The organism is Gammaproteobacteria bacterium, assembly GCA_036383255.1.
In the GTDB taxonomy this organism is placed as follows: domain Bacteria; phylum Pseudomonadota; class Gammaproteobacteria; order Natronospirales; family REEB76; genus DASUBN01.
The window spans coordinates 337576-448554 of sequence record DASVOS010000004.1; the positions used below are offsets into that span (position 1 = coordinate 337576).

108 protein-coding genes and 1 tRNA gene (2 of these 109 cut by a window edge) are annotated in these 110979 nt (G+C 68.9%); 37 read left to right on the forward strand and 72 right to left on the reverse strand.

The genetic code is table 11. The features are described from left to right. From VF651_02590 to VF651_02625, 8 genes are all read right to left on the reverse strand, one after another. On the reverse strand, positions 1–2420 hold the 5' portion of the coding sequence (locus VF651_02590) for a two-component regulator propeller domain-containing protein (protein HEX7964583.1). The gene continues 1102 nt to the left of window position 1, outside the view; 2420 of the gene's 3522 nt are visible here — the first part of the coding sequence; the start codon lies at positions 2418–2420; its stop codon lies beyond the left edge, outside the window. A gap of 86 nt (positions 2421–2506) precedes the next feature. Continuing rightward, positions 2507–4147: a ubiquinone biosynthesis regulatory protein kinase UbiB gene (gene ubiB / locus VF651_02595; GenBank protein ID HEX7964584.1), complete on the reverse strand. Its 1641-nt coding sequence runs from the start codon at positions 4145–4147 to the stop codon at positions 2507–2509. Next, a complete protein-coding gene (locus VF651_02600; protein ID HEX7964585.1) occupies positions 4144–4767 on the reverse strand; it encodes an SCP2 sterol-binding domain-containing protein in 624 nt (207 codons plus the stop codon). The genes ubiB and VF651_02600 overlap by 4 nt, the downstream gene beginning before the upstream one ends. Beyond that, the gene (gene ubiE, locus VF651_02605) at positions 4764–5522 is read right to left on the reverse strand and encodes a bifunctional demethylmenaquinone methyltransferase/2-methoxy-6-polyprenyl-1,4-benzoquinol methylase UbiE (protein ID HEX7964586.1); all 759 of its coding nucleotides are present in this window, start codon (positions 5520–5522) and stop codon (positions 4764–4766) included. Before ubiE ends, VF651_02600 begins: the two co-directional genes overlap by 4 nt. Before the next feature lie 233 nt (positions 5523–5755). Continuing rightward, positions 5756–6982 carry a beta-ketoacyl-ACP synthase gene (locus tag VF651_02610; protein ID HEX7964587.1) on the reverse strand — a complete coding sequence of 409 codons (1227 nt, stop codon included), beginning with the start codon at positions 6980–6982 and terminating at the stop codon, positions 5756–5758. Between the two features lie 89 nt (positions 6983–7071). Then, positions 7072–7332 carry an acyl carrier protein gene (locus VF651_02615; protein ID HEX7964588.1) on the reverse strand — a complete coding sequence of 87 codons (261 nt, stop codon included), beginning with the start codon at positions 7330–7332 and terminating at the stop codon, positions 7072–7074. Between the two features lie 92 nt (positions 7333–7424). Then, positions 7425–8285 carry a polysaccharide deacetylase family protein gene (locus VF651_02620; GenBank protein ID HEX7964589.1) on the reverse strand — a complete coding sequence of 287 codons (861 nt, stop codon included), beginning with the start codon at positions 8283–8285 and terminating at the stop codon, positions 7425–7427. Positions 8286–8310: 25 nt separating this feature from the next. Next, complete coding sequence (locus VF651_02625; GenBank protein ID HEX7964590.1) at positions 8311–9033, reverse strand: 4'-phosphopantetheinyl transferase superfamily protein; 723 nt, start codon at positions 9031–9033, stop codon at positions 8311–8313. A 103-nt stretch (positions 9034–9136) separates the two neighbouring features. Between VF651_02625 and VF651_02630 the strand changes: the two genes are divergently transcribed. After that, positions 9137–10465, forward strand: a complete 1329-nt coding sequence (locus VF651_02630) for an NAD(P)/FAD-dependent oxidoreductase (GenBank protein ID HEX7964591.1) — start codon at positions 9137–9139, stop codon at positions 10463–10465. Positions 10466–10566: 101 nt separating this feature from the next. On the opposite strand, the gene fabG is transcribed toward VF651_02630, so the two are convergent. From fabG to VF651_02705, 15 genes are all read right to left on the reverse strand, one after another. Then, positions 10567–11286: a 3-oxoacyl-ACP reductase FabG gene (gene fabG / locus VF651_02635; protein ID HEX7964592.1), complete on the reverse strand. Its 720-nt coding sequence runs from the start codon at positions 11284–11286 to the stop codon at positions 10567–10569. Beyond that, on the reverse strand, positions 11283–11723 hold the full coding sequence (locus tag VF651_02640; GenBank protein ID HEX7964593.1) for a hypothetical protein: 441 nt from the start codon (positions 11721–11723) through the stop codon (positions 11283–11285). The genes fabG and VF651_02640 overlap by 4 nt, the downstream gene beginning before the upstream one ends. After that, entirely contained in the window at positions 11723–12889 is a 1167-nt protein-coding gene (locus tag VF651_02645) for a beta-ketoacyl-[acyl-carrier-protein] synthase family protein (protein HEX7964594.1), read from the reverse strand. Before VF651_02645 ends, VF651_02640 begins: the two co-directional genes overlap by 1 nt. Then, complete coding sequence (locus VF651_02650) at positions 12886–13455, reverse strand: DUF3261 domain-containing protein (protein ID HEX7964595.1); 570 nt, start codon at positions 13453–13455, stop codon at positions 12886–12888. Before VF651_02650 ends, VF651_02645 begins: the two co-directional genes overlap by 4 nt. Then, a complete protein-coding gene (locus tag VF651_02655) occupies positions 13452–15758 on the reverse strand; it encodes a hypothetical protein (GenBank protein ID HEX7964596.1) in 2307 nt (768 codons plus the stop codon). The genes VF651_02650 and VF651_02655 overlap by 4 nt, the downstream gene beginning before the upstream one ends. Beyond that, positions 15758–16297 (reverse strand): outer membrane lipoprotein carrier protein LolA, encoded by a 540-nt coding sequence (locus tag VF651_02660; GenBank protein HEX7964597.1) that lies wholly within the window; start codon positions 16295–16297, stop codon positions 15758–15760. The genes VF651_02655 and VF651_02660 overlap by 1 nt, the downstream gene beginning before the upstream one ends. A gap of 8 nt (positions 16298–16305) precedes the next feature. Further along, positions 16306–16725, reverse strand: a complete 420-nt coding sequence (locus VF651_02665; protein ID HEX7964598.1) for an acyl-CoA thioesterase — start codon at positions 16723–16725, stop codon at positions 16306–16308. Positions 16726–16729: 4 nt separating this feature from the next. Beyond that, on the reverse strand, positions 16730–18280 hold the full coding sequence (locus VF651_02670) for an aromatic amino acid ammonia-lyase (protein HEX7964599.1): 1551 nt from the start codon (positions 18278–18280) through the stop codon (positions 16730–16732). A gap of 15 nt (positions 18281–18295) precedes the next feature. After that, the gene (locus VF651_02675) at positions 18296–19996 is read right to left on the reverse strand and encodes a glycosyltransferase (protein ID HEX7964600.1); all 1701 of its coding nucleotides are present in this window, start codon (positions 19994–19996) and stop codon (positions 18296–18298) included. Beyond that, positions 19993–20343, reverse strand: coding sequence for a hypothetical protein (locus VF651_02680; GenBank protein ID HEX7964601.1), 351 nt, complete (start codon positions 20341–20343; stop codon positions 19993–19995). The genes VF651_02675 and VF651_02680 overlap by 4 nt, the downstream gene beginning before the upstream one ends. After that, on the reverse strand, positions 20340–21686 hold the full coding sequence (locus tag VF651_02685; GenBank protein HEX7964602.1) for an AMP-binding protein: 1347 nt from the start codon (positions 21684–21686) through the stop codon (positions 20340–20342). The genes VF651_02680 and VF651_02685 overlap by 4 nt, the downstream gene beginning before the upstream one ends. 24 nt (positions 21687–21710) lie before the next feature. Next, positions 21711–21968, reverse strand: coding sequence for a phosphopantetheine-binding protein (locus VF651_02690; protein HEX7964603.1), 258 nt, complete (start codon positions 21966–21968; stop codon positions 21711–21713). Beyond that, positions 21913–22737: a lysophospholipid acyltransferase family protein gene (locus VF651_02695; GenBank protein ID HEX7964604.1), complete on the reverse strand. Its 825-nt coding sequence runs from the start codon at positions 22735–22737 to the stop codon at positions 21913–21915. The genes VF651_02690 and VF651_02695 overlap by 56 nt, the downstream gene beginning before the upstream one ends. Beyond that, a complete protein-coding gene (locus VF651_02700; GenBank protein ID HEX7964605.1) occupies positions 22730–23404 on the reverse strand; it encodes a beta-ketoacyl synthase chain length factor in 675 nt (224 codons plus the stop codon). Before VF651_02700 ends, VF651_02695 begins: the two co-directional genes overlap by 8 nt. A gap of 114 nt (positions 23405–23518) precedes the next feature. Beyond that, a complete protein-coding gene (locus VF651_02705; GenBank protein HEX7964606.1) occupies positions 23519–24190 on the reverse strand; it encodes a phosphatase PAP2 family protein in 672 nt (223 codons plus the stop codon). Positions 24191–24285: 95 nt separating this feature from the next. Here VF651_02705 and fabV point away from each other — a divergent pair, with 95 nt between their 5' ends. Continuing rightward, the gene (gene fabV / locus VF651_02710; GenBank protein ID HEX7964607.1) at positions 24286–25485 is read left to right on the forward strand and encodes an enoyl-ACP reductase FabV; all 1200 of its coding nucleotides are present in this window, start codon (positions 24286–24288) and stop codon (positions 25483–25485) included. Continuing rightward, positions 25470–26318, forward strand: coding sequence for a MipA/OmpV family protein (locus VF651_02715; GenBank protein ID HEX7964608.1), 849 nt, complete (start codon positions 25470–25472; stop codon positions 26316–26318). The genes fabV and VF651_02715 overlap by 16 nt, the downstream gene beginning before the upstream one ends. A 1-nt stretch (position 26319) precedes the next feature. Here the strand turns inward: VF651_02715 and VF651_02720 are convergent, their stop codons facing one another. The 14 genes from VF651_02720 to speA all read right to left on the reverse strand — a co-directional run bounded on the left by VF651_02720 (position 26320) and on the right by speA (position 39724). Beyond that, a complete protein-coding gene (locus tag VF651_02720; GenBank protein ID HEX7964609.1) occupies positions 26320–26676 on the reverse strand; it encodes a DUF971 domain-containing protein in 357 nt (118 codons plus the stop codon). A gap of 6 nt (positions 26677–26682) precedes the next feature. Then, a complete protein-coding gene (xerC, locus tag VF651_02725; protein HEX7964610.1) occupies positions 26683–27591 on the reverse strand; it encodes a tyrosine recombinase XerC in 909 nt (302 codons plus the stop codon). Next, a complete protein-coding gene (locus VF651_02730; protein HEX7964611.1) occupies positions 27588–28292 on the reverse strand; it encodes a DUF484 family protein in 705 nt (234 codons plus the stop codon). The genes xerC and VF651_02730 overlap by 4 nt, the downstream gene beginning before the upstream one ends. After that, a complete protein-coding gene (dapF, locus tag VF651_02735) occupies positions 28289–29119 on the reverse strand; it encodes a diaminopimelate epimerase (GenBank protein HEX7964612.1) in 831 nt (276 codons plus the stop codon). The genes VF651_02730 and dapF overlap by 4 nt, the downstream gene beginning before the upstream one ends. Further along, complete coding sequence (locus VF651_02740) at positions 29116–29544, reverse strand: CoA-binding protein (GenBank protein ID HEX7964613.1); 429 nt, start codon at positions 29542–29544, stop codon at positions 29116–29118. The genes dapF and VF651_02740 overlap by 4 nt, the downstream gene beginning before the upstream one ends. Before the next feature lie 74 nt (positions 29545–29618). Beyond that, positions 29619–30848, reverse strand: a complete 1230-nt coding sequence (locus VF651_02745; protein ID HEX7964614.1) for a heme biosynthesis HemY N-terminal domain-containing protein — start codon at positions 30846–30848, stop codon at positions 29619–29621. Then, positions 30845–31858 carry a uroporphyrinogen-III C-methyltransferase gene (locus VF651_02750; protein ID HEX7964615.1) on the reverse strand — a complete coding sequence of 338 codons (1014 nt, stop codon included), beginning with the start codon at positions 31856–31858 and terminating at the stop codon, positions 30845–30847. The genes VF651_02745 and VF651_02750 overlap by 4 nt, the downstream gene beginning before the upstream one ends. Next, entirely contained in the window at positions 31842–32663 is an 822-nt protein-coding gene (locus VF651_02755) for a uroporphyrinogen-III synthase (protein HEX7964616.1), read from the reverse strand. The genes VF651_02750 and VF651_02755 overlap by 17 nt, the downstream gene beginning before the upstream one ends. Positions 32664–32665: 2 nt before the next feature. Further along, complete coding sequence (gene hemC, locus VF651_02760) at positions 32666–33598, reverse strand: hydroxymethylbilane synthase (protein ID HEX7964617.1); 933 nt, start codon at positions 33596–33598, stop codon at positions 32666–32668. Positions 33599–33672: 74 nt separating this feature from the next. Beyond that, a complete protein-coding gene (locus VF651_02765) occupies positions 33673–34407 on the reverse strand; it encodes a LytTR family DNA-binding domain-containing protein (GenBank protein HEX7964618.1) in 735 nt (244 codons plus the stop codon). After that, on the reverse strand, positions 34404–35489 hold the full coding sequence (locus VF651_02770; GenBank protein HEX7964619.1) for a histidine kinase: 1086 nt from the start codon (positions 35487–35489) through the stop codon (positions 34404–34406). Before VF651_02770 ends, VF651_02765 begins: the two co-directional genes overlap by 4 nt. Positions 35490–35536: 47 nt before the next feature. Then, positions 35537–36769: a VCBS repeat-containing protein gene (locus VF651_02775; GenBank protein HEX7964620.1), complete on the reverse strand. Its 1233-nt coding sequence runs from the start codon at positions 36767–36769 to the stop codon at positions 35537–35539. A gap of 197 nt (positions 36770–36966) precedes the next feature. After that, positions 36967–37833 (reverse strand): NAD(P)-dependent oxidoreductase, encoded by an 867-nt coding sequence (locus VF651_02780; GenBank protein HEX7964621.1) that lies wholly within the window; start codon positions 37831–37833, stop codon positions 36967–36969. Positions 37834–37837: 4 nt separating this feature from the next. After that, positions 37838–39724: a biosynthetic arginine decarboxylase gene (speA, locus tag VF651_02785; GenBank protein HEX7964622.1), complete on the reverse strand. Its 1887-nt coding sequence runs from the start codon at positions 39722–39724 to the stop codon at positions 37838–37840. A gap of 166 nt (positions 39725–39890) precedes the next feature. On the opposite strand from speA, the gene speE reads away from it, so the two are divergent. Then, positions 39891–40748, forward strand: a complete 858-nt coding sequence (speE, locus tag VF651_02790) for a polyamine aminopropyltransferase (protein HEX7964623.1) — start codon at positions 39891–39893, stop codon at positions 40746–40748. 9 nt (positions 40749–40757) lie between these two features. Here speE and VF651_02795 read toward each other — a convergent pair whose 3' ends face one another. Genes VF651_02795 through glnK form a run of 3 tightly spaced genes read right to left on the reverse strand, consistent with a single transcriptional unit; the run spans position 40758 to position 42018 of the window. After that, on the reverse strand, positions 40758–41222 hold the full coding sequence (locus tag VF651_02795) for a DUF4124 domain-containing protein (protein HEX7964624.1): 465 nt from the start codon (positions 41220–41222) through the stop codon (positions 40758–40760). After that, entirely contained in the window at positions 41219–41659 is a 441-nt protein-coding gene (locus VF651_02800; GenBank protein ID HEX7964625.1) for a DUF4124 domain-containing protein, read from the reverse strand. The genes VF651_02795 and VF651_02800 overlap by 4 nt, the downstream gene beginning before the upstream one ends. 20 nt (positions 41660–41679) lie before the next feature. After that, complete coding sequence (gene glnK / locus VF651_02805) at positions 41680–42018, reverse strand: P-II family nitrogen regulator (protein HEX7964626.1); 339 nt, start codon at positions 42016–42018, stop codon at positions 41680–41682. Between the two features lie 136 nt (positions 42019–42154). Between glnK and VF651_02810 the strand changes: the two genes are divergently transcribed. From VF651_02810 to VF651_02830, 5 genes are all read left to right on the forward strand, one after another. After that, entirely contained in the window at positions 42155–42424 is a 270-nt protein-coding gene (locus VF651_02810; protein HEX7964627.1) for an accessory factor UbiK family protein, read from the forward strand. An 11-nt stretch (positions 42425–42435) separates the two neighbouring features. Further along, the gene (locus VF651_02815) at positions 42436–43947 is read left to right on the forward strand and encodes a YifB family Mg chelatase-like AAA ATPase (GenBank protein ID HEX7964628.1); all 1512 of its coding nucleotides are present in this window, start codon (positions 42436–42438) and stop codon (positions 43945–43947) included. After that, entirely contained in the window at positions 43944–44534 is a 591-nt protein-coding gene (locus VF651_02820; GenBank protein HEX7964629.1) for a hypothetical protein, read from the forward strand. The genes VF651_02815 and VF651_02820 overlap by 4 nt, the downstream gene beginning before the upstream one ends. An 84-nt stretch (positions 44535–44618) precedes the next feature. Then, positions 44619–46151, forward strand: a complete 1533-nt coding sequence (locus VF651_02825; protein HEX7964630.1) for a peptidase S10 — start codon at positions 44619–44621, stop codon at positions 46149–46151. A gap of 68 nt (positions 46152–46219) precedes the next feature. Then, positions 46220–46477 carry a GIY-YIG nuclease family protein gene (locus VF651_02830; protein HEX7964631.1) on the forward strand — a complete coding sequence of 86 codons (258 nt, stop codon included), beginning with the start codon at positions 46220–46222 and terminating at the stop codon, positions 46475–46477. Here the strand turns inward: VF651_02830 and VF651_02835 are convergent. Then, positions 46474–46854 (reverse strand): hypothetical protein, encoded by a 381-nt coding sequence (locus VF651_02835; protein ID HEX7964632.1) that lies wholly within the window; start codon positions 46852–46854, stop codon positions 46474–46476. The genes VF651_02830 and VF651_02835 overlap by 4 nt on opposite strands. A gap of 84 nt (positions 46855–46938) precedes the next feature. Here VF651_02835 and rep point away from each other — a divergent pair, with 84 nt between their 5' ends. After that, the gene (gene rep / locus VF651_02840; protein HEX7964633.1) at positions 46939–48963 is read left to right on the forward strand and encodes a DNA helicase Rep; all 2025 of its coding nucleotides are present in this window, start codon (positions 46939–46941) and stop codon (positions 48961–48963) included. Between the two features lie 52 nt (positions 48964–49015). On the opposite strand, the gene VF651_02845 is transcribed toward rep, so the two are convergent. Beyond that, the gene (locus VF651_02845; GenBank protein HEX7964634.1) at positions 49016–49546 is read right to left on the reverse strand and encodes a c-type cytochrome; all 531 of its coding nucleotides are present in this window, start codon (positions 49544–49546) and stop codon (positions 49016–49018) included. Positions 49547–49693: 147 nt separating this feature from the next. On the opposite strand from VF651_02845, the gene VF651_02850 reads away from it, so the two are divergent. The 3 genes from VF651_02850 (at position 49694) to VF651_02860 (ending at position 51495) form a co-directional block, all read left to right on the forward strand. Further along, positions 49694–49770, forward strand: a tRNA-Arg gene (locus tag VF651_02850). Between the two features lie 390 nt (positions 49771–50160). Continuing rightward, the gene (locus VF651_02855) at positions 50161–50484 is read left to right on the forward strand and encodes a PadR family transcriptional regulator (protein ID HEX7964635.1); all 324 of its coding nucleotides are present in this window, start codon (positions 50161–50163) and stop codon (positions 50482–50484) included. Between the two features lie 9 nt (positions 50485–50493). After that, positions 50494–51495: a hypothetical protein gene (locus VF651_02860; GenBank protein ID HEX7964636.1), complete on the forward strand. Its 1002-nt coding sequence runs from the start codon at positions 50494–50496 to the stop codon at positions 51493–51495. A gap of 173 nt (positions 51496–51668) precedes the next feature. Here the strand turns inward: VF651_02860 and VF651_02865 are convergent, their stop codons facing one another. After that, entirely contained in the window at positions 51669–52142 is a 474-nt protein-coding gene (locus VF651_02865) for an arsenate reductase ArsC (GenBank protein ID HEX7964637.1), read from the reverse strand. 154 nt (positions 52143–52296) lie between these two features. On the opposite strand from VF651_02865, the gene VF651_02870 reads away from it, so the two are divergent. Together VF651_02870 and VF651_02875 are read left to right on the forward strand one after the other, a co-directional pair. Beyond that, on the forward strand, positions 52297–55413 hold the full coding sequence (locus VF651_02870; protein ID HEX7964638.1) for a hypothetical protein: 3117 nt from the start codon (positions 52297–52299) through the stop codon (positions 55411–55413). A gap of 46 nt (positions 55414–55459) precedes the next feature. Then, positions 55460–56320, forward strand: a complete 861-nt coding sequence (locus VF651_02875) for a LytTR family DNA-binding domain-containing protein (GenBank protein ID HEX7964639.1) — start codon at positions 55460–55462, stop codon at positions 56318–56320. Between the two features lie 214 nt (positions 56321–56534). Here the strand turns inward: VF651_02875 and VF651_02880 are convergent, their stop codons facing one another. Next, positions 56535–57791 (reverse strand): hypothetical protein, encoded by a 1257-nt coding sequence (locus VF651_02880; protein HEX7964640.1) that lies wholly within the window; start codon positions 57789–57791, stop codon positions 56535–56537. A gap of 162 nt (positions 57792–57953) precedes the next feature. Between VF651_02880 and VF651_02885 the strand changes: the two genes are divergently transcribed. Together VF651_02885 and VF651_02890 are read left to right on the forward strand one after the other, a co-directional pair. Continuing rightward, a complete protein-coding gene (locus tag VF651_02885; protein ID HEX7964641.1) occupies positions 57954–59885 on the forward strand; it encodes a pyrroloquinoline quinone-dependent dehydrogenase in 1932 nt (643 codons plus the stop codon). 2 nt (positions 59886–59887) lie between these two features. After that, positions 59888–61951 (forward strand): TonB-dependent receptor, encoded by a 2064-nt coding sequence (locus VF651_02890; GenBank protein HEX7964642.1) that lies wholly within the window; start codon positions 59888–59890, stop codon positions 61949–61951. A gap of 194 nt (positions 61952–62145) precedes the next feature. Here the strand turns inward: VF651_02890 and VF651_02895 are convergent, their stop codons facing one another. From VF651_02895 to VF651_02905, 3 genes are read right to left on the reverse strand one after another with little or no spacing between them, the layout of a single operon-like run. Beyond that, positions 62146–62793 (reverse strand): thiol:disulfide interchange protein DsbA/DsbL, encoded by a 648-nt coding sequence (locus tag VF651_02895; GenBank protein ID HEX7964643.1) that lies wholly within the window; start codon positions 62791–62793, stop codon positions 62146–62148. Between the two features lie 16 nt (positions 62794–62809). Further along, positions 62810–63460, reverse strand: a complete 651-nt coding sequence (locus VF651_02900) for a thiol:disulfide interchange protein DsbA/DsbL (protein HEX7964644.1) — start codon at positions 63458–63460, stop codon at positions 62810–62812. A 55-nt stretch (positions 63461–63515) separates the two neighbouring features. Further along, positions 63516–64142, reverse strand: coding sequence for a c-type cytochrome (locus tag VF651_02905; GenBank protein HEX7964645.1), 627 nt, complete (start codon positions 64140–64142; stop codon positions 63516–63518). A gap of 105 nt (positions 64143–64247) precedes the next feature. Here VF651_02905 and yihA point away from each other — a divergent pair, with 105 nt between their 5' ends. Next, the gene (gene yihA, locus VF651_02910; GenBank protein HEX7964646.1) at positions 64248–64850 is read left to right on the forward strand and encodes a ribosome biogenesis GTP-binding protein YihA/YsxC; all 603 of its coding nucleotides are present in this window, start codon (positions 64248–64250) and stop codon (positions 64848–64850) included. A gap of 328 nt (positions 64851–65178) precedes the next feature. Here yihA and polA read toward each other — a convergent pair whose 3' ends face one another. Then, positions 65179–67944, reverse strand: coding sequence for a DNA polymerase I (gene polA / locus VF651_02915; protein HEX7964647.1), 2766 nt, complete (start codon positions 67942–67944; stop codon positions 65179–65181). Further along, a complete protein-coding gene (locus tag VF651_02920; protein HEX7964648.1) occupies positions 67941–68357 on the reverse strand; it encodes a hypothetical protein in 417 nt (138 codons plus the stop codon). The genes polA and VF651_02920 overlap by 4 nt, the downstream gene beginning before the upstream one ends. A 69-nt stretch (positions 68358–68426) precedes the next feature. On the opposite strand from VF651_02920, the gene VF651_02925 reads away from it, so the two are divergent. Together VF651_02925 and VF651_02930 are read left to right on the forward strand one after the other, a co-directional pair. Further along, positions 68427–69089: a cation/multidrug efflux pump gene (locus tag VF651_02925; protein ID HEX7964649.1), complete on the forward strand. Its 663-nt coding sequence runs from the start codon at positions 68427–68429 to the stop codon at positions 69087–69089. Between the two features lie 82 nt (positions 69090–69171). Then, positions 69172–69663 (forward strand): hypothetical protein, encoded by a 492-nt coding sequence (locus VF651_02930; protein HEX7964650.1) that lies wholly within the window; start codon positions 69172–69174, stop codon positions 69661–69663. A gap of 15 nt (positions 69664–69678) precedes the next feature. On the opposite strand, the gene VF651_02935 is transcribed toward VF651_02930, so the two are convergent. Then, positions 69679–70113 carry a hotdog fold thioesterase gene (locus tag VF651_02935; GenBank protein ID HEX7964651.1) on the reverse strand — a complete coding sequence of 145 codons (435 nt, stop codon included), beginning with the start codon at positions 70111–70113 and terminating at the stop codon, positions 69679–69681. Between the two features lie 192 nt (positions 70114–70305). On the opposite strand from VF651_02935, the gene VF651_02940 reads away from it, so the two are divergent. Together VF651_02940 and VF651_02945 are read left to right on the forward strand one after the other, a co-directional pair. Next, positions 70306–72060: a DUF885 domain-containing protein gene (locus tag VF651_02940; protein HEX7964652.1), complete on the forward strand. Its 1755-nt coding sequence runs from the start codon at positions 70306–70308 to the stop codon at positions 72058–72060. A 208-nt stretch (positions 72061–72268) separates the two neighbouring features. Further along, positions 72269–72658: a hypothetical protein gene (locus VF651_02945; protein HEX7964653.1), complete on the forward strand. Its 390-nt coding sequence runs from the start codon at positions 72269–72271 to the stop codon at positions 72656–72658. A gap of 9 nt (positions 72659–72667) precedes the next feature. Here the strand turns inward: VF651_02945 and VF651_02950 are convergent, their stop codons facing one another. Then, positions 72668–73426, reverse strand: coding sequence for an SDR family oxidoreductase (locus tag VF651_02950; protein ID HEX7964654.1), 759 nt, complete (start codon positions 73424–73426; stop codon positions 72668–72670). A gap of 57 nt (positions 73427–73483) precedes the next feature. Between VF651_02950 and VF651_02955 the strand changes: the two genes are divergently transcribed. Next, positions 73484–74152 (forward strand): alpha/beta hydrolase-fold protein, encoded by a 669-nt coding sequence (locus VF651_02955; GenBank protein HEX7964655.1) that lies wholly within the window; start codon positions 73484–73486, stop codon positions 74150–74152. 126 nt (positions 74153–74278) lie between these two features. Here the strand turns inward: VF651_02955 and VF651_02960 are convergent, their stop codons facing one another. The 7 genes from VF651_02960 to VF651_02990 all read right to left on the reverse strand — a co-directional run bounded on the left by VF651_02960 (position 74279) and on the right by VF651_02990 (position 85011). After that, a complete protein-coding gene (locus VF651_02960; GenBank protein HEX7964656.1) occupies positions 74279–78160 on the reverse strand; it encodes a translocation/assembly module TamB domain-containing protein in 3882 nt (1293 codons plus the stop codon). 8 nt (positions 78161–78168) lie between these two features. Beyond that, positions 78169–79899, reverse strand: a complete 1731-nt coding sequence (locus tag VF651_02965; protein HEX7964657.1) for an autotransporter assembly complex family protein — start codon at positions 79897–79899, stop codon at positions 78169–78171. Beyond that, entirely contained in the window at positions 79899–81794 is a 1896-nt protein-coding gene (locus VF651_02970) for a S9 family peptidase (GenBank protein ID HEX7964658.1), read from the reverse strand. Before VF651_02970 ends, VF651_02965 begins: the two co-directional genes overlap by 1 nt. Next, positions 81791–82558 carry an NRDE family protein gene (locus tag VF651_02975; protein ID HEX7964659.1) on the reverse strand — a complete coding sequence of 256 codons (768 nt, stop codon included), beginning with the start codon at positions 82556–82558 and terminating at the stop codon, positions 81791–81793. Before VF651_02975 ends, VF651_02970 begins: the two co-directional genes overlap by 4 nt. 139 nt (positions 82559–82697) lie before the next feature. Beyond that, complete coding sequence (locus tag VF651_02980; protein ID HEX7964660.1) at positions 82698–83609, reverse strand: EamA family transporter; 912 nt, start codon at positions 83607–83609, stop codon at positions 82698–82700. Next, complete coding sequence (nudC, locus tag VF651_02985; GenBank protein ID HEX7964661.1) at positions 83606–84547, reverse strand: NAD(+) diphosphatase; 942 nt, start codon at positions 84545–84547, stop codon at positions 83606–83608. The genes VF651_02980 and nudC overlap by 4 nt, the downstream gene beginning before the upstream one ends. A 44-nt stretch (positions 84548–84591) precedes the next feature. Beyond that, the gene (locus VF651_02990; GenBank protein ID HEX7964662.1) at positions 84592–85011 is read right to left on the reverse strand and encodes an HIT domain-containing protein; all 420 of its coding nucleotides are present in this window, start codon (positions 85009–85011) and stop codon (positions 84592–84594) included. Between the two features lie 113 nt (positions 85012–85124). Between VF651_02990 and VF651_02995 the strand changes: the two genes are divergently transcribed. Further along, positions 85125–87638 (forward strand): EAL domain-containing protein, encoded by a 2514-nt coding sequence (locus tag VF651_02995; GenBank protein HEX7964663.1) that lies wholly within the window; start codon positions 85125–85127, stop codon positions 87636–87638. Positions 87639–87694: 56 nt separating this feature from the next. Here VF651_02995 and VF651_03000 read toward each other — a convergent pair whose 3' ends face one another. After that, positions 87695–88060, reverse strand: a complete 366-nt coding sequence (locus VF651_03000; protein HEX7964664.1) for a VOC family protein — start codon at positions 88058–88060, stop codon at positions 87695–87697. 145 nt (positions 88061–88205) lie between these two features. Between VF651_03000 and VF651_03005 the strand changes: the two genes are divergently transcribed. Next, positions 88206–89024, forward strand: coding sequence for a helix-turn-helix transcriptional regulator (locus tag VF651_03005; protein HEX7964665.1), 819 nt, complete (start codon positions 88206–88208; stop codon positions 89022–89024). Between the two features lie 4 nt (positions 89025–89028). On the opposite strand, the gene VF651_03010 is transcribed toward VF651_03005, so the two are convergent. Further along, positions 89029–91092 carry a GAF domain-containing protein gene (locus VF651_03010; protein ID HEX7964666.1) on the reverse strand — a complete coding sequence of 688 codons (2064 nt, stop codon included), beginning with the start codon at positions 91090–91092 and terminating at the stop codon, positions 89029–89031. 134 nt (positions 91093–91226) lie between these two features. On the opposite strand from VF651_03010, the gene VF651_03015 reads away from it, so the two are divergent. Next, positions 91227–91460 carry a GDCCVxC domain-containing (seleno)protein gene (locus tag VF651_03015; protein HEX7964667.1) on the forward strand — a complete coding sequence of 78 codons (234 nt, stop codon included), beginning with the start codon at positions 91227–91229 and terminating at the stop codon, positions 91458–91460. 4 nt (positions 91461–91464) lie between these two features. Here the strand turns inward: VF651_03015 and VF651_03020 are convergent, their stop codons facing one another. The 3 genes from VF651_03020 to VF651_03030 form a co-directional block, all read right to left on the reverse strand. Then, a complete protein-coding gene (locus VF651_03020) occupies positions 91465–92118 on the reverse strand; it encodes an outer membrane beta-barrel protein (protein ID HEX7964668.1) in 654 nt (217 codons plus the stop codon). Positions 92119–92253: 135 nt separating this feature from the next. After that, a complete protein-coding gene (locus tag VF651_03025) occupies positions 92254–92880 on the reverse strand; it encodes a hypothetical protein (protein HEX7964669.1) in 627 nt (208 codons plus the stop codon). A 58-nt stretch (positions 92881–92938) separates the two neighbouring features. After that, positions 92939–93436, reverse strand: a complete 498-nt coding sequence (locus VF651_03030; protein ID HEX7964670.1) for a TlpA disulfide reductase family protein — start codon at positions 93434–93436, stop codon at positions 92939–92941. Positions 93437–93503: 67 nt separating this feature from the next. Between VF651_03030 and VF651_03035 the strand changes: the two genes are divergently transcribed. Both VF651_03035 and VF651_03040 read left to right on the forward strand, forming a co-directional pair. Then, positions 93504–94010 (forward strand): hypothetical protein, encoded by a 507-nt coding sequence (locus VF651_03035; protein HEX7964671.1) that lies wholly within the window; start codon positions 93504–93506, stop codon positions 94008–94010. 71 nt (positions 94011–94081) lie between these two features. Then, on the forward strand, positions 94082–94606 hold the full coding sequence (locus tag VF651_03040; GenBank protein HEX7964672.1) for a hypothetical protein: 525 nt from the start codon (positions 94082–94084) through the stop codon (positions 94604–94606). A gap of 94 nt (positions 94607–94700) precedes the next feature. On the opposite strand, the gene VF651_03045 is transcribed toward VF651_03040, so the two are convergent. Together VF651_03045 and VF651_03050 are read right to left on the reverse strand one after the other, a co-directional pair. After that, a complete protein-coding gene (locus VF651_03045) occupies positions 94701–95564 on the reverse strand; it encodes an EamA family transporter (protein HEX7964673.1) in 864 nt (287 codons plus the stop codon). Positions 95565–95744: 180 nt separating this feature from the next. Next, the gene (locus tag VF651_03050) at positions 95745–96518 is read right to left on the reverse strand and encodes a TorF family putative porin (GenBank protein HEX7964674.1); all 774 of its coding nucleotides are present in this window, start codon (positions 96516–96518) and stop codon (positions 95745–95747) included. Between the two features lie 252 nt (positions 96519–96770). Here VF651_03050 and VF651_03055 point away from each other — a divergent pair, with 252 nt between their 5' ends. From VF651_03055 to VF651_03070, 4 genes are all read left to right on the forward strand, one after another. Further along, on the forward strand, positions 96771–97286 hold the full coding sequence (locus VF651_03055; GenBank protein HEX7964675.1) for a hypothetical protein: 516 nt from the start codon (positions 96771–96773) through the stop codon (positions 97284–97286). 294 nt (positions 97287–97580) lie between these two features. Continuing rightward, entirely contained in the window at positions 97581–99374 is a 1794-nt protein-coding gene (locus tag VF651_03060) for an Ig-like domain-containing protein (protein HEX7964676.1), read from the forward strand. A 3-nt stretch (positions 99375–99377) separates the two neighbouring features. Continuing rightward, positions 99378–99614 (forward strand): hypothetical protein, encoded by a 237-nt coding sequence (locus tag VF651_03065; GenBank protein ID HEX7964677.1) that lies wholly within the window; start codon positions 99378–99380, stop codon positions 99612–99614. A gap of 351 nt (positions 99615–99965) precedes the next feature. Beyond that, positions 99966–100739: a hypothetical protein gene (locus VF651_03070; protein HEX7964678.1), complete on the forward strand. Its 774-nt coding sequence runs from the start codon at positions 99966–99968 to the stop codon at positions 100737–100739. Here the strand turns inward: VF651_03070 and VF651_03075 are convergent. From VF651_03075 to VF651_03095, 5 genes are all read right to left on the reverse strand, one after another. Beyond that, positions 100736–101167, reverse strand: coding sequence for a pyrimidine dimer DNA glycosylase/endonuclease V (locus tag VF651_03075; protein HEX7964679.1), 432 nt, complete (start codon positions 101165–101167; stop codon positions 100736–100738). The genes VF651_03070 and VF651_03075 overlap by 4 nt on opposite strands. After that, positions 101164–101535, reverse strand: a complete 372-nt coding sequence (locus VF651_03080) for a nuclear transport factor 2 family protein (protein HEX7964680.1) — start codon at positions 101533–101535, stop codon at positions 101164–101166. Before VF651_03080 ends, VF651_03075 begins: the two co-directional genes overlap by 4 nt. Beyond that, positions 101522–102343 (reverse strand): hypothetical protein, encoded by an 822-nt coding sequence (locus VF651_03085; GenBank protein ID HEX7964681.1) that lies wholly within the window; start codon positions 102341–102343, stop codon positions 101522–101524. Before VF651_03085 ends, VF651_03080 begins: the two co-directional genes overlap by 14 nt. A gap of 35 nt (positions 102344–102378) precedes the next feature. Next, the gene (locus tag VF651_03090; GenBank protein ID HEX7964682.1) at positions 102379–103131 is read right to left on the reverse strand and encodes a haloacid dehalogenase type II; all 753 of its coding nucleotides are present in this window, start codon (positions 103129–103131) and stop codon (positions 102379–102381) included. A gap of 66 nt (positions 103132–103197) precedes the next feature. After that, a complete protein-coding gene (locus tag VF651_03095) occupies positions 103198–103842 on the reverse strand; it encodes a ParA family protein (protein ID HEX7964683.1) in 645 nt (214 codons plus the stop codon). A 113-nt stretch (positions 103843–103955) separates the two neighbouring features. Here VF651_03095 and VF651_03100 point away from each other — a divergent pair, with 113 nt between their 5' ends. The 3 genes from VF651_03100 to VF651_03110 all read left to right on the forward strand — a co-directional run bounded on the left by VF651_03100 (position 103956) and on the right by VF651_03110 (position 107759). Further along, entirely contained in the window at positions 103956–104732 is a 777-nt protein-coding gene (locus VF651_03100) for an SDR family oxidoreductase (protein ID HEX7964684.1), read from the forward strand. A 1-nt stretch (position 104733) separates the two neighbouring features. Next, complete coding sequence (locus VF651_03105) at positions 104734–106557, forward strand: glycoside hydrolase family 15 protein (protein HEX7964685.1); 1824 nt, start codon at positions 104734–104736, stop codon at positions 106555–106557. A 239-nt stretch (positions 106558–106796) separates the two neighbouring features. Then, positions 106797–107759 (forward strand): hypothetical protein, encoded by a 963-nt coding sequence (locus tag VF651_03110; protein HEX7964686.1) that lies wholly within the window; start codon positions 106797–106799, stop codon positions 107757–107759. A 30-nt stretch (positions 107760–107789) separates the two neighbouring features. Here the strand turns inward: VF651_03110 and VF651_03115 are convergent, their stop codons facing one another. Together VF651_03115 and VF651_03120 are read right to left on the reverse strand one after the other, a co-directional pair. After that, the gene (locus VF651_03115) at positions 107790–108848 is read right to left on the reverse strand and encodes a CDP-6-deoxy-delta-3,4-glucoseen reductase (protein HEX7964687.1); all 1059 of its coding nucleotides are present in this window, start codon (positions 108846–108848) and stop codon (positions 107790–107792) included. Positions 108849–108917: 69 nt separating this feature from the next. Next, complete coding sequence (locus VF651_03120) at positions 108918–109814, reverse strand: pilin (protein HEX7964688.1); 897 nt, start codon at positions 109812–109814, stop codon at positions 108918–108920. Between the two features lie 120 nt (positions 109815–109934). On the opposite strand from VF651_03120, the gene VF651_03125 reads away from it, so the two are divergent. Then, positions 109935–110822 (forward strand): SDR family oxidoreductase, encoded by an 888-nt coding sequence (locus tag VF651_03125; protein HEX7964689.1) that lies wholly within the window; start codon positions 109935–109937, stop codon positions 110820–110822. 25 nt (positions 110823–110847) lie between these two features. Then, on the forward strand, positions 110848–110979 hold the 5' end (the start) of the coding sequence (locus tag VF651_03130; protein HEX7964690.1) for a DUF969 domain-containing protein. 543 nt of this gene lie beyond the right edge of the window; 132 of the gene's 675 nt are visible here — the first part of the coding sequence; the start codon lies at positions 110848–110850; its stop codon lies off the right edge, out of view.

Genomic DNA, 110979 nt, shown 5'->3' on the forward strand with positions numbered 1-110979 from the left:
GGCGGCGGCAGCACATCGATGGCGAGCGTCGCCTCGCGCCCGGACCAGGTGATGCCGTCGTTGGAGCCCTTCACATGCAGCACGTAGTGCCCGGGGTCGAGGTTGGTGTAGGTCACGGCGCGCTCGCCGGCGATGCTGTGCCACTCCTCGTCGAAGCCTTCCAGCGTGTAGCGGAAGCGGTTGCGGACGGGCTGGGCGTAGTCGAAGGCGGCGAACTCGAAGCCCAGGATGTTGTCCCGGTAGCGCAGCGCCGGCGTCTCGCCCGGTGCTGTCGGCGCCTGCGGCTTGCCCAGCACCGTGAAGCGCGTGATGGCCACGTCCGGCGCGGGCGAGACACCGTCCAGCGCGGCAGGATGGAAACTGGTGAGGCCGTTGCCGCCGCCGAAGAACAGCTCGCCGTCGGCGGCGGCATAAGCGGCGCCTTCGTTGAAGCCACCCTTCTGCAGCCCGTCCGGCTCGGCGTAGTTGCGGCGCACCGCACCGTCCGGCGCGAAGCGCGTGACGCCTTTGCCGGTGGCGAGCCAGAGGTCGCCATCCTGTTCCAGCATCCCGTCGATGCCGAGGTCCGGCAGGCCCTGCGCGAGGCCGTAGTGGCGCACCGCACCGTCCTTGGGGTCGATGGCGTCGAGTCCGTTGTCGGTGCCGGCCCACACCCGTCCATCGCGGGTGGCGAGGCAGCTCAGCACCGAATCGCTGGCGATGCCGTGGCGCGCGTCGCCCGCCTCGCTGTACACCTCGAAGCTGTCATGCACGCCGTCGAAGCGCGCCAGGCCCGCCGGGGTCGCCACCCACAGCGCGCCGTCGCGGCTCTGGCACAGGCCCCCGGCCAAGCCATGCGGCAGCGCGTCGGCGCGCCTGGGGTCCGGCATGAAGCGGCGCAGCACCTTGCCGGCGGCGGGATCGAACTGCACCAGCCCGGACTCGGTGCCGACCCACAGGCGGCCCTGGGCATCCTCGAATATGGAGTTCACGCTGTTCTGGTAAGGGTCGCCACCCGCGCCCGCCAGCGGGTGGAACGCGAAGCTGTCGCTCGCCGGCAGGTAGCGCGCGATGCCGTAGTCGGTGCCGAACCACAGGCGCCCCTCCCGGTCGCCATGGATCGCGTTCACTGCCTTGTCGTCCGGCGTGGAGGCCGGCCGCCCCGGCAGGATGTACTGCCGGTAATGGCGGCGCGTGGGATCGAGGCGCGTGAGGCCCTTGAGGGTGCCCACCCACAGCGTGCCGTCCGCTTGCTTGTAGATGGAGGTGACGAAGTCGCCGGCGAGTCCGTCGGCGGAACCCGGGTGTGAATGGTAATAGCCGAACACCTGGGTGCGCGGGTTGTAGATGTCGATGCCGCTGTAGTAGCCGCCGATCCAGTACAGGCCGGTGCGGTCCTGGTAGAGCGTGTGCAGGTCGTCGTCCCTCAGGCTCGCGGGGTCCGTGGGATCGTGCCGGTAGCTCGTGAAGCAGCCGCTCTTGGGATCGAAGCGGGCGAGGCCGCCGTGCAGGAGCGTGATCCACAGGTCGCCTTCCGCGTCCTGCACCATGCCGCGCACGTGGTCGCTGTAGAGCGCGCACTCCAGGCCGGGCTGCATGACGTGGAACGCCGTGAGCACGTCGCCCGCATCCACCACGCCGATGCCGTGCTCGCTGCCGATCCACAGCCGGCCGGCGCGGTCAGCGTAGAGCCGGCTGATGGGCGCCACGTCCAGCACCGGTTGCGCCCGGGCGAGCAGCGCGGGCGCACCCTTGAGCGCGAGGCGCACCAGCGTGTCGCGCTGCTCGTCGTACCAGAACACGCCATGGTCCGAACCCACCCAGAGGCGGCCGCGCGCATCCTCCTGCAGCGAGAGGATGCGTTCACCGTTCGGCAGCGTGGAATGCGTGGCGTAGTGGCGGAAGTCGGCGCCGCCGCCGTCGAGCCGGTCCACGCCGTGGTCCGTGCCGACCCACAGCCGGCCCTTATGGTCGAACAAGAGCGCGAACACCCTGTCGTCAGCGAGGCTGCCGGTCCGGTCCGCGGCATGGGTGTGGTGCACGAAGCGCGCCTCGCCGGGCGCGAGGCTGTCGAGTCCCGCGCCCTCGGTGCCGGCCCAGAGCGTGCCGTCCGGCGCGAAGGCCAGCGTGGTGACGATGTTCTGTGCCAGGGAGTCCGGCTCATGCGGGTCATGCAGGTAGGTGACGAAGCGGTAGCCGTCGTAGCGCTGCAGACCGTTGTCGGTGGCGATCCACATGTAGCCCACCTTGTCCTGCAGCAGCGCCTGCACGTTGCCGCTGGCGAGGCCGTCCTCGGTGTCGAAGTGGCGGAAGTGGGGCGTGGAACCGGGCGGGTAGGGGACGGCGGGTGCGGGGTGAGCAGCTGGGACCGGCATGAGCCAGGCAGCCAGCATGAGGCCCGGCAGGGAGAGACGGCCGACGGAGCGCTTTGGGCTCGGCATGGAGGCTACCGGTTCTGTCCCTATGAGATCGGGTCGCGCCCGCTCTTATTTGACAGATTGTTCCCGGATTGGCGGCGCCCGTCCAGCTAGGCCGTGAGGAAGCCCCACAGCAGCAGCGCGGCGCCGGCCACGGCCAGCGCGCCCGCGGGCCAAGCGGGTCCGCCGCCCAGGCCCAGCAGCACCAGCCCGCCCAGGAGCAGTGCCCCGCCCCCGGCGGCCCGGTAGCGGTGCCGGCTCATGGCCTCCAGGGCCGCTTCCCGCTGCAGCTCCCGCGCGGCGTCAGCACGGATCGGGTCTTCTTCCGCGAGGCGCCGCAGGATCGTGTGGAGGCGGCCCGGCGCTTCCAGCAGGAGCTCGCGCACCACCGGCAGGCCGTCCAGCACGCGCTTCAGGGTGGCGCGGGGTCCCATGCGCTCGCGGGTCCAGTCCTCCAGGAAGGGCTTGGCGGTCTGCCACAGGTCGAGCTCCGGGTAGAGCTCGCGGCCCAGGCCCTCGATGTTGAACAGCGTCTTCTGCAGCAGCACCAGCTGCGGCTGCACTTCCATGTTGAAGCGGCGCGCGGTCTGGAACAGGCGCAGCAGCACCTGGGCGAAGGAGATGTCCTTGAGCGGCTTGTTGAAGATCGGCTCGCACACCGAGCGGATCGCCATCTCGAACTCGTCGGCGCGGGTGCCCGGCGGCACCCAGGATGATTCCACGTGCAGTTCCGCCACGCGCCGGTAGTCGCGCTGGAAGAACGCCAGGAAGTTCTCGGCCAGATAGTACTGGTCGCGGCGGCTTAGGGTGCCGATGATGCCGAAGTCCACGGCCATGTAGATGGGCCGCTGCGGGTCCTCGACGCCGACGAAGATGTTGCCGGGGTGCATGTCGGCGTGGAAGAAGTTGTGCTTGAACACCTGCGTGAAGAAGATGGTCACGCCGTTCTCGGCCAGGCGCTTCATGTCCGTGCCGCGGGCGCGCAGCGTGGCGAGGTCGCTCACCGGCACGCCGTGGATGCGCTCCATGACCATCACGTCGCGCCGGGTCAGGTCCCAGAACACCTCGGGCACGTACAAGAGGTCCGAGCCCTCGAAGTTGCGCTTGAGCTGGGTGGCGTTGGCCGCCTCGCGCACCAGGTCGAGCTCGTCCAGCACGGTCTTCTCGTACTCCGCCACCACCTCCAGCGGGCGCAGGCGGCGGCCGTCGCTGGAATAGGCCTCCGCCAGGCGCGCGATGAAGTAGAGGACGTCCAGGTCCGCACGCACCAGCCTCTCCACGCCGGGCCGCAGCACCTTCACCACCACCTCGCGGCCGTCCTTGAGCTTCGCCGCGTGCACCTGGGCGATGGAGGCGGAGGCCAACGGCGTCTCGTCGAATGCGGCAAAGAGCTCCGTCACCGGCTGGCCGAGGGAGCGCTCCACGATGATGCGTGCCTCGCGGCCCGGGAACGGCGGCACCTGGTCCTGCAGCTTCGCCAGCTCGTCGGCGATGTCCAGCGACAGGAGGTCGCGGCGCGTGGAGAGCACCTGGCCGAACTTGACGAAGACGGGGCCGAGTTCCTCCAGCGACAGGCGGATGCGCTCGCCGCGGGTGATGGCCTTGCTGCGGGTCCAGTAGAAGGGGTTGAAGTAGACGATGAAGCGCATGGGCCGGAAGAGGTGCGTGGCGAGCACGATCTCCCCGAGGCCGTGGCGCATCAGGACCCAGTTCACGCGCCACAGGCGCAAGGCCTGGCGGGCGGTGATCATGTGGGCCGCCTCAGGCGCGACTCGGCGCGCTTCACCCGCGCTGTGAGGCGCTCGGCGTCATCGCGCAGCCGGTCCACGCCGGCGAGGAAACCCTCCACCTCGTGGCGCGGCGGCAGCTCGCGGGACTCGTAGTGAAGGTAGTCGGCCACGTCCCGGCCGAGGCGGCTGCCCGCGTCGCGGCCCCAGCCGAGGAAACCGTGCACGGCGTTGCCCACCTGGCGCGCCGCCACGTCGCCGATGCGCCGTGCCAGGAGTTCCTCCCAGTCCAGGTCGGCGTTCTTCAGCAGGCGCGAGAACACCTGCGCCGTCTCCGCCTCGCCGCTGATGGTCATGCCCTTGGGGATCGCCTCGCCGTCGCGCTTCAGGGCCGCCGCGGCGAGGGAGGCGGCGGGCGCGCGCACCGTGATGTCCGCCGCGCCGTGGTAGTCCGCCGCCACGGTCATGCGGCCGCCCTGGGGCAGGAAGTGCAGCGTGAGCGGCAGGCCGATGAGTTCCAGGCGGATGACCTTGCCCTCGAGCTTCGCGAGGTCCGCGCGCGCCGCGCTGGAGCCCTGCAGCGAGGTCTCTAGCGCCTTCTCGACTCCCGCGGCAATCAGGTCGCCGAAGGGCAGCGCGCTCACAGCTTGTGGCCCCGGTGCAGGGCGACGATTCCGCCCGAGAGGTTGAAGTAGTCGCAGCGCTCGAAGCCCGCGGACTGCATCATGCCCTTGAGCGTCTCCTGGTCCGGGTGCATGCGGATGGATTCGGCCAGGTAGCGGTAGCTCGCTTCATCCTTGGCCACGTACTTGCCGAGCTTCGGCAGTATGTTGAAGGAATAGCTGTCGTAGATCGGCTTAAGGCCGGGCGCCGTGGGATGCGAGAACTCCAGCACCAGCAGCCGGCCGCCGGGCTTCAGTACCCGGTACATGCTGGCGAGCGCCTCCTGCTTGCGGGTGACGTTGCGCAAGCCGAAGCCGATGGTGACGCAGTGGAAAGAGTTCGTCGCTAACGGCAGCTTCTCGGCATCGGCGATCGCGTACTGCACGTTGGACGATTCGCCCGCGTCCACCAGCTTGGCGCGGCCGTGGGCCAGCATGGCGGGGTTGATGTCCGTGAGCAGCACCGAGCCGCTCTCGCCCACCTGCCGAGCCATGCCGCGGGCCAGGTCGCCGCTGCCGCCGGCCACGTCCAGCGCCTGCTGGCCGGGTTTCAATCCCGTCTGACCCAAGGCGAAGCGCTTCCAGAGGCGGTGCACGCCGAACGACATGAGGTCGTTCATGAGGTCGTAGTTGTCCGCCACCGACTCGAACACCCGGCGCACCCGCGCGGCTTTCTCGCCCACGGCGACGCGCTGGTAACCGAAATCGGTGGTGTTGTCGCCGGCGGGCTTGTTCATGTTCTGGAGGTAGGTTCGGGACGGCCCATTCTAGCAGCCGCGCCGGGGAGGCCGAAAACCCAGGGAAAGACCGGGTGTTAAACCCGTTTGAAGATGAGACTGGTGTTTATCCCGCCGGTTCGCCGCATGCGGCGAACGGGCAGGCAGGATGCCTGCCCCGTGCCGCGCACGTAGCAGGGCGAGAAACACTGTTTCGAGCAAGCGCGGAAGGCCGTCAGGCCCGGCTTCTTCTCTTACACGCGTTTGAAGATAAGGCTGGTATTAATTCCGCCAAACGCGAAGTTGTTGCTGATGATGCAGTCGGTCTCGAGCTTGCGCACGCCGCCCGTGATGTAGTCCAGCTCGGCGCAGGCCGGATCCAGCTCGTCCAGGTTCAGGGTGGGGGCGAACCAGCCCTCCAGCATCATGCGGATGCTGAGCCAGGCCTCGAGGGAGCCGCAGGCGCCCAGGGTGTGGCCGAAGTGCCCCTTGAGGGAGCTGAAAGGCATCTTGCTGCCGAACACCTGCTGCGTCGCCACCGACTCCGCGATGTCGCCGCGGTCGGTGGCGGTGCCGTGCGCGTTCACGTAGCCGACCGCGCCCGCCGGCAGGCCCGCGTCCTGCAGCGCCAGTTCCATGACCTTCGCCATGGTCTCGGCCTGGGGCTGGGTGATGTGCGCGCCGTCGCTGTTAGTGCCGAAGCCCACCACCTCGGCGTAGATCCTCGCGCCGCGCGCCTTGGCGCGGTCCAGGTCCTCGAGAACCACGCTCGCGGCGCCCTCGCCGATCACGAGGCCGTCGCGGTGCTTGTCGAAGGGGCGCGGCGCCGTGGCCGGCGCGTCGTTGCGGCGGCTCGCCGCGAACAGCGTGTCGAACACCGCGGTCGGGCCCATGCTGAGCTCCTCCGCGCCGCCGGCGATCATCACGTCCTGCTGGCCGTGCTTGATCGCCTCGTAGGCGAAGCCGATGCCCTGGCTGCCGGAGGTGCAGGCGCTGGTGGAGGGGATGACGCGGCCGGTGATGCCGAAGAACAGGCCGATGTTCACCGCGCCCGTGTGGCTCATCATCTGCACGTAGGTGTTGGAGGTGAGTCCCCTGAGGCTCCTGTGCTCGCCCATGCGGCCGAAGGCCATGGTGGCCTCGGCGCCGCCGGCACAGGCGCCATAGGCGATGCCGGTTCGGCCGGATTTCAGGATGGGGTCGCCGATGAGCCCCGCCTGCTCGAGCGCGAGCTCGCTGGCGCGGGTGGACATCACCGCCACCGGCGCCATGCTGCGCAGGATCTTGCGGTCGTAGTGCGGCGGCAGCTGGTAGGGGGCGACCGGGGCCGCCAGCTTGCTGCCGAGGTCGTCGAGCTTGTCCCACTCCGCCATGCGCACCACGCCGGAGCGGCCCTCGCGCAACGCGCCGGAGATGGTCTCCCAGTCGTGGCCGAGCGCGGTGACGCCGCCGAAGCCGGTGATTACGACGCGGCGCGGCACGGGGAGATTCCAGTGTGGGCGAGGGAGGGCATCGGGGTGATGATATATCCAAACGCCGGGACTTTAGGTCCCGGCCGGGCCGCGGGGCCTCAGGGGCTGGGTTGGGAAGGTACCAGCATCTGCTCGATGATGCGCTGCACGTCGGCCACGGTGCGCACGCCCTTGAAATCCTCGGGGCTGACCTTGCGGCCGGTCATCTCCTGCAGCTTGATGACCATGTCCACGGCGTCGATGCTGTCCAGGTCCAGGTCCTCGTAGAGGCGGGCCTCGGGGGTGATCTTCGCGGGGTCGAGGTCGAACTGCTCCACAAGGGTGTCCTTGAGGGTCTTGAAGACGTCCTGTGGGAGCATTACGCGGCTCTCTATATATCTGGATATATGGTTATCGAGCGCCGGAAGTCCGGCTCCCATGTCGGCCGCTCATCGGGTGGCGACCGTGGCCGCTATGTTAACGCTTCTGGACGCCCGGGCAAGGGCTCGGACTCCGCTTCAGGGCCGATGCCGAGGAGTTCCGGCAGCGTGACGCACTCCAGGCCCCGTTCCCGCAGGCCCTCCAGGATGATGCTCACGGCCTCGGCGCATCCCCCGCGGTGCCGGCCCGGCAGATGGTGGCCGTCGTGCAGCAGCACGATGTCGCCGCCGCGGATCCGCTTCAGCACCCGCTGCGCCATGCGTCCAGGGTCCGCGTCCAGGGTGTCCCGGCTGTGCACCGACCAGGCCACCAGGGTCAGTCCCTTCTTCCAGAGCGCATGCCCGAGCTCGCCGCTCTTGATGCCTACCGGCGGCCGGTACAGGGGCAGCGGCCGGCGCCCGGTCGCCGCCGCGATGGCCTCTTCGCAGCGGGTGAGCTCCTGCACGTGGCGGCCGGTCATGTAGAAGTTCTGCAGGAAGGAATGCTGCCAGGAGTGGTTCGCGAGCACGTGACCCTCCGCGGCCATGCGCCGGCCGAGCTCCGGCTGCGCGGCGAGTGCGCGGCCCACCACGAAGAAGGTGGCGCGGGCACCGTGGCGCTTGAGCACGTCCAGCACCTGGGGCGTCACCTCCGGGTCCGGGCCGTCGTCGAAGCTGAGCGCGACCTTGCGGCTCGTCCGGTCGCCGTGGCTTACCGCCGGATGGAAGAGGCTCGAGCCCGGGCGGAACATGCCGTCCGCCGACACCAGCACCAGCAGCGCCGTCAGCAACAGGAACCAGGCCGGCAGCGCGCCGGGGAACAGCGCCCCGCCGAGCGCCACCAGCGCGCACAGCACTGCGGCGCGGTGGATGTTCCAGCGCAGGAGGTCCGTGAGTCGGGGGCGGCGTGCCATCGCCGATATGATAATGCGCGGGGCCCTAGCCCTGCAGGAAACCCGCGTCTGCGAGCGGCAGTTCCGTCCAGCCGTCCTGCGGCGTGCGGCGCCGGCAGCGCCACTCCGGGCTGGCGCCGCGTAGCGCCGCTGCCAGCTGCCAGTGGGACGGGAACGCGACGTGCAGGAAGTGCCATTCTTCCGGCGGGAACGGGCCTTCCAGCCGCGCGCGGCCCGCGTCCATGTCGAAGCAGGCATGGCGCAGCCCGTCCCAGACCGAGAGCTGCGCGGCCTTGCAGGCGGCTTCCTTGAGAGTCCAGAGCCGGTAGAACGCCTGAAGCTGCGTGTCTCCGCTGAGCTCAGCTAGCCGCGCCGCTTCCCGGGCGCAGAACAGCCGCGCCGCCTGCCCGGCCACTGCGCGTGGGCGACAGCGCTCCAGGTCCACGCCCACCGGCAGCGGCGCCAGCGCTACCGCGAAGAACTCGCCGCTGTGACTGAGGTTGAGGTGCACATCCGCGGCCAGGTAGCGCACCCCGCCTTCGTCGGCGGTGACGAGCGCCGCCGGGTCCGCTTCCCCCAGCACCGCCTCCAGCGCATCCAGCAGCAGTGCGCGGCCGCCGAGCCAGCTCAGGCGGCGGGCCGTCGCGGTGAAAGCGTGGTAACGCGCCCGTTCTTCGGAGCGCAGGCGCGGCAAGAGCGTCTTCTCCCGCGCCCCATGGCCGGCGGTGTCCGCTTCCGCCAGCATGATGTCGACCCGGATGGCGGCCACGTTATGCCCGTGCTGACCCCGTGATTCCCCGCACCATAGCACGGCCGCCGCGCGATGGCGGAAGACATGCTAGATTGCTCGGACCTCTGGCTGGAGCGTGCCCATGGATAACCATACCGAACAATGCGACGTGCTGGTGATCGGCGGCGGTCCCGGTGGCAGCACCGCCGCGGGCCTGCTCGCACGCAAGGGCCACAAGGTCATCCAGCTCGAGAAGGACCACCATCCGCGTTTCCACATCGGCGAGTCGCTGCTGCCCATGAACATGCCGGTGTTCGAGCGCCTCGGCGTCATGGACAAGATCCGCGCCATGGGCGTCCACAAGCCCGGCGCCGACTTCGAGGCCAATAACGAGCGCGGCTACAACACCTACCTGTTCGCCCGCGCCCTCGGCGACAGCCCGCCGAATGCCTACCAGGTGTGGCGCCAGGACTTCGACAAGATGCTGTTCGACCACGCCCGCGAGTGCGGCGCCGACGGCCGCGAAGGCGCCGAGGTGGTGGCGGTGGAGCAGCGCGGCCCGCGCGATACCCTCGTGGACGTGAAGACAGATGACGGCCGGATCTACCGGATCCAGGCGCGCTACCTGCTTGATGCCAGCGGACGCGACGCCTTCATGGCCAGCAAGAAGAAGATCCGCAAGAAGAACCCGCAGCACCAGAGCGCGGCGATCTTCGGCCACTTCCGCGGCGCGGAGTTCCGTCCCGGCGCCGATGCCGGTAACATCAGCATCTACAACTTCCCGCACGGCTGGATGTGGATGATCCCGCTGCCCAACGGCGTGATGAGCGTGGGCGCGGTGTGCCGCCCCGACTACCTCAAGCAGCGCCGCGGCCGCACCCGCGAGTTCCTGTTCGACACGCTCAAGACGAGCGAGGGCCTCTGGAAGCGCATGGAGAAGGCCGAGCTCATCGGCGACGAGGTGCGTGTCACGGGCAACTATTCCTACGAGGCCACCCATATCGGCGGTCCGGGCTGGATGCTGGTGGGCGACGCGTTCGTGTTCCTGGACCCGGTGTTCTCCTCGGGCGTCTACCTCGCCACCAGCGGCGCCGAGCAGACCGTGGCCCTGGTGGAGGAGGCGCTGGCGCACCCGGAGCGCGAGGTGCGGCTGCAGCGCAAGCTGGAACGGCGCCTGCGCAAGGGCATGAGCCGCTTCGCGTTCTTCATCTACCGCTTCAACTCGCCGGTGATGCAGCACCTGTTCCAGAATCCGCGCAACGACTGGCAGATCGAGCAGGGTGTGATCTCGATGCTGGCAGGGGACCTGTTCGACTCCTGGAAGGTGCAGCTTAGGCTGTACCTGTTCAAGGTCATCTACGCGGCCTATGCCCTGCGCCATTGGCGCCTATGGTACGGCGAGCACCGCTACCGCATGGTCCAGGCCCGCGCCGAGTTCACCGGCGGGAATACGCCGGTGGATAAGGTCTAAATCTAGCTGAAAAATCCGGACTCGCCTCCGCCGCATCGAGCGCGGAGGCGCTTGATGCGCGTGCGGTGCATTCCGCACCGCATCTCTCCAGACAGGTACGCCTAGAACATCCCGCCGTTTATGGAGAGCACCTGCCGCGTGACATATGCGGCGGGCTCCGAGAACAGGTAGGCCACCAGCGCCGCCACTTCTTCCGGCTTGCCGGCGCGTCCCAGCGGGATCTGCTTGAGGATCTCCTCCACCGGCAGGTCCTGCACCATGTCGGTCTCGATGAAACCCGGCGCCACGCAGTTCACGGTAATGCGCCGGCTCGCGAGCTCCACCGCCAGCGCCTTGGAGGCGCCGATGAGCCCGGCCTTGGCCGCGCTGTAGTTGGTCTGGCCGCGGTTGCCCATGAGCCCGGACACCGAGGCGACGGTCACGATGCGCCCGCCATCCCGCAGCCGCACCAGCGGCATCACCAGGGGATGCAGCAGGTTGTAGAAGCCGTCGAGGTTGGTGGCGATCACCCGGTCCCAATCCGCGCCCGGCATGGCGGCGAAGGTGTTGTCGGCGTGCATGCCGGCGTTGCACACCACGCCCCAGTAGGCGCCGTGCGCTTCCAGGTCCTGCTCCAGCGCCGCGCGGGTGGCGTCGCGGTCCGTGAGGTCGAAGGCGAGGGTGCGAGCCCCGCCGAGCTCCTTCGCCAGCGCCACCGCCTTGGCGGCGTTGCTGCGGTAGTGCAGTGTGAGCGCGAAGCCTTGCCGCGCCAGGGCGCGGGCGATGGCCGCGCCGATGCCGCCGCTCGCCCCTGTCACCAATACGCGTCGCTGCGTGCTCACGGCATCTTCTCCCCGTCCAGTTCCACCACGATGAGCGTGGCCGTCACCAGGGTGCGGCCCTCCGCCAGTATGCGGCAGGCGCAGGCGGCCACGCCGCCGCTCTCGCCGAACTCCCGGTCCGCCGTCACCTCCAGTTGCATGCCGGCAGGGAAATAGGCGGTCTCGGCCTGGTAGCGGCGCGTGCCGAGAAGCATGCCCGCGTTCGGCGCCTTCTGGGCGCGGCGCGCTTCCAGGCCCGCATGGGCGGCGATGGCCTGGGCCATGATCTCGATGCCGACCCAGGCCGGCACACCGGCGCCGTCCACGAAGTAGGGATGTTCGGAAGTGATGCGCGTGGTCGCGCGGATGCCGTCGGCATGGTCTTCCAGCACCGCGTCCAGCAGCACCGCCGGACCGCGGTGCGGCAAGAGTTCCTGTACCGGCGGGAACGCGTCCATCAGTTACCCAGCACCAGGCAGGCATTGTTGCCGCCGAAGGCGAAGGAGTTGCTGGCTACCACGCGGCAGGCGCGCGGTGCGTAGCCCACGCTGCAGAGGTTGAGCCGCGCCAGCGCGGGGTCGGCGACGCCGTCCCATACGTGGGGCGGCAGGCCCGCTGCTCCCTCGCCGGTGAGCAGCATCCAGCAGAATGCCGCCTCGGTGGCGCCGGCCGCGCCCAGGGTGTGGCCGACGAGCGGCTTCGTGGAACTGCACGGCACCTCGCCCAGCACCCGCGCCACCACCTGGCTCTCCATGGCGTCGTTCAGCACGGTCGCCGTGCCGTGCAGGTTGAGGTAGTCCACCTGCGTGACGCCCGCCTGGTCCAGCGCCTGGCGCAACGCCGTCTCGGCGCCCTTGCCTTCCGGATCGGGCCCCGAGATGTGGTACGCGTCGGAGGACTCGCCCATGCCCAGGAGCGCCACCGGTCCGGGCTCGCGGCTCATGAGGAAGATCGCCGCACCCTCGCCGATGTTGATGCCGTCGCGGTTCCTGCTGAAGGGGTTGCACAGACCCTGGGACACCGACTCAAGCGCCGCGAAGCCGTTGAGCGTGAGCCGGCAGAGGGAATCCACGCCGCCGGTGATCACCGCGTCGCAGAGGCCGCTCCGGATCAGGCGGCGCGCCGAGGCGAACACCTTGGCGCTGGAGGTGCAGGCGGTGGAGACGGTCCAGGCAGGCCCGCGCACGCCCAGCGCGCGACGCAGGTACTCGGACGGGCTGCTGATCTCCTGCTGCCGGTAGTCGTAGCCGGCGGAGAGCGCGCCCTGCGCGAGCAGTGCCGCCAGCGCGCGCTCGCCTTCGGCGATGCCGGAAGTGCTGGTGCCGAGCACGATTCCCACCCGCGCGGCGCCGTGGCGCGAGAGCGCCGCGTCCACCGCGGGACGAATCTGCGCCAGCGCGGCGGCCAGCAGGCGGTTGTTGCGCGAGTCGTAGGCGCCGGACTCCGGCGCCAGCGCCGGCAGCTCAGCACGCACCGTGCCGGCGCGCACCGCGCGCGCGGGGATGAGGTCGTCGCGCCGCAGCATGCCGGCGCTGGAACCCGCGAGCAGGCCGGCGCGCACGGTGTCCACGTCGCCGCCCAGGGCATTCAGGATGCCGAGGGCGTTGAGGTAGACGCGCGTCACGGACCCGCTTCCAACGGCTTCATGTCCACCGTGAGTCCGAGCGGCGGCACTTCGATGCGCATGCTCTGCCGGTCCAGCGGCGCGGCGTCCTTCTCTATCAGTGCGATCATGTGGCCATGCTCCGCGATCTCGCGGCGCTCGCCCTGGTCCGTGTCGGTCACCGTGAGCGTGAGGTCATGCAGCCTGGGCTTGAGCTCGGCGGGATCGGCGAGCGCGAGCTCCAGCATCACCAGCAGCTTGTCGGTGGGGAGCTCGGGAGCGTCCGGCTCGACGCTGAGCGTCCGGCCGTCGTACTGCATCAGGAACAGGCCGGTGCCGAACAGGCTGGAGCCCGCGAGGCGCAACCCGCCGGCGTCGATGTGGAGCTGGCCCATGAAGCTGTCCTGCCGGCCCTCGCGGGTCACGGTCACGAGCCGGCTGCCGTCCATCGCCGGCAGCGCCGCGGGCGGCAACGGGCAGACCTGGCCGCTGCGGCCGAAGCGGGTGCAGTCCGGCATGAGTGGCGTGATGCAGCCCGCCAGCGGCAGCGCCAGGAGCGCCCAGGCGGCGAGGCGTGCGCGTCTCACGCGGACTCCGGCGGCAACGACAGGGGCGCGCTGAGGAAGCTCGCCAGGATGCCGATCAGGGTGGCGACTCCGAACACGTGCAGCGCCGGGATATGGCTGAGCGCCAGCAGGCCGAAGGAGAACAGCATGGTCATGGCGGAGAGGCTCACCGCCAGCGCCGGTGAGCGCCGTGTGGCGCCGCCCTCCCGCAGGAACACCGCATAGTCGCGGCCGAGACCCAGGATCAGGATCAGCGCCACCACGCCGAACAGGTTGAGCGGCTCGCCCAGCCAGCCCATCACGCCGAGCGTCAGGCCCAGCGCCAGCAGCGGCGGATACAGCATGCGCAGCGCCTCGCGCCGGCCGTAGCGCCACACCAACAGCGCCGAGATGAGGCCGTAACCCAGGATCACGAGCCAGGTGGTGCGCACGCGGATACGCTCGAAGGTCGCGGCGATGCGCGCCAGCGGATCCACGAATGCCACGCCCGGCACCGCCGCCGCGTCCTTCGCCAGCAGCGCGGGGTCCACGTCGCTGCTGCCGGTCACGGTCGCGATCAGCGCCACCTGCTCGCCGTCCTCCAGCACGAAGCGCTTGAGCGCCGGCGCCGCGTCGAACAGCGTCTCGGGCGCGAAGGTGTCAGGGTAGGCGTCCCGCCATTCGGCCACGTTGCGGTCCGCGAGTTTCGCCGGCAACCCGAGGCGGGTGAAGCCGGCGCGCAGTGCGGCCGGATCGCCGAACACATGCTTCCAGGCAGCGAGGCTTGCCTTCTGGTCGGCGATGGAGGGCAGGAAGCGCGAGAGGCCAAGGGTCGCGAGGCCGGGCGAATCGGCGCCGATGCGCTTGAACAGGGCGGTCTCGCGCTGCAGCGCCTCCTCCAGGCTCGGCGCCTCGATCAGGAAGAAGCCGGGGGGCGGCACCTGGTTCAGGGTGCTGCGCACCGCCGCGTCGGTCGCCAGCAGGTCCGGCGGCAGGTTCTGCAGGGTGCGCACGTCGTCGCTGGTACGCAGCCAATACCAGCCCGGTGCCGCCAGCACCAGCGCCAGGAGCGGCAGCAGCCAGCGCCACCGCGAGGCGCGGCAGGCACGCTGGATGAAGCGCTGCGGCCACAGCACTCCCGCGTGCACCGGCACCTCCGCGGGACGCGTGAGGCTCACGGGGAACACCAGCACCACCAGCAGGCCCGCTTCCAGCAGGCCCGCCACCGAGAACACAGCGAACTGGGTCAGCGCCGGGAAGCCGGCCAACAGCAGGAACGCGAAGGCCAGCACGCCGGTGGTGAGCCCGAGGTAGAGGCCCGGCCGCACCGCGCGCATCACGTCCTTGGGCTCGACGCCGCCGAACCAGTACTCGGCGAAGTAGAGGAACGCGTAGTCGATGGCGATGCCGAGCAGCGTGGTGCCGAACACCAGCGTGATCACCTGGATCGAGCCGAAGCAGAGGATCACCGCGGCGGTGGCGGCGAGCACGCTCGCCACGAGCTGCAGGCCGGCGAGCACGTGCGGCGCGAAGCTGCGGAACACCCAGGCGATCAGGACCATGATGAGCAGGGTCGAAGCCACGCTCAGCACCACGCTCTCCCGCTGCGCTTCGCGGCGCGCGGCGTCGGCGAACAGCGGCGCGCCGGTGGCGGTGAAGCGGCAGTCCGGACAGGTCGCGGCCACCGCGGCACGCGCGGTGTCCACCGCCGTCACCGCCTGCTTGCTGCCTTCCTCGCCGAAGGCTTCACCTGGCAGTACGGCGCGCAAGAGATAGGTGCGCTGGCCGTCCTGGAGCGCGGAGAAGAACGGCCCGTCCGGCAGGAAGCCGGGATAGGGCTGCGGCAACGCCGTCAGGAACGACGCCAGGTGGCCGCCCGGGTCGCTGCCGAACGCGCTCACCATGCCGGCGGGGCTCGCCAGCGACACCGCCACGTCGGTGGCGAGTGCCGGGGCGCCGCCCGTCACGAGGCGCTGTGCCTGCGCCTGGTCGAGGAGCGTGTAATGGTGTTCCCGGTACAGCTCGAGCAGATCGTCCAGGGACTCGCCGCTCTGGTCCGCTGCGAGCCCGCCGGCCTCGGCGGCTTGCAGCATCGCCTGGGCCCCGGCGCGGGTCGCATCCGCGTCGGGACCGCGCACCAGCATCAGCACCTCGCCCACGAAGGCGTCGCGGCTCTTCTCGGTGGCGGCCTGCAGCGCCGGGGCATCCTGCTGTGCCGGCAACATCGCCAGGATGTCGGTGTTGATGAAGTGCTTGGGGTCGAGGCGCATGGCCGCCGCGCCGCAGAGCAGCGCCAAGGAGGCCAGCCAGATGGCCCACCTGGCGCGGGCGGAGAGCGGACGCATCAGGGCGCGGCCGCGGCGCGCGGCGTGAAGCGGATGTCCATGTGGCCGCCGGAGGTCTCGAAGATCTCCAGGTGCTCGGGCCGGCCGGGGCCGGACTCGGTCACCTCGATGCGGCTGATGGCGTTCGCGATGGCGCCCGGCTTGGGCGTCAGCGTCACCTGCCGGCTGTCGCCGACGGGCTTCACCGCCACCTGGAAGTAGGCCGCGAGCTCGGCCTGGTCGCCGGACAGGGCGCTCACGAAGATATGCTGCACCGCCGCGAGCCACGGCGTCTGCGCCGGGTCCAGCGCGCGCTGGCTGCCGTCCGGCAGCTCCTCGCGCGCCTTGCCCCCGTTCATCTCGAACAGATAGTGGTAGGGGGAGGTGATCTCCCAGTGGAAGCCGCGGACCTTGTCGTAGCTCAGGTTGCCCCGGCTGGTGAGCGCGGTGTCGAAGCCCGGCAGGTTGCGCGTCTGCACGAAGTCGGCGGCGTAGCTCGCCGGCGGCGCGTCGCCGGCCCGTGCGGCCGTCGCACACAGGAAGAGCAGGGACAGTATCACTCGCAGTCTCATAGCCGGTCCTTCAGTCGTTGCAGCAGCGCCGGCGGGCTCACGAGTTGCAGCTCACCGCTGCCCACCGCGACGGCGCACTGGATGGTGTAGCCGGTGGTGAGGCGCCGGCCGTCGGCCGTATCCTCCACCAGGTAATCCATCTTCAGGCGGTTCTCCCACTCGGTGAGGCCCGCCTTCACCCGGATCACCTGGCCGTAGCGCAGCGCCTGCACGAAGCGCACGTGCGCCTCGATCAGCGGCCACTCGTAGCCCGAGGCCCGCATGGCTGGGTAGTCGTAATCGATCATGCGCAGCAGCTTGACGCGCGCCGCCTCGAAGTAGCGGAAGTAGTTGCCGTGCCATGCGATCTGCATGGGGTCGAGGTCCTGGAACGGGACCTCCAGTTCGGTCTCGGCCGTGAGCAGGGCGCCGCGCATGCCTTTAGGTCCCGTACAGCTTCCAACGCCGCTCGCCGATCGCGGTGCACAGGGCGCGCAACTCGTGTTCCAGCGGCCGGTCCTCCTCCACGAAGGCGCAGACCTTGAACACGTCGTCGTGCATCGCGCTGACGTTGGGTTGCATGCGGTTGGGCGGGCGCGCGCCCTTGCGGCGGCGGATCTCCAGGGCCTGGGCCGCGGCGGCGAGACAGGCGGCCGCCACCTGCTCGCTCAGCTCCAGCACGCGGATGCAGTCGCGCGCCGCGATGGTGCCCATGCTCACCTTGTCCTGGTTGTGGCACTCGGTGGAGCGGGAGAAGACGCTGGCGGGCATGCTTAGCTTGAGCGCCTCGGCGGTCCAGGCGGACACCGCGATCTGCACCGCCTTGAAACCGTGGTTTAGCGGCGCGCGCTCGCCCTCGGCGCCCGAGAGGTTGCTGGGCAGGCCGTTGTTGAAGCGCGTGTCGACGAGCAGGGCGAGCTGCCGGTCGAGCAGGTCGGCCACGTTCGCCACCGCGTTCTTGAGGCTGTCCGCCACGAACGCCACGTGGCCGCCGTAGAAGTGGCCGCCGTGGTAGATGTCGCCGGTGTCCGGATCGATGATCGGGTTGTCGTTGGCGCTGTTGAGCTCGTTCTCCAGGTCGCGGCGCATCCAGGGCAGCGCGTCCTCCAGCACTCCGATCACGTGCGGCGAGCAGCGGATCGAATAGCGGTCCTGGATGCGGATCGGGCTCTCCCGGTCCGAGGCACCCATGTCGGCGAAGATGCGCGCCGCCACCCGCTGCTGGCCGGCGTGCGGCTTCACGGCGAAGAGGCCCGGCGCGAAGTGCTTGGGGTTGCTGCCGAGCGCGATGCTCACCATCGAGGTGATGCGGGTGGCGAGGCGCGAGAGGTATTCGGCGCGCTCCCAGGCGAGGCAGGCGAGCGCGGTCATGACGGAGGTGCCGTTCATGAGCGCCAGGCCTTCCTTGGGGAAGAGCGTGATGGGCGCCATGCCGCTGGCCTTGAGGGCCTCGGCGGCGGGCATCTCGCGGCCACGGTGCACGACGCGCCGGTCCCCGACCAGCGCCGAAGCCACGTAGGAGAGGGGCGTGAGGTCGCCGCTCGCGCCCACCGAGCCCTCCTCGGGGATGAGCGGCGCGATGCGGTGGCGGATCAGGCCCTCGAGCTGCGTGAGCACGTCCGGACGCACGCCGGAGAAGCCGGCGGCAAGGGAGTTAAGGCGCGTCACCAGGATCGCGACGGTGGTGGGCTCGTCGAAGTAGTCGCCCAGGCCGCAACCGTGGTAGCGCACCAGGTGCGCCGGCAGCTGGTTCACCACCTCGGGCGGGATGCTGACGGTGCAGGAGTCGCCGTAGCCGGTGTTGACCCCGTACACGTCGCGGCCGGAGGCGATGGCCTCCGCCAGCACGCGCGCGCCGCGCTCGATGCGCTCGCGGTAGGCCTTGCCGTCCTCGAGCTTGAGGGGCGCGCCGCGGGAGACGGCGCAGACCTCTTCCAGGGTCAGGTGCCGGTCGCCCACAACGACGGGCTTCTCGGAGATGTCGGGTGCCATGTTGCGCATCGGTCTTTAGTTCCGCCGGGACGGCGGAGGCACGGCGGCGCCGTCTCCCTCGCCCCAGAAATCGTAGAAGTTGTACCACTGTAACGGAAAACGGGACGCGTAATCGGCCAGCCGCGCGGCGTAGCGGCCGGCCCAGGCCGCCGCCGCCTCGGTGCGGCCCTGGCGCGGCAGCCGGATCACGTCGGCGAAGGGCTCGAGGTACAGCCGGTAGCGGTCGCCCTCCCGCATGCAGAGGAACAGCAGCACCGGGCACTCCAGCACGTGGGCCAGCACGTAGGGCCCCACCGCGAACGGTGCCGGCGTGCCCAGGAACTCCGCGGGCACGGTCGAGCCAGGGCTCCGCCCGGCGGCAGCCCCACCGGCCTCGACCGGCACCCGGTCGCCAACGATCACCACCACCTCGCCCGCAGCGATCTTCTCGCGCAGCAGCACCGCCGTGTCGGCGCCGATCTCCTGCACGAAGATGAGGCGCAGCGAGTATTTCTCGTTCTGCTCCTGCAGCATGGCGTTGAGCTTCTCGGCGTTCTGCGTGTAGACCAGCGCGTTCACCTTGACGCCGGGGATGAGCGTGGCGATGGCGCGGGCGAGCTCGAGGTTGCCTAAGTGCGCGCTCAGGAGCAGCAGGCCGCGGCGCTGCGCCACCGAGCTCAGGAAGAGATCGCGAGCTGCCTCCGGCAGCTCCACCTTCACCCGTTCCGGGTCGTGCCAGGCGGCCACCTTGTCGAGGATGGTGAGGGAGAAGGACAGGAAGTGGCGGAAGCTCATGGCGAGCGTAGCCGGCTGCCCGGCGGCGGCCAGGAAGCGGCGCGAGGCGCGCCGCGCCTGGGCATGGGTCAGGAAGAAGTAGGCCGTCACCGGGTAGAGCACCGCCCGGCTCACCAAGCGTGGCAGCAGCCGGTCCAGCGCGCCCAGGAAGCGCAGGCCCGTGAGGCTGCCGCGCTCGGCGATGCGCGACCAGTGCCGCTGGCGCCGGCGCGCGCGGCTGCGGGCGATGAGCCAGGGCGCGCGCGGCAGCATCCCGAGCAGGAGGCGGGTATGCAGCCAGGTCATGCGCGCGTTGTCGCGCAGCATGCGGTAGTGGGAGATGCCGTCCTCCGGGTAGCGCACCGCGGTGGGCAGGAACAGGCTCTCGGTGCCGGCCCAGTACAGGCGCACCATCACGTCGGTGTCGAAGTCCATGCGCGCGCCGATGCGCACACGGGCTGCGAGCGCCAGGGTGGGAGCGATGGGATAGACGCGGAAGCCGCACATGCTGTCGCGCAGCGTGAGTGAGAGCGTCGAAGCCCACACCAGCGAGTGGGTGAGGTAGCGGCCGTAGAAGCGCACCTTGGGCACCGATTCGTCGTAGCGCGGCGTGCCGGAGATGAGGTGAGCGGGGTTCTCTTCGGAAAGCTTGAGCAGCGCCCGCGCGTCGGCGATCTCATGCTGGCCGTCCGCGTCCACCTGCAGCGCGTGGCTGTAGCCTAGCTTGCCCGCGAGCGCGATGCCTGCCATCACCGCCGCGCCCTTGCCGCCGTTGTGTGCCTGGGTCAGCAGTTCCACGCCGGGGCGCCGGGCGAGTTCTGCGAGCACCGCCTTGGTGGCGGCATCGCTGCCGTCATCCACCAGGATCACCGGCAGGCCTTCGGCCGTCAGCGCGGCCACCAGGCGGGGCAGCGCCGTATGATGGTTGTAGACCGGGATCAGCGCGCAGGGTTTGAAGCTCATGTCGTCCCGCCGAACACCAGGGTGCCGCTGGAACAACTCTCGCCACCGGCGCGGTACTCGTAGCGCAGGCGGCCCTTGGCCGCATCGGGCTTCAGCTCCAGCGTCACGCGCGCGCCCGGCAGGATCGGGCGCCTGAACTTCACCTGTTCCATGGCCGTCACGCCGGGGCCGAGGCCGTGCAGCGCATGGGCGAAGTGAGCGGCCCAGCCGATCTGCACCACGCCCGGCAGGATCGCCATGGCGGGAAAATGGCCCTCGAACCAGGGGTTGCCGGCGCCGACCTCGAGTTCGAGCTCGGTGCGCCCGTCGGCGTCGCGGCGCGCGAGGATCGTGGGCAGGCCCTTCACGGCTCGTCCCCGAACAGCGCGAGCAGCTTGGCCTGCTCCAGCTTGCCCATGGCATTGGCGGGCAGCGCTTCCGGGAACCGCCACTTGCGCGGGATCAGCAGCGGCTCGTAACTCTGGCGCAGCCATGCACGCAGGCTCTCGTTCACGGCGAACTTGCCGGAGGCTTCGAGCGCGCCGCAGCCCGCGCCGTTCAGCACCACCACCGCGCCCAGGAGTGCACGCCGGCCCGGCAACAGCAGGAGCCGCGCGTCTGCCACCCAGGCATGCTCGACGAGCCGCGCACGCATCTCGCTCAAGGAGACGCGCTTGTCCTCGAACTTGAGCACGTCGTCGGCGCGGCCCGCGAGCGCGAAGCGCGTGCCGTCGGCGCGGGCGAGGTCGCCGGTGGCGGCCCAGTCACCGCCGCTCCAGGCGGAGCGGGTCCACAGGCGCGTGCCCGTGTCCTCTGCACGGAGCTCGGCCTCCACTCCCGCGATGGGCCGCCACCAGGGCCTTGAGGCGGTGCCGTCCCAGGCGCGCCAGGCCACGCCGCCGGTCTCGGTGCTGCCGTAGACCTCGACGGCGGGCTTGCCCCAGTCCTCGCCCAGCGCGCGGGCGGCCTCGTCCGGCAGCGGCGCACCGGAGCTGAACAGCGCCGCGACGCGGGAAGCGGGCGGCAGCTCGTCCAGGGGCACGCGGCTCAGGAACGCCGGACTGCTGGCGATGACGCAGGGTCCCAGTGCCGCTGCGTCCCGCAGGTCCGCAGGCTGCGCGCACATGCGCGCGAGGAAGGTACGGCCCGTGAGCAGCGGCCAGAGGATGCGGAACAAGAGTCCATATAAGTGGTAGTGGGGCACGGTGCCGGTCACCACCGCATCGCCGAGCGTCGCACCCCACTGCCGCTCCAGCGCCTCCACCTCCAGGCGCAGCTGCGCGAAGGTCTTGGGCACGCACTTCGGCGCGCCGGAGGAGCCGGAGGTGTAGAACTCGATGGGCGAAGCGTCATCCGGCAACGCCATCTCGCTGCCGCCCGCGGCGGGCTGCGACAGCGCCAGGGTCGTGAAGCCGGGGAACTCCTCGGGCCGGTCCGTGAGCACCGCGTCCACCTGTACGCCTGCCGCCTTCAGGCTGCCGGCCTGGGGCGCCTGGGGCAGCACCACGGTGCGGCGGGGATCGGCGAGTGCCAGCAGCCCCGCGGCGAAGCCGCCGCCATCCTCTGAGACGAGCGCCCAGCGCCGCGCTGGGTGGGCTGCGAGCGCCGCGCGCAGCGCCCGTACCCGGGCCTGGAACGCCGCGCGCGCGAGCGGGCCGCCGCGCTCGATGAGCAGCGGACGCGCGTCGGCATCCGTCGGCAAACCCGGCATCGTCACGTCCCGCTGCGCCGCGGCTCAGCCGCGCTGCGCGGCGATGAACTTCGCCAGGTTCTCGACCGAGTGGAAGTGCTGGCGCGTGTCGGCGGAGTTGGCGTCCAGCTTCACGTGGTAGCGCTTCTGCACCGCCACGCCGAGTTCCAGCGCGTCGATGGAGTCGAGCCCAAGGCCGTCGCCGAACAGCGGCGCCCTGGGGTCGATATCCGCCGGCGTGACGTCCTCAAGATCGAGCGAGTCGATGATGAGCTGCTTCAGTTCTTCGATCAGTTCGTTCATGGTTGGCGAGCTGCTGCGTGAAGAAATCTTCGAGGCCGCGGTTCAGGCGCCGCGCGGCGACGCCGTGCGGCAGGCCGTGGCCGGCGCCGAGTGCGGCGGCCTCCTGCGGCGGGTAGAAGCGCACGGTGAGGCGCCAGGGGCGCACCGGCACCTGCCACCAGGCGAGCTGCTTGGTGAGGGCCGGCGGATCGCAGTGGATCATCACCGGCAGGATCTGCGAGCCGCCGCGCACCGCCACCTGCGCCGCGCCGCGGCGGAACCTGAGCGGCGCGCCGGGCACCGAGCGCGTGCCCTCCGGGAACAGTACCAGGGTGCGGCCGCGCCTGAGCGATCCCACGCAGTCTTCCACCAGCTGGGCCGAGTCGGCGTTGCTGATGTAGCCGGCGGCCCGGGTGAAGTGGCGGTAGAAGGGGTTCTCGAGCATCGCGCTCTTCACCACGCAGTCGGCGTAGGGCATCAGCATCAGGAGCGCCACCACGTCGAGGTACATGGGGTGCGTCGCCACCACCAGCTTGCCTCTGGACTGGGCCAGCCACTCGCGGCCCTCCACCTCTATGCGCCCCAGGCCGAGCAGCTCGATGCAGCCCAGCAGCAGGCGGAAAGTGAGGCTCACGAACAGGCGGATGCGCCGTTCGCGCGCCGCCGCGTCGCCGGGCAGGACCAGCAGCAGCGGCAGCAGCGTGAGGCTGAACAGGAGGCTCAAGCCCCCGTAGGCCAGGAAGCAGAATCCGGTGCCGACGGCACGCCAGGCGCGGCTGAGCTTAGTCATGGGCAGCACGCTCCAGCCGCCAGGGCTGGCCGGTGCCGAGGGTGGCATCGGTCTCGTCCACCAGGAAGCGCATCAGCGCCGCCTCCGGTGTCTCGTCGGCGCCGGTCTCGCCGCGCACCAGGCGGCAGCGCAGCGGCGCCTCGGCGGCGGGCGTCAGCAGCAACGACACCGCGAACGGGTGGCGGGTGCTCTCGGCCTCCACGGACGCGGCGTAGGGCGGCGGCACCTTCTCGTCGGCGTAGCAGACCAGCACGCCGGGTGCGCCCTCCGCGACCATGTTCGCGCCTTCCAGGAGGCTCATGCCCAGGGTGTCGGCGCCGGCGGCCATGGCGGTGGCGGCACCGCGGTCGCCGCGGGCGATGGAGAAGAGCCCGGCGGTGCTGTTGTGCACCGAGAGGCTGAAGCTCGTGGGCGAGAGCGGCTCGCTCTTGGCGAGCGCAGTGAGGAGTTCCAGGGTGCGCTCGAGGGCGCCATGGCGGGAGGCGAAGATGGACTGCACCGAGTCGAAGCCTGTGGTGCAGGCCCACGCGGTGTGCAGCGCCATGCGCCCGCAGTGGTCCAGCCGGCGGCGCAGGAGGCCGGGCAGCTGGCTCACGTCCGGCTGGGCCTCGGGTTCCGGGCACTCGCCGGCTTCGACCCAGCGGCGCCAGGCCTCGGTCCCCGTCACCCCCGGCGCCCAGGCCTGCCAGCGGGCTATGCCAAAATATTCAGTTTTGTCAGACACTTATAGTATTAAGCGCAGGGATGCGCCCCCGGGGGGATTCTAGCCGTTTTTGGGCTGCTAGGCCCGGGGCAAGGCGGGGGTGAGGGCCAGGCTGGACTGGAACCGGGTCACCGCAAGACCCATGGCTGCGCCGGCGTAGAGGTCCAGGGCCACGTGCTGCTTGGTGGAGAGGGTGGAGTAGAGGATCCCCAGGCACCAGAGCAGGCTCGCCGCCCGCAGCCAGGCGCGCGCACCCAGGTGCCTCAGCAGCCGGTCCAGCCACACCGCGGCCTGCACCGCGAACGCCACGTGCAGGGAGGGACAGGCATTGCCGGCGGCGTCCACCGATTTCAGGAAGGCCACCGAGGGATACGCGTGCCAATCGAAGTAGGTCTGGGGTACCGCGGTGGGCCAGAACAGGAAGATGACGAACCCCCCCACGCTGAGTGCCAGCACCTCCTTGAGGTACGCGCCCATCTCGCGCCAGTCCGCCAGCAGGGTAGGCACGAGGGAGATGTAGATCCACAGCGTGATGTACAGCCACACGCTCCAGGGCTGGTAGCCGATGAGGCGGTCCAGCCAGGTGAGGGGCATGAGCGTGACGGGGAACAGGGGATGCCGCAGCAGGCTGAAGTACACCACCATGAAGGCGGTCATGCCGACGCTGATGCCGAGCACCTTGAGCCACCAGCGCGTCTTGAAGCGCAGCCAGAGTTCGCGCAGGCCGCTGCCGGGGTGGGGTGCATCCATGGCCGGATTGTAAGGTATCCGCCCCGTGGCCGTTTGCGACGCGGGACACATCCGCCGCCTAAGCTAGAATGCCGGGAGCGCAACGGGAGTCCCGCGTGATCGTAAAACCCAGGATCTGGGGCTTCATCTGCACCACCGCCCATCCCCAGGGCTGCGAGCTGAACGTGCGCGAACAGGTCGCCGTGGCCCGTGCGGCGGGCAAGGGCCTGGCTCTCCCCGGCCCGAAGCGGGTCTTGGTCATCGGCGCCTCCACCGGCTATGGCCTCGCCGCCCGCATCACCGCCGCCTTCGGCTTCGGTGCCGCGACCCTCGGCGTGTTCTTCGAGAAGCCGGGCAAGCCCAACAAGACCGGCACCGCCGGCTGGTACAACTCCGCCGCCTTCGACCGCGCCGCCCGCGAGGCGGGGCTGGTGAGCCTGTCCATCAACGGCGACGCATTCTCGGCGGCCGCGCGGGAGCGCGCCATCGCCCTCATCCGCGAGAAGCTCGGCGGTCCGGTGGACCTCGTCATCTACTCGCTGGCCTCGCCGCTCAAGCGCCTGCCGGACGGCGGCACCGCCCATACCGCGCTCAAGCCCGTCGGTGCGCCCTACGCCGGCCGCACCATCGACACCGACAAGGACCAGCTCGCTGAGGTGCGGGTCGAGCCCGCCACGCAGCAGGAGATAGACGAGACCGTCGCGGTCATGGGCGGCACCGACTGGGCGCTGTGGCTGGATGCCTTATATAAGGCGGGCGTGATGGCGGAAGGGGCGCGCAGCGTGGCGTTCAGCTACGTCGGCCCCGAGGTCACCTGGCCCATCTACTGGCACGGCACCATCGGCCATGCCAAGCAGCACCTGGAGCGGACCGCCGCGGAGCTGCGCGCGCGGCACCCGGGACTGGAGGCGCGGGTCGCGATCCTCAAGTCCATCGTGACCCAGGCCAGCGCCGCGATCCCGGTGATCCCGCTGTACGTGTCCATCGTGTTCAAGGTGATGAAGCGGATGGGCCTGCACGAGGGCGCGATAGAGCAGATGCAACGGCTGTTCCACGACGTGCTGTACCGGGCGGACGGCACGCTCCCCACAGACGCGGAAGGACGCCTCAGGCTCGACGACAGGGAACTGCGCGCGGACGTGCAGGAGGCCTGCAAGCAGCTCTGGCCGCAGGTGACGGACGCGAACCTGATGCAGCTCACCGACTACGCGGGCTACAAGCACGACTTCCTCAAGCAGTTCGGCTTCGAGCGCGGCGACGTGGACTACGAGGCGGACGTGCAGCCGCAAGTGGACTTCGATTGCGCCACGCCCTGACGCGCCTCGCTTTCCCGCTCCTGATCGGCCTCGCGCCCCTCTCCGCCGGCGCAGACGACGCCGTGTCGCCGCCGCCGCCCCAGGAGACGCGTTACGAGCTCGGCATCGGCCTGGGGGCCGTGGACTTCCCGGTGTACAGCGGCGCTGCGGAGCGACGCACGCTGGTGCTTCCCTTCCCCTACTTCACGCTACGCAGCCGCTTCCTGGATGCGGACCGCGGCGAGGTGCGCGGCAAGCTGTTCCGCGACGAGCGCTGGGCGCTGGACGTGGACTTCGGCGGCAACATCGGGGTGAACTCCTCCGACACGCGGGAACGGCAGGGCATGCCGGACCTGGAGTGGCTGGGGGAGGTGGGCCCGGCGCTGCGCTACCACATCTGGCATGGCGGGCGCGGCGACCACGTGGACTTCGTGCTGCCCGCGCGGGTCGCCACCAGCGTGCACGCGCTGACCTTCCACCGCCGCGGCTACGACAGCGATCCGCGCGTGGAACTGGACGCCACCTGGTTCCAGCCCGGGGATGACCGCGTCACCGTCGATGCGAACCTCGCTGCCCGCTTCGTGGACCGCGCCTTCGCGGACTACTACTACAGCGTGGCGCCGCAGTACGCGACGGCCGAGCGGCAGGCTTACTCCGCTCCCGGCGGCTATGCCGGCTGGAGCACGCAGTTGGGCGTGAGCTGGCACCGGGGCGCCATGGTGTACGGCGCGTTCGTCGAGCACAGCAGCCTGCACGGCGCGGCGTTCCAGGCGAGCCCGCTGGTGGGTTCCGCCGACGGCTGGTCCTTCGGCCTGGCCGTCGCCTGGGTGATCCACCGCAAGGACGACGACTGACTCAGGGCTTGCGCTGGTAGCCCGCGTCGGCGAGGCGCTTGAGGTAGCGCGCCCAGTTCTGCTCCTGATCCTTCCCCAGCTCATGCAGCACCGGCCAGGAATAGAGGCCGGTGTCGTGGCCGTCGTCGAACTTCAGGCGCACCGCGTAGTTGCCCACGGGCTCGATGGCCGTGACCTTCACGTTCTCCTTCCCGACCTGCAGGATCTCGGTGCCGTGGCCCCGCACCTCCGCCGAGGGGGAGAACACCCTGAGGTACTCGAAAGGCAGCTCGTAGTGCTCGCCGCTGTCGAAGCTGACGGCGACGATGCCCGCGGACTTGCGCAGGCGGATCTCGGTGGGGCGGGGGATGCTGTTCATCAGGTCTCAGGCTTTGGAGGATTTCTTCTTCGCCCGCGGATGCGCCGCGTCGTAGGTCTTGGCCAGGTGCTGGAAGTCCAGGTGCGTGTAGATCTGGGTGGTGCTGATGTTGGCATGGCCCAAAAGTTCCTGCACCGCGCGCAGGTCGCCGCTGGACTCCAGCACGTGGCTGGCGAAGGAGTGGCGGAAGAGGTGCGGGTACACGCCCTGCTGCACGCCCTGCTTGATGCCCCACTGCTTCACCCGCGCCTGCACGCTGCGGGGCGAGAGCCGGCCGCCGCGCACGCTCACGAACAGCGTGCTGTCCTCCGCCTTGGCGAGCTCGCCGCGGCGCTTGAGCCAGGCCTGCACGGCGGCGAGCGCCTCGCGCCCGACCGGCACGATGCGCGTCTTGTTGCCCTTGCCGGTGACGGTGACCAGGCCCTGCGACAGGTCGAGGTCGGTCATGCGGATGGAGATGAGTTCGGCGAGGCGCAGGCCGGAGGAATAGAGCAGCTCCATGATGGCCCGGTCCCGCACCGTCTCGGCGTCGTCGCCCTCGATCTGCAGGAGCCGCGCCATCTGGTCCGCGTCCAGGGTGTCGGGGAGGCGCTTGGCCACCTTCGGCGGGCGCACGCCCTCCGCCGGGTTCTGCTTCACCTCGCCTTCGTCCGCCAGGAACCGGTAGAAGGAGCGGATGGAGGCCAAGAGGCGCTGCAGGCTCTTGGGCGCGAGGCCCTGGCGGTGGCGGGTGGCGACGAAGGCCCGGACGTGGTGCACGTCCAGCGCGGTCCAGTCCTTGAGACCCTGCTTCACGCACCAGGCGTGCAGGCTCTCCAGGTCACGGGCGTAGTTGGCGGCGGTGTGAGGGGAAAAGTTGCGTTGTGCGATGTGCTCGGTGAAGCGCCGGATCCCGTCCTGGAAGGGATCGCTCATTTGGGCATGAGCGGGTGCACGGCGGCGGTGACGAGCTCGCTGATGCGGGTCAGGAACGCGGTGCCCAGCGTCGGGCTGAAGCGTTCCGCGTCGTGGCTGCCCACGGCCAAGAGGCCTAGGCTGCCCTTGTCCCCCAGCGGCACCAGCGCCGAGGAGGCGATGCGCTCGGCCTGCTCGCCGAACAGGAACTCGAGCTGGGGCGGGCGCAGGCGGCCCACGTGGGGCTTGCCGGAACGCAGGAGTTCGCGGAACTGCTCGAGGCCCGCGTCGTCGGGCTTGAGCCAGCGCGCCGGGCCGGCGTCGGCCTTCTGCGCGTCGGCGTGGACCAGGAACAGGCTCACCTCATCGGCGCCGAAGCGCTCGCGCAACTCTTCCTGCAGCGCATAGAGACGGTCGGGCAAGGCGGCGCCTTCCAGCAGCGCCAACGCCAGGCGGTGGATGCGTTCGATGAGCGTGTCGTTGGCGCGTGCCACCTCGATGAGGTCCACGAGCTTGCGCTCCAGCTGGCGGTGCTGGCCGCGCAGCACCTCCACCTGCCGCTCGATCAGCGACACGGCGGTGCCGGAAGGGTGGGGCACCTTGAGCTTGCCGAGGAGCTCGGGGTGGGCCTCGAAGAACTCGGGGTGGCCGAGCAGGTAGTCGACGACGTCGGCGGCGAGCGGCGCCTCGCCGCTCAAGCCCTGCTTGTGTTCGATGCTCATAGCTCTATCTGCCCCTCGTAGACGGTGACCGCCGGTCCCGTCATCCACACCGGTCCGCCTTCGCCATCCCAGCTTACCACCAGCCGCCCGCCGCGGAGCTGCACCTCCACCTCCGGGTCGAGCCAGCCCAGGAGGCGCCCCCACACCACCGCCGCGCAGGCGCCGGTGCCGCAGGCCAGGGTCTCGCCGGTGCCGCGCTCCCAGACCCGCAGGCGCATGGACTTGCGGCCCTGCCAGGAAGCGAAGCCCACGTTGGCGCGCTTGGGGAAGCGCGGATGGTGCTCGATGCGCGGCCCGAGCTCGGCCACCGGTGCCGAGTCCACGTCCGGCACGTCCAGGATGGCATGGGGATTGCCCATGGAGACGGCGCCGATCTTCAGCGTGCGGCCGTCCACCTCCAGGTCGTACTCCATGGCGCGGGCGCCGGCGATGAAAGGTATGTCGGATGGTTCCAGGCGCGGCACGCCCATGTTGGCGCGCACGTCGCCGTCGCGCTTCAGTTCCGCCTGGACGGGTCCGGCGATGGTCCCTAAGCGCACCTCGCCGTCCTTCACCACGCCGTGGTTCGCGAGGTAGCGCGCCACGCAGCGCACGCCGTTGCCGCACTGCTCCACCTCGCCGCCGTCGGCGTTGAAGATGCGGTAGTTGGCATGGAACTGCCCGCCCTTGGGGGCCTCCAGCAACAGGAGCTGGTCGAAGCCGATGCCGGTGCGCCGGTCGGCGAGCTCGCGCACGCGCACGTCGCTCAGCCTCACGCCGGAGGCGAGCGCATCCAGCACCATGAAGTCGTTGCCCAAGCCGTGCATCTTGGCGAAGTTGAATTTCACTGTGGCGCCTGGTTCATGTACAGCAGATAGTCTTTGTAGATGCAGCGGTCCATCACCACCAGCATGCCCGCGGCACGGGCCTTCTCAGCCGCTGCCTCGTTCACCACGCCCTCCTGCAGCCAGATCGCCCGGAAGCCGCGGGCGATGCACTGGTCCACCACCTCGTCCACGTGCTCCGGCGAGCGGAACACGTCCACGAGGTCGATGGGGCCGGGCACGCTCATGAGATCAGGATAGACCTTCTCACCGAGGAGTTCGCTCTGGCCCGGGTTCACCGGGACGATCCTGTAGCCGAAATGCTGCAGGCCGCGGGCGACGCCGTTGCTGGGCCGGTCGTGCTTGGGCGAGAGGCCCACTACCGCGATGGTCTTGGCGGTCTCGAGCAGGTGCTTGATGTCGGCGCCGGGCGGGTTCTGGAAATTCATGTGCTTATTATAAGCGCCGTACCAGGGTGCAGCGCATGCGCTGCCTGGCAGGAGCGAGGGCACCAGGGATGGCGTCAGTTCTTGACGATGCGACGCGGCCTGGGCTTGGCGGGTCTATACCGTTTGACCTTGTGGCCGAGGGCCACCGCCAGGCCGTCGCTGTAGGCGCGCAGCGCGTCCTCGCCCTCGTCCAGCTGCGTGAGCAGCTTGCCGAGTTCCTCGTAGGCCTCGGGCCGGCCGCCCAGCACGATGCTGGACTCGAAGTAGCCGCGGGCCTTGCCCCAGAGCTTCGCCACCGTGCACAGGCGCCCCGCGGTGAGCAAGAGCGCCGCGCTCTCGCCGCGCTCCGCCAGCCAATCCTCGACCCGGCCCAGCTGGCGCTTGGGATGCTCGCCGACGGCGAGGCCGTAGAGCGCGAGCAGCTCCTCGTCCCAATTGGAACGCAATGCGTCACGCAACGCCGCCTCGGCGGCGATGAGTTCGCCGGCGCGGATCAGGGCGCGGGCATAGGCGCGGTTCAGCTCCACGTCACCGCGCAGGCGGCGCGGCAGCGAGTCCCACAGCGCGGCGACGCCGTCCGCGGCGCCGGCCTGGTCCAGCAGCGCGGTGACCGCGCGCAGCTCGAGCCGGTCCACTTCCTTCTTGGACAAGACGCGGTTGTCGCGCAGCTTCGCCACCAGTTCGCGCAGCGACTTCCAGTCGCCGAGCTTGCGGTAGAGGTTCGCCAGGAGCTTGAGGCCGAACGCGTGGTCCGGGTCCACTTCCTGCAGCCGGCGCAGCGTGGCGAGCGCCTGCTCAAGCTGCTTGTGGGCGATCTGCAGCTCCGCTTGGGTCAGGAGCACCGCCACGTGCGCCTCGGGGATCTGCTCGAAGGCCATGCGCAGGTAGATGTCGCGCCGCTCGTGCTCGCCCTGCAGCTGGGCGGCGCGGGCCGCGGCGATGTAGGTGACCAGCGGCATCTCGCTGTCCACGGCATGCAGCATGAGGTTGCGCTCGCTCTCGGCCCACCGCCCCTCGGCGAAGTCGATGAGTCCCTGCTTGGTGGCGCGGCGCGCGCGCAGCTCGCGCTTGCGGGCGAGCGCTTCGCGCAGCTGGCGCGGATAAGTCCACAGCTTCACGGCGAGGGTGGTGAGCAGGTACAGACCGAAGAACGTCACCAGCACCAGGGCCACCAGGGTGCCGAGCGACATCTCCACGCTGGTGCCGCCGTAGGCGAGCAGCGCATAGCCGTTGCTGACGTGCAGCAGCCCCGCCGCCACCACTGCGGCCAGCAGCGTCAGCAGCAGGTAGAAGGCATACTTCACGGGGCGGCGCCCGCGGGCAGCTCCAGCCGGCGCAGCAGCGTGAGCGAGGCGGACACGTCCGGCAGCTTGGGCGAGATGGCTTGGCCCTGCATGCCCTGCAGCAGGGTCAGCGAAGCCTTCACGGCGGCGTCGCGGGTATCGAAGTAATCCTGCATCCACACCGCGGCGGAACGGACGCTGGCCTGGAACGCCGCGCCCTGCCGCTCCAGCAGCGCGCTGCGGGCCGTCTCGAGCCTGAGCTCCAGGTTGCGCCGCAGCAGGAACTCTTCCTTGGGCGTCAGCAGCGGTTCCACCGGCAGGCCGTGGCGGCGCACCGTGAACAGGCTCGAGCCGACACGGGCGGCGGCGGACCTGAGCCGGCTCCAGAATCCGGTGGCGGCCGCGGCCGGCGCCTCGCCCAGCTCGCCGCCGGGCTGGTAGTGCTCCGGGACCCCGCGCTTGAGCGGCAGCGCATCCACCTGGCCGGCGAGCTCGGTGAGCGTGAGCGTCATGCCCTCGAGGTCGGCGCGCGGCAGGGCGCGCAACGCTGCGCTCTCCTTCGCGATCTCCTGGCGCACCGCGATGAGGCGGGGGTCGGAGAGGAGTTTCAAGCGTGCGTCCGCCTGCTCCAGGGCCTTGAGCGCGAGCGCCGGGTCGGCGCGCAGCTGCAGGTCCTCGTCCGCCGCCACCAGCAGCGAGGCGGCCTCGGCCTTGATCCAGGCATCGCGGCCCTCCTGGGAGTGCTTGCGCAGGTCGCTGAAGGCGGCGTCGAGCTGGTCCACCCGCTGGCCCATGGCCTTGAGGGAGCTGTCGGTGTCGGCGGCGTCCGCGGCGAGTGCATCGCGGGTGGCCGCGTTCTGCTGCAGGTCGGCCACGCGCTGCTGCAGCACCGCCTGCATCTCCTCGGATTCGCGCAACCGGTACCAGTTGACCGCGGCGAACAGCAGCGCCGCCACCGCCAGCAGCAGGCTGAAGGAGATGAACGGCGAGCGCGGGCCGGCGGCGCGGCGGCCTTCAGGCGCTGCGCTCATGTTCCCTCCGGTGCTTGCGCTGCTCGCGGCCGTGGGCCTTCCACCAGTTGACGGTGGCGTTCACGATCGCTGTGTCGGTGGCCTCTCCGGCGATCACCGGGCGGCGCCGCACGCCGAGGGCGGTGGCGAGCTTCACCATGCGCGCGCTCGGCACCACCAACTGGGCGGACTTGAAGTAGGGGGTGAGGCCGGGGCTCAGCATGCGCTCCAGGTTCAGGAGCGCGTCGCGGCTCGTCACGATGATGGCGTCGAGCCGGCCCTGGCGGAACCAGCGGGTGAGCTCGACCTGGTCGATGCGCGGCACGTTGCGCCGGTACACCTCGGCGTAGTCCACGTAGGCGCCGCGCTCTTCCAGCGTCTCGGCCAGGAGCTCGCGGCCGCCGAGGCCGCGCACGATCAATATGCGCTTGCCCGCGACCTTGTTCAGGGTCTTGAGGCGCAGCAGCGCCTCGCTGTTGGCGCCGTCGCGGGGCAGGATGTCTGGCTTGCGGCCGCGCGCGGTCAGCGCGCGCGCCGTGCCGGGGCCGATGGCCGCGACCTTGAGCTTGGGCGGCAGCGCGGCGAGATCCACGAACTCTGCGGCGTACTCCACCGCGTTCGGGCTGATGAAGATCGCGTAGTGATAGCTGCCGAGCGGTTCCAGGCTGCGCTCGAGCTCGGGCGAGCGCGCCACCGGCGCGATCTCGATGGTCGGGAAGTGCAGCACCTCGGCGCCCTTGGCCTCGAAGCGGGCGGTGAGCGCCTCGCCCTGGCCTACCGGCCGGGTGATGAGGATTCCGGCGTCCTTAAGCGGTCGCGCGGCCACGGTCACACCTTGCTCTCGACATCCCTCAACACCTCTCCCGCGCCTTGCGCCAAGAGCGCCTGCGCGAGCTTCAGTCCCAGTGATTCCGCCTCCACGGCCGGGCCGCTCAACGCGGCTTCCAGGAGGCGCTTGCCATCGGGCGAACCCACGCGCCCGGCGAGTGAAAGCATACCGCCTTCGAGCGCCGCGTGGCCGGCCAGCGGCAGGTTGCAGCTGCCGGAGAGGCCGCGCGAGAGCGCCCGCTCCGCCAGCGCCTGAGTCCAGGTGGGACCGTGGTTGAGCCGCGCCGCGAGGGCGAGGGTCTGCGCATCACCGGCGCGGCACTCCAGGGCGATGATGCCTTGGGTGATGGCCGGCAGGCACACGGCCGGGTCCAGCACCGCGGTGATGTGGGCGGCGAGGCCGAGGCGCTTCAGGCCCGCCACCGCCAGCACGATGGCGTCGTACCGACCCTCCTCGAGCTTGCGCAGGCGCGTATCCACGTTGCCGCGCAGGGGCTCGACCGTAAGGTCCGGCCGCCGGTGCAGGAGCTGGGCCTGGCGCCTGAGGCTCGAACTCCCCACCCGGGCTCCCTGGGGCAGGGCGTCGAAGCTCCCATGCTTCACCGAGAGGAAGGCGTCGCGCGGGTCCTCCCGCTCCAGCGCCGCCGCGAGGGTGAACTCCGACGCCAGCAGCACCGGCACATCCTTCATGGAATGCACCGCCAGGTCCGCGCGGCCCTCCGCCAGCGCCACCTCCAGCTCCTTCACGAACAGCCCCTTGCCGCCGGAGGCGGCGAGGGAGGCGCCCAGGTTGCGGTCACCCTCGGTGGTCATGGGCACCAGCTCCACCGGGCGTTCGGGTTCAAGTGCGCGCAGGCGCGCGGCCACGTGCTCCGCCTGCCAGAGGGCGAGGGCGCTCTTGCGGGTAGCGATGCGGATCGGGCTCGGGCTCATGTTCTTCTTAAGGAGGCGGGGGCGGTATTCTCGGCCCTCCGGCGCCGTTTTCATAGCCCGCGGCCGACGCGTATTCAGCGGCCCGTGCGCAGACGCTCGCGCACCTCGGCGACCAGCCGCCGGCTCACTTCCACCGGTTCGGCGCGGCCGTTCAGGTGCACGTGGAAGTGCCCGGTCTCATCCTTCTCCAGATGGGTGACCCGCGCCAGCGCCACCAGCGCGTTGCGGTGCACGCGGATGAAGCCGGCCGCGAACTCCTCTTCCAGGTCCTTGAGCGACTCGTCGATGAGCAACTCGCCGCCGGTGTGGCACACGGTCACGTACTTCTGGTCGGCGATGAAGCAGGCGATGGTCTCCACCGGCACCACGTGCAGCTTGTCGCGCACCCGCGCCGCGATGTGGCGCCGCGCCGTGGCGGGCGGCTCGGCCGCAAGCCGGGTGAGCTGCACGCGGTTGAGCTGGCCGGCGGCGGCGAGCGCCGCGGCCAGCTTCTCGGCCCGCACCGGCTTCAGCAGGTAGGCGATGGCATGGGTCTCGAAGGCCTCGACCGCGAACTCGTTGTAGGCGGTGGTGAACACCACCGCCGGCGGGTCCTCCAGCGTCGCCAGGTGGCGCGCGGTCTCGAGGCCCTCCATCACCGGCATGCGGATGTCCAACAGCACCACGTCCACCGGCGCGCGCTCCCACAGCTCCAGCGCCTCGCGGCCGTTGCCGGCTTCGCCCGCCACTTCCACGCCGGGTATCGCCGCGAGCAGGCCCTTGAGGCGCTCACGCGCCGGCATCTCGTCGTCCACCACCATCACTTTCATTGGGCAGCCGCCGGAGCGCTGGACTCATAAGGGAAGCGCAGACGCACGCGGTATCCCCCGTCCTCGCGGCCGTGCTCGAGGGTCGCGCGTCCGGGCCAGGCTAGCTCCAAGCGCTCGCGCACGTTCTCCAGCGCCATCTGGCGGCCGGGCCGCGCGGCGCCACCCGACTCCGGCAGCGGATTGTGGATCTCAAGCTCCACCACCCCGTCCGTGAGCCGGCCCGATACGCTCACGGTGCCGCCTTCGGCGCGGGGCTCGACGCCGTGGTAGATCGCGTTCTCGACCAGCGGCTGCAGGGTGAGGCGCGGCAGGCGCGCATCTTCCGGCACGCCGTCCAGCCGCCACTCGAGCTTCAGGCGCTCGCCGAGCCGCAGCGCCTCGATGCCCGCGTACTGGCGCGCCACCGCCAGCTCCTCCGCCAGCGCCACCCGCGCCGAGGAGTCCGCCAGGCTCGCGCGGAACAGGTCCGAGAGGTCTTCCACCGCGCGCTCCGCGAGCTCGGGCTTGCCGCGGATCAATGCCGCGATGGTGTTCATGCTGTTGAACAGGAAGTGGGGCCGGATGCGCGCCTGCAGCACTTCGAAGCGGGTGCTGGCCTCGCGCCGCACGTTGCTCTTCCACTGATGCAGTACGTAGAAGTAGCGCAGCACCAGCGCACTCACGATGGCGCAGATCATGAGGTTGCGCAGCACGAAGCCGGAATGGCTGGCGGGCAAGAGTTCCTGGCCGATGCCGGTGTTCTGGGTGAGCTGGTAGGCGATCTCGCTCATCACGCCGGTGACCACGAGCAGCAGGGCGTAGCTCAGCGCCGCCGCCCGCTGCAGCGGCATGCGCATCAGGCGCGGCCGAACCGCACACAGGAGGCCGCTGGAGGTGAGCGCGATCCACTGCAGGAACAGCGAGATGCGGGCGAGATCCAGCCACAGCGGCACGCCTTCGCCGGGCAGGTGCTTGGCGATGGCCAGCACCAGCGCGGTGAGTTCGGCGATCAGCACCACCACCAACACCACCGAACCGGTGCAGAGTTCGGGCAGGAAGAAGTCGTCGGACGGCGCCGGCGTGGTAGGGGTGATCGCGGCCATGCAAAAAGTGTCGGCGCTTCCGCGCCGGGTTGCAATAGCGGGCGCGCTCAGCCGCGGGCGCTGCGGCGCCGGGCGAAGGTGGCGAGCAGAGCGAGGGTGAAGAGGTCCAGCGCGCCGCCGCCGTTGCTCGACTGGGGATCGTGGGTGCCGCCGATGCGGTGCACCTGGCTGCTCGGCGGCTTGCTGCTGGCATGGACGGCGCTGCCTGCGGGCGTCACCACCACCACGCCGGCGTCCAGGTTGGCGCTGACGAGCTGCGGTTTGCCGCCGATGTTCATGATCAGGGTGCCGTAGGAGCCGTAGTCCAGGAACAGCTGCTGTGGCGCTTCGAACGCGCCCGCACCCTGGTTCGCGAACAGGCTGACGCTGCCGTCGCTGTAGTTGTCGGTGACGAGGTCGGCGAGCCCGTCGCCGTCCAGGTCCGCGCTGCCGATCCAGCCTGGCTGCGATCCGGTGGGGTGGAACGCCGGCGCGGCGAAGCTGCCGTCGCCCAGGCCCATGAGCACGCCCACGCTGTCGTCGTCCCGGTCCGCCACCAAGAGGTCCTGGAAGCCGTCGCCGTCGATGTCACTCGCCGTGAGCGCCACCGGTCCCGCACCCACGGTGAACGCAAGCGGCGCGCCGAAGCTGCCGTCACCGGCGCCGGACAGGGACAGGATGCTGTCGCGGGCTGTGTCGGAGGCCACGAGGTCGGGAATGCCGTCGCCGTTGAAATCCGCCACCGCCACCGCGGTGACGTCGCCGCCCACGGTGTAGCTCACGGGCGCCGCGAAGCTGCCGTCGCCGCGGTTGAGCAGCACGCTCACGGTGCCCGCGCTGCCGCCGGCGGTGACGATGTCCACGAAGCCGTCGCCGTTGAGGTCGGCCGCGGTGAGCGAGGCCGGGCCTGGGCCCGCCTCGCCGCTGGCATAAGCCACGTCTGCCGCCAGCGTGGCTTCGCCGGCGTTGAGCAGCACCCGCACGCCGGAGGCGGCATCGGTGGCGTCGCTCACCAGTACGTCGAGCCGGCCATCGCCATCCACGTCCGCGAGGGTGAGCGCGGTCATGCCGGGCATGTCCGGATAATCCTGGGTGTGGCCTGTGAACTCGCCCTGGGCGTCCAGGCAGATGATGCTGATCGTGGCATGGCCTGCCTCGAGGGCGACCACGTCCTCGAAGCCGTCGCCGTCCATGTCGCCGGAAACCATGGTGGCGCCGGTGCCCGCCGCCATCGCAGGGATGGCGGGGTAAAGCAGCGCGCCCGCGAGCGAGGCGGCTAGCAAGATCTTGTGAAGGCGCATCGAAAGCATCCCCTGATCCACTCCGGGAGCATGGTTCTTCTTTTATGGCACGCCACCCCATGGCGTACCGTGACCATGTTCTCCAGGGGACAGAATATAGGGAGGGCTTCCTGACAGCGGCAAGCGCCCTGCCAGACCTTCCGCCCGGCAAGGGGTTTTTACATATTCAGGGTGCGAAAGGCTTGGAATCCGCGCAATCAGCGCTGGAACAGGTCGTGCTTGATCCTGAACAGGGAAGAGATATCTTCATCGCCATGCCCCTGTTCCATGAGACGGCGGTAGTGCACCCGGGTCATCTCCACCACCGGCAGCTGCACCCCTTGGGCGGCGGCCATCTGCTGCACGATCTTGAGGTCCTTGTCGTGCAGCGAGACCTTGAAGCCCAGCGGGAAGCTCATGCGCATCATGTTGGGGCCCCGGTTCGTCAGGAACCAGGACTGGGCCGCGCCGCTGCCGACCACCTCGATGACCTTGTCGAGGGGCAGGCCCTGGGCCTCGGCGAAAGCCAGCGCCTCGCTCACCGCCTGGGCCACGCCCGCCACCACGATCTGGTTCACCGCCTTGGTGGCCTGGCCCGCGCCCGCCGGACCCATGAGCGCGAGGCGTTTGCCCAGGGCCTGCAGCACCGGCTGCGCGCGCTGGAACGCCGCCTCGGTGCCGCCGCACATGATGGCGAGCGTGGCGTGCTTCGCGCCCTCGGTGCCGCCCGACACCGGGCAGTCCAGGAAATCCACGCCGCGCTCCGCGAGCTTGGCCGCCGCCGTGCGTGCGGTGTCGGCACTCACGGTGGAGCAGTCCAGCACCAGCGCGCCGCGCTTCAGCCTGGGAGCGAGCAGGTCCACCACCGCGAGCACGTCCGCGTCCGCGCTCACGCAGAGCACCACCGCCTCGCACACGCCGGCAAGCTCGGGGATGGCGGCGGCAGGCGCACAGCCGGTCTCGGCGGCGAAGGCCTCAGCGCGTCCGGGGCTGCGGTTGTAGACGGCGGCGAGCAGGCCGGCCTTGTGCAGGTTCAGCGCCATGGAATAGCCCATGGCGCCCAGGCCGATGAATCCGGTCTTCATCCGCTCACTTCTCGAGGTAGGTGTAGCCCTTGAGGCCTTCTTCCAGTTCCTTCAGGAACTGGCCGCGCTTGGCCGGGTCCACGCCGGTGGCGGAGTCGATCTTGCCCTTGTAGCGGCCGACGAGGTCCTCCGGCGTGAAGTGCACGTAGCGCAGCACCTCCTCCACCGTGTCGCCCTGCTCCGGCTTCACCAGCCGGTAGCCGTTCTCCGCGTCCAGTTCGACGTTCACGGAGTCGGTGTCGCCGAACAGGTTATGCATGTCGCCCAGGATCTCCTGGTAGGCGCCCACCATGAAGAAGCCGAGGTAGTAGGGCTCGTTCGGGCGCATGGCATGCACGGCCATGGTGGTCTCGATCTCCTCCTCGTCCACGTACTGCTCGATGCGGCCATCGGAGTCGCAGGTGAGGTCCTGCAGGACAGCACGCCGGTTCGGCGTCTCATCGAGGCGGTGGATGGGCATGATCGGGAAGATCTGGTCGATGGCCCACACGTCCGGCATGGACTGGAACACCGACATGTTGCAGAAGTACTTGTCGGCCAGCTTCTCGTTGATCTCGTAGATCGCCTCGGTCTGGGCACGGCTCGTCGGCTTCAGGTTGTCGCGCACCTTGCGGCAGGTGGCGTGGTAGATCTGCTCGGCGTGCGCCCGCTGCTCCAGCGTCAGCACGCCGTGGGTGTACATGCCCTGGGCTTCGCTGTTGAGGTGCAGCGCGTCCTGGTACACCTCCAGCAGCGCGCGCCCCTCCTCGTTCACGTAGTCGTCCCACAGGTCGGTGAGGATCTGCGGGTCATCGGGGCCGGGCTGCACCGGCACCTTCTCCGGGATGGACTCGAAGTCCACCACCTCGGTGAGCATGAGCGCGTGGTGCGCGGTCATGGCGCGGCCTGACTCGGTGATGATGTTCGGGTGCGGCAGCTCGTACTCCTCGCAGATCTCCCAGAGCGCGCGCACGATCGCGTTCGCGTACTGCTGCACCGAGTAGTTGGTGGAGCAGGAGCTGCGCGAGCGGGTGCCCTCGTAGTCCACGCCCAGGCCGCCGCCCACGTCCATGACGCGGATGCCGACACCTAGCTCGGCGAGCTCCGCGAAGCAGCGTCCTGCCTCCTGCATGCCGCGCTGCACGTCGCGGATGTTCGCGATCTGTGATCCCAGGTGGAAGTGCAGCAACTGCAGAGAGCTCAGCATCTGCATCTGCTTGAGCCGCTCCACCGCCTCCAGGATCTGGCCGGTGGAGAGTCCGAACTTGGACTTCTCGCCGCCGGTGTGTTCCCACTTGCCGCGGCCGGTGCTGGCGAGGCGCACCCGGATGCCGATGGTGGGCTTCACGCCGATGTCGTTGGCTTCTTTCAGGAGATGGTCGAGCTCCGAGAGCTTCTCCACCACCACGTACACGCGGTGGCCGAGCGCCTGGCCGATGAGCGCGAGGCGCAGGTACTCGCGGTCCTTGTAGCCGTTGCAGACGATGGTGGCGCCCGGCGGCGCGAACGCCAGCACCGCCATGAGCTCGGGCTTGCTGCCCGCCTCGAGGCCGACCTTGTCAGCGCCGTGCTTGAGGATGTCCTCCACCACCACGTGCTGCTGGTTCACCTTGATCGGGTACACCGGCGTGTAGCGGCCCTTGTACTCGTGGTACTGGCGCGCCTGCTCGAAGGCTTCATAGACCCGCGACACGCGGTCGCGCAGGATGTCGCCGAAGCGGAACAGCACCGGCATGTTGAGCCCCCACTTGCCGACATCGCTCGCCAGGCGGTACAGGTCCACGCAGCCATCCTCGCGGTTGCGGGTCGGATACACCACCACGTGTCCTTCGGCGTTGATGTCGAAATAGCCGTCGCCCCAGCGCAGCACGTTGTAGAGCTCGCGGGCGACCTCGACGGGGTTCTGGCTCATGTCTCTCCGGGTTCGGCTGGTGTGGCGGGAAATCGCGCAAGAGTACGGCAACGCTGCCCCTCTGAAAAGACGCCGCCGCCGGCTTCCCTGCGCCCTGCCGGGCGGCCGGAACCGGGCGTGCCGACAAGCCGTATAATCGCGGCATATTCCGGGGCGCGGGGATGCCATGAAGCTGGACGGCGGCTGGTTCACCGAGATCGCGGCTGAGGAGGGCGTGGCCCTGTCCCTGCAGGGCCGCCGGCTGCAGGTGGAACAGACCCCTTACCAGACGGTCGAGATCTACGAGACCGACAGTTTCGGCACCATGATGGTCATCGACGGCTGCGTCATGGTCACCGACCGCGACAGCTTCATCTACCACGAGATGATGGCCCACCCGGTGCTGTTCACCCACCCCTCCCCCCGGCGCGTGCTCATCATCGGCGGCGGCGCCTGCGGCACCCTGCGCGAGGTGCTCAAGCACAAGGGCGTGGAGTCGGTGGTGCAGGTGGAGCTGGACGAGCGGGTCACGCGCCTGGCCGAGCTGCACTTCCCGGAACTCTGCGAGGCGAACGCCGACCCGCGGGCGCGGCTCGCCTTCGGCGACGGCATCCCCTGGGTGCGGGACGCCGCGGACGCGAGCCTGGACGTGATCATCATCGACAGCACCGACCCGGTAGGGCCGGCGGAGGGGCTGTTCTCGGAGGCGTTCTACCGCGAGGCGCTGAGGGCGCTGCGGCCCGAGGGCCTGCTGGTGCAGCAGAGCGAGTCGCCGTTCTTCTACCCGGAGACGATCCTGGACATGCACAAGGGGTTGCGTGGTGCCGGGTTCGCGGACAGCCGGACCCTGAGCTTCCCGCAGCCCACCTATCCTTCAGGCTGGTGGTCGGCGACGCTGGCGAAGAAGGACGGGCGCCTCAACAGCTTCCGCCGCCGCGACGCCGAGGACAAGCCGTTCCCGACCCGCTATTACTCCGCGTCGGTGCACGAGACCGCGTTCGTGCTGCCGCCGTTCCTCAAGGAGAGCCTGGCCGCACTGCGCTGAAGCGCAGCGTCACTGGTTGCCGCCGCCGCAGCTCTTCTCGATCTGCGACTCGAGCTGAGCCATCTGCTTCTCGCGTTCCTCGTCCGATATATAGGTCACGTTGCCCTTGGCGTCCACGCTGGTCGCGCGGCCGCCGGCGTTGAGCACGTTGAGCTTCTCGCGCAGTCCGTCGCAGCGTTCCTTCTGCTGCTGCTTCTGTTCCTGTTCCTCCTGCTCCCGCTGCGGGTCCTTCTGCTCCGCCTTCTTCTTGTCGGCGATCTGCTGCTGCAGGTTCTGCGAGTTCGCCAGCCCGGTCGGGTCCGGCGGCGGCGGCTTCACGTCCACCGTCTGGGCCTGCACGCCGGTGCCAGCGGGCGGCATCTGCGAGAAGTGCACGTGGCCGTCCTTGTCCACCCACTTGTAGACCTGGTCGGCTGAGGCCAGGCCGGCGGCGAGCGCCAGCCCGAGGCCGAGCGCGATGCTGAGCTTGTTCATGCGTCACCTCCGCAGGCCTGCACGATGTAGGCACGCGCCTCGTCCAGGGCCTTCTGCTTCTCGGCCGGCGGCAGCGGCTGCTTGTTGCCCTTGTCATCGAGTTGATAGAGCGAGTCGGCGTGCAGGTATTTGAACAGGCGGTCGCGACCGGCCTTGCAGGCGGGCGAGTCCTCGGGCTTCGGGGCCACGAGCTTCGCGTCGTTCGCCGGCGAGGCGGGCGCCGCCGGCGTGCCGGGCGGCGGCGCGTCGCCGGGGTTCGGCAGCGTGCCGCTGTTCTTGATCTCGAGCTGCTGCGCCTGGCCGCTGTGGGGTTCGGTGCTGTAGTGCACCTGGCCCTTGTCGTCCACCCACTTATATATGGGCGTGTCGGCACGGGCGGCGCCCATGGTGAGCAGGGAGGCGGCGAGCGCCGCGGCGATGCTGATCTTGATGTTCATGGCTGACCCTCGATGCGGGCTCACAGCGCCTCGGCACCGGTCTCGGCGGTGCGGATGCGGATGGCCTGCTCCAGTTCGTAGACGAATATCTTGCCGTCGCCGATCTTGCCGGTCTTGGCGGCGTTCATGATGGCCTCCACCACGCGGTCGAGCAGTTCGTCCGGGATGGCGAGCTCGATCTTCACCTTGGGCAGGAAGTCCACCACGTACTCGGCGCCGCGGTAGAGCTCGGTGTGCCCCTTCTGCCGGCCGAAGCCCTTCACCTCGGTGACGGTGATGCCTTGCACGCCGATGTCCGACAGCGCTTCACGCACGTCATCGAGCTTGAACGGTTTTATGACGGCCGCGACCATCTTCATGCGATTTTCCCGTGGATTTAAGGCCCGTACACGACATTCCCCGGGCCGGCTACAGTCTATCATCGCCGGCCTCGGCGCCGGTCCGCGGGCCTATATACTGATAACATAAAGTCGCAGACGCACCAGAGGGCGGCCGATGGCACTGGACCCCAAGATCCTCGACGACCTGGCCCGCAAGCTGGCGGACTCGGTGCCGCCCGGCCTCAAGGACCTCAAGGCCGACCTCGAGCACAACTTCCGCGCCATGCTGCAGACCGCCCTCGGCAAGCTCGACCTCGTGACGCGCGAGGAGTTCGACGTGCAGGCTGGCGTGCTCTCCCGCACCCGCGAGAAGCTGGAGGAGCTGTCACAGCGCCTGGCGGAGCTCGAGACGGCGCTGGCCGCCCAGGATCAGGACCGCAAGTAGGTCCGGGCCCGGTGCTCGCCAAGATCCATAGCCGCGCGCAGGCCGGCGTAGATGCTCCCGCCGTCACCGTCGAGGTGCATCAGTCGAACGGCTTACCCGCCCTCAACATCGTCGGCTTGCCGGAAGCCGCGGTGCGCGAGAGCAAGGACCGGGTCCGTAGCGCGCTCATCAACTCCCGCTTCGACTTCCCCGCCCGCAAGCTCACCGTGAACCTGGCGCCCGCCGACCTTCCCAAGGAAGGCGGCCGTTTCGACCTGCCGATCGCCTTGGGGATACTCGCCGCCTCCGGCCAGATCGACGCCGCCGCCCTCAAGGACGCGGAGTTCATCGGCGAGCTTTCCTTGAGCGGCGAACTCAGGCCCGTGCGCGGCGCACTGCCGGCCGCGCTCAAGGCCCGCAAGGCGGGCCGTGCGCTGGTCTTGCCCCTGGAGAACGCGGACGAGGCGGCGCTGGTCTCGGGCGTGGACGTGCTGGGCGCGCGGCACCTCCTGGACGTGTGCGCGCACCTCGCGGGGCGCCAGCGCATCGCGTCCCATGCCTCCTCCCTGGTCTCCTTCCGCCCGAGCTACGATGACCTCGCGGACGTGCGCGGCCAGCACCAGGCCAAGCGCGCGCTGGAGATCGCCGCCGCGGGCGGTCATTCGCTGCTGTTCGTCGGTCCTCCCGGCACCGGCAAGAGCATGCTGGCGGGGCGCCTGCCCGGCATCCTGCCGCCCATGACCGAGGACGAGGCACTGGAGACCGCCGCGGTCGCTTCCATCAGCGACGCAGGTTTCGAGGCCCGCGACTGGCGCAAGCGGCCTTACCGCAACCCGCATCACACGGCATCGGCGGTGGCGCTGGTGGGCGGCGGCTCTTTCCCGCGTCCCGGCGAGATCTCGCTGGCGCACCATGGCGTCCTGTTCCTGGATGAATTGCCGGAATTCGACCGCAAAGTGTTGGAAGTGCTGCGCGAGCCCCTGGAGAGCGGCGCCATCGTGGTGTCGCGCGCCGCGCGCCAGGCGGAGTTTCCCGCGGCGTTCCAGCTCATCGCCGCCATGAACCCCTGCCCCTGCGGCTACCTGGGCGATCCCTCCGGCCGCTGCCGCTGCACGCCGGACCAGGTACAGCGCTACCGCTCGAAAGTGTCGGGCCCGCTCCTGGACCGCATCGACCTGCACGTGGAGGCGCCGCGCGTGGCGCGCGAGGCGCTGCGCCCCGACGCGCCGGCGGACGGCGAGGCCAGCGGCACGGTGGTGCAACGGGTGGTGGCGGCGCGGGAGCGCCAGCTCGCGCGCCAGGGCAAGCCCAACGCGCGCATGAGCACGCGTGAGGTGAACAAGCATTGCAAGCCCGATGCTCCCGGCCAGCAGTTGCTGGAGCGCGCCATGGAGCAGCTCGGCCTCTCGGCTCGTGCCTATCACCGCATCCTGAAGGTAGCGCGTACCATCGCCGACATTGCGGGACATGAGACCCTGGCCTCGACGCACGTCGCGGAGGCCGTGGGCTATCGCGTGCTGGATCGGCAGAAGGGACTCGCGTGAGGATCGCCGAGGATTCGCCGCAGCGCCTGGTGCTGCGCGACCGCACCCTCTGGATCGGCGTGCTGCTGGTGTTCGCGGCGGCTTTCCTGGTCTACATGTCGCTGCGACAGGCGCATCCCGCCGGCATGTGGGTGGGCGCAGGCCTGTTCGTGCTGTTCGGGCTCGCATTCTTCTCCGCTTCCGATGTGGTGTTCGACCGGTCCACCGGCGAGATCACTCTCACCCGCCTGGTGCTCTGGCGCCGCAGCCGGCGGGTGTTGCGCTTCAGCGAGATCAAGGCGGTCGAGATAGAGGACGCGCCCGGCGAGCGCACGCCCACCTGCCGCCTGGCCCTGGTCACGGCGGAACGCCGCTTCCCGCTCACGACCGTGTACGACCGGGGACGGAAGGATTACGAGGAGATGCGCGCCGCGGTGTTGCGCGCCATGGGCCGTGCCGGGGAGCCCGCGCCGGACCCGCTCGAGTCCCTGGTGCGCCAGGGCCGCACCGTGGAAGCGGTGGAGCTGCTCAGGCGGCGGGAGAGCCTGGACCTCGTCACGGCACGAGAGCGGGTGCGGGAGATGGAGCACAAGCTCAAGGGCAGCTGAACTCCCGTAGCCGCGCGCGGTCCAAGCCGCGGGGATGAATCGGTTTCCAGTCTGGATCCAATCAAGTACAACAGGAGTCTTCCCATGAAACGTGCACAGATATTCGGCGCGCTGCTGCTGGCGGCGTCGCTGCCGGCCCTGGCGGACGAGGCCAAGCCCGCGGCCCCGGCCGCGGACCAGCAGTCCGCCACCCAGGGCTCGGTGACCGTCGGCGGCAAGAGCATCGCCTACACCGCCAACGCCGGCACCCTGGCGCTGAAGGACGGCAAGGGCGAGCCCACCGCCACCATGTCCTACGTGGCCTATTTCGCCAACGGCGCCTCCGCGCCGAACCGCCCGATCATGTTCATCTACAACGGCGGCCCGGGCTCCTCCACCATCTGGCTGCACATGGCCTCCTTCGGCCCCAAGCGCGCGCTGCTCGGCGACGCCAAGCACACCCCGCCGGCCTCGTACCAGCTCGTCAGCAACGAGTACAGCCTGCTGGATGCCACCGACCTCGTGTTCGTGGACGCGGTCGGCACCGGCTTCGGCCGGGTGCTGGACAAGGACGTGGGCGGCAAGGGCGAGGCGAAGGACTTCTACGGCGTGGACCAGGACGGCAAGGCCTTCACCCAGTTCATCGAGCGCTTCCTGACCAAGTACAGCCGCTGGAACTCGCCCAAGTACCTGTTCGGCGAGAGCTACGGCACGCCGCGCTCGGCGGTGGTGGCGAACGACCTCGTCAACGACGCGGTGGACCTGAACGGCGTGATCCTGCTTTCGGCGATCCTGAACTTCGACCTCAACGCCGACTTCCCGCAGGTCAACCCCTCGATGGACCTCCCCTACGCGGTGATGCTGCCGACCCAGGCCGCCGCGGCCTGGTACCACAAGAAGGCGGGCGCCGGCGTCAAGGATCTCCCGACCTACCTGCACCAGGTCGAGGACTTCGCGATGCACGACTACCTGGGAGCGCTGCAGGAGGGCTCCGAGCTTTCCGCCGACAGGAAGCGCGCCGTGGCGCAGAAGATGTCCGAGTACATCGGCCTGCCGGTGGACTACCTGCTGAAGGCGAACCTGCGCGTCACCGGCCCTCAGTTCGAGCAGCAGCTCCTGCAGGGCAGCGAGGAGGCCACCGGCCGCTTCGACGTGCGCTACGCGGGCCCGCAGCTCGATCCCCTGGGTGAGTTCGCGTTCTACGACCCGCAGTCCTCCGCCATCGGCTCGCCGATCGTGTCGCTGTTCAACGACTACGTCCGCGGCCAGCTCAAGTTCGGCCAGGACCTCACCTACCTGCCGGTGAGCGGCGAGGTGGGCAACGCCTGGGACTTCAAGCACCAGCAGCCGGGCGTGCCGTTCGCGCTGCCCACCACCACCAACGTGATGCCGGACCTGGCCTCCGCCATGGCCCAGAACCCGGACATGAAGGTGATGCTGAACTCGGGGTACTACGACCTGGCCACGCCCTACTACTCGGCGGTGTACGTGATGCACCACCTGCCGATGCCGGACGCGCTGCAGAAGAACATCTCCTACCAGTTCTATCCGGCCGGCCACATGGTGTACGTGAACCTGGACAGCCTGAAGCTGCTGCACGACAGCGTGGCGAAGTTCATCGCCTCCAGCCACAAGTAAGCTGATCCGCGTTTGATGTAATCTGGCCGCGCACCGGAAGGTGCGCGGCCTTTTCTTTTGGGGACGCCATGAGCTGGTGGGTCTATGTCATCGAGTGCGACAGCGGCGCCTGGTACACCGGCATCACCAGTGATCTCGAGCGGCGCTTCCAGCAGCACGCCTCCGGCAAGGGCGCCAAATACTTCCGCATGGACAGGCCCAGGCGCATCGTGGCGGCGCAGCCCTGCGAGTCGAAGAGCGAGGCGCTCAAGTCGGAGGCGGCGCTGAAAGCCCTGGGCAGGGAAGCCAAGGCCGAGTGGATACGCCGGAATCCCCGGGACGCTTAGGGTTTCGCCCGCAGCATCCAGGTGCTGAGCCACAGCAGTCCGCCCAGCACCGGGAACAGCCAGAAGAAAGGCCCTATCCAGAGGGCCGCCCAGGTGCCGGCTAGGATGTAGAAGCCGCCCGTCACCCAGGGGATCACCGCGAGGCTCGCGTCGCCGCGGTGCAGCTTCTTCCAGCACCACAGCAGCAGCACGCCGAACACCAGCATGGTGCCGCTCACCCAGAACCAGATGAGCTCCTGCAGCTTCAAGGCCTCCGGCGCCACGCCCGCCAGCGTGGCGCTCACATGCGTGGACCATTGGTGGCCGTGGCCGAACGCCCCGAGGCCCACCATGAAGGACGTGATCAGGAACAGAGCAGAGAAGAATTTGCGTGTCATGTCGGACGCTCCCTACGCGGTCTGCACAATTCCCCCGGTGTCACAAGACTGCCGCGCCCCGGCGGCGCCGTCTAATATAAACCCATGCCGCGTCTTTCCCCTCTCGACCGCCTGAACCCCGCCCAGCGCGCGGCGGTGCAGTACCTGGACGGCCCGATGCTGGTGCTCGCCGGTGCCGGCAGCGGCAAGACCCGCGTCATCACCCGCAAGATCGCCCACATGGTGGGCGAGCGCGGCATCAAGCCCGAGGCCATCGCCGCCGTCACCTTCACCAACAAGGCGGCGCGGGAGATGAAGGCGCGGGTGGGCGAACTCTTGGACGCGGAGCGGGCCAAGGGACTCACGGTCTCCACCTTCCACACCCTGGGCATGCGCCTCCTGCGGGAGGAGCACGCACGCATAGGCTACCGGCGCGGCTTCACCTTGTTCGACGCGGAGGACAGCCTCACGTTGCTGCGCGAGCTCCTGAAGGTGGACCGGTTGGAGAAGGCGGAAGTGCTGGAGCGGGCCCAGTGGCAGATCTCCGCCTGGAAGAGCGGCCTCGTCACGCCGGAAGAGGCGGTGAAGAAGGCCGGCAGCGACCATGACCGGCGCCACGCGCGGCTTTATCTCGACTACCAGCGCAACCTGCAAGCCTACAACGCCATGGACTTCGACGACCTCATCTCGAAGCCCGTGCACCTCTTGGAGAGCGACGCGGAGGCACGGGAGAAATGGCAAGGCCGGCTGCGCTACCTCCTGGTGGATGAGTACCAGGACACCAACGCCGCCCAGTACCGGCTGCTCAAGCTTCTTGCGGGTCCGCGCGCCGCGTTCACCGCGGTGGGCGACGACGACCAGTCCATCTACTCCTGGCGCGGCGCGGAACCCAGGAACCTGGCGTTGCTCAAGGAGGACTTTCCCACTCTCAAGGTGGTGAAGCTGGAGCAGAACTACCGGTCCACCCGGCGCATCCTCAGGGTCGCCAACAAGCTCATCGGCAACAACCCGCATCTCTTCGAGAAGCAGCTCTGGAGCGACCTCGGTGAGGGCGATCCGATCAGGGTGGTGGCTTGCCCGGACGCGCATGGCGAGGCGGAGCGCGTGGCCACCGAGATCACCGCCCACAAGCTCAAGTACAAGAGCCGCAACGGCGACTTCGCGATCCTCTATCGCAGCAACCACCAGTCGCGTCTGTTCGAGAAGGCGCTGCGCGAGCAGAAGCTGAACTACGACATCTCCGGCGGCACCTCGTTCTTCGACCGGGGCGAGGTGCGGGACCTCGTGGCCTACCTGCGCCTGCTGGTGAACCCGGACGACGACTCGGCCTTCCTGCGCATCGTGAACCTGCCGCGCCGCGAGCTCGGGCCCGTGACCCTGGAGAAGCTGGGCGCTTTCGCCGGACAGAAGCACATCAGCCTGTTCGGCGCCTGCTTCGAGGCGGAGTTGCGCGGGCAACTGCAGGAGAGGGCGGCGGACAAGCTCAAGGAGTTCGCCACCTGGGTCTCGAAGACCGCCGAGGCCGCCGAGAGCGAGCCCGCCGCCGCGGTGGTGAGGCAGATGCTCGAGGACATCGCCTACGAAGGGTGGCTCAGGGACAGCGCCAAGGACCTGCCCACCGCCGAGCGCAAGTGGGAGAACGTGCAGGAGTTCGTGCAGTGGCTGGAGAGGCCCATCGCGGGCGAGGCCGGCACGCTGGTGGACACCTTGGGCAAGCTCGCGCTCATGGATATGCTGGACCGCAACGCCGACGACAAGGACGGCGACGCGGTGCAGCTCATGACGCTGCACGCGGCCAAGGGCCTGGAGTTCCCCCATGTGTTCCTGGTGGGCATGGAGGAGGAGATCCTGCCGCACCGCAACAGCCTCGAGGGCGACAGCCTGGAGGAGGAACGGCGCCTCTGCTACGTGGGCATCACCCGCGCGCGCCAGACCCTGACGCTCAGCTATGCCGACAAGCGCAAGAAGTACGGCGAGGAGATCGCCTGCGAGCCGAGCCGCTTCCTCAAGGAACTGCCGGTGGACGACCTCCTGTCCGACAGCGACGCGCCGCCGGCCACGGCGGAGGAGCGGGTGGCCCGCGGCAAGGCTTACCTGGATTCCTTGCGAGGCTTGCTCAACGAATCGTGAAAATGAAAAACCCCCTTCGAAGGGGGCTTTTCTTCAGTCGGTCTAGCTTGGCTTACTTGCTCTGGCCCACCATGTACTCGAGCGCCTTCACCACGTCGTCGTCCGAGAGGGACGAGTTGCCGCCGTGGGCCGGCATCTGGTTGAAGCCCTTGAGCGCGTGCTCCTTCAGCACGTCCATGCCCTTCTTGATGCGCGGGGCCCAGGCGGCCTTGTCGCCCATCTTCGGCGCGCCGAGCAGGCCGCTGCCGTGGCAGGCGGCGCAGGTGCCCTCCCATATCTCCTTGCCGGACTTGGCAGCGCCGCCGCCCCCGCCCGCGGCGGGCGCAGCCTTGGCCATCTGGCTCTTGGTGTCGCCGGAGATCTGCACGTCGCCCACCGGCGCCAGGCGCTGATCGATGAGCTGCTCCTCGGTGGAACTGCCCTTCTCGTAGGCACCCGGCACGGAGTCGGCGATGCCGTTGGCCAGCCAGTACATGGCGACGGCGAAGGCCACCAGGATGCCCAGCACCAGCATGAAGGTGTCGTAGAAGTGCTGGTCGTGCTTGGCTTCGGCGGACTGTTCGGCGGCTTTCTTCTTGGCCATGGCGGGATCCCGGTGACTGAATCAGGGGCGTGATTATAAAGGTTTAGCCGGAGCCGGGAGAGGTTTGGTTGGACGCCCCTGGGGGCCTCGGGTATCCTTGCGGCCCCTCGAAGTGCCCGCCGCACTAGAGCAAAATCACGTTTCAGAGCGCCCGTAGCTCAGCTGGATAGAGCGTGTGCCTCCGGCGCACAAGGTCAGGGGTTCGAATCCCTTCGGGCGCGCCAAATACAAAGGCCCCCTGCAAAAAAGCAGGGGGCCTTTGTATTTGGCGAGGTCAGAAAAGGGATTCGAACCCTGCGGGTTCGCCGGGCTGCTGCGCAGCCCGGACCTGGGCGGCCATTCTGGCCGGCCGTTCGGCGCTTCGCGCCTCACCCCTTCGGGCGCGCGCCATTTAAGGGAGGATTCGAATCCAAGGGTTCGCCGAGGGCTGCGCATTCCATGCTCCGCCCTCGGTCCAGGCCGCACCACTGCGCTACGCATCCAGCTCCGCTTGCGGGCCGGGGCATACATCCCTGTATACCCGTCCGCGATTTCGTCTCGGACCCCTGGCCTCTTGACTTCATACTGTGCGCCATACACTATATGCCACATACCATTTGCCACATGGGTTATCCATGGGTACCGAAGCTTTCGAAAACCTGCGTCTGGAGCTGCGCCGGGGCTCCCTGATCCTGGCGGTGCTGGCCGAGCTCAGGACCGAGCAGTACGGCTACACCCTGCGCAAGGCTCTCTCTGGCCACGGCATGGAGATCGACGAGGGCACCCTCTATCCCCTGCTCCGGCGCCTGGAGTCCCAGGGACTCCTCACCAGCCAGTGGCGTGAGGAGGACAAGCGCAAGAAGCGCTTCTACCAGCTTTCCCCGGAAGGGGCCCGGATACTGGAGCAGTTGAGCGCCGAGTGGCGCGCCATCAACGGCTCCCTCGAACAGATCCTGTAAGGAGCCGCCATGGAATCCCTCGACCGCTACCTCAACTTCATCCGCTTCCTGCTGCCGCGCGGCAAGCAGGAGGACATCATCGCCGAGCTCTCCGGGGACCTGCACGCGCAGGTCGCTGACCGGGAGGCGGAGCTCGGCCGGCCGATAAACGAGGGCGAGCTCGAAGCGCTGCTCAAGCACTGCGGCCATCCCTTGATGGTGGCGGCGCGCTACCAGGCGCAGCAGCAGCTCATCGGCCAGCCGTTCTATCCCCTGTACCTGCTCGCCCTCAAGATGGTGCAGTGGGTGCTGTTGCCGCTGCTGCTGGTGATCGGCCTCATGCTGTCCGTGTTCCGGCCCCACATGGTGGACGCGATGATCCAGGCGGTGGGCAATGCCATCGGCAGCGCCATCTTCACGGTGGGCCTGCTCACTGTGGCCTTCGCGGTGCTCGAGCGCCTGCAGGTCAAGCTGCATTTCCTCGACAACTGGCGGCTCAACGACCTGCCCAAGGTCCCGGTGATCCAGGATCCGTCGCAGATCACCCGCTCCGCCTCCTTCGGCGGCTTCGCGGGGCTCCTGTTCTTCATCGTCTGGTGGATGGACCTCATCCGCATCCCGCAGCTCCCGCACGTGCATTTCCTGCAGGCCCTGCCCGAGGGCTTCTTCTGGCCGGTGCTGCTGGTAGCGGGCGCGGAGATGCTGCTGCACCTCGTGAACCTGTTCCTGCCCTGGTGGACGCGCAGGCGCGCCGCCTTCCGGCTGGTGCTGGATATCTGTTCCCTGGTGCTGCTGGCTGCCATCGCCACCGCGTGGCCCTGGTTCGCCATCCATATGGACGCGGGTATGACGGCCGACATCGGGCCCTCGATCCGCGACGTGGCCAAGCTGGAGCAGGTGGTGAACCTGTCGCTGCTGGTCTCCCTCGGCATCATGGCCTTGAGCTACGTGGCGCGGCTGGTGCAGGACCTGCGGCGCGCCCAGGGCCTGCCTGCCTACGGCAACTGGCTCATGGCGATGTTCGCCAACTGACGCGGTGAAGATCGTGCGAGAGAAGGCTGCCGCCTGGCGCTACTTGGTGCCGCTACTCCTGGTCCCGGCGGCGCTGCTCGCGGCGGCGCTCTGCCTGGAGAGACCGGAGACGCGCGGGTACCAGCTGCCCGCGTTCACCACTACCGGCGGCCAGGGTCCCCGCTCGGGCGCTTTCAGGCTATCGCCTGGAGCTGCTGCTGCAGCTCGTCGGGACTCAGGAAATCCAGCGGCAGGCCCAGCATCAGCTCCACGCGCCGCTCCAGGAACGTGAAGGCCTGGGCGAAGGCGGCGAGCCGCTCCGCCTCGCCGCCCGCCACCGACGCGGGGTCCGGCAGGCCCCAATGCACCCGCACCGGCGCGCCGGGCCAGAGCGGGCAGGGCTCGGCGGCGGCTTGGTCGCAGACCGTGATCACCACGTCCATGCGCGGGGCAGCCTCGCCGGTGAACTCATCCCAGCTCTTGCTGCGCAGTCCCGCGGTGTCCAACTCGCAGGTGCGCAGCACCGCGAGCGCCAGCGGATGCACCTCGCCCCTGGGGTGGCTGCCGGCGCTGTAGGCCTGGATGCGTCCGGCGCCGCGGGCGTTCAGGAGCGCCTCCGCCAGGATGCTGCGGGCCGAGTTCCCGGTGCAGAGAATCAGGACGTTCATTGACCTGATTATGGCGTAACCAGCATCAGGAGGAGGTCCGGGTCCGGCGCGACCCTGGAGGCCGCGTGGCAGTAGAATCTTCCCCTCGCGCCGGGCAACTTTGCACCCTCCGCCCGGTCATTAGAGTGCGTCCGTCGTCTCCAGGGAGATCCCGATGAAGCTGCGCCTCGCCGCCCTGTCTTTCCTCCTCGCCACTCTCTCGGCCCAGGCCGCAGCGCCGGATCCGGCGCTCCTCGGCGGGCTCACGTGGCGGTTGATCGGGCCGTTCCGGGGCGGGCGCGTGCTCGCGGTGTCGGGCGTGCGCGGCGACCCCAAGCATTATTACTTCGGCTCGGTGGACGGCGGCGTGTGGGAGACCACCGACACCGGCCGCACCTGGCAGCCGATCTTCGATGCCATGCCGGTGGGTTCCATCGGCGCGCTCGCGGTGGCGCCCTCGGACCCGAAGGTGATCTACGTGGGAAGCGGCGAGGCGGACATGCGCTCCGACATCGCCTACGGCAACGGCATGTACAAGTCGGTGGACGGCGGCAAGACCTGGAGCCACATCGGCCTCGACGACTCGCACCAGATCGGCGAGATCCTGGTGGACCCGTCCAACGCGAACGTGCTGTTCGTGGCGGTGCTCGGCCACGCTTACGGTCCCAACACCATGCGCGGCGTGTTCCGCAGCCGCGACGGCGGCCAGACCTGGATCAAGGTGCTCTATAAGGATGCCGACACCGGCGCCATCGACCTCGCGTTCGGTGCCGACGCGAAGACCGTCTATGCCTCGCTGTGGCAGACGCGCCGCCCGCCCTGGAACGTGTATCCCGCTTCCAACGGGCCCGGCTCCGGCGTCTACAAGTCCAGCGACGGCGGCGACACCTGGGTGGAGATCACCGGCCACGGCATGCTGCGCGAGGGCCTGGGCCGCGTCGGCCTCGCCACCGCGCCCTCCAGCCCGAACGTGCTGTACGCGCTGGCGGACGCCAAGGACGGCGGCCTGTACCGCTCCGACGACGCCGGCGACCACTTCACGCTGGTGTCCTCCGACAAGCGCATCTGGACCCGCGGCTGGTACTTCGGCGGCGTGAGCGTGGACCCGAAGGACCCGGACGTGGTGTACGTCTCCGACACCGCCATGTACAGGTCCACTGACGGCGGCAAGACCTTCCAGCCGTTCCTCGGCGACCCGACCGGCGACGACTTCCACACGCTGTGGATAGATCCGGATGACGGCAAGCGCATGATCTCGGGCGTGGACCAGGGCGCCATCATCAGCCAGAACGGCGGCGCGACCTGGACCAGCTGGTACAACCAGCCCACCGGGCAGTTCTACCACGTCACCACCGACACGCGCTTCCCGTACTGGGTGTACGGCGCGCAGCAGGATTCGGGCGCCGCCGCGGTGCCGAGCCGCACCAGCGACGGCACCGATGGCATCAACATGCGCCAGTTCCACGAGGTCACCGCCGGTGGCGAGAGCGGCAACATCGCGCCGGACCCGGAAGACCCGGACGTCGTATACGGCGGCGCCGTGGACCGGCTCGACCAGAAGAGCGAGCAGACCGCGAACGTGGACCCGACGCTCGCCTACCCGGACATCTACCGCAGCGAATGGACGCTGCCGCTCACGTTCTCGCCCAAGGACAAGAAGGCGCTGTACTTCGGCAACCAGCACCTGTTCCGCACCCGCGACGGCGGCAAGCACTGGGACCTCTTGAGCCCCGACCTCACGCGCAAGACCCTCACGGTGCCGCCGAGCCTGGACAAGGTGTCCGCCGCCAACACCGCCACCGTGGGCGAGCGGCGCGGCGTGATCTACGCGATCGCGCCCTCGCGCTTCTCCGCCTCGGACATCTGGGCCGGCACCGACGACGGCCTCATCTGGCGCACGCGCGACGACGGCAAGCACTGGACCGACGTCACGCCCGAGGCGCTCATCCCTTGGTCCAAGGTCGGCATCCTCGAGGCCGGGCACTTCTCCGCCGGCACCGCCTACGCGGCGGTGGACCGCCACCGGGTGGACGACTACAAGCCCTACATCTACCGCACCCACGACGGCGGCAAGACCTGGACGCTGATCACCGACGGCATCCCGGACGGCAGCTTCGTGAATGCCGTGCGTGAGGACCCGCTGAAGCCCGGCCTGCTGTACGCCGGCACCGAGCTCGGCGTGTACGTGTCCTTCGACGACGGCGGCCGCTGGCAGCCGCTGCAGATGAACCTGCCCGTGACCTCGGTCCGCGACCTGGACGTGCACCACGACCAGTGGAGCGACGACCTCGTGATCGCGACCCATGGCCGCGCGTTCTGGGTGTTGGACGGCATCTCCGCCCTGCGCCAGCTCGACAAGCTCGCGGCGGTGGAGCTGTTCAAGCCCGGCACCGCGGTGCGCATGCACCTCGCGGCCTTCACCGGCACGCCCATGCACCGCGATGAGCCCCAGGCCGCGAACCCGCCCAACGGCGCGCTCCTGGACTACTGGCTCGCGGCAGACGCGCAGGAGGTGACGCTGGATATCCTGGACGCCAAGGGCAAGCCGGTGCGGCACTTCTCCAGCACCGACAAGCACGCAGCGCCGGACCTCGCCAGCATCGGCGCCACGCCGGACTGGTTCCCGGCACCCACGCCGCTCCCGGCGAAGGCCGGCATGCACCGTTTCGTGTGGGACCTGCGTCACCTCGCACCGGAGGCGCTGGGCGGCGCCGACGCGAACGGCGTATGGGTGCTGCCCGGCAGCTACACCGTGAAGCTCACGGTGGACGGCAAGAGCCGGACGCGCACGCTCCAGGTGGTGAACGACCCGCGGGTGAAGGCGAAGCCCGCCGACCTCGCGCGCCAGCAGGCGCTCGCGTTCAAGGTGCAGGCGGAACGGGCCAAGCTCGCCGGCGTGACAGCGGAAGTGAGCGGCATGCTGAAACAGCTCGCGGCCCTCGCGCCCAAGGCACCGCCTGAACTCGCCAAGCACCTCAAGGCCTTCGAGGGCCAGATCACCGCCGAGACCGAGCTGCACGCGGTGCCGCCGGGCTACGGCCAGCCGGGCGCGGCGCCGGAGAAGCTCGGCAGCCTCTCCTACGTGGCGGGCGCCATGGACGCGCTGCAGCCGGCGGTGGAGAACGCCGACGGCGCGCCCACGCCGGACGCGCTCAAGGGCTTCGCGCTGCAGCAGGCCAAGGCCGCCGCCGCCATCGCCGCCTGGCACAAGCTCAAGGCGGAGCGGGTGCCGGGGCTGAACGTGGAGCTCAAGGCGGCGGGGATGGACGAGCTGGGCAAGCACGGCGACTGAGGTACGGCCGGTTCGCCGCATGCGGCGGACCGGCTATCATTCCCGCGTGAACGAGAGCCTCCAGGAACTCACGCCCGCCACTGTGCGCCGCATCGCCGTGATGCAGCTGGCGTTCTTCGCCTTGCTGCTGGCGGGCTTCGCCGTCTCCGGCACCTACACCCAGATCGCAGACCACGCCCGCGACGGGATCCCGCTCGAGTTCTGGCGGCCGTTCACCTGGGAGACCACGAGCTGCCTCGTGCTGTGGCTGCTCGTCCTCCCCATGGCCTGGTGGGTGCGGCGCTTCCCCCTGAGCCGCGCCAGCTGGATGCGCGACCTGCCGGTGCACCTCATGAGCACCGTGCCGTTCTCCCTCCTGCACGTGGCCGGGATGGTGGGGCTACGCAAGCTGGTGTACCGCCTGATGGGCGACAACTACGACTTCGGCGCCTGGTGGCCCAACTGGCAGTACGAGTACCGCAAGGACTTCCTGGCCTACTGGATCACCGTCGGTGGCCTCGCGGCCTTCCATATATACGGTTTGTGGCTGGACAGCCGGCGTCCTGCCCCCGTCGGTGACGGCGCGGATCCGGTGGAGGCACCCCTGGAGCGGCTGGTGGTGCGCAAGTTGAACCGCGAGTTCATCGTGAACCTGGCGGACGTGGACCGCATCGAGGCGGACGGCAACTACGTGAGCCTCCATGTGCAGGGCAGCGTGTACCCGCTGCGCGAATCCCTGGCGGCGCTGGAGAAGCGGCTGGACGGCAGGCGCTTCGCGCGGGTGCATCGGGGCCACATCGTGAACATCGACCGCATCCGCGAGATCCAGCCCTGGGATCACGGCGACTACCGCATCCTGTTGAAGGACGGCAGCTTCGTGAACTTCAGCCGCAGATATCGCAGCCGCCTCAGCCACCTCTTTCACTGAAAGCTGCTGCGCTCGGCGGGGCGTTGTTGCGCTTCGGCTCGCAGTCGGTCATGCGCATCAGAGTGCACTCCCTCCTGCTCGCCTCGCGCGCCTAGCCCCATTCGCTACGCTTCCTGCTTCGCTCATGGTCCAGTGCGTACATCCATGTACGCCCGCGCGGCGCATGCGCCGCGCCCTTCGCTCGCGACGCTTTCAGCGTAGTCCTTGCACAGACTTATGGTAAGGATATTTTCAGGATCAGCGGTGCCTCCAGCTTGTCCATCGGAGCCAGTTGGCCCTTGTCGTCGAAGCGGCTCCACTGGGCATTCGCCACCAGGTAAAGCTCGCCGTCCACCACCACGAACAGCGTCGGTTCCGGCACCCGCGGATCGGAAGCCTCCAAGACGTCCGCGCCGGTCACCGCCAGGCCGTCCTGGCTGAGCTTGAGACTTACCAACCGCTGCGGCTCGGCGCCGTTCTGGCTGGCGATGAGAGAACCGGCATGGAGCTTCAGCCCGTCCACGTAGTAGGGCGAGACATGCTCGGGCATGCGCAGCCTCAGCAGCCGGTGCGCCGGGAGCTCATAGGCATAGAGGCCGTTCGGGTAATCCGAGATGTAGAGATGGCGGCCGTCGGCCGACAGCGCGAGACCTTGGGCGGAATCCAAGGCGCCCGCCGGTGTGAGCCGTTGAAGCGCTTCCGCTCCGGGCGCCAGCCAGAACACCCCGCCGAACGCATCGGACACGTAGACGCCGCCGTCCGGGACCACGCAGAGGTCGCCGAAGGCATGCGCCGCCGTGTCCGGCGGCGCATAGCGTGCGAGCAGCTTCCCGGTACCCAAGTCGAAGCGCAGCAGCTCGGTCTTGCCGTCCAGTTTGGGGTCATAGTCCTGCATCTGGGGCAGGGCATCGCTCACGGCCCACAGCACGCCGCGGGCGGGATCCACGGCGATGCCCAACACGCTCCACAGGCCGGCACGGCGGTCCGCGAACGGCATCTCCTTGCCGGCATGCACCCGTACGATCTTGCGCAGGTGCACGCTCGCCACGAAGAAGTCGCCGCTCCCCGGGTCGTGCGCCAGGCCCTCGGGGATGAAGTCCGGTTCGGCGAGGCGGAACGCCGGCGTCACGCGGCCCACCGGCTGCAGCAGCGCGGCGAAGCGCTGCGTCAGGGCCGGATATCCCGGCGCCTTGGCGAGTTCGGCGAACTCCGGCTTGCCGAGGTCGATGTGGATGCCCTGGGCCGCTAGCTCGTCCAGGCCGGCCAGCGCGCCGGCGGTGTCGCCGCGCCGGGCCCGTGCCAGCGCCTGCAGGTATTCGGCACGCGGGTAGCCGGGACGAAGCTCCAGGATCTTTGCCGCGGCCGCCTCCAGCGAGACATAGTCCTGTCCGTCGGCGGCCTTCTGCAGCTGCGCCTTCAGGTCCGCCAGCTGGACGTCGGCGGATGCGCTGGAAGCGAAGGTCAGCAGCAGGGCTATATAGAAGCTGCGCATGGGCATCTCCGGAGTGATATCCGCTTGACCGCCGGGCCGGCGCTTGGTTCCCGGCCCCGGCCTGCCGCCGCTCGTCCCAGGGCAGCGCCGCTCGTCCCATCCGCCGTGGCAATCCGCGGGTTCAGCGCTAGAGTGAGCCCATCCATGGCACGGAGCGGGGACATGCGCGGGATATTCATCTTCTTTGGGACGCTGATGCTGGGCACCGCCGTGGCGGCGCCGGATGCGGGCTGGCCCGCCTATGGCGGCGATGCCGGCGGCAGCCGCTACTCGCCCCTGGCTGAGATCACCCCCGCCAATGTGGAAGAGCTGAGGGTGGCCTGGATCTTCCGCACCGGCGAGCTGGGGGAGGGCGTGAAGGACTGGAAGCGTTCGGCCTTCGAGGCCACGCCCATCCTCCATGACGGCGTCCTCTATCTCACCACCTCCAGCACCGACGTGGTGGCGGTGGATGCCGCCACCGGCACGTTGCGCTGGAAGCACTCGAGCGAGGCGCGCAAGGACCTGCACTACTCCGACGGCGTGTCCCGCGGCGTGTCCCTGTGGGTGGACGAGGCGAGCTCCGCCTCCGCTCCCTGCCACGCGCGCATCTATGCACCGACCCTGGATGGCCGCCTGCTGGCCCTGGACGCGGGGGACGGCAAGCCCTGCGAGGGTTTCGGCGAGGGCGGCGCGGTCAACTTGCTCAAGGATGTGCGGTCACAATTCGAGGAAGGCGACGAGTGGCGGGATTATCTCGTCACCTCGCCGCCGGCGATCATCGACGGCAAGGTGGTGGTGGGTTCGTCCATCGGCGACAACCGCGCCGTCGTGGAGGAGCTCGGCGTCGTGCGCGCCTTCGATGCGCGCAACGGCAAGCTGCTCTGGAGCTGGGATCCGATCCCGCGGGACCCCTCGAATCCCGTGTTCAAGGAGTGGGACGCCGGGAGCGTGAAGACCGCCAGCGCGGCCAACGCCTGGGCGCCGCTCTCGGTGGACTTGGGCAGGCACCTAGTGTTCGTGCCCACGGGCTCCGCGAGCCCGGACTTCTTCGGCGGCGAGCGTCCCGGCGACAACCGCTGGGCGAACTCGGTGGTGGCGCTGGATGCCGCCACCGGCAAGCTCGTCTGGGGCCGGCAGCTGGTGCACCACGACATGTGGGACTACGACGTGGCTTCGCAGCCCACGCTGGTGGACCTGGTGCACGACGGCCGGCACGTGGATGCGCTGATCCAGGCCACCAAGACCGGTTTCCTCTACACCTTCGACCGCGCCACCGGCGCGCCCCTGTTCCCCATCGTGGAGAAGCCCGTCCCGCAGGACGCGGTGCCGGGCGAGCGGCCCTCGCCGACGCAGCCCTTCCCCGCCGCGCCGCCGCCGTTGGTGCGCCAGGACCCGGTGAAGCCGGAAGAGGCCTTCGGCGTCGCGTACTTCGACAAGCGCGGCTGCAGGAAGCGCATCGAGCAGTACCGCTCAGAGGGCATCTTCCAGCCGCCTTCCACCAGGGATTCCCTCATGCGCCCCGGCAATGCCGGCGGCTCCAACTGGGGCGGCATCGCGTTCGACCCGAAGCGCCAGATCGCCGTGGCCGACACCATGGACCTGCCGTTCGTGGTGGCGCTGGTGCCTCGGGACCAGCTGGAAGCGCAGTCGGACGATCCGCAGTACGAGCACTGGGAGTTCGCGCGCCAGCGCGGCACGCCGTACGGCATGCGCCGCACCGCCTTCAAGTCGGGCCTGGGCATCCCCTGCGTGCGACCCCCCTGGGGCACGCTCACCGGCGTGGACATGCAGCGCGGCACCATCAAGTGGAGGATCCCGCTGGGCGATACCCCGGGCATCCACATGAACCTCGGCGTCCCGGTCCTCGGCGGACCCATCGTCACCGCTTCCGGCTTGATCTTCATCGGCGCGACCCTGACGGATGATCGCTTCCGCGCTTTCGATACCGAGACCGGCAAGCTACTGTGGGAAGTGAAGCTGCCGGCCGGCGGCCAGGCCACGCCCATGACATATTCCGTGGATGGGCGCCAATATGTAGTCATCGCCGCGGGTGGATATAAGGGCGATTCGACCCGTGGCGACTATCTTGTCGCTTATGCTCTCCCTAGATGAGCATGCGTCACCTTCTCCTTTATCTCGTGCTGCTGCCAGCGACTGCCTTCGCCGATGATGTCATCGAGCTCGGGCAGGTGACCGTCACCGACACCCGCGCGCCGGTACCGCTCAGGACGCTCGCCGACAACACCACGCGCCTGGACGAGACCAGCCTCGCGCTCAAGAGCGAGACCCATCCGGCGCAGGTGTTCAGCCTGGTGCCTGGCGCCTGGGTCACGGCCGGCGGCGGCCAGGAGAGCCTCATGAGCCTGCGCTCGCCGCTATTCACGGGGCAGGGCGCCTGCGGCGCGTTCCTGCTGCTGGAGGACGGCATCCCGATCCAGCCCGCCGGTTTCTGCAACGTGAACGCGCTGTTCGAGCTTGATCTCGAGCAGGCGGCCGCGGTGGAGGTGATCCGCGGCCCGGGGTCGGTGCTCTACGGCAGCGACGCCCTGCACGGCATCGTGAACGTGCTCACCCGCGCGCCGGACAGCGAGCCTCAAGACAGCGCGGGCCTCGAGCTCGGCAGCCACGGCTACGCGCGCGCCGAGAGCAGCGTCGGCGCCTGGGACGGCGCGCGCGGCTGGCGGCTCAGCGCGAACGCGGCCCACGACGGAGGCTTCCGCGCCGACGCCGGCTTCGACCAGCAGAAGCTGGACATGCGCTACGACCATGCCGAAGGGGACTTGAGCGCCGAGACGCTGTTCGCATTCACCAACCTCAACCAGGACACGGCGGGCTACATCTACGGACCGGATGCCTACAAGGACGATGCGCTGCGCGAGTCCAATCCCACGCCCGGCGCCTACCGCGATGCCCGCAGCCTGCTGCTGGCCCAGCGCTGGCAGCGGGACCTGGGCGGCGGCACCGAGCTCGACTTCACCCCCTATGCACGGCGCAACACCCAGGCCTTCGTGCAGCACTTCATCCCCGGCACGCCGGTGGAGGACAACGCCCAGAACAGCCTGGGCTGGCAGCTGATGCTGCGCACCCGGCCGTCGGATTCAGTGGAAGCGCTCTACGGCCTGGACGGCGAGTACGTGCACGGCAGCCTGCAGGAGTTCCAGCCCACGGCCCTCACCACCGGCACGCCGGAGCAGAATGCGAGCCGGCCCCAGGGCCTGCACTACGACTACGCGGTGGACAGCCGCACCCTCGCGGCCTATGCCGACCTGCGCTACACCCTGGCGCCGCGCTGGATACTGGATGGCGGCCTGAGGGCCGAGGGCGTGCGCTACAGCTACGTGAACTTCCTGCCGGCCGGCGACACCCAGGCGGATGGCACGCCCTGCGCGCTGGGGCCCTGCCTCTTCAACCGCCCGGCGGACCGCAGCGACGAGTTCGTGAACCTGCTGCCGAAAGCGGGGATCACCTGGCTCGCCTCGGACTCCCAGAGCGCCTACTTCAAGCTCGGCCGCGGCGCGCGGGCGCCCCAGGCGGCGGAACTCTACTCGCTGCAGTCCCAGCAGGATGTGGCAGACCTCAACTCCGAGACCCTGGACGACTATGAGCTGGGCTGGCGCGGCAAGGCCGGCGACTTCGGCTGGGACGCGGACACCTACTACATGCTGAAGCGGCACTTCATCTTCCGCGACGCGAACGGCTTCAACGTCAGCGACGGCCGCACCCGGCACCGCGGGGTGGAGTTCGCGCTCTCCTACGCACTCGCGCAGCGGTGGACGCTGCTCCTGGACGGCAGCTACGCGGTGCACAGCTATGCCTTCACCGCGGCGCTGGCCCAAGGCAACAGCGTGCAGGATGGTGACGACATGAAGTACGCGCCACGGAGCCTGGGCTCGCTGCGCCTGCGCTGGCAGCCGCAGGAGGCCACCACCCTGGAGGCGGAGTACCAGCACGTGGGCGGCTATTGGCTGGATGAGTCCGACAGCCACCGCTATGGCGGCCATGACCTCCTGAACCTGTACGCCCGCCATGCCTTAAGCGGCGGCTGGACGCTGGCGTTGCGCATCCTCAATGCCGCCGACACCGCCTACGCGGAACGCGCCGACTTCTCCTTCGGCAATTACCGCTACTTCCCGGGTGATGGGCGGCAGCTCTTCGCGGGGATCGAGAAGGCCTGGTAAAAATCATCTTAAAGCTGCTGCGCTCGGCAGGGCGTTGTTGCGCTCGACTCGCAATCGGTCACGTACACCAAGAGTACGCTCCCTCTGCTCGCCTAGCCCTGCCTTCGCTCGCGACGCTTTAAGATGATTTTCTAGAGAGATGAAATGAAACGGGGCCTCGCGGCCCCGTCTTGCATCTCAAGATTACCGTCAGCTTAGTGCTTGCCGCCGGCAGCCCGTTCCTTGGCGATCAGGAACTCCACGCATTTCATGATGTCGGCGGAACCCATGCCGTAGCCGGCACCGGTCTTCCACTTGCCGTTCACGATCACGGTCGGCACGCCCTGCACGTCGTAACGGTTGCCGAGCTGCTGGGACTGGGCGATGCGCGACTGCACGCCGAAGGAATCCCAGGCGCCGTCGAAGTCCGCGGGCTTCACGCCGTATTTGCCGAAGAAGGCCTTGATGGCGTCCTTGTCGTCGCGCAACTCGCCCTGGTTGTCCAGATGGATGGCGTTGAAGAACGGCTCACGGATCTTCTCGCCCACGCCGAGCACGTCGGCGGTGAAGGCGGCCTGGGCGTCCACGTAGAACTCGGAGCCCTTCATGGCGGCGGGCACGCGCTTGAACACCACATCCTTGGGCTTGCGCTTCTCCCACAGCTCCACGAAGGGCTCGAGGGCGAAGCAGTGCGGGCAGCCGTACCAGTAGAACTCGATGACCTCCACCTGGCCGGGCTTCACGTCGGTGGACTGGGGCGGGTTCACGGCCACGTAGTTCACGCCTTCCGTGAACGAGGTCATGTCGGCGGAAGCCGCCGCGGAGGCGAGCATCAGGATGGGGAGCAGCAGCCACTTCTTCATCTGTCAGGTCCTCGGGTTATTTCGCAGCAGCGGGCATGGCCGCCTGCTCTTGGGTCACGAGCTGGTTCACCACCAGCATGATCTGGGAATAGGGTACGCCGAAGTCGCCGCCGGTGAGCCACTTGCCGTTCACCACCAGGGTCGGCACGCCGAACTGGAACAGGCCGTAGCGGTCCGCCAGCACGTTGGCCTGGGCGATCTTGGCATCCAGCGCCGGCGAGCTCCAGGTGGCCTCGAACTTCTTCGGGTCCACGCCGAACTGCTTGACGAAGAAGCGCTCGAAATCCGCCTCCGTCTGCATCACGTCCTTGGCCTGGTGGATCTCGTCGAAGGTGGCCTTGTGGGACTTGGCGAGGATGCCGAGCGCCTCGGCGGTGTAGTAGGCGCGGGCGGCCGGTTCCCAGTCCGGCTGCAGGACCGCCGGCACGCGCTTCAGCACCACGTCCGCGGGCTTGCTGCGCTCCCAGGACTCGAGGTACGGCTCCAGCGCATTGCAGTGCGGGCAGCCGTACCAGAAGAAGTCCAGCACCTCGATCTGGCCGGGGTTCACGGAGGTGGGCTGCGCTGGCAGCACCGTCTGGTAGTTCACACCCTGCTTATAAGTGTCGGCTTGGGCGGAGCCCGCGACCAGCAGCAACAGGGATGCCAGGAATGCGATGGATCTCATGCCGACCTCGGTGCCTCAGGAGTACATAACGCGGAGCGCCCGGCCTGGTGGACCGTCAGTGCTGCGGCGTGGCGCCGTGCAGGCCCTCGATGTAGCTGGCCACCGCCTGCATCTCGGCGGGGGTGAGCCGCGCGGCGATGGTCTCCATCATCTTGTTTGGGTCGGTGGTGCGGCTGCCGGCAGCGTAGGCTTGCAGCTGGGCCACCACATAGGCGCCGTGCTGGCCGCCCAGGGCGGGGACCTTCATGAGCGCGTTACCGGAACCATCCGGGCTGTGGCAGGCGGAACAGGCCGGCACGTTCTCGGCCTTGTTGCCGTTGCGGTAGAGGGACTCACCCTGCTTCACCTGGCCGGCCTCGGCCTCGCCCACGTTGCGGGTCTGGCTGGAGAAGTAGGCGGCCAGGTCCTGCATGTCCTGGTCGCTGAGCTTCTGGGCCTGGGGCGACATGATGGGGTTCTGGCGCTTGCCGGACTTGAAGTCCCCGAGCTGCGCCTGGATGTAGCTCGCGTTCTGGCCGGCGAGCTTGGGGAACTGCGGGCTCGCGCTGTTGCCGTCCATGCCATGGCAGGCGCCGCAGACCGTGGCCTTGCCCTTGCCGGCGGCGGCATCGCCGTCTGCCTGGACTTCGAGGGCCACGCCGGTGGCGGCCAGGAGCAGGGCGATCGTCAGCAGCTTCTTCATGGGCGCGGTTCCTTGGGCTGTTCGGGATGCGATTTTCGGGCGGGGAAACCGCCCGTTCAGGAGCCCTGGATTTTACACTAGGGCCCCCACCCGCCAAGGGCTGCCATGCGCCTGGACTTCCGCCACATGCGTTTCCTGCTGAGCGCCGCCGCCCTGGCAGGCCTGCCCGCCGACACGGGCCGCGAGGTCGCCTTCGCGGGGCGCTCCAACGCCGGCAAGTCCAGTGCCTTGAACGCCATCAGCGGCGTGTCGGGCCTGGCCCGGGTCAGCAAGACTCCCGGGCGCACCCGGCTCATCAACCTGTTCGGCCTCGAGGGCGGCATGCGCTTCGTGGACCTGCCGGGTTACGGCTACGCCAAGGTGCCGGAGGCGGAGCGCCTCAAGTGGGGCGCCATGGTCGAGGACTACCTCAACGCACGCCAGAGCCTGGCCGGCCTGATCCTGGTGATGGACATCCGCCATCCCCTCACGGAGTTCGACCGGCAGATGCTGGGCTTCGCCGGGGACCTCAGCCTCCCGGTGCATGTGCTTCTCTCGAAGGCGGACAAGCTCGGCCGCGGTGCCGCCGCCAAGACCCTCGCCGACACCCGCAAGGGCCTGCGCGGTTGGGGTACGGCCCAGCTCTTCTCGGCCCACTCGGGCGAAGGGGTCGAGGAGGCGCAGAAGCTCCTGGCGGCGTGGCTCACGGGAGAGACGGAGAAAAAATAACCCCGGCGCCAAAAGGGGGAAAAGCGCCGGGGTTATCAGGAGCTACATCCGGCTTGGGGAGACCGGCTGTAGGGCCCGCCCATGGGAGACGGGGCGGGTTGAACGCCGTTGCGACGCTCAAGCTATAAGACCCGCGAGCGGGGATTTTCGTTCCATCCACGCAACAAAAATTTTGTATCCCCCTGTAACTGCTGGGCTCCAGTGACATAAATCAGTTAATTATCCAATTGATTAATTTAATGTCACAGGATATCCACAGGCGAAATTGAGGGGAAATTAACCAGATTGGTCGAGGGATTTCCGAGGCGAGAAGCGCGCGGAAAGAGGGTCAGTGGGCTTCCTGCCAGTTGGAGCCGACACCCACATCGACCGTGAGCGGCACCTTCAGCTTGGCGGCACCGGACATGAGCACCGGGATCTCCTTCTCGATCACCGTCAGCGCGCCCTGCTCCACCTCGAACACCAGCTCGTCGTGCACCTGCATGACCATGCGCGCCTTCACGCCGCTCTGCTTGAGCCATGCGTGCACGGAGATCATGGCGCGCTTGATCACGTCCGCCGCGGTGCCCTGCATGGGCGCATTCACTGCGGCGCGTTCGGCATACTGGCGCACCTGCTGGTTCTTGGACTTGATGTCCGGCAGGTACAGGCGCCGGCCGAACACCGTCTCCACGTAGCCCTGCTCGCGGGCGAGCAGGCGGGTCTGGTCCATGAACTGCTTCACGCCGGGATAGCGCTTGAAGTAGAGGTCCACATACTCCTGCGCCTCGCCGCGGCCGATGCCGAGCTGCTTGGCGAGGCCGAACGCGGACATACCGTAGATGAGGCCGAAGTTGATGGCCTTGGCGGCGCGGCGCCGCTCGTCGCTCACCTCCTTGGGCTTGAAGCCGAACACCTCGGCGGCGGTGGCGCGATGGATGTCCATGCCCTGCTCGAAGGCCTTGAGCAGGCCGGCGTCGCCCGAGAGGTGCGCCATGATGCGCAGCTCGATCTGCGAGTAATCCGCCGCCACCAGCACGTGGCCCTTGGGCGCGACGAAGGCCTGGCGGATGCGCCGGCCCTCCTCGGTGCGCACGGGGATGTTCTGCAGGTTCGGGTCGGTGGAAGACAGGCGCCCCGTGGCCGCCACCGCCTGGTGGTAGGAGGTGTGCACGCGGCCGGTCTTGGCGTCCACCTGCTCCGGCAGCTTGTCGGTGTAGGTGGACTTGAGCTTGTTCAGGGAGCGGTACTCCAGGATCACCTTCGGCAGCTCGTGCTCCTCGGCGAGCTCCTCCAGCACGTCCTCCGCCGTGGAGGGCTGGCCGCTGGCGGTCTTGCGCACCACCGGGATCTCCATCTTCTCGAACAGGATCGCCTGCAGCTGCTTGGGCGAGTCCAGGTTGAAGGGACCGCCGGCGAGTTTCTGGGCCTTCTCCTGCAGCCCGGCCAGCTTCTGGGTGATCTCCGCGCTCTGGGCCTTGAGCATGGCGGTGTCGATGAGCACGCCGCAGTGCTCCATCTCCAGGAGCACCGGCACCAGGGGCATCTCGATCTCGTCGAACACCTTGCGCAGCGCCGGCACCGAGCGCAGCTTCGGCCAGATCGCCTGGTGCAGGCGCAGCGTCACGTCCGCATCCTCGGCCGAGTACTTTGCGGCGTCCTCGATGCGCACCTGGTCGAAGCCGATCTGCTTGGCGCCCTTGCCGGCCACGTCCTCGTAGTGGATGGTCTTGTAGTCCAGGTACTTCTCGGCGAGGGAGTCCATGTCGTGGCGGCTCGCCACGCTGTCCAGCACGTAGGACTCCAGCATGGAGTCGTAGCGCATGCCCTGCATGTGGATGCCGTAGTTCGCCAACACGTGGGCGTCGTACTTGATGTGGTGGCCGAGCTTCTGCTTCTTCGGGTCTTCCAGCAGCGGCTTCAGGCGTTTCAGCACCTTGTCCCGGTCGAGCTGGACGGGAGCGTCGGCGTAGCGGTGCGCCAAGGGAACGTAGGCGCCCTCGCAGGCCTTCACCGCGAAGGACACGCCCACGATCTCGGCCTGCATGTACTCGAGGCTGGTGGTCTCGGTGTCGAAGGCGAAGAGCTCGGCGGCCTCGAGCTTCTTCATCCACTCGTCGAAGCTGGCTTCGTCCAGCACCGCCGTGTGCACGCCGGGCGGCGGCGCCGGGCGGGTGGGCGGCGCCGGCGGGGGCGCCACGTCCTTCTCGCGGTGCGGTTCCTCGCCGCCCTCGTCCAGCGCCCGCAGCCAGCTCTTGAACCCGAAGCGGGTATAGAGCTCGCGCAGCCGCGCCTGGTCCGGGGCGCGCATGGCGAGCTCCTTCGGTCCCAGCGGCAACTCCACGTCGCAGCGGATGGTGGCGAGCTGGCGCGAGAGCAGCGCCGCGTCCCTGTGCTGCTCGAGCTTGGGCGCGAGGGTCTTGGCGCCGCGCACCGGCACCTGCGCCACCTCGCCCAAACGCTTGTACATCTCTTCGAGGCTGCCGAAATAGGTGAGTAGCGGCGCCGCGGTCTTGGGTCCGATGCCCGGCACGCCCGGGATATTGTCGGAGCTGTCGCCCACCAGCGCCAGGTAGTCCACGATCTGCTCGGGCCAGACGTCGAACTTCTCCTTCACGCCCTCGCGGTCGAGGCGCGTCTCGGTCATGGTGTTTATGAGCGTGATGCGCCCCTCGTCGTCCACCAGCTGCGCCATGTCTTTGTCGCCGGTGGAGATCAGCACCGTGAGCCCCTGCTCCAGGCCGCGCTTGGCGAGCGTGCCGATCACGTCGTCCGCCTCCACGCCCTTCACCTTGAGCAGCGGGAAGCCCAAGGCCTCCACCAGCTCGTTGAGGGGGTCCACCTGCGCGCGCAGGTCGTCCGGCATGGGCGGGCGGTTCGCCTTGTACTGCTCGAACAGGTCGTCGCGGAAGGTCTTGCCGCTGGCGTCGAACACCACCGCGGTGTGCTCCGGCGTGTGCTCCTGCATCATCCGCTTCAGCATGTTCGCCACGCCATAGATCGCGCCGGTGGGTTCGCCCGAAGGCGAGGTGAACGGCGGCAGGGCGTAGAACGCGCGGTAGAGGTAGGAGGAGCCGTCCACCAGCACCAGCGGCGGTTTCTCGCGCTTGTTCATGGCTGGGCCGGACCCTGGGTGGCGGCGGCAGGCGCAGGCAGCGGCGCAAGCACCGCGCCCGGCAGCGTCACCGGCGGCTGTAGCACGCAAGGGGCGGGCGTGAGTTGCGGCACGCCGTCCGCGTCGGCGGTCTCCATGGGTGCCGCGGAGACCGCGGGCGCACGGGTGCTGCCCGGCGGCGGCAGGAGCAAGAGGTTCAGCGGCATGCCGGTGGCGGTCTGGCGGCGCTCGTCCTCATATATGCAGTCCGCCAGCAGGAGGTCGCGGGGGCGCAGCACCGGCGGCGGCAGGGTGCTGGGGAAGGCCACCGTCGGCATCCTGAGGAACAGCGGGCCGATCTGGCCGCAGCCGGCCAGCGACAGCAGCGGCAGCAGCGCCAGCAGGCGGGACGGGGATACGGAGCGGGGCGGCATCCGGCCAGTATAAACGGTGCGGCCGGGGCGGCGGTGCTAGAGTGTCGCGCAGCGATGGGGAGGTGAGACATGCATCTCGCGTTGTGGGGCTTCGGCCTTGTGACCTTGCTGGTGGGTCTGCTCGGCCTGCTGCTGTTCTTCGGCGGCTGCAAGCACCTCCTGCACGGGCGCTTCGGCGCCGGCAGCGGGCGGCTCTTGTTCGGCCTCGTGTTCCTGTTCTTCTTCGCGTTCGTCTCCTCCGCGGCGCTCGGGCTGCGCGCATACCTGCGCCTTACCTACGAACAGCCGGTGGCGACCTTGAGCTTCGCCGCGCTCGGCAACCAGTCCTACCGCGCCACCCTCACGGATGCCTCCGGCCGCATCACCACCGCCGAGCTGCGCGGCGACGACTGGCAGCTGGACGCGCGGGTGCTGAAGTGGAAAGGCGCCGCCACGGTGCTGGGCCTGGATCCCCTGTACCGGCTGGAACGGCTGGAAGGCCGCTATCGCAACGCCGGTCAGGAGAGCCATGACTACCACAGCGTCCTGGAGCTCTCGGCGGACACGGGCCTGGACCTCTGGCGCCTGGCCAAGGGCCATGGACGCTGGCTGCCCTGGGTGGATGCCACCTATGGCAGTGCCACTTACCTGCCCATGGCCGATGGAGCCCGGTACAGCGTCTCCCTGAGCCCCACGGGCCTCCTTGCCAGGCCCAGCAACCCCGCGGCAGAAGAGGCCCTCAAGCACTGGTAGCCCCTTGCAAAGCTTCCACATTATGTTATATAATTTATAAGACATAATCCGGTTGCGGGACCGGTCAAGAGTGGAGGTCGAGATGGGGCTCATCAGGGGTTCTGAGACGCCGGACATGCTGCCTAGCCATGTGCACGACATCGGCACGTCCACCTGCCTGTTCTGTCCATTCGGTGCCGGCGTGGAGGCCGGTGACCGGCTCTATGTCTACGACGAGCGGACCGCCTACGGCCGCCAGCAGCGGGAGCGGTTGGTCGAGGTGACGGCGGTGAAGCAGTTCCGCTCCACCGGCCGCGTCATCACGCTGGACCTCAACATGATCTCGGCGGAAGAGGCGGCGCGTATCGCCGAGGACAGTGAGACCAGCGTGGAAGCCATGCTCGAGCACCGGCCCGGCAACCCCACCTACGATGCCAAGCATCCGCCGGTGGTGGTGTACTTCGAGCCTTGCGACGAGGACGACACCACGGGCTCCCGAACCCGGCCGGGTGCCGCCGTGAGCCTGGACGGCCGGCCCCAGAACCAGCACGAGTCCCGCCTGAGCCGGTTCTTTTCGCGCCTCGGCCGCCGCTAGATTCGGCAGCGCTTCTCAGCGCATCGAAGCCTTGTCCAATACCGCCATCGTGATGCGCGAGACGCACACCAGGCGGTCCTTGCCGTCCGTGATCCTGATCTCCCACACCTGGGTGGTGCCGCCCAGGTGCAGCGGTCGCGCGGTGCCCTTCACCTCGCCCTCGCGCATGGCACGCACGTGGTTCGCGTTGATCTCGAGACCTACGCAGAGCTGCCTGTCACGGTCAACCACCAGGTTCGCGCCGGTGCTGCCGAGCGTCTCCGCCAGCGCCACTGAGGCGCCGCCGTGCAGGATGCCGGCGGGCTGCTTGGTACGGCTGTCCACCGGCATCACGGCCGAGAGATAGTCCTCGCCCACTTCCGTGTAATGGATACCGAGGTGGCTCACCAGCGTCTCCCGCTGGTAAGCGTTGAGATCCTCGACGGTGAAGGGTTTGAACCAGATGGCCATGCCCTGAGCCTAACTCAGTCTCGGGGGAGAAATACTGACTCAGGGTCAGTAAGAAAAGATTCCTGTCCGGCCTTGCCAAGTCTGTAGTACTGTTGTATATCTGCATAACACCTAGGAGAGGAGGTGGCCGGCCAGGATGGACGGCCGCCGTCCCGAGCGACTCCACCAAAACCACACACAGAGGAACGTCCCATGAGATCCAAACTTCTGACGCTGGCCGTGAGCCTGGCGCTCGCCGGCCTCAGCCAGGCTGCCCTGGCGGAAAGCCAGCCCCCGGCCTGGGTGGCCGAGAGCAACCAGGACACCCAGATCCTGCTCAAGACCTTCGCCGACTTCGCGCCGGAATCCGCCGGCCAGGTCGGGGTGGACGGCCTCGACGACCAGGCCACCAACCTCACCCCCGACTTCATCGCCCGCCTGAACGCCGCCCTGGACGCCGACGTGGCGCAGTTCAACGCGCTCATGGCGAAGACCACGGACCCGCACGTGAAGCAGGACCTGCAGATCCTCATCACCGCCGCGAACAACGCCAAGCACGACAACGAGCTGGGCCACAAATACCTGCTCAACTTCACCGACGTGCCGCAGCTGGTGTTCGGCGGCACCCGCGCCCTGGTGGACCCGCAGATCCCGCTGGAACGCCAGCAGAAGGTGGTGAAGCGGCTCGAGGCCTACGCCGGCATGCTGCCGGGCCGGCCCTCGATCTTCGACCAGGCCAAGGCGCTGTTCGAGGCCGACCTCAAGCGCCCCGGGCTCGTCGGACCCTACAAGGGCGAGATCGAGCAGGACCTGCAGGACCAGCCGCACTACGTCAGCGGCCTGAAGCAACTGCTGAGCCAGAGCAAGGTCACCGGCTGGGAGCCGGCCTTCGCCAAGCTCGAGGCCCAGATGAACGACTACATCGCCTGGGAGAAGGCGGTGGTGCTGCCGCACGCGCGCACCGAGAGCCGCTACCCGGCGGAAGAGTTGTATGCCAACAACCTGCACGACCTGGGCGTTGACGAGGATCCGCGCGCCCTGATCCAGGAAGCCGAGTTCTCCTTCAGCGAGATCCAGCACCAGCTGGAGTTCGTCGCCGCGCAGGTGGCCAAGGAGCACGGCTACAAGAGCAGCGACTACCGCGACGTGATCCGCGAGCTGAAGAAGACCCAGCTCAACGGCAAGGACATCCTGCCGTTCTACAAGAAGCGCCTGGCGGCCATCGAGGCCATCATCAGCAAGGAGCACATCGTGACGCTGCCTAGCCGCGCCATGGTGATCCGCATGGGTTCCGACGCCGAGTCCGCCCAGCAGCCGGCGCCGCACATGAACACCCCGCGCCTCATCGGCAACACCGGCGAGTACGGCGAGTTCATCCTGCCCGACAACGCCGGCCAGAAGGGCGGCATGGATGACGACACCTTCGACGCGGCGGCCTGGACCTTGACCGCCCACGAGGGCCGTCCCGGCCACGAGCTGCAGTTCGCCAGCATGATCGAGGGCGGCACCTCCATCGCCCGCGGCGTGTTCGCGTTCAACAGCGCCAACGTGGAAGGCTGGGCCCTGTACTCGGAAGCCGAGATGCAGCCCTACGAGCCCATCGACGGCCAGCTCATCGCGTTGCGCGACCGGCTGCTGCGCGCCGCCCGCGCGTTCCTGGACCCGATGGTGAACCTCGGCATGATCACGCCGGCGGACGCCAAGGCGTTCCTGGAGCGTGAGGTGGTGCTGTCGCCGGCCTTCGCCAAGGAGGAGGCGGACCGCTTCGCGTTCCGTGCCCCCGGCCAGGCGACGAGCTATTACTACGGCTACCACAACTTCATGACCATGCGCGGTGCGGCCCAGGTGGCGCTGGGATCGAAGTTCAACCGCCAGAAGTTCAACGACTTCATCTTGAGCCAGGGTCTCCTGCCCCCGAGCCTGATGCAACAAGCCGTGAACGAAGAGTTCATCCCGAGCCAGAAGTGACCTGACCCGAAGACCAGCCGGCCCCGTCGCGCGAGCGGCGGGGCCGGTTCTTTTTTGCGGCAGGCGTTCGGCGCTATCATCGTCCCGAACAAGACCGGGAGGACCCATGGCCACCAGGAAGAAGACCAGCAGGAAGAAGAAGGGCGGCACCGGCACCGGCAGGACCGGGGCAAGGAAGAGGCTCAAGCACAAGAAGAAGACAGCTTAGGTGGACCTCGAGGACCTGAGGAGGGATCACGACGAGTTCACCGGCAAGGCCAGCGACGTCGCGCGGCAGCTGGCCTTCGCCGGCATCGCGCTGGTCTGGATCTTCCGCAGCGGTGAGGGGCGGGAGGCCTCGCTGCCGGCCGCGCTGCTCTTCCCGACCGTGCTGCTGGTGTCCGCGCTGGCGGCGGACCTGCTGCAGTATTTCCTGGGTTCGGTGGTGCTGGGCTTCTACGTCGCCGCCCGGGAGCGGCAGCTGGGGCCTCTCAGCAAGAAGCAGTTCGAGAATCCCGCCTGGCTGCCGTGGACCGCGGACATCCTGTGGTTCGTGAAATGCGGCCTGGTCATCGCCGCCTACGTGGCGATCTTCGTCTACGTCGCGAAGTTGTTCTGAACCGGAAGCTCAGCTGCGCAGATACGAAGCGCCATTTATATCCAGGATGCAGCCGCTGGCGAACATCATGCCGTCGGCGGCGAGGTGCAGGATCGCCTCCGCCACTTCCTCCGGCGACGCCACACGGTTGAAGGGACTCTGCCTGCGGATGCCTTCTCCGACCGGCCCCTCCAGCAACTCCGCCACCATGTCGGTGCTGACGAAGCCCGGCGCCACCACCCCCACGAAGATGTTCCAGGGCGCGAAGGACTGGGCGAGCGACTGGGACAGCTGGTTCAGACCCGCCTTGCTGGCGCCATAGGCCGGCGCCTCCGGTTCGCCGCGGAAGGCGCCGCGGGAGGAGACGTTGACGATGCGTCCTCCCCCCTGCTTCCTCATCACCTCGGCCGCGAGGAAGCACAGGTTCGCCGGCGCCGTGAGGTTCGCGCCCAGGGTGTCGCGCCAGGTGGCCTGCCAATCGGCGTAGGAGAGGCCGGGGATGGGCTTGAGCTGGTAGATGCCGGCGTTGTTCACCAGCACGTCGAGGCAGCCATAGTGGACCGCGACCTCGCGCACCAGTTTCTCGCAGGCGACGGGGTCAGTGAGCTCCGCGGCGAAGGACCGGTGGCCCTGGCCCGGCAGCTTTGCGGCCACGCCGTCGCCCGCGCCGCCCGCCTTGCGCTGGTGCACCGCCACCCGCGCGCCCGCGGCGGCGAAGGCCTGCGCCGCGGCGAGGCCGATGCCGCGCGTGGCACCGGTCACCAGTACCGTCTTGCCCGTGAAGTCCATGCCGGTGCTCCCGTGAAGTCACGGGATGATAACAAAGGAGTTGTTACAATCCTCCGCATGAGCGAGCTGCTTCCCACCGTCGAGGTCCAGACCGGTCCCGCGCCCGTCGCCAGCGTCATCTGGCTGCATGGCCTGGGCGCGGATGGCCACGACTTCGAGCCCATCGTGCCCGAGCTCAGGCTGCCGCCGGAACTGCAGGTGCGCTTCGTGTTCCCCCACGCGCCGGTCAGGCCCGTGACGCTCAACAACGGCTACCCCATGCGCGCCTGGTTCGACATCGTGAAGATCGGCGCCAACCAGCCGCGGGACGTGGCCGGCATGCAGGCCTCGCGCGCCGCGGTGGAGGAGCTCATCGCCCGCGAGAACAGCCGTGGCATCCCCACCGCGCGCATCGTGCTGGCGGGCTTCTCCCAGGGCGGCGCGGTGGCGCTGTTCGCGGGCCTGCAGCATCCGGACAAGCTCGCTGGCATCATGGCGCTCTCCACCTGGCTGCCGGTGACGGAGGGCATCGGCCTGAAGCCCAGCGCCGCGAACCTCGCCACGCCGATCTTCTGGGGCCATGGCATCCAGGACCCGGTGGTGCCGCTCATCCTGGGCGAGCAGACCCGCAATGCGCTCACGCAGCTCGGCTGCGTCATCACCTGGCATTCCTATCCCATGCCTCACAGCGTCAGCATGGAAGAAGTGGCGCATATAGGCGCGTGGCTTCAATCGGTTCTCAGATAGCAGAACCAATGCGGCACAGGGATGTACCGCACGCGAGCCAAGCACGTCCGTGCTTGGCTCGGCGGAGCGAGTCTGCACATGCGCCGGACTCGCGAGATGAAAAATCCAGGGATGGATTTTTCGTCATCAATGCTCAAGGGTATAGATGATGTCGGCGCTGTTGGCGGCGCCGGTCTGCGCCTGGAGGATCCACTTGGTGCTCAGGGTGTAGATGACCCTGAAGAAATAGAACGGGTCGTTGATGCCCTGGCCATAGCTCACGTATAGCCGCGGCGAGAGATACTTGCCCAGCATCCAGGACGGCGTGTAGGTGCCGCCGTTCTGCACGCTCTGGATGCTGAAGTCCGAGGCGATGCTGCCGCCGCCCAGCGGGATGGTGACGTTGATGGCCTGGCTCTGGTTCGCGCTGGCGTTGGAGTTGCTGGACAGGCTGCTGGCCGTGACCACGCCGGGGGTGGAGAGCGCGGAGCCGGTGCCCTCCAGGCCCGGCGTGCCGAACAGGAGATAGTTGGTCATCTGCGCCTGCGGCAGCGGCGGGTCGGAGAACAGCGTCACCAGCGGATCGCGCAGGGTGCCGCGCACGATGACGCCCACCTTCTGCTCCACGCTGCCGAGCTGCACCAGCTCCGGGTGGGTGGCGGCGCGCACCGCGCGGATGTCGAGGGCGGGGTCGGAGATCGGCCCGCCGGTGAACATGAGCCGACCGTATTCGATGGCCAGGCTCTGCTTGATCGCCTTGTACTCGTACCGCCCATCCTCGATGCCGAGTTCGCCGTTGCCGGTGGTGGCGTGGCCCGGTTCGTCGCCCGCCGTCACCGCGCCCGTGACCCGGCCCGAGAGACCGAAACCGTTGACCCGAACGTCGGGGCCCATGATCACCCTCACCTGCGAGCGCAGGTGCCATTTCTCTTCCGGCAGCCCGCCTTCCTCGCCCACGATCACCTGGTCCGCTGACACCTGCGCGCTGCCGGTGAGGTCGCGGGGCCGGATGTCCGCGTGCGGCACGGTGACGCTGCCGTCCACCCGCAGGTTGCGGCCGTCGGCGGCGAAGCCGATGTCCGGCGACAGGTCCAGCTGGGCCTCGGGTATGTCCACGCTGCGGAAGTCCTGGCCGCGCAGCCGCCCCTGCACATGCCAGGTGCCGCTGTCGCGCCGCGCCGAGGCGGTGAGCGCGAGGTCGCCCCCACCGGAGCGGGCGCCGCCCTCGAGCTTGAGCAGGTCGCCGTTGCCGTCGAGCCTTAGCTTGAGGTCGGTCATGTGCAGGCCGATGCGCGCCACCGTCACCTCGCCGCCGCTGAACGTGGCGTTGCCGGCGAACTGCGGGTCGGCCGGCGTGCCGGCCAGTGCCACGTCCAGCGTGAGCCGGCCCTTGGCCTGGCTCACCTGCGGCAGCAGCGCCGGCACCAGCTCGAAGTCATGCATGTCGCCGCGGATGCGTCCGCTCAGGCGCTGCTCCGCGCCGGCGATGCGCACGTCGGCGTTGAGGTCGCCGCCGTCGCTGAGCCGCCAGGCCACGCGTCCGGTGGTGAGGCGGGGGTTCACGTGCAGGTGCGCCTCGCCGCCGGTGTAGTCGAGCAGCGTGATCTCCTTGCCGCCGGCGCTGTTGCTGACGCGGCCCGGCGAGAGCCGCGCGTCCAGGTCGAGGTGGTGGTTCTGGGCGCCGCCGCCCGCCGTGGCCGTCGCATCCAGCGTGCCGGCGTAGGCCAGGCCCGGCGGCAGCAGCGACTGCAGCGAGCCCAGGGGCAGCGCCGTGAGGGAGCCTTGCGCCTTCCAGCGCTGCCTGTCCGCTTCCAGGCTCGCGCAGGCCCGCGCCTTGTCCTGCATGAGGCAGGCGAGCGGCAGCTTCAGCACGTGGGGCGCGAGCGTCAGGGACCAGGGCGTGGCAGCGTGCCACGGCCCTGCGCCCGCCGGCGTCACGTCCACGTGGGCTAGCGTGCCCTGCCAGTTCTTGTCCGCGTAGGCGCCGTCGCCTGCGAGGTGCAATGCGCCGCGGTCCGAGTCCATGTCCACCCGCAGTGTGTGATGGGCCAGGCTGCCGTCGGCGCGGGCGTCGAGCTGGCTGAGCTGGATGCCCGGCATAGCGACGCCGACGCCGCGCAGCAGCGCGCCGCCGCCCGTATCGCCGCTGGCGCGGGTGCTGAAGTGCAGGCCCTCCGCCTGCCAGCGGTGCCAGGCGAAACGGGTGAGGTCGAGGTCCGCCTGCAGCAGCGTGTAGTGGCGGCCCGCGTCCAGCTTGCCCTGGCTGTGCAGCGCGCCGGAAGCATCGGGCCAGGCCTGCGCGAGGTCCGGCGCGTCCACCCGCCAGTTCAGGCGGGTGCCGGCGTTGTCGCCGTCCAGGTGCAGCGCGTCGTCGCCGAGGCGCGCATCGAGCTCGACTTGCTGCCAGTCACCGCCGGTGAACGCCGCGTTGCCGGCGGCGAGCAGCGGGCTGCCGCGCAGCGTGCCCTTGAGGGTCTGCAGCTTGAGCTGCGTGCGGGGCGGCGCGCCTGCCGGCAATTCACCCGCGCCGTCCAGCACTGCCGCGAGCGTGCCGGGCCACTGCCGGGACAGGCGTGAGGTATCCGCCCCGGCCACCTCGGCATGGGCTTGCCAGTGCCGGCTCGCCTGCTGGTAGCGGCCGGAAGCCGTGAGCCGTCCGCCGAGCCAGCGGCCCGTGAGCTTGTCGAGGGTGCCGCCGGCGAGGTCGCCGTGGGCGGCGAGCAGCCAGTGCCCCTGGGGCAGGAGCGGCTTCATCCATGCTTGCTTGAGCTTCGCATCGCCGCGCAGGCCGCTGGCGTCCGCCGTGAGCGTCCAGGCGTGCGTGCCGTTGCGGGCCAGGCGCAGCGCCGCCTGCACCTCGGCCTTCGGCGCGATGGCGCCGTTCAAGTCGGCGCGCCACGCGTCCCGGTCTCCCTCGAGTCTCAACTGGCCCTGAGGCGAGACGATCTCGGGCGCGTCCAGCGGCCAGCCAAGGTCACGCCAGCCGCCGCTGAGCGAAGTGCGCGCATCCGCGGTGAGGCCTAGGCTGCCCTTGAGGTCCACGCGGCCGCCGTTGGCGAAGTCCAGGATCAGCGTGCGCAGGCCCAGCGCCTCGCGCTTCAGCGTCGCGTCGAAGCGTGCGTTGGCGCCGTGCACGAACGGTGCGCCCCGCAGCGTGGCCTCGCCCTTGAGCGCGGTGGCGGCGAGGCCGCCGCGGAAGCCGAGGCGCGTGTCGAGCCCGTAGTCCGGCCAGCCGGCGCGCACCTTGCCGAGCTCGAGGCGCGCGAGCTTGAGCTCGCCGCCCCAGGTGGGCGCCGTGAACGCGTCCTTCAGCGTGCCGGTGAGGCTCGCCGCGTAGGGCGCCGCCAGGGTCTGGCTCAGGGTGAGCGCCCGGTCATCGCCCTTGATCTCGGTGTGGCCGTGCAGCGCCGCCCAGCCGGGCTGGGTGTAATCCCAGTCCAGCGACGCGTCCACGCCGTAGCCGTGGCGCGGGGCGAGCCGGGCGTCGCCCTGCACCGTGAGCTCCGGCCCGCGGGCTTCCAGCTCGTGCACCTGGATCGCGTCGTTGTCCACCCGCGCGCTGAACGCGAGGCTGTCGAGCCGGACCGGCGGCGCCGTGGGGGAGGGCGAGAACGTGATGTCGCTGGCCTCCACCCGGCCGAGCGACAGGCTCACGGGCAGCAGCGGCATCACCGGCGGCTGGAGCGGGAACGTCAGCGGCTTGCCGGGCCCGGCGGAGCGCACCTCCACGCGGACACCTTCCGCCCGCACCGTGCTCAGGGAGACGCGGCGTATGAACAGCGCCACCGGCCGCCACTGCAGCGTGAGCGTGTCGATGTGGGCGTGCAGCGAGCCCGAGGTCCAGTCCACGCCGTGCAGTACCATGACGCGGTCGAGCGCGCCCTCGCTGGATTGTACGTGCAGCGCGCCGTGGGTCCGGGACTCGGCCTGTGACAGCGCCCAGCGCAGCGCGCTGCCGCTGCGCAGCCAGAGGGTGAAGCCGATCAGCGCCACCAGCAGCAGCACCGCGAAGGCCAGCAGCAGGCGCATGAGCCGCTTCACAGGTCAGGCCCGATGCTGATGTGGATGTGGATGCGGTCCAGGTCCGGGCGCTTGATCGGGTGGGCCACGTCGAAGCGGATCATGCCGATGGGCGTACGCCAGCGCAGTCCGGCGCCCACGCCCTTCTGCAGCGACACGGTGAAGCTGTTGGTGGCGTCGCCGGCGTCCACGAACGCGGCCACGCCGAAGATCGGCCCGAACAGGTGGTCGATCTCGACGCTGCCCACCGTGAGGTCCTTGCCGCCCACGTTGTTGCCGTTCGCATCGCGCACGCCGAGGGAGTTGTAGTCGAAGCCGCGCACACTCTGGTCGCCGCCGGCGAAGAAGCGCTGCGAGATCGGCAGCTCGTTGAAGCTCTCCACCGCGGTGCCGGCGACCTCGCCGCGCAGCAGCAGGCTGTCCGCGTCGCTGAGCGGGATCAGCAGCTTGCCCATGAGGTGCAGCTGCGCGAAGCTCGTGTCCGAGAACAGCGAGTCGCTGGCGCCGCGCAGGTCCGCGGACAGGCGGTAGCCGCGGGTGGGCAGGATCAGGTCGTCGCTCTTGCTGCGCGACACGGTGACGCCGGGCAGCAGCAGCCGGCTGCGCGTCACCACGCCCTCCACCTCGCTGCGGTCGTGCTGCAGCTGCAGGTACTGGTTCAGCGACCAGGCGCCCGGCGAGCTGAAGCGGCTCACGCCCAGGATGTCGGTGTAGGCGATCGCGTTGCCCAGCACCTCGCGGCTGTTGCCGTAGCTGTACACAAGACGTTCGCTGGCCGGGTCGCTCAGCGGCACGGTGTAGTTGACGAGGAAGCTGCGCATCACCCGCGAGAACTGGGTCTGCACGCTCAGGGTGTGGCCCCGGCCGTTGAGGCGGCGGTTGGCCCAGCCCAGCGTCAGGCGCGGGCCGGTGTCGGTGCCGTAGCCCGCGCCCACGGTGTACTTGTTGCGCTTGCGCGGCGTCAGCGTCACCCGCACCGGGATGCGCCGGTCGGCGGCCTCGCCGCGCAGCGCCTCCACGTTCACCGAGTTGAAGTAGTCGGCGTCGTTGAGTGCGTACTGCAGCGACAGCAGCGCCTCGTTGTCGAAGGGGTCGCCGGGCTTGAACCTGACGTAGCGCTCCAGGAACGCCGGGTCCATGAAGTCCTGCACGAAGCTCACGGCGCCGAAGAAGTAGCGCGGGCCGGTGTTGAAGCGCAGCGTGATGTCGGCCCAGCGCTCCTGGGGGTTGACCGCCAGGCGAGTCTCGGTGAAGCGCGCGTCGATGTAGCCGCGCCGCGCCGCCAGCTCCTGCAGCGTGCGCTTGCTCTGCTCGTAGGCCTTCTGGTCGAGCGTGTCGCCCGCCTTGTAGGGCAGCGAGGCGAAGAACTGGTCGTACACGTCGTCGAGCTTGCCGGCGCCGGTCAGGATCACCTCCACGTGCCGCACCTTCACCGGCGGCGGCAGCGTCACGCTGTAGTGCGCCGCCCAGCCGTCGCCCACGGGGGTGAGCTTCGACTCCACGCGGGTGCCGTAGTAGCCGAAGGGCTGCAGCGACTGGCGGATCTCGTCCGGCGCCCGCGCGTCCAGCCGCTCGACCATGCTCTCGGTGAGGTTGGGCGCGTCCCGGTAGGACGCGATGCTGAGGTAGGCCATCACGTTCTTGAGCAGCACCCCGTCCACGCCGTCCACCGTCACGTCCACGTGCGGGGCCGCCGCCGCGGCGCGGGCCCAGGCCAGCAGGAAGAGCAGCAGCGCGCCGCGCCGCATCAGCCGGCGAGCTCCAGCGGCGCGAGCGCGTCCGCGGGTGTGAGGCCGAACACCTGCGCGTAGAACGCCAGTTCCGCCTCCAGCACGCGGCGCAGGGTGTCGGCGCGGCGGAAGCCATGGCCCTCCTCGGGGAAAGTGAGGCAGGCGGTGGGCACGCCGTTGCCCTTGAGCGCCAGCACCATGCGCGCGGTCTGGTCCGGCGGCACCACGGTGTCCTTGAGGCCCTGGAAGAACAGCACCGGCACGCGGATGCGTGCCGCCGCATGCAGCGGCGAGCGTTCGCGGTACACCTCGCGCGCCGCCGGCCAGGGGCCGAGCAGCATGTCGCCGTAGCGTGCCTCGAACTTGTGGGTGTCGGTCATGGCGGTCTCGAGTTCGCTGATGCCGTACTGGATGGAGGCGGCGCGGAACGCATCGCGGAACGCCACCGCCGCGAGCGCGGTGAAGCCGCCGGCGCTGGAGCCGCTCACGGCGGCGCGGCAGGGGTCGGCGAGGCCCTTACCGGCAAGGTACGCGAGCGCGCGCACGCAATCCTCGATGTCCTTCACACCCCACTCGCCGGCGAGGCTGCGCCGGTAGGCGCGGCCGTAGCCGGTGCTGCCCCGGTAGTTGAGGTCGAACAGCGCGAAGCCGCGGCTGGTCCAGAACTGCACGCGCGGCTCCAGCGCGGCCCCGTTCATGGAAGTGGGCCCGCCGTGGCAGCGCAGGATGAGGGGCGGCCGCTCGCCCTCGGGGACTGCACATGACCCATGGGCAGGCGGGTAGTACCAACCGTGGGCCGTCTCGCCCCCGGAAGTGGGGAAGCTCACCGCCTCGGCACGGCTTATGTAACCGTCCTGCAGGGCGAATCCCGGGCCGCTCACCTTCGCCAGCGCACCGGGCTCGCCCGCTACCACCGCCGGCGCCGCGTCCCAGGCGCCGCCCACCAGGGCGATACGTCCTTCCGCTGCGTCCAGATGCTCGATGTGGGTATAACGCGCCTCCAGGGGCTGGCGCTTACCGCCGGCTCCGATCCGCACCAGGCTCGAGGCGCCGCGCTCGACCCGCACCGCGGCGACCCCGCCTCCGGCGAGGAAGCCGTAGCTCGACATGCCGAAGTTCCACTGGGCGTAGCCGTAGTCCGCCGCGTCCGGGCAGAGCGCCTCGGCCTTGCCGCCGGCGTATCTATAGAGGTTCCACCAGCCGGTCCTGTCCGACACGAAGTGCAGCAGGCCCTCCGGCGACCAGCGGGGCTGGAAGATGGACTCCTCCGGGCCGCCGGCGATGCGGCGCGCGTCCCGCAGCGAACCATCGGCGGCGATCCTGGCGAGCCAGAGCTCGCAGCCGTCCCAGGGCATCTGCGGGTCGTCCCAGGCGAGCCAGGCGAGTTGCCCGCCATCCGGCGAGAGCGCCGGCGAGCTGAAGAAGTCGCGGCCCTGGGCGAGCGGCGTGAGGGCACCGTCTTCGAGCGACACCGCCACCAGCGCATCCTCCGGCCGCGCGCCGTCCGTGTCCTCGCACACGCAGAGGAGCCGCCCGCGTGGTGCATCCCATGACAGATCCGCGTAGCGGCGCGGGCCCGGCTCGGTGATGCGCCGCGGCGCGGCATCTTCCAGCTTATAGATGCATTGGTCCGCGTCGTTGCAGAAGAACACGCCACCGGCGGTGACGGAATAGGCGCCGCCGCCATACTCATGGGCGCGGCTGCGCACGCTGAAGGGGCGCGGCGTGAGGTCATGGTTCGCGCCGCCTGCGTGGTGCACCAGCACCACCCGCCCGCCTTCCTCGGGCCGGCCTTCCAGCCAGTAGGTGCCGTCGGCGGCCGCGCGGGGCTGCATCAGGCGCCGCTGCGCCCCGGCCGCCATCTCCACCGACAGGGGCGAGGGCCAGCTGCCGCAGGCCGCGGCGCGCTTCATGGCTCCGCCGCGAGCTGGAAGCGGCGGGTCTCGAGGCTCTCGCCGGCGGCGTCGAAGCGCCGCTCCGCGAACTGGATGCCGCCGTCCCGGTGCAGCAGCAGCAGCGTGGAGCAGCGGGTGCCGTAGTCGGGATCCACCATGAACGCCGCGGAGGCGAGCCGCTCCCGCTCCAGGCCGATGCCCGTATCCGGCAGCGCGTCGTCCGCCGCCGGCCTGCGGTCCGCCAGCAGGCGGAACAATGCCTCGCTGGTGACGGCGCCGGTCTCGAGCAAGAGCTTCATGCGCGTGGCCGCGGAACGCACCTTGGGCCAGGGCGTGTCCAGGAGGTGGTTGCTGAGGCCATGGATGCCGGGCTCCACCTCAGCGGGGACGCCGCCGCGGTTCGAGTAGTAGTGCAGCGACTCACGGTCGCCGCAGAGGAGGCCGAACGCGCCGTACTCGCCGGCGCGCTGCTCCACCTCATGCAGATAGCCGGCGGCGGAGAGGTCCCCGGTGAGGAAGCCCGTGGTGAGCTCACCACGGGAGCGCGGCGCCTTCGGCGGATGGAGGCCGTCGCGGTAGTTGGTGATCACGGCATAGCGTCCGCCGGCGGTCACTCCAAGCCACGTACCGCCCGCTTCCAGGTCGCGTCCGGCCAGGAGTTGCGGCGCCTCGGGCCAGAATGCCGCTGGCGCGGCGGCGCGCGCGTGACGCTCGTCCCGGTTGCCAGCGAGGATCAGGCTGTAGTCGGGATGCGCGCGCAGAGCGAATACGAGCAGGCACATATCACATTATATGGCTGTGAAAGCGCCCCAAAGCTACTGCGCTTGGCATAGCTTCGTTGCGGTCCGGCTCGCGCTCCTCACGTACCTTAAGAGTACGCTCCGGGCGCTCGCCTCCCGCGCCTCACTCTGCCTTCGCTCGCTACGCTTTGGGGCTCGTATATCTTTTCCGCGCGGCCAAGGGCAGGAGCGCGAGACCGGCGAAGATCAGCAGCATGCCAGCCAGTTCCTCTACAGGCGGCCGTTCGCCCAACTGCAGCCAGCCGCTCATGACCCCCACCACGGGTACGATCAGCGAGGAAAGGCCGCTGATGGTGGCCGGGAGCCGGCCCACGATGAACAGCCACAGGAGCCAGGCCAGGGCGGTGGCGAACACCACGTTGTAGAGCAGTACCACCGTGAACACCGGCGTCCAGTCGGTGGCACGCCCCGGCACCAGCCAGGCCAGCAGCGCCAATGGCAGCGAACCCAGCACCATCTGCCAGCCCGTGAGGGACAGGAGCTCCCAGCGGTCCTTGACAGGGATCCGCTTCACCACCAGCACCGACAGCGCCCAGGCGATGCCGCCGCCGATGGCGAGCGCGCTGCTGCCGAGGTCGGCGCCGTGGCGCCAGGGGGCGAAGATCAGGGTGAGGCCGAGGAAGGCCAGCAGCACCGCCAGCCACTGCAGGCCCTTCAGGCGCTCGCCCAGGAAGAACGGGGCGAACAGCAGCAGCCAGAACGGCATGGTGAACACCAGCACCGCGCTCTTGCCGGCGCCGCCGTGCACCAGCGCCCAGGTGGTGCAGCCGGTGAATATGCTGGTCTGCAGGAGGCCGAGCAAGAGCACGCGCCGGGGATGCGGCGGCATGAGGCGCTGGCGCGCGAGCGGCAGCACCGCGAGCAGCAACAGGCCGCCGCCCAGGCAGCGTTGCGCGCCGAAGGTGAAGGGCGCCACGTAGTCCAGCGCGACCTTCACCGCCACCCAGTTGTAGCCCCACACCAGGGCCAGGAAGCCGAACGCGGCGAGCGCGGCGCCGTCCAGCCTCGCCTCGGTGTGCAGCTCAGCGTTCAACGCTGCGCCGCCCGGTTCGGGTCCGCGTGCCTCAGCTCCGCGAAGGAGCGGCCCGCTTCCTCCTCGAACCAGGCCTTTATCAACCTGTAGGAGATGGACCGGCTCGGCGGCATCATCAGTCCCTGGTCCACCGACGCCGCGATCTCATCGCGCGAAAACCAGGCGGCGTGCTCCAGCTCGCCGTCGTTGCAGCGGATCGCGCTGCTCGCGGCCTCGGCGCGGAAGCCCAGCATGAGCGAACCCGGATACGGCCAGGGCTGTGAAGATTGGTAACGGATGCTGCTTACCTCGATGTTGGTCTCTTCGCGCACTTCCCGCGCCACCGCCGCCTCCAGCGTCTCGCCGTGTTCCACGAAGCCGGCGATGGTGGAGTAGCGGCCCTTGGGCCAGGAAGCCTGCCGCCCCAGCAGGCAGCGCGTGCCGTCCGTCACCAGCACGATGATGGCGGGATCGATGCGCGGGAAGAACGCGGCGCCGCAGGCGGGGCAGGCGCGCTCATGGCCGGCGCGGCGGCTCTCGGTGGGCGCGCCGCAGCGGCCGCAGTGCCGGTGCATGCGGTGCCAGTGCACCATGGCGCGGGCGTAGCCGAGCAGCGCCAGCTCGTCCGCGGGCAGGAGCGCGCTCACCCCGCGCAGGTCGTCGTGCCGCGCCTCAGGCAGCTCCGCGCCTTCCTCGAGGCCGAGCGCGAAGCAGGGACGGCCGTCGAGTTCGCCCAGCAGCACGCGGCAGAACGCCGCTTGCACGAGAGGCCGCGCGATGGAGGCATCCAGCAGCAGCGCGCGCGGCGCATCGCCCGCCCAAGTGTAGGAGCTTAGGTTCCCGCGCACCGGCACGTAGCGCGTCCCGGCGTCCGCCAGCGCCGCCGCGAGCCAGGCGGCGTCGCGGCGCCGCGCGTCCAGGCGCTCGGCGTCGAAATGGAACGGGATGATGTCGTGCATGGTCCGGGGCAGGGGCGAGGGGCGCCCATTATCGCACGCCGTGTTCAGGCTTCCTTCAGCGCATCGCCCAGCAGCGAGCGCATCAGCGCCGCGAGTTTCTCGGCCTCGGCCGCGTAGTAGCGCTTGGCCGGGAGCTTGCCCCACACCGGCTGGGGCCAAGCCGGGTCGTGGCGGTAGCGCACGATGTGGTGCACGTGCAGCTGCGGCACTTGGTTGCCGAGCGCGGCGAGGTTGAGCTTGTCCGGCGCGAAGCCGCGCATCAGTGCGCGCGCGAGCAGCGCCGACTCGTCCCAAAGCTGCGCGCGCTCCTCGTCGCCGAGCTCGTGCACCTCGCGCAGGCCTTCGCGCTGCGGCACCAGGATGAACCAGGGGTAGTTCGCGTCGTCCATCAGCAAGAGGCGGCAGAGGCCGAGCGAGCCCAGGTCCCGGCAGTCCTTGGCGAGTTGCGGATGGAGTTCGAACATCGGGCACCGATATGTTGAATGGCGTGGGACTTCGGACCCGGGGTCCCGGAGCGGCATGTTAAGCTGTTTTACATTATCCCTTGAATCGCCGGTCCCGGGGTACGCGACGCGTCATGAGCGCTTCCAGCAAGGCCCTGCGTTATGCTGCGCTCGCCGTCCTGCTCACCGGCGTGTATTTCCTGTGCAACTACCTGCCGCTCTACCTCAAGCTCACCCATAACGGGCTCGCCCCGCTGTGGCCCGCCACCGGCCTCAGCATCGCGCTCCTGTGGATCTGGGGCTACCGCTGGTGGCCGGTGATCGTGGTGGGCGAGGTGCTGAGCGCGCACCTGCTCGGCCGCAGCTGGGCCATGAGCGGTATGAGCGGGACGGCGCAGCTCGGCGAAGCTGTGCTCGCTGCCTGGCTGCTGGACGGCGTGGGCGTGCAGCCCACGTTCGCCCGCACCCGCGACGTGCTGCTGTTCGGCGTCGCCGGCTGCGTGCTGCCGGCGGTGCTCGGCGGCGCCATCGGCACCGCGGGCCTGTACCTCGATGGGCTGGTGACGGCGCCGGCGCTGGCGTCCTCGTGGGGCGGCTGGTGGCTGGGGGACGCCATGGGCGCGCTGATCTTCACGCCGCTCATCGCCCAGTGGCGGCGCTGGCCGTTCAAGGAGCCGGCGGCCGGGCTGGAGTGGCTGTTCTCGATGCTGGTGCTGTTCCTCTGCGCCGCCGCCATCGCGCGCATGCCCGTGTCGCTGGAGTCGAGCCTATTCTTCCTCCTGCTGCCGCTCATCGTGCTGATCTCGGCGCGCAGCGGCGGCGCCGGCGCCAGCAGCAGCGCCGCGCTGCTCGCGTTGTTCGTGCTCGCCTTCGACCTGCAGGGACTGCAGGACCCGTTCATGGCGGCGGTGCGCGTCGCGTTCGTCGGCGCCAGCGCCTTCACCGGCCACCTGGTGGCGACCGCGTTCGCGGAACGGCGCGCCGCGGACGCGGCCCTCTCCGCCGAGCAGGACCGCGCGCTGGTGATGCTGCAGGCGATCGGCGAGGGCGTCATCACCACCCACGCCAACGGCAAGGTCTACTTCATCAACGCGGTGGCGGAGAAGCTCACCGGCTGGCGCGCCGCGGACGCCGTCGGCCGCGCCATCGAGGACGTGTTCCCGCTCTCGCTCGCGAGCGGCGCCACCGAGGAACACACCGTGCGCCACGCGCTGGTGCAGGGCTCCGTGTCCGAGATCCTCACCCGCCGCCTGTTGCGCGACCGGGTCGGCGTGCTGCGTCCCGTGGAGGGTGCCATCACCCTGGCGCGCGGCCGCGACGGCCAGGTCATCGGCGGCGTGGTGGTGTTCCGCGACGTGTCCGAGGCCGAGCACCTGCGCGAGCGGCTGGTGCACGAGGCCACCCACGACGCGCTCACGGGCCTGCGCAACCGCGCCGCCTTCGACAAGGAGCTGCGCGAGCTCACCGGCGGCAAGGACCGCCGGCAGAAGCACGCGCTGCTGTATCTGGATCTCGACCAGTTCAAGCTCATCAATGACACCCGCGGCCACGAGGTGGGGGACCGGCTCCTGATCGAGCTCACCAAGCGCCTGCGCGCGCTGGTGCACCGTCCGGACGTGATCGCGCGCCTGGGCGGCGACGAGTTCGGCGTGCTGGTGCTGGACGCGCACGAGAAGACGGTGCAGCTCCTGGCGGAGGAGCTGAGGCGCACGGTGCTCGACTACCGCTTCAAGGAGCGCGACCTCGTGTTCAGCGTCGGCGTCAGCGTCGGCGTCACGTTCTTCTCGCCGGGCGAGCGCGCGCCGGACGTGCTGAGCCGGGCCGACATCGCCTGCTACATCGCCAAGGGCGCGGGGCGTAACGCCATCCACGTCTACCGCAGCGACGACCGCAGCATGATGCAGCACCACTCCGAGATGGCTCGCGTCTCGCAGCTCGAGACCGCCATGGACGAGGGCCGCTTCCGCCTGTTCGGCCAGCGCATCCTGAGGCTAGACGACGCCGCCCGCGACGGCCAGTTCTACGAGGTGCTGCTGCGCCTGTATGAGGATGGCCAGGTGGTGCCGCCGGCGGCGTTCCTGCCCACCGCCGCGCGCTTCGGCCTCGCCACCCGCATCGACCACTGGGTGGTGGACCAGAGCTTCCGTTTCCTGGCCGACAAGCGCGGCCGGGGCATCCGCCTCAGCATCAACCTCGACCCGCGCACGCTCGACAGTCCCGACTTCCCGCGCCACGTGCAGGAGCAGCGCGCGCGCCACGGTGTGCAGCCGGCGGACGTGTGCTTCGAGGTCACCGAGAACGTGGCGCTGGAGAACCTCACCCGCGCGGTCGAGACCATGCACCAGCTCAGCCGCGACGGCTTCCGCTTCGCGCTCGACGACTTCGGCAGCGGCGTGGCGAGCTTCGGCTACCTGCAGCAGCTGCCGGTGCAGTACGTGAAGATAGACGGCCGCTTCGTGCAGAAGTTCGGCGAGGACCCGGTCAACCCGCTGGTGGTGCGCACGCTCTCGGAGCTCGCCCGCATGCGCGGCATCCAGTGCATCGCCGAGTGCGTGGAGAACGCCGCTACCAAGCAGGAACTGAGCAAGCTGGGCGTGGATTTCGGGCAAGGATTTTTCCTGCACAAACCCGAACCGCTTCCTGCATAAGTTCGCAATCCCGCATATAAAGCGTCGCAATGAAGCCCCGCCGAGCGCAGCAGCTTTTATGCGGGATTGTGGCAGACCGCCTCGATGTTGTTCCCATCCGGGTCCGTCACGAACGCCGCGTAGTAGGTCGGCGAGTAGTTCTCCCTGAGGCCCGGCTTGCCGTTGTCTTTGCCGCCGGCACCCATCGCAGCCTTGTAGAAGGCATCCACTGCCTTGCGGTCCTTGGTGCGGAACGCGAGATGCGCGATGGGCTTGGGCGCGGGACCCTGGCCGGCCCAGATGGTGGAACCGCCGTCTTGTCCGATGCCGAAGCCGCCTTCGTACTCTGACACCAGCTTGTAGCCCAAGGGGGCGAGGGCCTTGGCATAGAAGGCCTTGGCCTTGTCAGCATCCGTGACGCTGAGGGAGATGTGGTCCAGCATGGTCGTCTCCTGAAGTGAGTGGGGTGGATGCCATTAGGCCTCTGCATCGCGCACGCCGCTATCAATAACCTGCATGTTTTCAGGTGCTTGGAGGCTGCAGGAATCTGACAGTCCGACCTCCCAGGCGGGGGTCTAAAATGGCCGCATGTCGCGCGAATACACCCAGCTCTATTCCAGCCCGCTGGTCACGGTGGGCGACGTGCTGTGCTCGGAAGGCTGCGGCGATGGTCGCCACGAGGAGAGCTGCCCGGTGGCGAGCCTCGCCTTCGTGCGCAGCGGCACCTTCGTGCGGCGCGACCGCATGGGCAGGCACGTGGCGGACGCCACCCGCGTGGTGTTCTTCGACCCTGCCGAGCCTTACATGGTGGACCATCCGCTGCCGGGTGGCGACCGCTGCACCACCGTTTCCTTCGACCCCAAGACCCTGCGCGAGGCGCTCAAGCCCCGGCGCGGCGAGCCGGAGCGGGCCTTCGACCGGACCACGCTCGCCGGCAGCAGCGAGATCCACCTGCTGCACCGCGAGCTCCTGCTCGCCACCAAGCTCGGCGACGGGATCATGGTGGAGGAGACAGCGCTCGCGTTGCTGCAGCTCTGCGTGCAGGGCGAGGAGAGCGCACCGCGCTTGCGGGGCGCCGCGGCGAACCGCGCCGCCGAGCTCGCGGGCCAGGCCCAGGTGCTCATCGCCGAGTCATTCACGGGGAAGGTGACGCTCGAATCCCTGGCGGAGCAGCTCGACGTATCGCCGTTCCGCCTGTGCCGCGCGTTCCGCCAGGCCACCGGCGGCAGCCTGCACCAGCACCTCACCCGCCTGCGCCTCGTCACCGCCCTGGAGAAGCTGTCGCAGTACCGGGAGCGGATCACGGATCTCGCGCTGGACCTCGGGTTCAGCAGCCACAGCCACTTCACCCATGCCTTCCGCGGCTACTTCGGCCGCGCGCCCTCCGCGTACCTGGAACGGACCTGAGGGCTCAGCCCCCGGCCGGCCCGTCGTGGCTCATGATGCGGTTGCGTCCGGCCTTCTTGGCGGCATAGAGCGCCGCGTCCGCCGCCGCCACCAGTTCTGAAGCAGGCACGCCGCGGCTCGCCACCAGCGAGGCGGTGCCGATGCTGAGCGTCACGTACTCCGACACCTGCGAGCTGCCGTGGGCGAGGCGCAGCGCCTCCACCCGCGTGCGCAGAGACTCGGCGTAGCCGCGCGCCTGCTCCGGGTCCAGGTCCGGCAGCACCAGCGCGAACTCCTCGCCCCCGTAGCGCGCCACGAAGTCGGCGGGCCGCATCAGCCCATCCGCCAGCGCCTGGGCCACCAGCTTCAGGCACTCGTCGCCGCGCAGGTGGCCGTGGCTGTCGTTGAGCGCCTTGAAGTGGTCGAGGTCGGCCAGCATCAGCGTCAGCGGCCGGCCGGTGCGGGTGGCCCAGCGCCACTCGTGCGCCAGCACCTCGTCCAGGCGGCGCCGGTTCGGCACGCCGGTGAGCGCGTCGTAGGAGGAGATGCGGTGCAGCTCCAGGTTGGCGCGCTTGAGCTTGTCGTTCGCGTCGGCGAGCTCGCGGTTCACCAGCGCCACGTGGATCGCCCCCGCCACCTGGTCCGCCACCGCGCGGCACAGGCTCTGCACCTGCGGCGTGAAGCTGTCGCGGGCGGTGCTCTCCAGGTTCAGCACGCCCAGGGTGCGCTCGTGGTAGCGGATCGGCACCACGTACTCTGAACGCACGTCCGGATGGCCCACCACGTAGTCCGGATCGCCGGCGTCGGCATACACCAGCTGCGGCTCGCCGGTGCGCGCGCAGCGGCCGCACACGCCGACGCTGGTGCGCCACTCGTCGCCGCCGGGGATGCGCAGCTGCATCTCGCCGGACATGGTCTCGATGATGAAGCGCGCGCCGCTGTCGTCCAGTACCAGGATGCTGGCGACCGCGACCCCGAGCTCCACCGCCAGGTAGTCGGTGACCTTGCGCAGCAGCGCGTGCAGGTCGTCGCCCTGGGTCGCGAGCCGCGACAGCCGGTTCAGCGTCTCCATCACCCGCGTGTGCTCGCGTAGCGCGGCGTTGAGGCGTGCGCCCTCGATGGCGCCGGCGATCTGCTCGGCGATGCTGGTGAACACCTGGCGTGCGTGCGGAGTGAAGCCCTGCGGGTTCGCGCTCTCCAGGTTCAATACCCCCAGCACCCGGCCGCGGTAGCGGATCGGGACCACGAACTCGGCGCGCATGCCCGGCAGGCGCGACACGTAGTCGGACTCGGCCGCCACGTCCTCGATGTAGATGGCCTCTCCGGTGCGCACGCAACGCCCCGAGATGCCGGTGTCCACGCTCCACTCGCCGGCCGGCGCCACCCGTGGTGCGTTCTGGGCGAACACCTCCAGCACGAAGTTCCTGCCCGCGTCGTCCAGCAGCATGATGCTGGGCATGCACAGCGGGAAATGCGCGTTGATGTAGTCGGCGATCTGCTGCAGTAGCTCCGCTGGGCTGAGCGGCTCGAGCGCGATGCGCGAGACCTCGCTCATCACCTCGTTCAGCACCGCGTGTTCCATCAGCGTCTCGTACACGCGCGCGGCGTCTATCGGCCCCGCCACCTGCTCGGCGACGGTCTCCAGGATCGGCAGCTGGTCGCAGAACGCGCCCTGTCGCGTGCTCTCCACGTTCAACACCGCGATCACCTCGCCGCGGTGGCGCACCGGCACGCACAGCTGGGCGCGCACGCCGGGCGTGGTCTCTATGTAATGGGGGACCTGTGTCACGTCGTCGTAGAGCGCGGGCTTGCCGCTCGCGGCGACCTCACCCACCACGCCGAGGCCCAGCGGGCGGGTGAAGCCGGGAGTGATGCCGGTGGGGACGTCCGAGCGCACCGCCTCGCACACGAAACGCTGGCGCTCCTTGCCGACGCTGGCGAAGGCGATGAAGTCCCAGCCGAAGTGCCGGTACAGGGCCTCGGTCACGCGGGCCAGCATCGGGCGCAGCTCGAGGTCGCCGCTCGCGATGCGAGCGATCTCGTTCAGCGCCTTCAGGTGGCGTTCCGCGGAGTTCCCCGTCTCGGACATGCTCGATCGCCGCTATGGCCGGCGCCGCCTTCCCTGGGCCCGCCGCCGTGGTTGTCTCATCCGCCGTCCCGGCAAATGTCCAATCCTGATGTTAAACCCGACACGCTCGCGCGTCTTGGCATAGGATGTTCCCCATGCCGCGCCTGATCCTCGTCTCGACCCTCATCTGCCCCGCCTGTGGATACGCGGAGATGGGGACCATGCCAACCGATGCCTGCCAGTACCTCTACGAGTGCTCCGCCTGCCGCGCGCTGCACAGACCCAAGGCCGGCGACTGCTGCGTGTACTGCTCCTACGGCTCGGTGCCCTGTCCACCGAAGCAGAGCCTCGGCCGCGACACGGGCGGCAAGCCCGCCTGGTGCCGCTAGTTCGTCAGAAATCCCAACGAGCCGAGGCAAGCCACTCGCGCGAGCCATTCTGATTGCCGTGCCTGTATTCGAGCCCTGCGCTGAACGGGCCGGCGGAGTGGTAACGCGCCGCCAGCGATATGACGTTCTCGCGCGCGTCCTGGCGCATATATATAACCCCAGAAGGTGCACGTTTGAACTCTAGAGCGGAATTGTCGTGCTCCAGGGCGGCATCCACCTCCAGCGCATCAGCCACTTCAGCCCGGACACCGACGGCCAACCATGGCGTGTGGTCGGACTGGGTCACCGAAATGCCTGGTCTCTCATACTTGGTGGAGTTGGCGCCGTAGCCTAATAGGCTGACGAGTTCGACTCGCTCTCCCAACGGCAGCCGATAACCGACGCCCAAGCGGTAGTCATCCAGGGTCAGCTCGGGCTGGAATGGCGGGATCACTATGCCGATCGTCTGCTCGAAGCGGTTGTGCTGATATGAGCCTTCCACGAGGAACCCACCGCCGATGTCCCAGTCGCCACCCAATCGATATCCGTCGCCACCGCTGAAACCGTAGTCATTGCTCTGCTTGGAATAGGCCAGGTCGAGATAGTCATAACCGAGGTTTCCCGCCGAAGCGGCGAAGCTCATCCCCCACAGCAGAAGTCCGCATACCCACATTCTCATTCAGATTTTCCCATCGGTAGTTATTGTGCGCCCAGCAGCGGCGCTAGCGCCTTCTCAAGGCTCTCTTTCGTCACCGGCGTGCCGCCTAGATGACTGCGACACGCGGCAAGCCCGCCTGGTGCCGCTAGCCTCCTCTCAGAAATACCAGCGACCCGAGAGCAGCCACGCGCCTCCGCTGGCCGAGTGGTTGTCTCGTGAGACATAGCGCATCCCATAATCCAGGCCCACCGAGAACCGGTCCGTGGCGTGGAAGCGCAGTGCCCCCGTCAAAACCAGTTCGCGGGCATCCAGGTCTATGGCCGTCCCGAAGCGGCCCTCGTCGCGTGCCAGTATGCCGCGGTTATCCAGGTCCGCCGTCAGCTCCAGTTCCCAGCGTTCCGTCGTGAGCGTGCGCAGCCCGAACTCCAGGCCTGCGCCGTTGCGCGACATCGCGCCGAAGTAGGGATCGTGCGTATCGAGACGCAGGTTCACGAGGTAGAGGCCAGCGAACAGGTCAGTGGATGGAGTAGCCGCACTTCGGAAAGCCAGCTCCAGCCGGCGCCGGTCGATCCCGGCGTCACCACCCGGGTTGGCGGTGGGAGCGGACTCATGGCGGATCTCGGCACTGAGGAAGAACCGGTCCATGACAGCGTAACTCCCCTCCAGCAGGTAGCCCTGTCCAGTGCCCAGGCCGGGCTCAGCGCCGCTGGTGTAGCCTGCTCCGAGATAGCTGTAGTCGAAGCCATCCGCGCGTACGGCCGCCGGTAGGAAAGCACTCAGCAACAGGATCCCCAACCAAATCACGCGCATGCATCACTCCCCCTTAGTCTTCCCAACCCGGTCATTGCGCCTTCAGCAGCGGCGCCAGCACCTTCTCCAGGCTCTCTTCCGTCACCGGCGTGCCGCCGGGCCAGAGCTTCGCGCGCACGATGCCGTTCGCGTCGATCACGTAGGTCACGGGCAGCACCCGCGGCGCACGGAAGCCATCGTCCTCGGCCGTCTCCGCCACAAGGGCGGGATAGGAGAACGGCGCCATGGCCTGTTTCACCAGCGCGAGATCCTTCGCCTCGTCCTCATCCAGCCCCACCAGCACCACGCCGCGCGGCGCATACTTCTTGGCGAACGCATCCAGCAGCGGCATCTCCTCGCGGCAGGGTCCGCACCAGGTGGCCCACAGGTTCACCACCACGACCTTGCCCTTGAGCGCCGCGAGGTCGAAGGGCTTGCCGTCCAGCGTCATGCCCTTGAGCGGCGGTGCCGTATCGCCGGTGTCTAGTGCGTGCGCAGCCGGCAACCACGCGAGGGCGGCAAGAACGAGCAGGGTAGGCAAGGTACGCATGAGCCGACTATAAGGATTCACGCGTCCCGGGGCTATGCTTGGGGTGCCACTTTCGCTGGAGTCCCTCATGCGCCGCCTCCTGTCCCTGCTGCTGTTGTTCACCCCCGCCGTCCTGGCCGCCGCACCCCAGGGGCTGGATGCCCTCGCCGGCTATGCCGGCCGCTGGAAGGCCGAGATCCATCGTTTCAAGACCGCCTACAGCGACCGGGGCGAGGACCTGTTCGAGCTGCGCAACGACTGCTGGCGCAGCGCCGGCTTCTTCGTCTGCGACCAGTTCGTGGGCGGCGAGTCCAAGGCCCTGCTGGTGTTCCTCTACGATGCCAAGAGCGGCGGCTATGCTAGCTATCCCATCGCCGCCGCCGGCGTTCCCGTGGTGCATCCCGGGGCGCTGGTCCTGCAGGGCCCGGTGTGGACCTTCCCCTGGGACACGGAGGAGGCGGGCAAGCTCACGCACTTCCGCGTCGTCAACACCTGGGAATCGGCCGACAGCATCCTGTTCCGCCAGGAATACTCCGCCGACGGCAAGCAGTGGACCCTGATGGCCGAGGGCCGCGAGACGCGCCTCAAGGATTAGCTTCTGTCAAACCGCATGTGGCGGCGAAAAACGCTACCCTGTGCGCGTCCATATCCCCGGGGGTGATCCGCATGAAGTCCCTGCTGTTCGCCGCGGCGCTCGCGGCTTCGAGCCTGCCCGCGCTGGCCGCCGATGCCACCTCGCCGCTGGACCGGCTCAACGTGTTCGCCGGCACCTGGAAGACCGAGTCCGAGAAGTTCGACACGCCCTACAGCAGCGCCGGCAAGGTCTCCTCCACCCTGGTTAACCAGTGCTGGAAGGCGGGCAACTTCTTCATCTGCAACCAGAGCGTCAACGGCCAGTCCGCCGTGCTGCTGGTGTTCACCTACAAGGGCGGCGACAGCTTCAACATCTCCAACATCCCCGCCGCCGGCGGCTACGCTTCCAACGGCTCGCTGGTGGTGAACGGCGGCGTCTGGACCTTCCCCGGCCAGACCCACAAGTTCGGCCAGGTGGTCTACTTCCGCACCGTCAACATCTACAGCGACAACGACGACCTGGACTACCGGGAAGAGTATTCGACCGACCAGCAGACCTGGACGCTGATGGCGAAAGGCCATGAGACCCGGCTGCGCAATCCCGCCACCGTCCCCTGACGCTGATCTGAGTTGCATCACCGGTTCTTGATCACGCGGCGGGTGCCCCTGCAGCGTTGGCGGTGTTGCGTCTACATATCTTCGACTAATGTGCTTAGAAGCTCACCGAGACCGCGGCGCCCAGGATCAGTGCGCCGCCGGCCAGCAGGCCCAAGCCCAGCGGTTCGCTGAGCACCAGCACGCCGAGCAGCGCGCCGGTGAGGGGCTCGAGGTTGCCGATCACGCCGCTGGTGTGAGTGCCGAGTTCCTTCAGGCCCCAGTTCCAGAGATGGTAGGTGAGCGCGGTGCACACGAGACCGAGCACCGCCAGCGACCACCAGGTGGCGGCATGCAACGCGCCGAACTCAGGCCAGGGGCCGTCCAGGCGCGACAGCGGCAGCAGCATCAGCGTGCCCAGCAGTACCACGTAGTTGGTGACGCACCCGGGTGAGTACGTCCGCATCAGCCGGCGGCTGATCACCACCCAGGCAGAGAAGCAGACCAGCGAGGCCAGCACCAGCACGGGGCCGAGCCAGCCGGATTGCGCGTGCGGGCTGCCGACGATGAGTGCCACGCCCAGGGTGGAGGCGAGGGTGGCGGCCCAGCCGCGCCAGCCCAGGCGCTCGTGCTCGAACAGCACCGCCGCGCCCGAGAGCAGCACAGGGAACGCGCCCAGGAGCAGCGAGGTCACCACCGCGCCCGTGAGCTTCAAGCCAGTGAACAGGAGGTACATGGCGAGCGGCACACCGAGGAAGCTCGCCGTCAGGAACGCCGGCCAGTCGGCGCGCCGCGGCCACTCCTTGCGCCGCAACGTCAGCGGCAGGAGCGCGGCGGAGGCGATGAGGAAGCGCAGCGTCACCGTGTCGAGCGGGGACAGCTCGTCGAGCGCCCACTTGCCGAACAGGAACACGGCGCCCCAGGCGCAGCTGGCGAACACCAGCGCCAGGAACGCCAACATCTTGCGCGGGTATATGGGCACAGCCCTCTCCAGATTCTGCCGCGATGCATTATGTCACGGGCAAGAAAGCGCCGCGCAAACTACGCCTGGCGGTGCGCCTGCTGTTACTGAAGCGCGTGGTGCTGGACAAGATCCCACCCAGGTCACCGTCGAGCTCGGCACCACCCGCGCCTGAGCCTGCGGGCGCAGCAGCTTCCGGAGTTAGAAGTCTTTTTCGAGCAGCAGCCAGGTGTGGTGCCCGCCCACGAAGTACCCGTTGAGCGTGTAGCGGGCCGGGTCGCCGTTGGTCCAGGTGTGGGCGAGCGTCAGGCTCAAGCCCTGTCTGAGGTCGCAGACCAGGGAGAGCTTGTAGTCGGTGTAGTCGTTCGCGCTGTGGCTGGCGCCCGTCACCGGATCGCTGCCGGTCTTCTGGTTGCGGCCGAGGTGCTCGCCCAGCGTGAAGTGCCCGCCCAGGTACTGGGAGCCGTTCATGTCGATGTAGAGCGAACCCTTGGTGTCCGGCGTGCCGAAGGAATCCGTCACGCTGTAGTTCACCCGCAAGCTGTAGCTGCGCCAGGCGATGTAGCCATAGGCCTCGGTGGTGTTGGGTTCCGCCACCGGCGGCGTCTGGCGCGCGTAGTTGCCGGGGAACTGCAGGCGCAGCACGCCCGCCTTCCACAGCCAGTCCTGGTCAATGCGCTGGCGCCAGCCGGCCCAGCCGTCCACCTCCATGCCCACGTCGTCGCCGGGATAGAGCGCGTCGATCCAGTTGATACTGTTGGCGTCGATGCCGCCGTAGAAGCCGCCGTCCGTGTTGTTGTTCACGTCCAGCTCGCCCTCCACGGACGGGTTGCCGAGGCTCTGCGCGAGGCCGCGCCCCACGTAGTTGGTCATGAACTGCACGTTGCCGGTGACGAGCGGCGGCTCATCGGCGGCGGCGGCCGCGCCGGAAAACCAGCCCGAAGCGAGCAGGATGCAAAGCAGGATCTTGCGCATGTTCTTGTTCCCCGAGCGACACCGGTGTGACCGGCCTGTGACCCCATGAGTTCCGGGCGCCATGGTGGCATCCCCGCCGCGCCGCGCTAAGTGCCAGATGGGCTGAGGTCCCCTGGGCCAGACCCGGGCGGTGCGGCGCGCCGCATTAGGGCGGATAATGCCCGCATTGTCCCGGAGCCGGCTGTCAGAAACCGGCAGGTTTCGGACGCTGCGTCCCGGCCCGGGCGCATTCTAGTGGATGGGGTGCCGCACATGAAGCTTGCCGCCTGCGCGTTCGTCGCGTCTCTCCTCGCCGTGCCCGCGCTGGCGGCCGAGCCGCCCGCGCCCGCGGGCCTCGACCGGCTCGCCCAGCTCCTGCCCGGCACCTGGCGCACGGAAGGGCAGACCTTCGATAGCCCGTTCACCAAGGCGGGCCCCCAGCATTACACCACCCAGCGCGACTGCTGGCAGGGCGAGGGGAGCTACAAGTGCGTGTCGGTGGTGAACGGCACGCTGCAGATCTACGCGATCTTCGGCTGGGATGCGAAGGACAACCTCTATCACGAGACCCAGGTCACGCCCCAAGGCAAGCAGCCCGAGTTCCGCGTCAGCGTGAGCGGCGATACCTGGAGCTACGGACAGGACATCGCGCGCTCCGATGGCAGCATCGTGCACTACCGTATCGTCCGTACCTATATGTCGCCCGCGAGCGCCAGCTACAGCTACGCCTATTCCCTGGACGGCAAGCAGTGGACCGAGATCGCCAAGGGCACCGAGACCCGCCTCTGATTTCCGCTCCAGGCCCGCGCCCCGCGTGAGCCCCGTCACACTCCGCCGACGATTTACCCTCTTTTAAATTCCTCTTTAAAACTCCGTTACACGCTGCAGGTATACCTCTAGCGTCGATACGGAGAAACCCTGCAGGGTACTACCCACAGTGTTTCTCCCTAGTCCCCTAGGGTGATCCCTGCAGGACTGGACGCAGTACCTTCGGCAAAGCCTGGAAACGGCAGGCTTCGCGGTCGGCCCGCATATCGGCACCCCGCCCATCTTGGGCTTTTCCACCGATATGTGAGGTCAGCGATGAAAGCATTATGTTCCGGCTCCCTTAAGGTCTTCTCCCGCCTGTTCACCGCCGTGCTGCTCCTGGGCGCGGCCGGCCTCGCCCACGCGGCGAGCCAGGCTCCCGGCGGCTTCCTGGAGAGCGACGAGACCACCGCCGTGCGCACCCAGCTCAGCCCCGCCAGCATCGCGGGCTTCGTGCCTTCGCGCGGCGGCTTCGAGTTCCCGGCCCCCTACAACACCCATGGCGTGCGCGTCACCAACGGGTCCGACTGCGGCGGCCAGGACTGCGTGGACATGATCTACAGCTACTGGCGCAACATGAGCAACAGCGCCGGCAGCGACACCATGTACGTGTTCATCGGCCTGGACCAGGCGCGCGGCGGCAAGGGCCCCACGCTGTTCAAGTACGTGAAGAGCACGGACACCCTGTCCAAGGTCGGCCCGCTGTTCGACTCCAGCAGCAAGTACGCCCGCCAGACCGGCGAGGGCTGGTACTTCAGCTACGGCATGCCCACCAAGATCTACATGCAGGACAAGTCCAAGCTCCTGCGCTACGACGTGCTAAAGCACACCTTCGAGACGGTGTTCGACTCCACGACGAAGTACCCGAACACCATCATCACCCAGACCAACACCAGCAACGACGACGACGTGCACTCGGCCACGCTCGAGGACGCGACCACCTACGCCAAGAAAGGCTGCGTCGTCTACACCGCCAGCAGCAAGAAGTTCGAGTTCTACGCCGGCGCCAAGATGGACGAGTGCCAGATCGACAAGAGCGGCCGCTACCTGGTGCTCAAGGAGAAGCTGGCGAGCGATCCCTGCACCACCTGCGACGTGGACAACGTCATCGTGGACCTCAAGACCGGCACGCAGCGCACCATCATGGACACCGCCGGCGCGGGCGGCCATTCCGACATGGGCTACGGCTACTACATCGCCTCCGACAACCACGACGTGAACCCGAACGCCTGGAAGCTCTGGGACCTGACTCAGAGCACCCTCAAGGGCCAGCTCGTGTACCACGGCGGCAGCTGGGGCGACTTCACGCCCTCCCACGTGAGCTTCGCCAACGCGGTCGACGGCAAGCCCATCGCCCAGCAGTACGTCTGCGGCGGCGCCACCACCGCCTCGCCGGACGCGCGCTCCAATGACATCGTCTGCTTCACGCTGGACGCCTCCACCCCCACCTCCGCCGAGCAGGCGCTGGTGATCGCCCCGGTGATGAGCGACCTCAACGCGGTGGGCGGCGATGCCACCTGCCCGAGCTGCAACGCCTACGGCAAGGACCCGAAGGGCAACCTCGACCCCACCGGCCAGTACTTCTTCTGGGTCAGCAACATGGGCGGCGACCGCATGGACGCGTTCATGGTGAAGGTGCCCTACCAGGTGCTCACCGGCGCGTCGGCTGACCAGAGCGTCGAGATCACCTCGCCCTCCGACGGCAGCGCCGTCAGCGGCAGCTTCACCGTCAACGTGACGGTGGCGGACGCCAGCGACACCGCCGGCGTCACCGTCCAGGTGGACGGCCAGGACGACACCACCGCCACCGCGGCGCCCTATCGCGTGACCTTCGACGCCTCTACGCTCGCGGCCGGCACCCACACCATCACCGCCACGGCCACCGACACCCAGGGCAACACCGTGAGCGCGGCACCCGTGACCATCACCGTCGGCAAGTCCGGCGGTGCCGGCGGCACCGGCGGCACGCATGCCAGCGCGGGTGGTGGCGGCGGCGGAGCCATGAGCCTGTTCGGCCTCCTGCTGCTCGGCCTCGCGCGCAAGTTCCGTTCCAACCGGAAGGGGGAGTGACCCATGAGGACTCAGCGAGTCGTATGCCATCTGCGCCGGCTGGCGCGTGCGCCCGAGCCGGTGACCGCCCCGCGGGCCTGGCACCCGCGCGTCCAGCCCCGCATCCCGCGGTACCGCTGGAAGGCCCAGCTCAAGTGCCGCCGCCGCTGCGTGTTCGCCAGGAGCCCGGGCTCCAAGATCGTCATGCGCCGGCCGTTCTGCCGCGCGCACAGGCGGATCGCGTTCGCCCGGGCGGCGTGAGGAGAGAGGATTCGGAGGTGATGACGTTGCGATGAAAGGGGAAGGCGTCGGCGGCGGGGCTGCCGCGCCAGTGCAGTGGGGGTGTCGTCGAACAACGGCGACGACACCCCCCTTTTTAAAACCATCTTGGAAGCTACTGCGCGCTTCTGAGATGGTTTTCAAAGGTTAGAAAGCCGGTCCTGATGGGCCGGCACATTCCAAGGTGCGCGGTTCGTTTCCCGCGCGCCGCGGGGGTTGGGGCCACGGCAGATAGTTGCCGCAGGAGCCCTGATGCCGGGCTCAGTATTCACAATTGAATACTGGGCCCTTTTCTTTTTAGGCCCCTTATACTCAAGGTGAAGGGGGTGTCTCATGGGTGCTGGCGGTCAGCGCGGCTTCGTCCGGTCCTCGGTCATGGACCTGGCCTTCCTGTTCCTGCTCATCGTCTGCGGCATCCTCGCCTGGAAGGCCCTGGACACGCTGCTTAGCGGCGAGTTCGCGCTCAGCTTCTTCATGGCCTGGCTCATCGCTTCCGCCATCGCCTGGTGGTGGACACGCCAGCAACCGCTTCTGTTGCGCGTGCCCGTGGGCTTCCTGCTCTACCTCGGCCTCAGTTCTGTGCTGCTGCCCCTCGCCTGGTGGTCGCAGTCCAGGCTCGCGGTGGCCGCGGAAGCAGCCGTGGCGGTGGTGCTGGCGAGTTACGTGGGGGCCTGGCTCACGCGCCTCATCGAGCCCAAGGTGCGGGTCGCGCCGCCTTGGTACCTGGATCAGCGCATCAACCTGATCGCGGACCTGGCCCGCTGGGTCTTCGTCGCGGGCATCGCCTGGTTCGTGGTGGGCGTGCTGCCGCTGCTCCTGGTGTTCCTCTTGCCGGTGGAGTGGATCACCTGGGCCGCGCTGGCCTGGGCCTGCGTCACTCTCGCGTGGTATCTCTATAAGTCTCGTCCGGGCCGGATGCGGGTATTGAAGGTGCCGCTGGGGCTGTGGGTGTTCGTCGCGGCGGCGGTGCTGCTGAAGCTGCTCCAGCCGCAGCTCATAGGACCGCTGGAGGCGGGCTCCATCGCCGAGATCGGTTATCTCGTGTATGCATCACTAGTGGCAGCGCTGTTCGCGGAGATCGTAGTGCTCGGCACGCCGCGCCCCTAGACGATCTCCCAGTCTTCCCTGCCGCCCCTGACTACGCGGAACAAGAGGTGCGGCTTGATGACCTTGATGTCTGAAAACTGCTTGCGCCACCTGGGATCGCGCTTGCGCAGCTTCTTGTCCAGGTGTTGCCACTCGTATTCCATCTGGCCGCGGGTAACCTTGAGAGAACGTGGGACTAACCTCCCACCGCCGATCTTGGAGGCGTCGAAGTTGTAGCCCCGACGGGTGGCTTCGGCGTGGATGGCCCTCAGGTAGGCCGCGATCAGCTGGCGTGGGCGCTTGGATTCCTGGAAGCGCCTTAGCTGGGGATGGTGCTTGTAGCCCCGGGTCTTGCCCTGGAGCACCGCCTGGGCCAGCAGAGCCTCACGCCAGAGGGCCACTAAGCCCTTCGGGTCGAGATACTGCGGATGCAGGGACCAGAGCCTCACGGCCGCTTCGCCAGCACGCTGGCATCGAAGAAGACTTCATTGCGACTGATCTTGCCGTCCGAAAGTTCCACGATATCCAGTCCTGCCACTTCCACTTCCCGTCCGTCAGTGGGAATGCAGGCTCGCCATTTGAGGCAGAAGCCCTTGGCCGTAGGCAGTATCTCCTCCGCTTGCCATGCCCAATCGGGATTCTTCGCCAGCAGCTTCCGGAAGTAGGGCAAGAGTTCCGCGCCACGCAGTCCCTGGGGCCGGCCCGGGTCGGCGTAGTAAGCATCCTCGGTATAGAAGCTCCGCAGGCGCTCCGGTCGGTTGCCGGTCCAGGCGGCGAGCCAGTCGCTGCAGAACGCCGCCAGTTCAGGGTGTTCCATCGGTTTCGGCCATGCGTCCCGCGCGGCGCCTCAGCAGCCACACGATGAGCATGTAAGGCGCCACCAGCGCGGCGAGCATCAGGTATTCGAACGGCAGCAGGTTGTGGGAAGTCCGGTCCCGGGAGAAGTCCAACATGATGCCCAGGGTCTTGAGCGCCACCAGTGCGAGCGGCGCGGCGGCGAGCCAGCGCCATTTGTCCCGCCAGCTGATGACGCCCCAGACCGGCCACACGAAGCAGGCGGCGAGGGCGGCCAGTATCGCCACGTAGAACACCACCAGGATGAGGCCGTCGCCCGCGGAAGCGGGTCGGTTCATCTGTTCCTTATAAGCTTGTTCCTGGCGCTTCTTCTCCTCGTCCTGCATGGGCTTCACCCAGGCGGCGGGCGTATGGCCTGGGCCGGGCAAGCCATCCCAAGTGAAGTAATAGCTGTCGTCGCTGTGGTAGTCCAGAAATGGATAGCCGGAGTCCATCGCCGCCAATTGCACATGGATCGAGTGGACTTCGCAGGTTTCCGTGCACGCGAACCAGCCCAGGGCTTCGCCCTCGCCGGCGGGATGGACGGAAGAGGCGTTGGACTGGGCGGGCACTTCCTTGTCATTGGCGTAAGGACGCACCCATATCTTGACGGGCACATTCGAGGAATAATGCACGTGCACATAGACCGCGTCATAGCTGTGCAACATGGCCCCGTTCGCCGGATCTACTTCCACGATGGCGACGGTGGCATGGGGCGCAGGTGCTTCGGCGGCCTGGGCTGCGGCGGCGATGCCAAACGCGATGACTGTCAACCAGGCGCGCAGCCGCATGTGTTTTCGCTCCCCGAGATGCCCCGGGGCTTATCTTACGCCGGCTTCACGTAGGCCAAGAGCTCCGCGAGTCCCGCACCGCTGCCGTCTACCGCAGCCCCGAGTTCCTCCGCCGGCTGACCCAGGCGGTTGACCCAGAACGTCGGGTAGCCGAAGGCTTTCGCGCCGGCCGCGTCCCAGCCGGCGAAGGCGGCGAACAGCATCTGTTCCTTGGGCAGACCGAAGGCGTCCACGCCCAGGTGGTAGGCACGCGCATCGGGCTTGAAGGCGCCGGCGAGGTCGGTGCTGAGCACCTTGTCGAACACGCCCTCCAGCCCCGAGTTGGCGATGCCGGCGTCCAGCATCCCGCGGGTGAAGTTGGAGAGGAACGCGAGCTTGAGCCCCGCTGCCTTGAGGGTGCGCAGTGCATCTGCCGCATCCGGCCAGGCCTTGAGTTTGAGGTACGCGCCCATCAGGCGCTCCTCGTCCGCGGCGCTCATCTCGAGCTTGAGCGTCTTGGCGCTGAAGCGCAGCGCGTCGCGGGTCACGCTCCAGAAGTCCTGGTAGCGGCCGGTGAGGGTGCGCAGCCAGGTGTACTCGAACTGGCGGGTGCGCCACAGCTCCGTGAGAGCCTGCCCCTGTTCCGGGTACATCTGCTTCACCAGCGCGAACACGGGGCGCGGGTCGAACACAGGGAAGGCGTCGAACAACACCACCCGGATGCCGGCGGGCGCGGCGGACACGCGCAGGGGCAGGCTGGTGGCGGCGAAGCCGGCGGCGGTGAGTTTCAGGAATTCGCGGCGGTCCATGGCGGGTCCAGCGGGGGCGCGAGGCTGCGCCAGCCATCCCTAGACCGCGGCTGCCGGAGGCTTATTTCAGGAAGGCAGGCTGCGCTTGGACTCAAGCCACTTGGTCAGTGGAGCCCACTGCTCCCAATCCGGCTCCGCGAGATACGGCGGCAGCTCATGGATGCCCAGGCCCCGCGAGTAAGCCCTTATGTAGTTCTGCGCGTCCCGAAACTTCGCGATGAACGGCACCTTGAGCCCCTCAAGGAACTGCTCCAGCTCGCCGAATACCAGGAGGTTCTCCCGCACTCGGTTCGCCACCACGGCGATCTTCACCTCGCGGCGTTCCACCTTGCCCACGTCCAGCAGTTCCTTGATGAACTTGGCCGCGGCGCCGATGTCGATGGGCGAGGGCAGCACCGGCACCACGATGGTCTCGGCATGGCGCACGAGCTGGGTGAGCTCCGCGCCGTGGGCGCGGGCCGGTGGGTCGATGATGAGGTAGTCGGTGTTGCGGGGCAGGTGCTTCAGGCCATCCTTGACCGCATTCACGCCCACGATGGGGTCCCGCTCCGCCGGGCGCTTGGCCAACCAGTCCAGGCTCGAGGTCTGGGGATCGTAGTCCGCGAGCGCCACCGTACCTTCCCAGTTCGTGGCGAAGTAGGCGGCGATGCTGGTGGCGAGGGTACTTTTCCCACAACCACCTTTCGCATTCATGACCATTATCGTTCGCATGAGATCGCCCCTCCCCGGATGCGAAAGAGTATAACTCGCGGTATGTATAAGACCCGACACGCATCGGTAATGTCTGCTTCGACCGTAACCGCATCCCTTTATATAGTCGGGTCATGAAGATCAGTCTCGACGGCAAGCGCGCGCTGGTGACCGGCGCCAACTCCGGTATCGGCCAGGCCATCGCCCAGGGCCTGGCCCGGGCCGGCGCCCTGGTCGCCATCAACTACGTCACCCGCCCGGAGGCCGCGGAGCAGGTGGCGCGCGGGATCGGCGCCGGCAAGGCGCTCACGGTCGAGGCGGACGTGACGGACGAGCGCCAGGTGCAGGCCATGTTCGGGAAGCTCGACCAGGCCTGGGGCGGCCTGGACGTGCTGGTGAACTGCGCGGGCATCGACGGCAAGCGCGCATTCGGCTGGGAGGTGGACTGCGAGACCTGGCGCCGCGTGATCGAGGTGAACCTGTTCGGCGCCTTCAACTGCGCGCGCCAGGCCCTGCAGCGCATGGTGCAGCAGAAGTCCGGCGTGGTGCTCAACGTGAGCTCGGTGCACGAGGTCATCCCCTGGTCCGGCTACAGCGCCTACACCGCGAGCAAGGCCGGGCTCGCCATGCTCACCAAGACCCTGGCCCAGGAGGCGGCGCCCCACGGTGTGCGGGTGCTCGCCATCGCGCCCGGCGCCATCAGGACACCCATCAACGAGGAGGTATGGAGCGACCACTCCATGCTCAACGACCTCCTAGCCAAGATCCCGGAAGGGCGCATGGGCAGCGTGGAAGACGTGGCGGACGTCGCGGTGCTGCTCGCCTCCGACGCGGCGCGCTACATGACCGGCAGCAGCGTGTATGTGGACGGCGGCATGACGCTGTTCCCGTCCTTCACCCACGGCGGCTGAGATGGCCGCGCAGCCGGATGCCTTCGACCCGGCCCACCCGCCGGACTTCAAGCCGCTCGACGCCTACGGCCTCATCGGCGACACCCGCACCGCCGCGCTGGTCGGGCGCGACGGCTCCATGGACTGGCTGTGCCTGCCGGCCTTCGACAGTCCGGCGGTGTTCGCCGCGCTGCTGGATCCCGCCGCCGGCCGCTGCTGCATCCAGCCCACGCAGCCCTTCCACGGCTGGCAGCGCTACGAGGCCGGCACCAACATCCTGTGTACCGAGTTCGAGTGCGCCACCGGCCGCGCGCGTCTCCGCGACCTCATGCCCATCGTGCAGGAGCGCCGCCCCCACGAGGCGGAGATCCATCGCGAGATGGAGTGTATTTCCGGCGAGATGGAGTTTGAGCTGACGTTCGAGCCCGCTTTCGACTTCGCACGTGCGCGCACCGAAGTGGAGCTCACGGAGCACGGCGCGGTGGCGCGCGGGCCGGACGGCGCCTGCCTGGTGCTCACCACCACGGTGCCGCTCCAGCGCACCCGGCGCGGCGCCGCGGGCCGGCTCAAGCTCAAGGCCGGCCAGGACTGCTGGTCCGTGCTGGGCTGGCAGGGTTCGCCCAAGCACCCGGTGGCCGCCTACCGCTGCGACCAGCGCCTCTGGCGCACCCGCGAGTTCTGGCACCGGTGGCTCGCCACCCTGCGCTACGAGGGCGACTACCGCGCCGCGGTGGAGCGCAGCATGCTCACCATGAAGCTGCTCACCTACTCCCAGACCGGCGCGCTCATCGCCTCGCCCACCGCCAGCGTGCCGGAGTGGGCCGGCGGGGGCCGCAACTGGGACTACCGCTACAGCTGGGTGCGGGATTCCTCGTTCATGCTGCGCGCGCTGTTCGCGGTGGACTACACCGACGAAGGCACCGGCTTCCTGGATTGGCTGCTGAAGCGCTGTACCGAGGACAAGCTCAACCTGCGGGTGATGTACAGCGTGCACGGCGACCTGGACGTGGCTGAGGAAGAGCTCGCGCTGCGCGGCTGGCGCGACTCGAAGCCCGTGCGCATCGGCAATGCCGCGGTGGAACAGTTCCAGCTCGACATCTACGGCAGCCTCATCGACGCGGCGCTGCACTATCACGATTCCGGGGGCGTGCTCACGGTGGCGGAGGCGGAGACGCTGGTGCAGCTGGTGGAGCAGGTGGCACGGCGCTGGCGCGAACCGGACCAGGGCATCTGGGAGAGCCGCGGCGAGCCGCGCCACTACACCTATTCGAAGGTGTGGGCCTGGGTGGCGCTGGTGCGCGGCGCGGACCTGGCGCAGAAGCTGCGCCTGGAGGCGCGCCGCGAGGCCTGGCTCAAGGACGCGAAGGAACTGCAGGCGGAGCTCCTGGAGAAGGCATTCCATCCCAGGCTCAAGGCCTTCACCCAGTCTTACGGCAGCGAGGTGCTGGATTCCTCGGTGCTGGTGATGCCCATCACCGGCATCATCGCGGCGGACGACCCGCGCTTCGGATCCACACGCGAGGCGGTGGTCTCGCGCCTCACCGCAGGGCGCTACCCGCTGCTCTACCGCTACGATCACAAGCAGGTGGATGACGGCGTCGGCGGGCCGGAGGGCGCGTTCCTGCTGCCCTCGTTCTGGCTGGTGGAGGGTCTCGCCATGGCGGGCCGGCTGCAGGAGGCGCGCGCCGCGTTCTCCATGCTGGTGAGCTACGCCTCGCCGCTGGGTCTCCTGAGCGAGCAGGTGGACCCGCGCGACGGCTCCCTGCTCGGCAACTTCCCACAGGGCTTCAGCCACCTCGGCCTCATCAACGCGGCGCTGCGCCTGGAAGCCTGGCAGGCGGGCTGATCCAGCCCTTCGCCGCGGGCGTGGACCATCCGCGTAGTGGAACAGGTGCATGCATATCAGGACTAATTCAGCGTCCGGGTGAACTTACCGCGCGGCGTACTGTCCGCCGGACATCCAGGAATAAACCGGACACTGCGCCGGTTGCTACAACTCGTTACAAATTAAAAACTATTGCCCGGAACTCTCCCAATAGACTATGCGTCTATTCCGCGTGCAGAACCCAACCCCGGCATCCACCCATGCTCATTGACGGATATTTCCAGGCGATACCGCATGCACCGCGCCCGCCGCTGCCGGATGCGGCGCTGTCGCTGCCGCCGGCGGACCTGGAGCACAGCGACCGCGTCCACGCGAGCTGGCTCCGGCACTTCCGGACGCTGCCGTCCGGCGCGCGCATCCTCGACATCGCCATGGGCATTGGCCCGGTGGCACTGATCGCGCGGCAGGTGTCGCGGGAGGAGCAGCGGGATTTCGAGCTGCACAGCCTCGACCGGGCCGCCACCCTGAGCGCCGCGCCGCTGGTGCTGGACGGCATCGCGTTCCATGCCTGCCGCTACGACGAGACCACGCCCTTCGCGGACGGCTACTTCGACGCGGTGGGCGGCCAGTGGCTGGCACCGGAGGAAGGCGGCTGCCTCGGCGAACTGCGCCGCGTGCTGAAGTCCGGCGGGCATGCGCGCTTCATGTTCCACGCGGCGGACGGCGCAGCCCACCGGCTCTGCCAGGTGCGCCTGCAGGCCATCGGCGCGCTGCTGGATGAATTCCAGCTCATCGTGCACGCGCGCCACATGTTCGAAGTGGCTTTCACGCAGGAGACGGCGCTGCGGCGCGACCTCCTGCGGGCCACCATGCTGGCGCTGGACAGCCAGCAGCGCTATATCGACGCCGCCGCGGGCTTCCGCGCCTGGAGCCGCGGCATACCCAATGCCCAGGCGGGCGAGCAGGTGTTGCAGCACATCACCCGCTGCTGGGAGCGGCGCGGGGACATGACGCTGGCCCAGGCGAACGCACAACTCGACCGGCTGGAGGAACGGCTGCGTGCCGCCGAGGCGCGCATGCGCGCCGTGTGCGCGCTGGCGTTGGATGAGGCGGAAGCGCAACGCATCGGTGGACTGTTCAAGACCTCAGGCTTCGCCAGCGTGAGAGTGCGGCCTCTGGAGGAAGCAGGTCTGCTTTTGGGTTGGGACTTGATAGCGGCTTAGACGCGCTTGTCCCAGAGTGCCACCACGCTGTCAGCGCGGGCCCGTCTCTCGGGCGGCCGCTTCTAAGGCGGCGCGCACCTCGGCGGGGAAGTCGAAGCTATCGGAATAGATGCGCAACGGGTCTGCCCCGTGCAGCGGGAAGGCGGCGCGGGCCGCGTTCACCATGGGCGGCGGCCCTGAGAGGTAGATGTCATGGCCGGAGAGGTCCGCGAAGTCCGCCAGCACCGCGTCGTGCACGAAACCCGTGCGCCCGGTCCAGCCATCCTCAGGAGCGGGTTCTGAGAGAACCGGCACGTAGCGGAAGCCCGGCTGGCTTGCGGTCCATTCCTTGAGCTTCGCATCCATATAGAGGTCGCGGGCAGCGCGCGCTCCCCAATAGAACACGATGTCACGTTTGCGGCCGTTCTCGAACAGGTGCCGCAGGATGGCGTGGATGGGCGCGAAGCCGGTGCCGCCCGCCATCATCACCATGGGCCGCTCCGAGTCCTCCCGCAGGAAGAAGGTGCCGAGCGGGCCCTGGATGCGCAGCAGCGCGCCCTCGTGCAGGTGCTTGAATACCTCTTCCGAGAAACGCCCACCCGGCACGTGGCGCACGTGCAGCTCCAGGAGCTTGTCGTCGTGGGGCGGGTTGGCGAGGGAGAAGCTGCGCCGGTGGTTGTCCGGCAGCAGGATGTCGATGTACTGCCCCGGCAGGAACTGCATGCGTTCCACGGCGGGTAGCCGCAGATACAGGCCCATCACGTCGTGGGCGAGCTTGTCGAGGCGCGCCACGCGGCAAGGCATGGCCTTGACGCGCAGGTTAGCCATGGCGGTTATCTCCTGCGCCTCCACCTTGAGATCGGTCTCGGGCACCGCGCGGCAGAGCAGCGACTCACCCGCATGTACCTCGAGGGCCGTGAGCGCCAGCGGCGCGCCGGCGGGGTAAGCGGTCTTGCCCTCCAGCACGTGGGCACGGCAGGTGCCGCAGCTGCCGGTACGGCAGCCGTAGGGCAGGTGGATGCCGTGGCGCAGCGCCGCGGCTAGCACGGTCTCGCCGTCCTCCACCTGGAAGCGCTTCTCCTCCGGCATCAGCGTGACGGTCTTGGCCATGGGACCTCTATAAAGACGATGCCCTGCCGAAGCAGGGCATCGCCAATTATGCCTGAACCGTGCAGCGGTTCAGGGCGCACCCTCGTCGCGGCAGGAGGACGGAAGGTCACGCGTCTCGACGGGCTCCGGTCCGCCGGGACCGCAGTGCCAGGTGCTGCCGTTGTCGGTGGTCCAGGTGGCGAGTGACTTGCCGGCGATGCGCGCGCTTACGCCCTCCTGCTTGAAGGTGGCGATGATCTCGATGCCATCGGCGGAGGCCTTCGACTCGAGCGACTGCGTGTAGCGTCCCGCCGGTGACTGGGCTGCGGCCTCGTAGGCATCCTGGAGCTGGGCGGGCCAGGTCTCCTTGTCCATGTAGTATTCCATCGCCGCGTCCTTACCCCCTTGCGCGAGCAACACCGCTTCGGAGGTCTGCGCGCGCGCCGTGAAGTCGCCGTAGGCCGGTATCGCCAGGGCGGCGATCACGCCGCCGAGGACGATCACGCCCAGCCAGGCCCATGCCCCGACCAGCACCCAGGTGGAATTGGGCGGCGGCACCGGGCCGAAGCGGTTCTCCCCTTGGGTGCCCGGCAGCAGCACCATCACCAGGAAGAACACCAGGATCAGCAGGGTCGGCAGCAGGCTCGTGAATGGCGCCTCGCCACCGCCGCGCATCATGGCGCTGACGCTGAGGCTGATGTTCCACACGTTCAGGCCCCAGTAGATCAGCGACCACCAGCCGCTCTTGTCCATGTCATGCAGGCGGCGCACGATGAACACGCCGCTCATGCCGAGGGCGAAGATCTCGAGGCAGATCAGGATGAGCACGCCGACCACGGCGAGTTTCACCGCGAACAGGATGCCCGCCAGGATGCCCACAGGCAGGGCGAGCAGGATCACGCCCCAGGGGTAGGCCAGGTAACGCACCCGGCCGATGCGGGAACTGGCGTCGAAGTAGCGGATATCCCCGGCTTGAGCGTCGCTCATGGGCGGTCCCCTTGTGATGTTTATGGCGTCAGCCCGGGGATATCCTCCCACGGGCTCGCGGGGCCGGCAAGGAAACGTCGCGTTGCCGCTCGCGGCCTGTCCCCGCATAATCCGGGCAGGATGGACGGGAACACGCAGAGCGGAGTGCTGATCATCGGCTGCGGCGACACCGGACGCCGGCTGGCGGCGCTCTATGGTGCCGAGGGCCGGCAGGTCACGGGCGTGGTGCGCTCCGAGGCGAGCCAGCGTGCGCTCACGGCCGCCGGTATCCGGCCGGTCCGCTGCGACCTGGACGCGGGCGACCTGCCGAGCCTGCCGTCCGGCGGCGCCAAGCTGTTCTATTTCGCGCCGCCGGTGGACGTGGGCAAGGACGACGTGCGCATCGAGCGCCTGCTCGAGCACCTCGAGCTCACCGGCCTGCCCGCGCGCTTCCTCTATATGAGCACTACCGGCGTCTACGGCGACTGCGAGGGGCGCTGGATAGACGAGGAGGAGCCCTTGAAGCCCTCCACCTACCGCGCGCAACGGCGCATCGCCGCCGAGCAGGCGGTGCAGCGCTGGTGCACGGAGCACGGCATCCCCTGGACCATCCTGCGCGTGCCGGCGATCTACGGTCCCGGCCGGCTGCTCACCGAGCGTCTCCGATCCGGCATGCCCACGGTGCGGCCCGAGGAGTGCAGCTTCACCAACCGCATCCACATCGATGACCTGGTGGCCGTCTGCCACGCCGCCATGGCTCACGCGCCGGGCAGTTCGGTGTACAACGTCAGCGACGGCCATCCTTCCACCATCACCGACTACCTGTTCCTCCTCGCCGATCTCACCCACATGCCCAAGCCGCCGCTCATCACCATGCAGGAGGCGGAGCGCATGTTGAGCCCCAGCATCATGAGCTTCCTCAAGGAATCCAAGCGCATCAGGAACGACAAGCTGCTGCGGGAGATCGGCCTCACGCTGCGCTACCCGGACCTGCAGAGCGGCCTCAAGGCTTCGCTGGCCACCGCATGACCGCGCGGCCAGGGGACGGCACCGCATGCTCGCGCTGATCGGCGTCGCCATCGTCGTCCTCGGTTTCGCGCTGCGGCTGAACCCGCTGCTGGTGGTGGTGGCGGCGGCGCTCGCCACCGGTTTCGCCGGCGGCTTCGACGTCGTCACCATCGTCAGC

Excerpts from the sequence above, each read along its gene's own strand:
- ubiB (HEX7964584.1), bottom strand. The coding sequence starts at position 4,147 with ATGATCACCGCCCGCCAGGCCTTGCGCCTGTGGCGCGTGAACTGGGTC.
- ubiE (HEX7964586.1), bottom strand. The coding sequence starts at position 5,522 with ATGAACAAGCCCGCCGGCGACAACACCACCGATTTCGGTTACCAGCGC.
- VF651_02615 (HEX7964588.1), bottom strand. The coding sequence starts at position 7,332 with ATGCTCCCACAGGACGTCTTCAAGACCCTCAAGGACACCCTTGTGGAG.
- VF651_02620 (HEX7964589.1), bottom strand. The coding sequence starts at position 8,285 with ATGGCACGCCGCCCCCGACTCACGGACCTCCTGCGCTGGAACATCCAC.
- VF651_02630 (HEX7964591.1), top strand. The coding sequence starts at position 9,137 with ATGGATAACCATACCGAACAATGCGACGTGCTGGTGATCGGCGGCGGT.
- VF651_02640 (HEX7964593.1), bottom strand. The coding sequence starts at position 11,723 with ATGGACGCGTTCCCGCCGGTACAGGAACTCTTGCCGCACCGCGGTCCG.
- VF651_02655 (HEX7964596.1), bottom strand. The coding sequence starts at position 15,758 with ATGCGTCCGCTCTCCGCCCGCGCCAGGTGGGCCATCTGGCTGGCCTCC.
- VF651_02665 (HEX7964598.1), bottom strand. The coding sequence starts at position 16,725 with ATGCGCGGCGCCCTGCTCACGGCCGAGACCGAACTGGAGGTCCCGTTC.
- VF651_02670 (HEX7964599.1), bottom strand. The coding sequence starts at position 18,280 with ATGGCACCCGACATCTCCGAGAAGCCCGTCGTTGTGGGCGACCGGCAC.
- VF651_02675 (HEX7964600.1), bottom strand. The coding sequence starts at position 19,996 with ATGAGCTTCAAACCCTGCGCGCTGATCCCGGTCTACAACCATCATACG.
- VF651_02685 (HEX7964602.1), bottom strand. The coding sequence starts at position 21,686 with ATGCCGGGTTTGCCGACGGATGCCGACGCGCGTCCGCTGCTCATCGAG.
- VF651_02690 (HEX7964603.1), bottom strand. The coding sequence starts at position 21,968 with ATGAACGAACTGATCGAAGAACTGAAGCAGCTCATCATCGACTCGCTC.
- VF651_02695 (HEX7964604.1), bottom strand. The coding sequence starts at position 22,737 with ATGACTAAGCTCAGCCGCGCCTGGCGTGCCGTCGGCACCGGATTCTGC.
- VF651_02705 (HEX7964606.1), bottom strand. The coding sequence starts at position 24,190 with ATGGATGCACCCCACCCCGGCAGCGGCCTGCGCGAACTCTGGCTGCGC.
- VF651_02720 (HEX7964609.1), bottom strand. The coding sequence starts at position 26,676 with ATGAACAGCATCCCCCGCCCCACCGAGATCCGCCTGCGCAAGTCCGCG.
- xerC (HEX7964610.1), bottom strand. The coding sequence starts at position 27,591 with ATGAGCGATCCCTTCCAGGACGGGATCCGGCGCTTCACCGAGCACATC.
- VF651_02730 (HEX7964611.1), bottom strand. The coding sequence starts at position 28,292 with ATGAGCATCGAACACAAGCAGGGCTTGAGCGGCGAGGCGCCGCTCGCC.
- VF651_02740 (HEX7964613.1), bottom strand. The coding sequence starts at position 29,544 with ATGAATTTCCAGAACCCGCCCGGCGCCGACATCAAGCACCTGCTCGAG.
- VF651_02750 (HEX7964615.1), bottom strand. The coding sequence starts at position 31,858 with ATGAGCGCAGCGCCTGAAGGCCGCCGCGCCGCCGGCCCGCGCTCGCCG.
- hemC (HEX7964617.1), bottom strand. The coding sequence starts at position 33,598 with ATGAGCCCGAGCCCGATCCGCATCGCTACCCGCAAGAGCGCCCTCGCC.
- VF651_02765 (HEX7964618.1), bottom strand. The coding sequence starts at position 34,407 with ATGAAAGTGATGGTGGTGGACGACGAGATGCCGGCGCGTGAGCGCCTC.
- VF651_02770 (HEX7964619.1), bottom strand. The coding sequence starts at position 35,489 with ATGGCCGCGATCACCCCTACCACGCCGGCGCCGTCCGACGACTTCTTC.
- VF651_02775 (HEX7964620.1), bottom strand. The coding sequence starts at position 36,769 with ATGCGCCTTCACAAGATCTTGCTAGCCGCCTCGCTCGCGGGCGCGCTG.
- VF651_02780 (HEX7964621.1), bottom strand. The coding sequence starts at position 37,833 with ATGAAGACCGGATTCATCGGCCTGGGCGCCATGGGCTATTCCATGGCG.
- speA (HEX7964622.1), bottom strand. The coding sequence starts at position 39,724 with ATGAGCCAGAACCCCGTCGAGGTCGCCCGCGAGCTCTACAACGTGCTG.
- speE (HEX7964623.1), top strand. The coding sequence starts at position 39,891 with ATGAAGCTGGACGGCGGCTGGTTCACCGAGATCGCGGCTGAGGAGGGC.
- VF651_02795 (HEX7964624.1), bottom strand. The coding sequence starts at position 41,222 with ATGAACAAGCTCAGCATCGCGCTCGGCCTCGGGCTGGCGCTCGCCGCC.
- VF651_02800 (HEX7964625.1), bottom strand. The coding sequence starts at position 41,659 with ATGAACATCAAGATCAGCATCGCCGCGGCGCTCGCCGCCTCCCTGCTC.
- glnK (HEX7964626.1), bottom strand. The coding sequence starts at position 42,018 with ATGAAGATGGTCGCGGCCGTCATAAAACCGTTCAAGCTCGATGACGTG.
- VF651_02810 (HEX7964627.1), top strand. The coding sequence starts at position 42,155 with ATGGCACTGGACCCCAAGATCCTCGACGACCTGGCCCGCAAGCTGGCG.
- VF651_02825 (HEX7964630.1), top strand. The coding sequence starts at position 44,619 with ATGAAACGTGCACAGATATTCGGCGCGCTGCTGCTGGCGGCGTCGCTG.
- VF651_02830 (HEX7964631.1), top strand. The coding sequence starts at position 46,220 with ATGAGCTGGTGGGTCTATGTCATCGAGTGCGACAGCGGCGCCTGGTAC.
- VF651_02835 (HEX7964632.1), bottom strand. The coding sequence starts at position 46,854 with ATGACACGCAAATTCTTCTCTGCTCTGTTCCTGATCACGTCCTTCATG.
- rep (HEX7964633.1), top strand. The coding sequence starts at position 46,939 with ATGCCGCGTCTTTCCCCTCTCGACCGCCTGAACCCCGCCCAGCGCGCG.
- VF651_02845 (HEX7964634.1), bottom strand. The coding sequence starts at position 49,546 with ATGGCCAAGAAGAAAGCCGCCGAACAGTCCGCCGAAGCCAAGCACGAC.
- VF651_02855 (HEX7964635.1), top strand. The coding sequence starts at position 50,161 with ATGGGTACCGAAGCTTTCGAAAACCTGCGTCTGGAGCTGCGCCGGGGC.
- VF651_02860 (HEX7964636.1), top strand. The coding sequence starts at position 50,494 with ATGGAATCCCTCGACCGCTACCTCAACTTCATCCGCTTCCTGCTGCCG.
- VF651_02865 (HEX7964637.1), bottom strand. The coding sequence starts at position 52,142 with ATGAACGTCCTGATTCTCTGCACCGGGAACTCGGCCCGCAGCATCCTG.
- VF651_02870 (HEX7964638.1), top strand. The coding sequence starts at position 52,297 with ATGAAGCTGCGCCTCGCCGCCCTGTCTTTCCTCCTCGCCACTCTCTCG.
- VF651_02880 (HEX7964640.1), bottom strand. The coding sequence starts at position 57,791 with ATGCGCAGCTTCTATATAGCCCTGCTGCTGACCTTCGCTTCCAGCGCA.
- VF651_02885 (HEX7964641.1), top strand. The coding sequence starts at position 57,954 with ATGCGCGGGATATTCATCTTCTTTGGGACGCTGATGCTGGGCACCGCC.
- VF651_02890 (HEX7964642.1), top strand. The coding sequence starts at position 59,888 with ATGCGTCACCTTCTCCTTTATCTCGTGCTGCTGCCAGCGACTGCCTTC.
- VF651_02895 (HEX7964643.1), bottom strand. The coding sequence starts at position 62,793 with ATGAAGAAGTGGCTGCTGCTCCCCATCCTGATGCTCGCCTCCGCGGCG.
- VF651_02900 (HEX7964644.1), bottom strand. The coding sequence starts at position 63,460 with ATGAGATCCATCGCATTCCTGGCATCCCTGTTGCTGCTGGTCGCGGGC.
- VF651_02905 (HEX7964645.1), bottom strand. The coding sequence starts at position 64,142 with ATGAAGAAGCTGCTGACGATCGCCCTGCTCCTGGCCGCCACCGGCGTG.
- yihA (HEX7964646.1), top strand. The coding sequence starts at position 64,248 with ATGCGCCTGGACTTCCGCCACATGCGTTTCCTGCTGAGCGCCGCCGCC.
- polA (HEX7964647.1), bottom strand. The coding sequence starts at position 67,944 with ATGAACAAGCGCGAGAAACCGCCGCTGGTGCTGGTGGACGGCTCCTCC.
- VF651_02920 (HEX7964648.1), bottom strand. The coding sequence starts at position 68,357 with ATGCCGCCCCGCTCCGTATCCCCGTCCCGCCTGCTGGCGCTGCTGCCG.
- VF651_02925 (HEX7964649.1), top strand. The coding sequence starts at position 68,427 with ATGCATCTCGCGTTGTGGGGCTTCGGCCTTGTGACCTTGCTGGTGGGT.
- VF651_02930 (HEX7964650.1), top strand. The coding sequence starts at position 69,172 with ATGGGGCTCATCAGGGGTTCTGAGACGCCGGACATGCTGCCTAGCCAT.
- VF651_02935 (HEX7964651.1), bottom strand. The coding sequence starts at position 70,113 with ATGGCCATCTGGTTCAAACCCTTCACCGTCGAGGATCTCAACGCTTAC.
- VF651_02940 (HEX7964652.1), top strand. The coding sequence starts at position 70,306 with ATGAGATCCAAACTTCTGACGCTGGCCGTGAGCCTGGCGCTCGCCGGC.
- VF651_02950 (HEX7964654.1), bottom strand. The coding sequence starts at position 73,426 with ATGGACTTCACGGGCAAGACGGTACTGGTGACCGGTGCCACGCGCGGC.
- VF651_02955 (HEX7964655.1), top strand. The coding sequence starts at position 73,484 with ATGAGCGAGCTGCTTCCCACCGTCGAGGTCCAGACCGGTCCCGCGCCC.
- VF651_02960 (HEX7964656.1), bottom strand. The coding sequence starts at position 78,160 with ATGCGCCTGCTGCTGGCCTTCGCGGTGCTGCTGCTGGTGGCGCTGATC.
- VF651_02965 (HEX7964657.1), bottom strand. The coding sequence starts at position 79,899 with ATGCGGCGCGGCGCGCTGCTGCTCTTCCTGCTGGCCTGGGCCCGCGCC.
- VF651_02970 (HEX7964658.1), bottom strand. The coding sequence starts at position 81,794 with ATGAAGCGCGCCGCGGCCTGCGGCAGCTGGCCCTCGCCCCTGTCGGTG.
- VF651_02975 (HEX7964659.1), bottom strand. The coding sequence starts at position 82,558 with ATGTGCCTGCTCGTATTCGCTCTGCGCGCGCATCCCGACTACAGCCTG.
- nudC (HEX7964661.1), bottom strand. The coding sequence starts at position 84,547 with ATGCACGACATCATCCCGTTCCATTTCGACGCCGAGCGCCTGGACGCG.
- VF651_02990 (HEX7964662.1), bottom strand. The coding sequence starts at position 85,011 with ATGTTCGAACTCCATCCGCAACTCGCCAAGGACTGCCGGGACCTGGGC.
- VF651_02995 (HEX7964663.1), top strand. The coding sequence starts at position 85,125 with ATGAGCGCTTCCAGCAAGGCCCTGCGTTATGCTGCGCTCGCCGTCCTG.
- VF651_03000 (HEX7964664.1), bottom strand. The coding sequence starts at position 88,060 with ATGCTGGACCACATCTCCCTCAGCGTCACGGATGCTGACAAGGCCAAG.
- VF651_03005 (HEX7964665.1), top strand. The coding sequence starts at position 88,206 with ATGTCGCGCGAATACACCCAGCTCTATTCCAGCCCGCTGGTCACGGTG.
- VF651_03010 (HEX7964666.1), bottom strand. The coding sequence starts at position 91,092 with ATGTCCGAGACGGGGAACTCCGCGGAACGCCACCTGAAGGCGCTGAAC.
- VF651_03015 (HEX7964667.1), top strand. The coding sequence starts at position 91,227 with ATGCCGCGCCTGATCCTCGTCTCGACCCTCATCTGCCCCGCCTGTGGA.
- VF651_03020 (HEX7964668.1), bottom strand. The coding sequence starts at position 92,118 with ATGAGAATGTGGGTATGCGGACTTCTGCTGTGGGGGATGAGCTTCGCC.
- VF651_03030 (HEX7964670.1), bottom strand. The coding sequence starts at position 93,436 with ATGCGTACCTTGCCTACCCTGCTCGTTCTTGCCGCCCTCGCGTGGTTG.
- VF651_03035 (HEX7964671.1), top strand. The coding sequence starts at position 93,504 with ATGCGCCGCCTCCTGTCCCTGCTGCTGTTGTTCACCCCCGCCGTCCTG.
- VF651_03040 (HEX7964672.1), top strand. The coding sequence starts at position 94,082 with ATGAAGTCCCTGCTGTTCGCCGCGGCGCTCGCGGCTTCGAGCCTGCCC.
- VF651_03050 (HEX7964674.1), bottom strand. The coding sequence starts at position 96,518 with ATGCGCAAGATCCTGCTTTGCATCCTGCTCGCTTCGGGCTGGTTTTCC.
- VF651_03055 (HEX7964675.1), top strand. The coding sequence starts at position 96,771 with ATGAAGCTTGCCGCCTGCGCGTTCGTCGCGTCTCTCCTCGCCGTGCCC.
- VF651_03060 (HEX7964676.1), top strand. The coding sequence starts at position 97,581 with ATGAAAGCATTATGTTCCGGCTCCCTTAAGGTCTTCTCCCGCCTGTTC.
- VF651_03065 (HEX7964677.1), top strand. The coding sequence starts at position 99,378 with ATGAGGACTCAGCGAGTCGTATGCCATCTGCGCCGGCTGGCGCGTGCG.
- VF651_03070 (HEX7964678.1), top strand. The coding sequence starts at position 99,966 with ATGGGTGCTGGCGGTCAGCGCGGCTTCGTCCGGTCCTCGGTCATGGAC.
- VF651_03080 (HEX7964680.1), bottom strand. The coding sequence starts at position 101,535 with ATGGAACACCCTGAACTGGCGGCGTTCTGCAGCGACTGGCTCGCCGCC.
- VF651_03085 (HEX7964681.1), bottom strand. The coding sequence starts at position 102,343 with ATGCGGCTGCGCGCCTGGTTGACAGTCATCGCGTTTGGCATCGCCGCC.
- VF651_03090 (HEX7964682.1), bottom strand. The coding sequence starts at position 103,131 with ATGGACCGCCGCGAATTCCTGAAACTCACCGCCGCCGGCTTCGCCGCC.
- VF651_03095 (HEX7964683.1), bottom strand. The coding sequence starts at position 103,842 with ATGCGAACGATAATGGTCATGAATGCGAAAGGTGGTTGTGGGAAAAGT.
- VF651_03100 (HEX7964684.1), top strand. The coding sequence starts at position 103,956 with ATGAAGATCAGTCTCGACGGCAAGCGCGCGCTGGTGACCGGCGCCAAC.
- VF651_03105 (HEX7964685.1), top strand. The coding sequence starts at position 104,734 with ATGGCCGCGCAGCCGGATGCCTTCGACCCGGCCCACCCGCCGGACTTC.
- VF651_03110 (HEX7964686.1), top strand. The coding sequence starts at position 106,797 with ATGCTCATTGACGGATATTTCCAGGCGATACCGCATGCACCGCGCCCG.
- VF651_03115 (HEX7964687.1), bottom strand. The coding sequence starts at position 108,848 with ATGGCCAAGACCGTCACGCTGATGCCGGAGGAGAAGCGCTTCCAGGTG.
- VF651_03120 (HEX7964688.1), bottom strand. The coding sequence starts at position 109,814 with ATGAGCGACGCTCAAGCCGGGGATATCCGCTACTTCGACGCCAGTTCC.
- VF651_03125 (HEX7964689.1), top strand. The coding sequence starts at position 109,935 with ATGGACGGGAACACGCAGAGCGGAGTGCTGATCATCGGCTGCGGCGAC.